This is a genomic window from Fenollaria massiliensis (assembly GCF_000312505.2).
Classification (GTDB): Bacteria; Bacillota; Clostridia; order Tissierellales; family Peptoniphilaceae; genus Fenollaria; species Fenollaria massiliensis.
The window spans coordinates 57,672-173,014 of the sequence record NZ_HG326226.1 but is presented as its reverse complement, the minus strand read 5'-3'; the positions used below and the strand labels follow the sequence as shown (position 1 = coordinate 173,014).

128 protein-coding genes and 1 pseudogene (2 of these 129 cut by a window edge) are annotated in these 115,343 nt (G+C 34.7%); 15 read left to right on the top strand and 114 right to left on the bottom strand.

Translation table 11 applies throughout. The features are described from left to right. From BN30_RS04540 to BN30_RS09025, 8 genes are all read right to left on the bottom strand, one after another. Positions 1-42, bottom strand: partial view of a DMT family transporter gene (locus tag BN30_RS04540; protein WP_019214329.1) — the 5' portion only. It extends 1,008 nt beyond the left edge of the window; 42 of the gene's 1,050 nt are visible here — the first part of the coding sequence; it begins with the start codon at positions 40-42; its stop codon lies off the left edge, out of view. 507 nt (positions 43-549) lie between these two features. Next, the gene (locus BN30_RS04535; RefSeq protein ID WP_019214328.1) at positions 550-1,992 is read right to left on the bottom strand and encodes an aspartate ammonia-lyase; all 1,443 of its coding nucleotides are present in this window, start codon (positions 1,990-1,992) and stop codon (positions 550-552) included. Between the two features lie 750 nt (positions 1,993-2,742). Continuing rightward, the gene (locus BN30_RS04530; protein ID WP_019214327.1) at positions 2,743-4,179 is read right to left on the bottom strand and encodes a glycogen synthase; all 1,437 of its coding nucleotides are present in this window, start codon (positions 4,177-4,179) and stop codon (positions 2,743-2,745) included. Positions 4,180-4,181: 2 nt separating this feature from the next. After that, the gene (locus BN30_RS04525) at positions 4,182-6,020 is read right to left on the bottom strand and encodes an ATP-binding protein (RefSeq protein ID WP_019214326.1); all 1,839 of its coding nucleotides are present in this window, start codon (positions 6,018-6,020) and stop codon (positions 4,182-4,184) included. Beyond that, positions 6,017-6,955: a DNA double-strand break repair nuclease NurA gene (locus tag BN30_RS04520; RefSeq protein ID WP_019214325.1), complete on the bottom strand. Its 939-nt coding sequence runs from the start codon at positions 6,953-6,955 to the stop codon at positions 6,017-6,019. The genes BN30_RS04525 and BN30_RS04520 overlap by 4 nt, the downstream gene beginning before the upstream one ends. Position 6,956: 1 nt before the next feature. Further along, on the bottom strand, positions 6,957-7,691 hold the full coding sequence (rsmI, locus tag BN30_RS09030; protein WP_195890970.1) for a 16S rRNA (cytidine(1402)-2'-O)-methyltransferase: 735 nt from the start codon (positions 7,689-7,691) through the stop codon (positions 6,957-6,959). Further along, complete coding sequence (locus tag BN30_RS10395) at positions 7,651-7,794, bottom strand: SAM-dependent methyltransferase (RefSeq protein ID WP_084691366.1); 144 nt, start codon at positions 7,792-7,794, stop codon at positions 7,651-7,653. The genes rsmI and BN30_RS10395 overlap by 41 nt, the downstream gene beginning before the upstream one ends. Continuing rightward, the gene (locus tag BN30_RS09025) at positions 7,781-8,476 is read right to left on the bottom strand and encodes a tRNA1(Val) (adenine(37)-N6)-methyltransferase (RefSeq protein WP_019214324.1); all 696 of its coding nucleotides are present in this window, start codon (positions 8,474-8,476) and stop codon (positions 7,781-7,783) included. Before BN30_RS09025 ends, BN30_RS10395 begins: the two co-directional genes overlap by 14 nt. A 79-nt stretch (positions 8,477-8,555) precedes the next feature. On the opposite strand from BN30_RS09025, the gene BN30_RS04505 reads away from it, so the two are divergent. After that, positions 8,556-8,816, top strand: coding sequence for a DUF1294 domain-containing protein (locus BN30_RS04505; RefSeq protein WP_019214323.1), 261 nt, complete (start codon positions 8,556-8,558; stop codon positions 8,814-8,816). 63 nt (positions 8,817-8,879) lie between these two features. Continuing rightward, positions 8,880-9,047: a 4Fe-4S binding protein gene (locus BN30_RS09850; protein WP_019214322.1), complete on the top strand. Its 168-nt coding sequence runs from the start codon at positions 8,880-8,882 to the stop codon at positions 9,045-9,047. 185 nt (positions 9,048-9,232) lie between these two features. Here the strand turns inward: BN30_RS09850 and BN30_RS04495 are convergent, their stop codons facing one another. From BN30_RS04495 to rpsJ, 38 genes are all read right to left on the bottom strand, one after another. Next, positions 9,233-9,490 carry a hypothetical protein gene (locus tag BN30_RS04495; RefSeq protein WP_019214321.1) on the bottom strand — a complete coding sequence of 86 codons (258 nt, stop codon included), beginning with the start codon at positions 9,488-9,490 and terminating at the stop codon, positions 9,233-9,235. Positions 9,491-9,614: 124 nt separating this feature from the next. After that, positions 9,615-10,400: a hypothetical protein gene (locus tag BN30_RS04490; protein ID WP_019214320.1), complete on the bottom strand. Its 786-nt coding sequence runs from the start codon at positions 10,398-10,400 to the stop codon at positions 9,615-9,617. A 1-nt stretch (position 10,401) separates the two neighbouring features. Further along, a complete protein-coding gene (locus BN30_RS04485) occupies positions 10,402-11,736 on the bottom strand; it encodes a hypothetical protein (RefSeq protein WP_019214319.1) in 1,335 nt (444 codons plus the stop codon). After that, positions 11,717-12,940 (bottom strand): glutamate-cysteine ligase family protein, encoded by a 1,224-nt coding sequence (locus BN30_RS09020; protein ID WP_019214318.1) that lies wholly within the window; start codon positions 12,938-12,940, stop codon positions 11,717-11,719. Before BN30_RS09020 ends, BN30_RS04485 begins: the two co-directional genes overlap by 20 nt. Further along, on the bottom strand, positions 12,941-14,125 hold the full coding sequence (locus tag BN30_RS04475; RefSeq protein ID WP_019214317.1) for a cation diffusion facilitator family transporter: 1,185 nt from the start codon (positions 14,123-14,125) through the stop codon (positions 12,941-12,943). A 248-nt stretch (positions 14,126-14,373) separates the two neighbouring features. Then, the gene (locus BN30_RS09015; RefSeq protein ID WP_084691365.1) at positions 14,374-15,246 is read right to left on the bottom strand and encodes a methyltransferase; all 873 of its coding nucleotides are present in this window, start codon (positions 15,244-15,246) and stop codon (positions 14,374-14,376) included. Positions 15,247-15,587: 341 nt separating this feature from the next. Then, positions 15,588-16,547 carry a hypothetical protein gene (locus BN30_RS04465; protein ID WP_019214315.1) on the bottom strand — a complete coding sequence of 320 codons (960 nt, stop codon included), beginning with the start codon at positions 16,545-16,547 and terminating at the stop codon, positions 15,588-15,590. A gap of 79 nt (positions 16,548-16,626) precedes the next feature. Beyond that, positions 16,627-17,142: a HutD family protein gene (locus BN30_RS09010; protein WP_019214314.1), complete on the bottom strand. Its 516-nt coding sequence runs from the start codon at positions 17,140-17,142 to the stop codon at positions 16,627-16,629. Between the two features lie 62 nt (positions 17,143-17,204). Continuing rightward, positions 17,205-17,546 carry a 50S ribosomal protein L17 gene (gene rplQ, locus BN30_RS04455; RefSeq protein ID WP_019214313.1) on the bottom strand — a complete coding sequence of 114 codons (342 nt, stop codon included), beginning with the start codon at positions 17,544-17,546 and terminating at the stop codon, positions 17,205-17,207. Between the two features lie 10 nt (positions 17,547-17,556). Continuing rightward, on the bottom strand, positions 17,557-18,510 hold the full coding sequence (locus BN30_RS04450; protein ID WP_019214312.1) for a DNA-directed RNA polymerase subunit alpha: 954 nt from the start codon (positions 18,508-18,510) through the stop codon (positions 17,557-17,559). Positions 18,511-18,546: 36 nt separating this feature from the next. Continuing rightward, a complete protein-coding gene (gene rpsK / locus BN30_RS04445; RefSeq protein ID WP_019214311.1) occupies positions 18,547-18,945 on the bottom strand; it encodes a 30S ribosomal protein S11 in 399 nt (132 codons plus the stop codon). A gap of 13 nt (positions 18,946-18,958) precedes the next feature. Next, positions 18,959-19,312: a 30S ribosomal protein S13 gene (rpsM, locus tag BN30_RS04440; protein ID WP_019214310.1), complete on the bottom strand. Its 354-nt coding sequence runs from the start codon at positions 19,310-19,312 to the stop codon at positions 18,959-18,961. A 16-nt stretch (positions 19,313-19,328) separates the two neighbouring features. Next, positions 19,329-19,442, bottom strand: coding sequence for a 50S ribosomal protein L36 (gene rpmJ, locus BN30_RS04435; RefSeq protein ID WP_019214309.1), 114 nt, complete (start codon positions 19,440-19,442; stop codon positions 19,329-19,331). A gap of 11 nt (positions 19,443-19,453) precedes the next feature. Further along, positions 19,454-19,672: a translation initiation factor IF-1 gene (gene infA / locus BN30_RS04430; RefSeq protein WP_019214308.1), complete on the bottom strand. Its 219-nt coding sequence runs from the start codon at positions 19,670-19,672 to the stop codon at positions 19,454-19,456. 9 nt (positions 19,673-19,681) lie between these two features. After that, positions 19,682-19,966: a KOW domain-containing RNA-binding protein gene (locus tag BN30_RS04425; RefSeq protein WP_019214307.1), complete on the bottom strand. Its 285-nt coding sequence runs from the start codon at positions 19,964-19,966 to the stop codon at positions 19,682-19,684. Between the two features lie 8 nt (positions 19,967-19,974). Continuing rightward, a complete protein-coding gene (locus BN30_RS04420; RefSeq protein ID WP_019214306.1) occupies positions 19,975-20,622 on the bottom strand; it encodes an adenylate kinase in 648 nt (215 codons plus the stop codon). 10 nt (positions 20,623-20,632) lie between these two features. Then, the gene (secY, locus tag BN30_RS04415) at positions 20,633-21,892 is read right to left on the bottom strand and encodes a preprotein translocase subunit SecY (RefSeq protein WP_019214305.1); all 1,260 of its coding nucleotides are present in this window, start codon (positions 21,890-21,892) and stop codon (positions 20,633-20,635) included. Between the two features lies 1 nt (position 21,893). Beyond that, positions 21,894-22,349 (bottom strand): 50S ribosomal protein L15, encoded by a 456-nt coding sequence (gene rplO, locus BN30_RS04410; protein WP_019214304.1) that lies wholly within the window; start codon positions 22,347-22,349, stop codon positions 21,894-21,896. Between the two features lie 16 nt (positions 22,350-22,365). Continuing rightward, positions 22,366-22,542 (bottom strand): 50S ribosomal protein L30, encoded by a 177-nt coding sequence (gene rpmD, locus BN30_RS04405; RefSeq protein ID WP_019214303.1) that lies wholly within the window; start codon positions 22,540-22,542, stop codon positions 22,366-22,368. A gap of 11 nt (positions 22,543-22,553) precedes the next feature. Further along, the gene (gene rpsE / locus BN30_RS04400; protein WP_019214302.1) at positions 22,554-23,060 is read right to left on the bottom strand and encodes a 30S ribosomal protein S5; all 507 of its coding nucleotides are present in this window, start codon (positions 23,058-23,060) and stop codon (positions 22,554-22,556) included. 16 nt (positions 23,061-23,076) lie between these two features. Next, positions 23,077-23,439 (bottom strand): 50S ribosomal protein L18, encoded by a 363-nt coding sequence (gene rplR / locus BN30_RS04395; RefSeq protein ID WP_019214301.1) that lies wholly within the window; start codon positions 23,437-23,439, stop codon positions 23,077-23,079. Positions 23,440-23,451: 12 nt separating this feature from the next. Next, positions 23,452-23,988: a 50S ribosomal protein L6 gene (gene rplF / locus BN30_RS04390; protein WP_019214300.1), complete on the bottom strand. Its 537-nt coding sequence runs from the start codon at positions 23,986-23,988 to the stop codon at positions 23,452-23,454. Positions 23,989-24,009: 21 nt separating this feature from the next. After that, positions 24,010-24,402: a 30S ribosomal protein S8 gene (gene rpsH, locus BN30_RS04385; protein ID WP_207636145.1), complete on the bottom strand. Its 393-nt coding sequence runs from the start codon at positions 24,400-24,402 to the stop codon at positions 24,010-24,012. 21 nt (positions 24,403-24,423) lie between these two features. Then, the gene (locus BN30_RS04380; RefSeq protein ID WP_019214298.1) at positions 24,424-24,609 is read right to left on the bottom strand and encodes a type Z 30S ribosomal protein S14; all 186 of its coding nucleotides are present in this window, start codon (positions 24,607-24,609) and stop codon (positions 24,424-24,426) included. Positions 24,610-24,622: 13 nt separating this feature from the next. After that, positions 24,623-25,165, bottom strand: a complete 543-nt coding sequence (gene rplE / locus BN30_RS04375; protein ID WP_019214297.1) for a 50S ribosomal protein L5 — start codon at positions 25,163-25,165, stop codon at positions 24,623-24,625. A gap of 14 nt (positions 25,166-25,179) precedes the next feature. After that, entirely contained in the window at positions 25,180-25,494 is a 315-nt protein-coding gene (gene rplX / locus BN30_RS04370; protein WP_019214296.1) for a 50S ribosomal protein L24, read from the bottom strand. A 17-nt stretch (positions 25,495-25,511) separates the two neighbouring features. Continuing rightward, positions 25,512-25,880 (bottom strand): 50S ribosomal protein L14, encoded by a 369-nt coding sequence (rplN, locus tag BN30_RS04365; RefSeq protein WP_019214295.1) that lies wholly within the window; start codon positions 25,878-25,880, stop codon positions 25,512-25,514. A gap of 28 nt (positions 25,881-25,908) precedes the next feature. Next, a complete protein-coding gene (rpsQ, locus tag BN30_RS04360; RefSeq protein ID WP_019214294.1) occupies positions 25,909-26,163 on the bottom strand; it encodes a 30S ribosomal protein S17 in 255 nt (84 codons plus the stop codon). A 4-nt stretch (positions 26,164-26,167) separates the two neighbouring features. Continuing rightward, positions 26,168-26,374 (bottom strand): 50S ribosomal protein L29, encoded by a 207-nt coding sequence (rpmC, locus tag BN30_RS04355; RefSeq protein WP_019214293.1) that lies wholly within the window; start codon positions 26,372-26,374, stop codon positions 26,168-26,170. Beyond that, on the bottom strand, positions 26,364-26,795 hold the full coding sequence (gene rplP / locus BN30_RS04350) for a 50S ribosomal protein L16 (protein WP_019214292.1): 432 nt from the start codon (positions 26,793-26,795) through the stop codon (positions 26,364-26,366). Before rplP ends, rpmC begins: the two co-directional genes overlap by 11 nt. Positions 26,796-26,813: 18 nt before the next feature. Next, positions 26,814-27,626 carry a 30S ribosomal protein S3 gene (rpsC, locus tag BN30_RS04345; RefSeq protein ID WP_019214291.1) on the bottom strand — a complete coding sequence of 271 codons (813 nt, stop codon included), beginning with the start codon at positions 27,624-27,626 and terminating at the stop codon, positions 26,814-26,816. A gap of 11 nt (positions 27,627-27,637) precedes the next feature. After that, positions 27,638-27,973, bottom strand: a complete 336-nt coding sequence (rplV, locus tag BN30_RS04340; RefSeq protein WP_019214290.1) for a 50S ribosomal protein L22 — start codon at positions 27,971-27,973, stop codon at positions 27,638-27,640. Between the two features lie 16 nt (positions 27,974-27,989). After that, on the bottom strand, positions 27,990-28,274 hold the full coding sequence (rpsS, locus tag BN30_RS04335) for a 30S ribosomal protein S19 (RefSeq protein ID WP_019214289.1): 285 nt from the start codon (positions 28,272-28,274) through the stop codon (positions 27,990-27,992). Between the two features lie 10 nt (positions 28,275-28,284). Continuing rightward, positions 28,285-29,118, bottom strand: a complete 834-nt coding sequence (gene rplB / locus BN30_RS04330) for a 50S ribosomal protein L2 (RefSeq protein WP_019214288.1) — start codon at positions 29,116-29,118, stop codon at positions 28,285-28,287. 18 nt (positions 29,119-29,136) lie between these two features. After that, positions 29,137-29,436: a 50S ribosomal protein L23 gene (gene rplW, locus BN30_RS04325; RefSeq protein WP_242824751.1), complete on the bottom strand. Its 300-nt coding sequence runs from the start codon at positions 29,434-29,436 to the stop codon at positions 29,137-29,139. Continuing rightward, positions 29,433-30,053: a 50S ribosomal protein L4 gene (gene rplD / locus BN30_RS04320; protein WP_019214286.1), complete on the bottom strand. Its 621-nt coding sequence runs from the start codon at positions 30,051-30,053 to the stop codon at positions 29,433-29,435. The genes rplW and rplD overlap by 4 nt, the downstream gene beginning before the upstream one ends. 18 nt (positions 30,054-30,071) lie before the next feature. After that, positions 30,072-30,698 (bottom strand): 50S ribosomal protein L3, encoded by a 627-nt coding sequence (gene rplC, locus BN30_RS04315; protein WP_019214285.1) that lies wholly within the window; start codon positions 30,696-30,698, stop codon positions 30,072-30,074. Positions 30,699-30,747: 49 nt separating this feature from the next. Continuing rightward, positions 30,748-31,062: a 30S ribosomal protein S10 gene (rpsJ, locus tag BN30_RS04310; protein WP_019214284.1), complete on the bottom strand. Its 315-nt coding sequence runs from the start codon at positions 31,060-31,062 to the stop codon at positions 30,748-30,750. Positions 31,063-31,647: 585 nt separating this feature from the next. On the opposite strand from rpsJ, the gene BN30_RS04305 reads away from it, so the two are divergent. The 4 genes from BN30_RS04305 to BN30_RS04290 all read left to right on the top strand — a co-directional run bounded on the left by BN30_RS04305 (position 31,648) and on the right by BN30_RS04290 (position 36,336). Then, on the top strand, positions 31,648-32,130 hold the full coding sequence (locus BN30_RS04305; RefSeq protein ID WP_019214283.1) for an NADH-quinone oxidoreductase subunit NuoE family protein: 483 nt from the start codon (positions 31,648-31,650) through the stop codon (positions 32,128-32,130). A 4-nt stretch (positions 32,131-32,134) separates the two neighbouring features. Further along, complete coding sequence (locus BN30_RS04300) at positions 32,135-33,712, top strand: NADH-ubiquinone oxidoreductase-F iron-sulfur binding region domain-containing protein (RefSeq protein WP_019214282.1); 1,578 nt, start codon at positions 32,135-32,137, stop codon at positions 33,710-33,712. Positions 33,713-33,721: 9 nt separating this feature from the next. Beyond that, positions 33,722-35,467, top strand: coding sequence for an NADH-dependent [FeFe] hydrogenase, group A6 (locus tag BN30_RS04295; RefSeq protein ID WP_019214281.1), 1,746 nt, complete (start codon positions 33,722-33,724; stop codon positions 35,465-35,467). Positions 35,468-35,595: 128 nt separating this feature from the next. Then, positions 35,596-36,336 (top strand): hypothetical protein, encoded by a 741-nt coding sequence (locus tag BN30_RS04290; RefSeq protein ID WP_019214280.1) that lies wholly within the window; start codon positions 35,596-35,598, stop codon positions 36,334-36,336. Between the two features lie 55 nt (positions 36,337-36,391). On the opposite strand, the gene BN30_RS04285 is transcribed toward BN30_RS04290, so the two are convergent. The 19 genes from BN30_RS04285 to BN30_RS04195 all read right to left on the bottom strand — a co-directional run bounded on the left by BN30_RS04285 (position 36,392) and on the right by BN30_RS04195 (position 54,363). Further along, positions 36,392-36,760, bottom strand: coding sequence for a hypothetical protein (locus tag BN30_RS04285; RefSeq protein WP_019214279.1), 369 nt, complete (start codon positions 36,758-36,760; stop codon positions 36,392-36,394). Positions 36,761-36,871: 111 nt separating this feature from the next. Then, positions 36,872-37,765 (bottom strand): copper amine oxidase N-terminal domain-containing protein, encoded by an 894-nt coding sequence (locus BN30_RS04280; RefSeq protein WP_019214278.1) that lies wholly within the window; start codon positions 37,763-37,765, stop codon positions 36,872-36,874. A gap of 241 nt (positions 37,766-38,006) precedes the next feature. Next, positions 38,007-39,125, bottom strand: a complete 1,119-nt coding sequence (locus BN30_RS04275; protein ID WP_019214277.1) for a hypothetical protein — start codon at positions 39,123-39,125, stop codon at positions 38,007-38,009. Beyond that, a complete protein-coding gene (locus tag BN30_RS04270) occupies positions 39,122-40,342 on the bottom strand; it encodes an ABC transporter permease (protein ID WP_019214276.1) in 1,221 nt (406 codons plus the stop codon). The genes BN30_RS04275 and BN30_RS04270 overlap by 4 nt, the downstream gene beginning before the upstream one ends. A gap of 2 nt (positions 40,343-40,344) precedes the next feature. After that, the gene (locus tag BN30_RS04265; protein ID WP_019214275.1) at positions 40,345-40,938 is read right to left on the bottom strand and encodes a hypothetical protein; all 594 of its coding nucleotides are present in this window, start codon (positions 40,936-40,938) and stop codon (positions 40,345-40,347) included. Beyond that, positions 40,925-41,794 carry an ATP-binding cassette domain-containing protein gene (locus tag BN30_RS04260; protein WP_019214274.1) on the bottom strand — a complete coding sequence of 290 codons (870 nt, stop codon included), beginning with the start codon at positions 41,792-41,794 and terminating at the stop codon, positions 40,925-40,927. The genes BN30_RS04265 and BN30_RS04260 overlap by 14 nt, the downstream gene beginning before the upstream one ends. 9 nt (positions 41,795-41,803) lie before the next feature. Then, entirely contained in the window at positions 41,804-42,391 is a 588-nt protein-coding gene (locus tag BN30_RS10230) for a copper amine oxidase N-terminal domain-containing protein (protein WP_019214273.1), read from the bottom strand. Between the two features lie 192 nt (positions 42,392-42,583). After that, complete coding sequence (locus tag BN30_RS04250; protein ID WP_019214272.1) at positions 42,584-43,522, bottom strand: stalk domain-containing protein; 939 nt, start codon at positions 43,520-43,522, stop codon at positions 42,584-42,586. 470 nt (positions 43,523-43,992) lie between these two features. Beyond that, a complete protein-coding gene (locus tag BN30_RS04245) occupies positions 43,993-44,523 on the bottom strand; it encodes a GNAT family N-acetyltransferase (protein WP_019214271.1) in 531 nt (176 codons plus the stop codon). A gap of 576 nt (positions 44,524-45,099) precedes the next feature. After that, positions 45,100-45,324 (bottom strand): 30S ribosomal protein S18, encoded by a 225-nt coding sequence (rpsR, locus tag BN30_RS04240; RefSeq protein WP_019214270.1) that lies wholly within the window; start codon positions 45,322-45,324, stop codon positions 45,100-45,102. Positions 45,325-45,341: 17 nt separating this feature from the next. Beyond that, positions 45,342-45,797 (bottom strand): single-stranded DNA-binding protein, encoded by a 456-nt coding sequence (locus BN30_RS04235; RefSeq protein ID WP_019214269.1) that lies wholly within the window; start codon positions 45,795-45,797, stop codon positions 45,342-45,344. Positions 45,798-45,808: 11 nt separating this feature from the next. Continuing rightward, positions 45,809-46,099, bottom strand: a complete 291-nt coding sequence (gene rpsF / locus BN30_RS04230) for a 30S ribosomal protein S6 (RefSeq protein WP_019214268.1) — start codon at positions 46,097-46,099, stop codon at positions 45,809-45,811. A gap of 105 nt (positions 46,100-46,204) precedes the next feature. Further along, a complete protein-coding gene (locus BN30_RS04225; protein WP_019214267.1) occupies positions 46,205-47,380 on the bottom strand; it encodes a carboxylate--amine ligase in 1,176 nt (391 codons plus the stop codon). An 89-nt stretch (positions 47,381-47,469) separates the two neighbouring features. Further along, the gene (gene nrdG, locus BN30_RS04220; RefSeq protein WP_019214266.1) at positions 47,470-47,979 is read right to left on the bottom strand and encodes an anaerobic ribonucleoside-triphosphate reductase activating protein; all 510 of its coding nucleotides are present in this window, start codon (positions 47,977-47,979) and stop codon (positions 47,470-47,472) included. Further along, positions 47,979-50,102 (bottom strand): anaerobic ribonucleoside-triphosphate reductase, encoded by a 2,124-nt coding sequence (nrdD, locus tag BN30_RS04215; protein WP_019214265.1) that lies wholly within the window; start codon positions 50,100-50,102, stop codon positions 47,979-47,981. The genes nrdG and nrdD overlap by 1 nt, the downstream gene beginning before the upstream one ends. A gap of 594 nt (positions 50,103-50,696) precedes the next feature. Continuing rightward, a complete protein-coding gene (locus BN30_RS09000) occupies positions 50,697-51,704 on the bottom strand; it encodes an LCP family protein (protein ID WP_019214264.1) in 1,008 nt (335 codons plus the stop codon). Between the two features lie 140 nt (positions 51,705-51,844). Further along, entirely contained in the window at positions 51,845-52,369 is a 525-nt protein-coding gene (locus BN30_RS08995; RefSeq protein WP_019214263.1) for an NADPH-dependent FMN reductase, read from the bottom strand. A gap of 36 nt (positions 52,370-52,405) precedes the next feature. Beyond that, the gene (locus tag BN30_RS04200) at positions 52,406-53,695 is read right to left on the bottom strand and encodes a bifunctional folylpolyglutamate synthase/dihydrofolate synthase (protein ID WP_019214262.1); all 1,290 of its coding nucleotides are present in this window, start codon (positions 53,693-53,695) and stop codon (positions 52,406-52,408) included. Continuing rightward, entirely contained in the window at positions 53,692-54,363 is a 672-nt protein-coding gene (locus BN30_RS04195; RefSeq protein ID WP_019214261.1) for a response regulator transcription factor, read from the bottom strand. Before BN30_RS04195 ends, BN30_RS04200 begins: the two co-directional genes overlap by 4 nt. Positions 54,364-54,624: 261 nt before the next feature. Here BN30_RS04195 and BN30_RS09600 point away from each other — a divergent pair, with 261 nt between their 5' ends. The 3 genes from BN30_RS09600 to BN30_RS04180 are packed head-to-tail and all read left to right on the top strand — an operon-like array spanning position 54,625 to position 57,610. Next, complete coding sequence (locus BN30_RS09600; RefSeq protein ID WP_019214260.1) at positions 54,625-55,824, top strand: helical backbone metal receptor; 1,200 nt, start codon at positions 54,625-54,627, stop codon at positions 55,822-55,824. Beyond that, positions 55,824-56,846: a FecCD family ABC transporter permease gene (locus BN30_RS04185; protein ID WP_019214259.1), complete on the top strand. Its 1,023-nt coding sequence runs from the start codon at positions 55,824-55,826 to the stop codon at positions 56,844-56,846. The genes BN30_RS09600 and BN30_RS04185 overlap by 1 nt, the downstream gene beginning before the upstream one ends. Next, positions 56,843-57,610: an ABC transporter ATP-binding protein gene (locus BN30_RS04180; protein WP_019214258.1), complete on the top strand. Its 768-nt coding sequence runs from the start codon at positions 56,843-56,845 to the stop codon at positions 57,608-57,610. Before BN30_RS04185 ends, BN30_RS04180 begins: the two co-directional genes overlap by 4 nt. A gap of 83 nt (positions 57,611-57,693) precedes the next feature. On the opposite strand, the gene BN30_RS04175 is transcribed toward BN30_RS04180, so the two are convergent. The 19 genes from BN30_RS04175 to BN30_RS04085 all read right to left on the bottom strand — a co-directional run bounded on the left by BN30_RS04175 (position 57,694) and on the right by BN30_RS04085 (position 76,146). After that, complete coding sequence (locus BN30_RS04175; protein ID WP_019214257.1) at positions 57,694-58,296, bottom strand: DUF3793 family protein; 603 nt, start codon at positions 58,294-58,296, stop codon at positions 57,694-57,696. Between the two features lie 87 nt (positions 58,297-58,383). Further along, positions 58,384-59,640 (bottom strand): MFS transporter, encoded by a 1,257-nt coding sequence (locus tag BN30_RS04170; RefSeq protein WP_019214256.1) that lies wholly within the window; start codon positions 59,638-59,640, stop codon positions 58,384-58,386. 440 nt (positions 59,641-60,080) lie between these two features. Continuing rightward, positions 60,081-60,536: an IS200/IS605 family transposase gene (gene tnpA, locus BN30_RS04165; RefSeq protein WP_019214255.1), complete on the bottom strand. Its 456-nt coding sequence runs from the start codon at positions 60,534-60,536 to the stop codon at positions 60,081-60,083. Positions 60,537-60,732: 196 nt separating this feature from the next. Further along, positions 60,733-61,845 carry an ABC transporter permease subunit gene (locus BN30_RS04160; RefSeq protein ID WP_019214254.1) on the bottom strand — a complete coding sequence of 371 codons (1,113 nt, stop codon included), beginning with the start codon at positions 61,843-61,845 and terminating at the stop codon, positions 60,733-60,735. Then, positions 61,845-62,900 carry an ABC transporter permease subunit gene (locus BN30_RS04155; RefSeq protein ID WP_019214253.1) on the bottom strand — a complete coding sequence of 352 codons (1,056 nt, stop codon included), beginning with the start codon at positions 62,898-62,900 and terminating at the stop codon, positions 61,845-61,847. The genes BN30_RS04160 and BN30_RS04155 overlap by 1 nt, the downstream gene beginning before the upstream one ends. A 3-nt stretch (positions 62,901-62,903) precedes the next feature. Continuing rightward, entirely contained in the window at positions 62,904-64,484 is a 1,581-nt protein-coding gene (locus BN30_RS04150; RefSeq protein WP_019214252.1) for a sugar ABC transporter ATP-binding protein, read from the bottom strand. Positions 64,485-64,555: 71 nt separating this feature from the next. Beyond that, the gene (locus BN30_RS04145; RefSeq protein ID WP_026880656.1) at positions 64,556-65,869 is read right to left on the bottom strand and encodes a DUF3798 domain-containing protein; all 1,314 of its coding nucleotides are present in this window, start codon (positions 65,867-65,869) and stop codon (positions 64,556-64,558) included. A 404-nt stretch (positions 65,870-66,273) separates the two neighbouring features. After that, positions 66,274-66,744 (bottom strand): glutathione peroxidase, encoded by a 471-nt coding sequence (locus BN30_RS04140; RefSeq protein ID WP_019214250.1) that lies wholly within the window; start codon positions 66,742-66,744, stop codon positions 66,274-66,276. Between the two features lie 546 nt (positions 66,745-67,290). Then, positions 67,291-67,623, bottom strand: coding sequence for a carboxymuconolactone decarboxylase family protein (locus BN30_RS04135; protein ID WP_019214249.1), 333 nt, complete (start codon positions 67,621-67,623; stop codon positions 67,291-67,293). A 143-nt stretch (positions 67,624-67,766) separates the two neighbouring features. Beyond that, complete coding sequence (locus BN30_RS04130) at positions 67,767-68,255, bottom strand: OsmC family protein (protein ID WP_019214248.1); 489 nt, start codon at positions 68,253-68,255, stop codon at positions 67,767-67,769. Further along, positions 68,248-69,420, bottom strand: coding sequence for a cobalamin-independent methionine synthase II family protein (locus BN30_RS04125; protein ID WP_026880655.1), 1,173 nt, complete (start codon positions 69,418-69,420; stop codon positions 68,248-68,250). The genes BN30_RS04130 and BN30_RS04125 overlap by 8 nt, the downstream gene beginning before the upstream one ends. Then, positions 69,413-70,237, bottom strand: a complete 825-nt coding sequence (locus BN30_RS04120; RefSeq protein ID WP_019214246.1) for a phosphate/phosphite/phosphonate ABC transporter substrate-binding protein — start codon at positions 70,235-70,237, stop codon at positions 69,413-69,415. The genes BN30_RS04125 and BN30_RS04120 overlap by 8 nt, the downstream gene beginning before the upstream one ends. An 8-nt stretch (positions 70,238-70,245) precedes the next feature. Then, positions 70,246-71,370, bottom strand: coding sequence for an acyl-CoA dehydrogenase family protein (locus BN30_RS04115; RefSeq protein WP_019214245.1), 1,125 nt, complete (start codon positions 71,368-71,370; stop codon positions 70,246-70,248). A 201-nt stretch (positions 71,371-71,571) separates the two neighbouring features. Further along, positions 71,572-71,832 (bottom strand): hypothetical protein, encoded by a 261-nt coding sequence (locus BN30_RS04110; RefSeq protein ID WP_019214244.1) that lies wholly within the window; start codon positions 71,830-71,832, stop codon positions 71,572-71,574. Positions 71,833-71,841: 9 nt separating this feature from the next. Then, positions 71,842-72,243, bottom strand: coding sequence for a GNAT family N-acetyltransferase (locus BN30_RS04105; protein WP_019214243.1), 402 nt, complete (start codon positions 72,241-72,243; stop codon positions 71,842-71,844). After that, positions 72,243-72,899 (bottom strand): SIMPL domain-containing protein, encoded by a 657-nt coding sequence (locus tag BN30_RS04100; protein ID WP_019214242.1) that lies wholly within the window; start codon positions 72,897-72,899, stop codon positions 72,243-72,245. Before BN30_RS04100 ends, BN30_RS04105 begins: the two co-directional genes overlap by 1 nt. 113 nt (positions 72,900-73,012) lie before the next feature. Continuing rightward, entirely contained in the window at positions 73,013-74,122 is a 1,110-nt protein-coding gene (locus BN30_RS04095) for an ABC transporter permease (protein ID WP_019214241.1), read from the bottom strand. Continuing rightward, on the bottom strand, positions 74,109-75,152 hold the full coding sequence (locus BN30_RS04090) for an ABC transporter permease (RefSeq protein WP_019214240.1): 1,044 nt from the start codon (positions 75,150-75,152) through the stop codon (positions 74,109-74,111). The genes BN30_RS04095 and BN30_RS04090 overlap by 14 nt, the downstream gene beginning before the upstream one ends. Positions 75,153-75,207: 55 nt before the next feature. Continuing rightward, positions 75,208-76,146 carry an ABC transporter ATP-binding protein gene (locus BN30_RS04085; RefSeq protein ID WP_019214239.1) on the bottom strand — a complete coding sequence of 313 codons (939 nt, stop codon included), beginning with the start codon at positions 76,144-76,146 and terminating at the stop codon, positions 75,208-75,210. Positions 76,147-76,327: 181 nt separating this feature from the next. On the opposite strand from BN30_RS04085, the gene BN30_RS04080 reads away from it, so the two are divergent. Continuing rightward, positions 76,328-77,014, top strand: a complete 687-nt coding sequence (locus tag BN30_RS04080; RefSeq protein ID WP_019214238.1) for a phosphoribosylaminoimidazolesuccinocarboxamide synthase — start codon at positions 76,328-76,330, stop codon at positions 77,012-77,014. Positions 77,015-77,079: 65 nt separating this feature from the next. Here BN30_RS04080 and BN30_RS08985 read toward each other — a convergent pair whose 3' ends face one another. The 20 genes from BN30_RS08985 to BN30_RS03980 form a co-directional block, all read right to left on the bottom strand. Further along, entirely contained in the window at positions 77,080-80,820 is a 3,741-nt protein-coding gene (locus BN30_RS08985; RefSeq protein ID WP_019214237.1) for a YobI family P-loop NTPase, read from the bottom strand. 5 nt (positions 80,821-80,825) lie between these two features. After that, complete coding sequence (locus tag BN30_RS10310) at positions 80,826-81,563, bottom strand: hypothetical protein (protein WP_242824746.1); 738 nt, start codon at positions 81,561-81,563, stop codon at positions 80,826-80,828. 2 nt (positions 81,564-81,565) lie between these two features. After that, a complete protein-coding gene (locus BN30_RS08975) occupies positions 81,566-83,032 on the bottom strand; it encodes a DEAD/DEAH box helicase (protein ID WP_034450421.1) in 1,467 nt (488 codons plus the stop codon). Beyond that, entirely contained in the window at positions 83,029-83,478 is a 450-nt protein-coding gene (locus tag BN30_RS09595; RefSeq protein ID WP_019214236.1) for a tRNA uridine-5-carboxymethylaminomethyl(34) synthesis enzyme MnmG, read from the bottom strand. The genes BN30_RS08975 and BN30_RS09595 overlap by 4 nt, the downstream gene beginning before the upstream one ends. Next, positions 83,465-84,724, bottom strand: a complete 1,260-nt coding sequence (locus BN30_RS09845) for a site-specific DNA-methyltransferase (protein ID WP_026880652.1) — start codon at positions 84,722-84,724, stop codon at positions 83,465-83,467. The genes BN30_RS09595 and BN30_RS09845 overlap by 14 nt, the downstream gene beginning before the upstream one ends. A gap of 254 nt (positions 84,725-84,978) precedes the next feature. Then, positions 84,979-86,049, bottom strand: a complete 1,071-nt coding sequence (locus BN30_RS04050; protein ID WP_019214234.1) for a hypothetical protein — start codon at positions 86,047-86,049, stop codon at positions 84,979-84,981. Positions 86,050-86,105: 56 nt separating this feature from the next. After that, complete coding sequence (locus tag BN30_RS04045) at positions 86,106-88,280, bottom strand: KAP family P-loop NTPase fold protein (protein WP_019214233.1); 2,175 nt, start codon at positions 88,278-88,280, stop codon at positions 86,106-86,108. Positions 88,281-88,417: 137 nt separating this feature from the next. Next, positions 88,418-89,785 carry an S-layer homology domain-containing protein gene (locus tag BN30_RS04040; protein WP_019214232.1) on the bottom strand — a complete coding sequence of 456 codons (1,368 nt, stop codon included), beginning with the start codon at positions 89,783-89,785 and terminating at the stop codon, positions 88,418-88,420. A 61-nt stretch (positions 89,786-89,846) separates the two neighbouring features. Further along, positions 89,847-90,380, bottom strand: coding sequence for a cysteine hydrolase family protein (locus BN30_RS04035; protein WP_019214231.1), 534 nt, complete (start codon positions 90,378-90,380; stop codon positions 89,847-89,849). A gap of 85 nt (positions 90,381-90,465) precedes the next feature. Continuing rightward, entirely contained in the window at positions 90,466-90,750 is a 285-nt protein-coding gene (locus tag BN30_RS08965) for a hypothetical protein (RefSeq protein WP_019214230.1), read from the bottom strand. A 70-nt stretch (positions 90,751-90,820) separates the two neighbouring features. Next, a complete protein-coding gene (locus tag BN30_RS04025) occupies positions 90,821-91,312 on the bottom strand; it encodes a methyltransferase family protein (RefSeq protein ID WP_019214229.1) in 492 nt (163 codons plus the stop codon). Positions 91,313-91,337: 25 nt separating this feature from the next. Beyond that, on the bottom strand, positions 91,338-91,733 hold the full coding sequence (locus tag BN30_RS04020; RefSeq protein ID WP_019214228.1) for an HIRAN domain-containing protein: 396 nt from the start codon (positions 91,731-91,733) through the stop codon (positions 91,338-91,340). Then, the gene (locus BN30_RS04015; protein WP_019214227.1) at positions 91,726-92,544 is read right to left on the bottom strand and encodes a hypothetical protein; all 819 of its coding nucleotides are present in this window, start codon (positions 92,542-92,544) and stop codon (positions 91,726-91,728) included. The genes BN30_RS04020 and BN30_RS04015 overlap by 8 nt, the downstream gene beginning before the upstream one ends. A 91-nt stretch (positions 92,545-92,635) precedes the next feature. Beyond that, positions 92,636-93,097, bottom strand: a complete 462-nt coding sequence (locus tag BN30_RS04010; RefSeq protein ID WP_019214226.1) for a hypothetical protein — start codon at positions 93,095-93,097, stop codon at positions 92,636-92,638. 3 nt (positions 93,098-93,100) lie between these two features. Continuing rightward, on the bottom strand, positions 93,101-93,781 hold the full coding sequence (locus BN30_RS04005; protein WP_019214225.1) for a 4'-phosphopantetheinyl transferase family protein: 681 nt from the start codon (positions 93,779-93,781) through the stop codon (positions 93,101-93,103). Further along, the gene (locus BN30_RS04000) at positions 93,750-95,498 is read right to left on the bottom strand and encodes a polysaccharide deacetylase family protein (RefSeq protein WP_019214224.1); all 1,749 of its coding nucleotides are present in this window, start codon (positions 95,496-95,498) and stop codon (positions 93,750-93,752) included. The genes BN30_RS04005 and BN30_RS04000 overlap by 32 nt, the downstream gene beginning before the upstream one ends. Positions 95,499-95,506: 8 nt before the next feature. After that, positions 95,507-96,886: an MBOAT family O-acyltransferase gene (locus BN30_RS03995; protein WP_207636141.1), complete on the bottom strand. Its 1,380-nt coding sequence runs from the start codon at positions 96,884-96,886 to the stop codon at positions 95,507-95,509. Positions 96,887-96,933: 47 nt separating this feature from the next. Beyond that, complete coding sequence (locus BN30_RS03990) at positions 96,934-97,179, bottom strand: acyl carrier protein (protein ID WP_019214222.1); 246 nt, start codon at positions 97,177-97,179, stop codon at positions 96,934-96,936. Continuing rightward, the gene (locus tag BN30_RS03985) at positions 97,151-97,879 is read right to left on the bottom strand and encodes a GNAT family N-acetyltransferase (protein WP_019214221.1); all 729 of its coding nucleotides are present in this window, start codon (positions 97,877-97,879) and stop codon (positions 97,151-97,153) included. The genes BN30_RS03990 and BN30_RS03985 overlap by 29 nt, the downstream gene beginning before the upstream one ends. Then, complete coding sequence (locus BN30_RS03980; protein ID WP_019214220.1) at positions 97,860-99,338, bottom strand: amino acid adenylation domain-containing protein; 1,479 nt, start codon at positions 99,336-99,338, stop codon at positions 97,860-97,862. Before BN30_RS03980 ends, BN30_RS03985 begins: the two co-directional genes overlap by 20 nt. Before the next feature lie 399 nt (positions 99,339-99,737). On the opposite strand from BN30_RS03980, the gene hcp reads away from it, so the two are divergent. Continuing rightward, entirely contained in the window at positions 99,738-101,363 is a 1,626-nt protein-coding gene (hcp, locus tag BN30_RS03975; RefSeq protein WP_019214219.1) for a hydroxylamine reductase, read from the top strand. A gap of 57 nt (positions 101,364-101,420) precedes the next feature. Here the strand turns inward: hcp and BN30_RS03970 are convergent, their stop codons facing one another. Beyond that, positions 101,421-102,074 carry a Crp/Fnr family transcriptional regulator gene (locus BN30_RS03970; RefSeq protein ID WP_019214218.1) on the bottom strand — a complete coding sequence of 218 codons (654 nt, stop codon included), beginning with the start codon at positions 102,072-102,074 and terminating at the stop codon, positions 101,421-101,423. 414 nt (positions 102,075-102,488) lie between these two features. Beyond that, positions 102,489-103,094, bottom strand: a complete 606-nt coding sequence (locus tag BN30_RS03965; RefSeq protein WP_019214217.1) for a CadD family cadmium resistance transporter — start codon at positions 103,092-103,094, stop codon at positions 102,489-102,491. Positions 103,095-104,299: 1,205 nt separating this feature from the next. Between BN30_RS03965 and BN30_RS03960 the strand changes: the two genes are divergently transcribed. The 4 genes from BN30_RS03960 to BN30_RS03945 are packed head-to-tail and all read left to right on the top strand — an operon-like array spanning position 104,300 to position 107,298. Continuing rightward, positions 104,300-104,503, top strand: coding sequence for a PLDc N-terminal domain-containing protein (locus BN30_RS03960; RefSeq protein ID WP_019214216.1), 204 nt, complete (start codon positions 104,300-104,302; stop codon positions 104,501-104,503). Continuing rightward, positions 104,503-105,417, top strand: a complete 915-nt coding sequence (locus BN30_RS03955) for an ABC transporter ATP-binding protein (protein WP_019214215.1) — start codon at positions 104,503-104,505, stop codon at positions 105,415-105,417. The genes BN30_RS03960 and BN30_RS03955 overlap by 1 nt, the downstream gene beginning before the upstream one ends. Continuing rightward, the gene (locus BN30_RS03950; RefSeq protein ID WP_019214214.1) at positions 105,414-106,181 is read left to right on the top strand and encodes an ABC transporter permease; all 768 of its coding nucleotides are present in this window, start codon (positions 105,414-105,416) and stop codon (positions 106,179-106,181) included. Before BN30_RS03955 ends, BN30_RS03950 begins: the two co-directional genes overlap by 4 nt. Before the next feature lie 13 nt (positions 106,182-106,194). After that, positions 106,195-107,298, top strand: coding sequence for a helix-turn-helix domain-containing protein (locus BN30_RS03945; protein ID WP_019214213.1), 1,104 nt, complete (start codon positions 106,195-106,197; stop codon positions 107,296-107,298). Positions 107,299-107,969: 671 nt separating this feature from the next. On the opposite strand, the gene BN30_RS03940 is transcribed toward BN30_RS03945, so the two are convergent. The 8 genes and pseudogenes from BN30_RS03940 to BN30_RS03905 form a co-directional block, all read right to left on the bottom strand. Further along, entirely contained in the window at positions 107,970-109,313 is a 1,344-nt protein-coding gene (locus BN30_RS03940) for a C1 family peptidase (RefSeq protein WP_019214212.1), read from the bottom strand. 10 nt (positions 109,314-109,323) lie between these two features. Next, positions 109,324-110,634 (bottom strand): C1 family peptidase, encoded by a 1,311-nt coding sequence (locus BN30_RS03935; protein WP_019214211.1) that lies wholly within the window; start codon positions 110,632-110,634, stop codon positions 109,324-109,326. A gap of 156 nt (positions 110,635-110,790) precedes the next feature. Beyond that, on the bottom strand, positions 110,791-111,273 hold the full coding sequence (locus BN30_RS03930; protein ID WP_019214210.1) for a ferritin: 483 nt from the start codon (positions 111,271-111,273) through the stop codon (positions 110,791-110,793). Between the two features lie 220 nt (positions 111,274-111,493). Further along, the gene (feoB, locus tag BN30_RS08960; protein ID WP_019214209.1) at positions 111,494-112,846 is read right to left on the bottom strand and encodes a ferrous iron transport protein B; all 1,353 of its coding nucleotides are present in this window, start codon (positions 112,844-112,846) and stop codon (positions 111,494-111,496) included. A gap of 432 nt (positions 112,847-113,278) precedes the next feature. Beyond that, a pseudogene (locus BN30_RS08955) lies at positions 113,279-113,590 on the bottom strand (type II toxin-antitoxin system HicB family antitoxin); the annotation flags it as partial. A 196-nt stretch (positions 113,591-113,786) separates the two neighbouring features. Further along, complete coding sequence (locus BN30_RS03915) at positions 113,787-114,230, bottom strand: hypothetical protein (RefSeq protein ID WP_019214207.1); 444 nt, start codon at positions 114,228-114,230, stop codon at positions 113,787-113,789. Positions 114,231-114,244: 14 nt separating this feature from the next. Then, entirely contained in the window at positions 114,245-114,688 is a 444-nt protein-coding gene (locus BN30_RS03910) for a hypothetical protein (RefSeq protein WP_019214206.1), read from the bottom strand. A 308-nt stretch (positions 114,689-114,996) separates the two neighbouring features. Beyond that, positions 114,997-115,343, bottom strand: the end of a protein-coding gene (locus tag BN30_RS03905; RefSeq protein ID WP_019214205.1) for an FtsX-like permease family protein. Its footprint extends 1,894 nt past the window's final position; the window shows 347 of its 2,241 coding nt (coding positions 1,895-2,241); its start codon lies beyond the right edge, outside the window — the gene reads right to left on this strand; it ends in the stop codon at positions 114,997-114,999.

Sequence of the window (115,343 nt, the reverse complement as noted above, 5' to 3'; positions counted from 1 at the left end):
TATCGCGCAAATTATTGCAGTGATTTTATTATTTTTATTCATCTAAATCTACTCCTATGTTTTTTATACTTATATTATAGCACAAATTTGCAAATAAAAATGGGGAGCATTTGCACAAATTTTTAATGCATTTGCTCCCCATAAATCTTTTATTTTGTTTTATTTATTAAAATAGTTTATTTACTCCGAACTAATTTTGCACTTCGATTAGCACTAACAGTCTACTCCGAGTAAATTTTGCGAAGAAAAGAAGAACCTGACCCATTTACAAAGCTTCGCTTTGAATGGGTACCCCAGAACCTTGGTGCTTCGCACTTGAGATGAATGGGACGAGGTGGACTGACGAAGTAAGTGATATATAAAATAAATCTAATACCCCGAGTAAATTTTGCCCTTCAATTAGCGCTAACAGTCTACTCCGAGTAAATTTTGCGAAGAAAATTGATGAATGGGACGAAGTGGAGCTTTGAGGCAAACGGAGTGTACGTACAAGTACTCGAGTATTGCCGAAAAGCGAACGAGTTCCAGTCGCAATTTTAACGCAAAATTTTATTCTTCTTCCTTATCGCCTTTTTCTTGGATTAGCTCCCTCGCTGCAATTCCCGGTTTAGTTAGTTGGAATGGGTTGAAGATTTCGTCTATTTCGTTTTGGTCAAGTATATTGTCTCTTAGTATGATTGAAGTAACTGATTCGCCTGTTTTAAGCGCTTCTTTAGCGATGGCTGCTGATTTTTTGTAGCCGATGTGTGGTACAAGGGCTGTTACCATACCTACTGAGTTATCAAGTAGTGCTTTGCATCTTTCTTTGTCAGCTTTGATGCCTTCAACGCAGTTCACTCTAAGTGTTTCGCAAGCATTGCCAAGTGTTTCGATTGATTCGAAAAGCTTGTAGAACATAACTGGTTCGAATGCGTTTAGTTCAAGTTGACCTGCTTCTGCCGCCATAGTGATGCACATGTCATTACCTATGATTGAGAAAGCAACTTGGCTAGCTACTTCTGGAATAACTGGGTTAACCTTTCCTGGCATGATGGATGAGCCGTTTTGTCTAGCTGGTAAAATTATTTCTCCAAAACCAGTTCTTGGACCTGAGCTCATAAGTCTTAGGTCGTTACTCATCTTTGACAATGTTATCGCGCAAGTCTTAATTGTTGCTGATAGGAAAGCCACTCCGTCAAGATTTTGTGTGCCGTCAATCATGTCATCTGCTTGTTTAAGCGAAAGTCCTGTCACTCTCGCAAGTGTTTCAGTAATATTGACATAGTAGTTAACATCAACGTTTATGCCTGTACCGATGGCTGTTGATCCCATGTTTATAACTTTTAGAACATCTCTTGCCTTTTTAATTCTTCTAATGTCACGGCGAAGAGCGCTTTGATATGCGTGGAATTCTTGTCCAAGTCTGATAGGTACTGCGTCTTGTAATTGTGTTCTGCCCATCTTGATAACGTCGTCAAACTCGATTGATTTCTTTTCAAGAGCATTGATTAAATCCATTAATTGGTCTATAGCCTTGTTAACAAGCTTAACAGCAGCTATCTTTCCAGCTGTTGGATAAACGTCGTTAGTTGATTGGCACATGTTAACGTCGTCATTTGGATGAACGTGGTCATATGTACCTAGGTCTCCGCCCATAAGCTCATTAGCTAGGTTAGCGATAACTTCGTTAGCGTTCATGTTAGCTGTAGTTCCAGCTCCGCCTTGAATTGCATCGCAAATAAATTGGTCGTGATATTTTCCTTCGATAACCATATCACAAGCCTTGGCAATGGCTTCTTCCTTTTCCTTAGACATAAGGCGTGATTGTTGGTTAGTGATTGCGCAAGCCTTTTTAATTTCTGCTAGAGCAACTATCATCTCTGGATGAATGTGTCTACCAGTTATATGAAAGTTTTCTTTACCTCTTAGACTTTGAACGCCATAATAAGCGTCTACTGGTACTTCCTTCTCACCAATAGAGTCTGATTCTATTCTTTTTTTGATTTCTTCCATGACTTACCTCCCGAATTTTAATTACATCATCATTTTAACACATAATCGAAAAGCTTGCAAGCGCTTAAGTCTGGGATTATAGACTAAATTTTTTAATTCATTAAAGTATTTGCAAGCTAAGTAAAAATATAATTCATTGTGACTTGAATCACAGTCTTTAAATTGATAAATATGAAAGAAATATTTTAATATTTTCAAAAATATTTTATAAAATTTTTATAAATGAATATATTTATATGAAATTTTTTTGCTCGAATAATTTTTTATAAAAAACCTCTTCGACTAGCAAAGAGGTTTGTGATTTTTAATTCTTATTTATTGAAAATTTTATAAAATCTGCAAATTTCGCAGAACAAGCGATTCATAAATTAATCACTTTATCCCAACTAATTTTGCTGGAAAAAGAAGAACCTCACCCACTTACTATGCTTCGCATAGAGTGGGTCCCGAGAACCTTGATGCTTCGCATTGCGATGATTGGACGTAGCGATTTTTTAATAACGCTATACAAAGTCACTCAAACGCTTAGTTCGCAGAGAAGTTGAGATGATTTTGCGTTGTACAGAATTTTTTGGAGTGAGGTGTGCAAGTGCACTCCGCAACGACAAAACAATTCGAAACTAGCAAAAGGGCTCAACTTAATGCGAAATAAGTCGAGCATTGCCGAACAAGCGAATGAGCGTAAGGGCGCATTTGAAGAACCTCGTCCAAAATGGACGAGACCCTTAGTGCTTAGCACAAACGCAAAATTTATTCGTCGGACAGACTTTGATACAGCTCAACATATTTCTCTGCTGTCTTTTTCCAGCCATTGTCAACTTTCATCGCGTTTTTCAAAATTCTATTAAACTCATCTTCATCTTGATAATATAATTTCAAGGCTCTATTCAGTGCCTCATACATTTCATTTTGGTCGATATTTTCAAAAGCAAAGCCATTGGCATGGTCTTTATCATCGTTATACGCAATGACGGTGTCTTTGAGTCCGCCAACTTTTCTAACTAAAGGAAGTGATCCATATCGCATGGCAATCATTTGTGCTGATCCGCAAGGCTCAAGCTCTGACGGCATCAAGAGTATGTCCGATGCTGCGTATAATCTTCTCGCTTCGTTCTCATTATAATAAATTCTCGCCGCCATCTTATCAGGATACTTTTCTTCAAGCTCTCTAAATTTTTCTTCGTAGCTCTTAAATCCAGTTCCCATGATGATGAAATTGCAATCAAGCTTCATCATCTCTTCAATCGCACCAATTACAAGCTTAATTCCTTTTGAGCGCTTCATACGGCTGATCATAATAACTAGAGGCTTGTCGCCATCTTTTTTAAGTCCATAATAGTTTTGAACTTCTTCCTTATTATATCTTTTTAATTTAAAAGCATTTACATCGTAATTTTTAAATAAGGCTTCATCTGTCATCGGATTATATTTTTCGTTGTCTATACCATTGACAATGCCGTGAAATTTATAGCTATACTCCTTAAAAACTTCTTCAAGTCCCTCTCCGAAATGTGGATCCATTAGCTCGTCTCTAAAAGACTTACTTATGGTAGTAACTATATCTGATGAGACAATACCTGCCTTAAGCATATTGATTGAATCGATGAACTCATAATTTTGATCCTTAAGCACTTCAAGATCTGTATCGACTATGCCAGCTATGATATTTTGATTGAAAACGCCTTGATACTTTAGATTGTGAACGGTGAAAACTGTTCTAATTCCTTTGTAATAGCTGTCGCTTTTCTTGTACTGCTTTAATAAAATCGGCACAAGTCCTGTATGCCAGTCGTTCGCGTGAATTATGTCCGGCTTAATGCTATAGGTCTTGATAAATTCCAAAACTGCCTTTGTAAAGAAGATGTAGCGCTTGGCATCGTCAAACTCGCCATATATCCTGTCTCTTTCGAAATAATCTTCATTCGCAATAAAAATATATTTAACGCCTGCTTCTTCGTATTTAAAAACGCTTGCGTAAATAATGCCGTCGCCCATCATGACTCCGTAGGATGACATGAACTCGACTTTTTCTTGATATTCTCTCTTTATTGGCTTGTGTAAGGGAATGAAAACATATACGTCGTTGCCCTCTTTGGCGACTTCTTGTGGAAGGCACCTCATTGTCTCAGCAAGTCCTCTTGTTTTAACGAATGGACTCACTTCTGCTGCTAAAAAAAATATTCTCATATTTATTCCTTCTCTATATATTCATTTTGTCCGAATGGATTTGTTCTTTTATTTATATATCCGTCTTGTGCTAGTCGTTCAAGTATATCCTTAAATTCTTCTGTGCTCATGGTGCCTACTGTCTTTTCAAGTCTAGCCGCTTCACGAGTTAGATTAAAATCGCTTATTGGAAGTATGTCTTTTATCTCTTCAAATACAGCCAGCATCCTATCTTCTGTCTCGCCCTTTAGTTCTAAGAATGGATTTACTTTGTCTATGGCTTTGGTGTCGGCAAAACGAAATCTTGTGAATATGGTTCTACCAAAGGAGGCTTCTGATATAAAGGCATCGCCTGTAGTTAAGTAAGGAAGCCTCTTTGCATCGTCTGAGCTGATGTCTGTCTCCTCTTTTATGGTACTTATGTCTGATTCTCTAACTGTTCTTAGTATAAATTTTGTATTGAGCTGAGCTGTGATAGTGTCATCAAGCAGCGTTATTCTTTGTGTTGCCAAAATTAAGAAGACACCGTATTTTCTTCCCTCTTGAGCAACTTCTTTAAGAATAGGTTTTGATGCACTCTCAAAGGCCTTCGGAGCAAAATTGTGTGCTTCATCTGTGATGATGATAAATGGTGGAAAGTAGTCTTCATCGTTTGTTCCGAGTAATTTCGCGTCCATATAGGCTCTTCTCTTATAATAAAATTTCTTAAGTATATATGATGAATAAACTTCTAATAATCTTGTCGATCCCTTTAATGAAATAAGTTTACCGCTTCTAAGCGCTGCCTCTAAAGCTTCCGAATCGCTGCTAAATACATTGTCCTGAACAAGTCTTCTAAATCTCCAGCTAATTCCCTTTAAGCTCGATGCATTTAATTTGCGGCTATATTTATTTTGGTAGCCTTGTAATCTTTTTATCCTATCTGCTTCGGCTGCATCGCCATTAAGCTCGGCTGTCTGCATATCCATCTTAAGAGCATCCTCAGTTCTATCAAGCGCTTCAAGTATTTCGCTTAGTCTAAGTCTAAATGAGTCAAGGCTCTCGCCCCTCTTAAAAACTTCATCAACTGAGGTATCCATCGCATCTGTCATTGCGCCAGCTGCGTTTAATAAATTTTTGAATTCGCCCACGTTTATGTCCTTAAAATCAACTCCAACGTCCTTACCAAGTAAAAAGCTTTGATATAGACTGCTGTAGTCACCTGCTTCATCATAAGTCTTTAGCTTAAAATCCATCTCATAGTGAGGGTCTAAAACTATAGTCGGTATCCTCTTTTTCATAAGCTCTTCGATAATTACTCTTAGAGCAAATGATTTACCCGAGCCAGAGCCACCAAATACACCGATGTGTGGGTACTGACTAAACTCACTCACATTGAAAATGTATGGAAGATCATTTTGATTTTTTCTCTCGCCATGCTCAAATGTATATACAATATTTTTTAGCTCTTCGTCAGCATGTTCATAAAGGTCATCAGTATTCTTGATAACTCCGAGAACTAAGCCATCTTTAGGTGATGACTTGATGATAAGATTCTTGATCTCGTCAAATTTTGGCACTCTAACGGAAGAGCCTGCCATGATTGGGTACATCGCTTCCTCTAAAAGCCTAAGTTTAGCTAAGTAGATGACTTCATTATTCACGTCATAGCCCAATTTATACAAGGAATCAATCACGCTTTGATCAACAAAATCATTTTCTTTTTCAAATGGCATGAAGCGATTGAAGGTATTTGCTTCAACTACCTCGCCTATATAATTTTTAACCTTGTCTTCAACGAGCAAAAACTCATTTATTCTAAAATTTCTCTCATTCGAGGCTAAATAAACCTCGCTTGTGCCTGTTAAACCTAAGACTTTCATCTAAAATTCCTCACTTCGTTAAAATATCTATCGTAAACATCCTTGTCAAGCTCCTTGACTAGAACCCTCTGTTTAAGTTCATCTGTAATTTTGACCTTCTTGTCAACTATATCTAAGATTATGGGTATGCCTCTTGAATCCTTTGGTGTCAGCATTATCATAGTTTTGAGTACATCCTTCATAGCATCTTTTTGCTCAGTCGATATATCTACGCCGATGGCATAAGGCTTCATCGATGTTCGAACAAAGGCACTCGTTATGCCTTCTTCAGCCTTGTTATTGATCTCGTCCTTTATGAGCATCGCCTCTTTATAATCAAGTAGCGAAAAGAGTATCTCTCTATCGTAGGCCTTCAAATCAAGCTCTTTACCAAGTATTGATGTCTTTATCTCCTCGATGACCCCAGCTAAAATTATTCCGCGCTCTATGCAAATTTTTTTAAGCTCTTCAAAATCTTCTTTACAGCTGATGATGTAGCGGATAAAACCGCCATCCATGAATATCATCTTAGGCGTTTCTTTCTCTAGAGCCTCGATTGTGACGCGCACCTCAAGTCTTGCCATCTCTTTTTTAACATACATTTCAGACTCAAATGAAAATTCATCCTCCTCTTGCACTTGTCCTTGCATTGGCGAGTATATAGTGCTCTTTCTGTGCTCAAAACCTTTCTTTGTCGATATCACAAGAGCGTCTATAACGCTTATATAGTGCGGATAAAGATTTCCTATCCTGTTAAGTGAGCCGTCCACAGCCCAAAGACCACCTTCATCAGCAAGCTTTTCAAGGTCTATATCGTCTTCTATCATATATTTATCTGCAAGACCGTTATAAATATCTTTCTTAAGACCCTCTCTGCCCCTCTTGTCTATGCCTGCGGACTTTTCTTTTATTAAATTATTTAAATCTCTCATCTTTATGAGCAATTCTTCGTACATCTTACTCTTCCTTTATCTCAAGCAGCGCCTTGTAGGCGTCATTCTTCTTAAAACCTAGTTCCTTTAACTTGTTTGTCGCATCCTTCATGCTTAGACCTTCGTCTATAAGCGCTCTTGCAGCTTCGTTTATGTCAATTGTCTCGCCATCATCACCGTCTTCAAGACCCGTAATGGTGATGACAAACTCGCCACGCGGCTCATTCTCTGTAAAGTGGGCTATGGCCTCGCTTATGCGCATATATAAATTTTCTTCAAAAACTTTTGTTAGCTCGCGGCTTATAAAAATCATTCTATCGCCATAAACTTCAAGCGCAGTATTTAGAAAGGCTATGAGCCTGTGAGGCGCTTCGTAGTAAATGAGCGGCATGGTATATGATTTGTAGATTTCCATAAATTTTTTGCGCTTAGCGTCCTTTTGAGGTGCAAAGCCAATAAAAGCGAAGTGACTAAGGTCTAGGCCGCTCGCCATCAGCGATGTGACAAAAGCTGTCGCTCCCGGTATGGCTGTAACGGTGTATCCAGCATCTCTTGCAGCACGCGCCGCAATCACGCCGGGGTCAGATATGCCAGGTGATCCTGCATCTGAGACTATGGCAATGCTCTTTCCTTCGCTCAAAAGTTCGATTATATATGATGATTTGTCAGTTTCGTTAAATTTGTGATAAGCAAAGAGCGGCTTTTTTATTTCATAGTGCTTAAGTAAAACTCCCTGTGTGCCTTGTATCCTCGCAAGCAATGTAATCAACAGACTTTAGTACGTTTAGCGCACGCAAAGTTATGTCCTCGTAGTTACCTATGGGTGTCGCGACTATATATAAAGTACCTTTATTCATTTCCATAGTAAATCTCCTTTACTTCGTCAGTGTAAGAACCATCATTGTTATAAACGATTAGCTCCTTCATGTAATCAAAACCCTCTTTTTCTGACTTTTCTAGCTCTAAAAGTATCATGTTCGCCTTTTTCTCTGCAAATGGTTTTATCGCTCTTAATTTTCTAAGATTGATTCCATATTTTTTAAAGCTTAAAATTATATCCACAAGCCTTGCTGGTCTGTGAACCATAAATATTTTGCTATATGGCTTAAGTAAATAGCTCGCAGCTCTTGCTATATCGTCCAAATTTAGTAAAAGCTCTTGCCTTTTGTAATCGCCAGAAGCTATGTTATCCTTTGGATTTAGATAAGGCGGATTAACTGAGAGGCTATCAAAAGTATTTTTTTTAAAATATTTTTCTATTTCTCTTATATCCACTTCCATAGCCTTGACTCTTTCATCAAGCTTATTTATCTCAATAGATTTTTTAAAAAGTTCTATCGCCTTATGATCAATATCAGCTCCGACGATCTTGGCATCACCATATAAATAGGCAAGCCTTAAAGCGACTATGCCGTTACCAGTGCAAAGGTCTATGTGTTTTTTCTTAGCCTTGGTAAAATCGGATAAAAGCACTGCATCTATGCCAAAAGAAAAATCATCTTTATCCTGATATATGTAAAAATTTGTACCCGATACTTGATCCATAAAAGCCTCCTTATAAATATTATATCATTTATTGTGATTAAAAACAAACAATTTTGGGTATATAAATAATGGTGATAAGATGCTTAAATATTTATTCTATGGCATAAACGTAATTTGCTTCTTGGCATTTGGATTCGATAAATTCAAGGCGGCAAGCGGTGATTACAAGCACAGAACGCCTGAGAAAGTACTTTTAGGGCTATCTCTGATTGGCGGAGCGCCACTTGGAGTGGTCTCTATGCTAGTCTTTAGACATAAGACGCAGAAGATTAAATTTTTAACTCTCATGCCTACCATGGCAGTGCTGTGGCTATTTATTTACAAAAAGTATCTGATGTGATACTAATCACTTGACAAATGGACATATATAAATTATAATTAAAATACAAGGGAGGGATAATGAATGGCTTACAAAATTAGCGAAGAATGCATAGCATGCGGACAATGTTTACCTGAGTGTCCAGTTGACGCTATCGCTGAAGGCGAAATCTACATAATAGATGCTGACAAATGCATCGACTGCGGACAATGTAACAGCGTTTGTCCAGTAGATGCCCCACAACCAAACTAGACATAGGGGAATCTCAAGGTCTCACATAGGTGAGGCCTTTTTTCTTGCGATTTTTTATAAATACTTTAAAATATTTTTTGTTTATGAAAATATTTTTGAATTATTTAAATCAAATGATTTTAAATTTATTTATATTTTTGAAAAGAAAAAGTCCATAGACATATCTATGGACTTAATTTATTAAATTATCTTCTATTTTCAATAGTGAACTTATATGTCTTACCCTCTTCGACCTTAAGTACTTTTAATTGTCTTTCTTTAAGTGGTACTACATATTTATCCTTTGGAAATTTAATCATGCTTGCTTCAACCTTTTTGTCACCAACAGATAAGTATATCTTTGCCTTAATAGCTCTAGTAAAATCAATTACCCCTTGACCTAGTTCTATGTACAAACCATTAGATGACTCAGATCTTATGACTTTTAACTCAAATTCTTTCATCTTGCGCTCCTTTCTTTTAGTCTTTGTATTTGACTTTCTTTTTATTATACCCCAATGTCAATAAAAATACAAGGGTTTCAATAAATTTTTTTAGCCCTTCAATTAGAAAGGCTAAAATTATTTATTATTTAGTAAAATCATCGATAATTTCTTTTATCGCAATCTTTGTTTCTTTATCGTAAACTAAGCCTTCTACATGAGGCCAGTTATCTTTTTCCTCATTCTTCTTTGCTTTTTCATAATCCTTCTTATTGACTATGACAATGCTGTTCTTTGGCTCGTTTGGAACCTCTTCTAAGAATAAAGACTCATCCTTTGGATAGCCAGGAACATTGTCAAGATCAAGTGTAAAGTCCTTTAAACCTGCTTCTTCAGCCTTTTTATATAGGTCTTTCATAATATCGCCAAAACTTTCGCTCATGCTGTGACTAGTAATCTCTTGAGCAAGTTCTTTATCCGAGTCCACCATTTTCATTAAAGAATCATAAAACCCTTCTCCATCTTCAGGGCTAATCTTTTCTTTTAGCTCGTAATCGTCCCCGTTCTTCTCATAAACAAGTTTTAAAGGCATTTGCATACCAGCTGTATTTGTAAAAACGTGATCTTCATAAATATAAGCAAGCTCAGTATAAGACAGTATTAGCGTAAGTTTATCAGCTTCTTCCTCTGCTTTTGCAATCTTGACGTATTGAGCAATTATATCCCCTTCTATAAGGCCCGATACGCCCTTAGTCCTCTTAACAAGTTCGGCGTATTCAAGATTTTTCTTATCTTCTTCACTTATTTCTTCTTTGCCATTGTCTTGAGCTGTATTTTCTTTTGGCTCATCAGTTTTAGGCTTATTGCATCCTGTAAATATCATTGCCAAAGCCATTAGCATAGATATTATTAAAATTATTTTCTTTTTCATCTTAAGACTCCTTTGCTTTGATGTTTACACCAAGATAATATTGGTGCAAGCTCGAAATGATGTTTTCTTCACCATATCTAGTGTATAGGCCCTTAAACTTCTTATTATATATGAATAGACCAACAATGGATTTAAGCTTTTTCACTTCTAAATTGCCTTTTTCATCAAAAAGAATGACATCTCTTTTGTATGGCTCGATATATTCTTGATAAATGTATCCTGTGCCTACAAATTTTTTCAAAATAGCCTCAAATTCTTTTTTCGAGTGATCCTTGCCGACGTAAACACCCTTTGATGCGTTGTTATCAACTGGTTTGATGATGTACTTATCCTTATTCTTTAAAACTTCTTCAAAAGTTTCACTTGTTAGCATGGCTGTATAAGGAATGTGTTTTTCAATAAATTCAAGCTCATCCTTTGATAAAAATTTCTTTACTCTGTCTTCAAAAAGCTTGATAAATATCCTCTTGTCATGCATAACTTGACTCTTAAATGAGCCTATCATCACGAATTCATCGTTTAAATAGCCATCTATAAATTCTTGTATCTCATCCCAATGCTGTACCGCTTCAAAAGTAACTAATCTTCTATAAACAGCATCTATCCTAAAATCACCTGCATATATGTGGCCATCTTTACGCTTAATATCTCTCGCATCGCAAATAATTGTCTTAATGCCTTTCTTTTCAAAGGCTTTTTTAAATTTTTCAAATTCTTCATGCGATGCGCTCTCCATGATATCGACGATGGCAAGATTAAAATCTTCTTTGCCAGTAGTTTCTTTATAAAGCTCCTTGAACTCATCTACCCACGAATCAAAAAGTTCATAATAAGAAAATTCGTATCCGTAGCGCTTTTCCATCTCTTTCATCGCTTCAAGCTCAAGCATGAATGGAGCGACCTCGTTATCTTCGTTCATGGCTGAGGAACCATCGGTATTTAGCTCGCAAAATTTAAATTCATCGCGCGATTTATAGAATATATCGTAGCGACAAATTGGTACGAATGTAGCTAGAAGTGGCTTGTGTATCAAAAGCTGCTTCATTTTATTGTCAAAATCAAAAGTATTTCTAAATGCAGATATGGCAACGTATGCTTTAGTAATTTTGTCAGAAATTCTCATCATCATATCAGAAATATATTTAAAAGTTTCTTCGTCCTCTTCTGATACGAAAAATGGCTGATAAATGGCAGGAACCGGCTCGCCTTTATACTTCGCAGTTGATTTTGCGACCTTCGCTAATAATTTTTTATAATCTTCATAATATTTCTCAGGGTCTTCTTTAACTATGTCAATGTATCTTTTGCCAATGGTATTATAATCCATATTTTTCAAAATTTACCTCCCTTATCGATTTATCTGAATTAATCACTTTTTCAAGTGCGTCTAAATAATGTGCTTCATCTCCTAGAGATGATTTAGCAAGTGAAATTAATTTTTTTGCTATATCTAAAAAGCTTTTTTCTTTTAATTTGCCTCTTATGCCGTGCTCTTTGAATGAACCAAGCGCCTCAAGTGCGTCTTCATAAGTCACATCCTTTATCATTTCGTAGGCTTCATCCAAATTTTGATAACTTGTCGCCTTAATTAAAGCTACTAAGCCAAGTAAGTACTCAATTTGAACCGAGTCCATCATCCTAATCTCGATATATTTTTTCGCGCGAGTGTCTGGGAAGAACATGCTCAAAACGTGCTCAACAAGCGCTTTGTCTGCCTCATCTATCCCTTCTATGTCCTTAATCTTGCTATGTCCTGTGTAAATGTCCTTGCCGCCTTTATGTATAAAAATACATGGTCTGTTCACAATGTAGTCAGCGTATGATGCGTATGAAAAATCATCGTCGAATGCCTCTTTGATTATGCTGCAGCGGTCTTTGTCAGTGTTTTTCCATATACTCATTCTTAAACCGTTTTCATTATAAGGCTTTCCTTCGAAAATATTTGCGTTTTCAAAAATTGCGTAAAAAACTGGGCTGAGTGCATTGTATACTCTCATCTTGCGTCTAAAATCTTCTTCGTCTTTGTAATCGATTGACGATTGGGAAGCTGCTGTGCCCTTCATCATATTGTGGCCCATAGTCCCTGTCTCTGAGAAATACTTATACATAAGGTCGTAGCGCTCCTTAGGAAGTATCTTTATCTCATCAATCTTAGTTTTTACATGGTAACCTCTTTGTAAGATATGATAGCCCCTTTTTTCTACCACGTCCTTTATCTCTTCCATGCGTGCAAAATACTCACTTTCAAGATCTTTGATGCGCCAAGTCTTTTTTATGGATAACTCAAATTGACTGCCCGGCTCTAAACTAATTTCAGTTTTGCCTTTTTTCGCGCCAAGCAAAACACCATCTAGATAAATCGCTTCGTAGCCAATATTAATAAGGTCCTCAAGTATATCCTTGATGCCGCCTTCATCCCAGTATGTTACAGCCCTATTGTCCTTATCAACTATAAAATTTTCTATCTCAAAACCTATAGCGTAATCCTTCTCAGACTTTTCTCCACTTCGTATATAATCAATAATTTTATCTCTAATCATTTACTCATCCCCTATATTAGTAAAATTCGGTACTATTCTTAATCTGTAGTCGTAATCCTTTGAAACCTCCTTTTCAAAACGTTTTTTCATCTCATCGGCAAGTGCCTCCTTGTCCTTGCCTTGCATATCATTTAAAACAAGATCCAAAAGTAATAAATCTTTGCCAGACTTGCTGCTAACTATCCTAAAATCATGTAGAGCAACTACACTGCCATCAGACTTGACTGCTTCTTCTATTTTTTTGTAAATTTCATTGCAATTGTCCTCTTCCAAATATGGATCGACATGTATAATTATGGTAATGTTATATTTTTCCTCAAGAATTCTCTCCCAAGTATCTATGACATTGTGAGCTTCTTCAATTGTTAGATGTGCTGGCATCTCAACATCAAAAGAGATATAAACATTGTCAGGACCATAGTTATGTGCGTGAAAATCGTGTACGTTCTTGATAAGTGGCTCTGCATCAAGGTCTTTATGTATCATTTCAACAAGTTCCTTATCTGGCTCCTCGCCAAGAATCGGGCCAATAGTTTCCTTTATCATCTCAATACCATTCTTAATAATCATAAGTGAAACGATAACGCCGAAATAACCATCGATTTGAACCTTTGTAAACAATGAGCTAATCATAGGCACTATAACAACCATGGTTGTAAAAACGTCACCAAGTGAGTCAATGCTAGTTGCCTTCATCGCTTTAGAGTCTATCATATCTCCTGCCTTTTTATTCAAAATTGTTATAAAAACCTTGACAAGTATTGATAAAATCATGATGAAAAAGCTTAGGTGGTCGAACTTAACTATATCTGGATTTAAAATTCTTAAAACAGATGACTTTATGAATTGAAGTCCTATGATGATAACTATGATGGATATCAAAAGTCCTGATATATACTCAATCCTACCATGTCCGTAAGGATGATCTTTGTCAGCGGGCTTTTCTGATAATTTAAATCCAAGCAGTGTAACCACTGATGAAATCGTATCAAAAATGTTATTAACCGCATCCGCCATGATGGCGATGGAGTGAACGAAGAGGCCTATAAGTACCTTCGCCACACTTAAAATTATGTTAAGAACAATTCCTGTGATTGAAACGAAGTAGCCTGTCTTCTTTCTAAATAGAGCATCTCGCGTGTTTTTATTTGGTCTATTTATAAAATAAATTAAATTTTCTATCATTTTCTAACCTTCTATGAAAATATTTTCTAAGCCGAATAAATGTTTTATTTTTTCATATTCATCTATCGCGAGTGGATTTACCTTGTCCTTAAAGGCTCTAATCATAAGATTTTTTGGTGTGTGATCCATGTCTATGAATTCAATAATTTCAGATTTGTAGCCATGCTTTTCTAAGTAAAGGCTTCTAAGTGAGTCAGTAACAATGGCTGCGACTCTCTCCTTAAGTATGCCGTGCTTAAGAACGCCATTTAATTCATCAGATTTAATCTTTGGGAAAAGCTCTTTTTGGCAACACGGAACCGATAGTACAAGGACGCATTTAGCTCTACCGCCTTCTTTAGAGCGATGTCAGTCGCTATATCACAGGCGTGCAAAGTAAGCATGATGTCGATATTGTCTTTTTTATCATAATCTTTGATGTCCTTGCACACAAAATTTATTTCATCATAATGAAGAGCGTCCTTAATTTTATTTAAATCACGGACAACATCAGCCTTTAAATCAAGTCCTTCGATATAAAAATCAAGTTTTCTGATATTCTTAAGATAATAATAAACCGCAAAAGTCAGATATGCCTTGCCACAGCCAAAATCTAAGATGCGTATCTTTTTAGATGTATCAATCTTATCGAGCGCCTTATCAAAAATTTCAAGATATTTATTAATTTGCTTAAATTTATCGTAGTAGCTATTGTAGACCTTACCGTCCTCGCTCATAACCTTTAAATAAATTAGAAAATCGACCTTGTCACCCTCATTAATTATGTAATTTTTCTTTTTGTCATGGCTAAGCGCCTTCGCTTTTTTATCAGTTTTTGCGCTTAAGGCCTTTATTTTCCCTTTGTTATTAAAAACTTGATAAGACTCAGAACCAACTGTTATAAAGAGCTGCTTGTAATCATTCATTAGAGCGATAATTTTTTCTTTTGCTTTATTCATCGCAATATTCTCATGAAAAGCTTTTTTATCAATAAATTTTTCAATTTGTAAATGTTCCTCGCCCTTCATGATTATAGTCTTAAATTTAATTTTAGATCCGTCTTTATTCAACGGCCCCGAAAATGAGCCTTGCATCGCCTTATTATTATTTATACCTTCATCTATAATAGATTCAAAATTCATAAAATCACCTATGTATAAATACCCATTGGCATGATTATTAAAACAATATAATACGCTAAATTGAGTTACGGGTGGCTAATTAGCTATATCCAACAGATATGATAAATATGTAGTAGGCAATAAAAAGCATGTGAGATATAGCCCACATGCCTTTTTACTATTTGATTGAATTTTATTTACTGTGTCTATCCAAATTTTGCTGGAAAAAGAAGAACCCCATCTATAAATAGATGTGAACCTTTGCGCTATGATTCATAACACGAAGTGGAGCTTTGAGGTAAGCGGAGCGTATATAAGATACTCGAGCATTACCGAAAAGTGAACAAGTGTTAGGAGCAATTTTAACGCAAAATTAGATCACTTAGGTGTACTGCCTTATATGCGCCTCTTAGATAATTACCTAAATACATTGCCTTATCTGCTTCTGGTGATAATATCAATGCATTGTCGATTATTTCTTTATATTGTTCTTCATTAAGCATTTCTTTTGAATCGCCATATTTAAGTGGAGCGATGATTGTGTTATCTAATGATATTTCTTCACCCTTACCATTAACATAGCTTGTGCCTTCTTTAGCTACTCCAACTGGCATAATTTTTAGCTTTGAACCGAAGTAGTCGATTTCGTATGTTTTGCCTAATTCGTATCTGTCTTTTTGATTGTATCCTAAGATTACGTGTGTTGCTTCATCGATTAGTAGTGACCAATCTTTAATTCTTAGTTTGTCGCCTGTTTCTAAATCAAGCTTTAAGAAGTTGTATAGGTCTCTATTTGCGAAAAATACTGGATCTTTGCCATCTTCGTTTGAAAGTACATATGTTAAAACTGCTTCGCCTTTATTTCTATTTGTATCGTAAGGTTTATCTTCAGTTACTTCATCTAATTTTCTGTCCATATAGATTAAATTTTCTAAAAGTCCTAGATAGTTTGCTTTGTTTGGCTCATCTGCTTCTTTAACATTTACGTCTATCTTGTATGGATCGTTTGGATATAATGCATCGTACTTTGCTTTATTGTCTTGGTTTTCTGTGTCCATAAGTGCGTATGCATTGTTGTATTTTTCGTCTAAATTTTCTGCTTTTTTTGTTTCTAATTTTAGTGCATCTTGAGGAAGCTCAGCTTCGCCTTCTTTTGCTTCGGCGTCTTTATCTTCTGTTTTTGTTTCTTCTGTCTTTTCTGTTTCTGTTGTTTCTGTTGTCTCTTTGTTCTCTTCTTTATTTTCTGTTTTATTGCATGCGAATAATGTTATTGTTAGCATTAAAACTAGTACTAACGCTAGTATTTGTTTTGATTTTTTCATATTAGTTCTCCTTTTTTATAAGCTTATATGGCAAATTGAAGAACCTCGTCCACATGAACGAGATTCTTGGTGCTTAGCACTAATTAATAATTTTAATATAAATAAATCTGCCTTCTAAATTTATGCTTTCATCATCTGTTTCATATAGGGCATATTTATCTACGTCTTTGCCATTTATTTTAGCTTTTTCAAGGGAAAATATATATTCTCCCTTATTTGTATTCAATTTTTCATTCTCTTTTATGGATATATCTGCTTTTTTATCTTTTTTAATGATGACGTTGAAGTCGCGTGATGGCTCTTTGCTTAGGGAGATAACTTTTTCATCTCCCATAAATTCAAAGGCTTCATCTCTCTTTATGATGATAGTTTTATCATCTATTAAAAGTGTTATATCTCCTTCAAGTTTCATTAAATATCTTCTATAGCCTCTAAAGTCTGAAAACTCTGAGCGCTCTAGATCAATCGTCGCTGATGATATCCTTAAATCAAAGTTTCTCTCTTGAAGTGAGGCATTTTCTGGTACTATACAAAGCTGTGTTGTTTTGCCGCCTTTCCAAGTGGAAACTATTCTTTTTTTGTTTAAATCTTTCATATTCTAAAAATTTAAGCGTAAAAAAGTGGACTAGTTAAGCCCACTTTATATACATCTTTAACTTATATTAATCTTAATAACGCGATTTCGGCGCCATCACCAATTCTTGGTTCAAGTTTAAATATTCTTGTGTAGCCGCCTTGTCTGTCTGCGTACTTAGGCGCGATTTCTGTAAATAATTTTTTACTTACTTCTTTGTCATAGATGTAGCTTTGTGCTTGTCTGATTGCATGCATATCGCCTCTTTTAGCAAGAGTGATCATCTTATCAGCCATTCTCTTTGTTTCTTTTGCACGTGTAACTGTAGTCTTTATTTCTCCCTCTTTTATAAGTGATGTTACCAAGTTACGAAGCATAGCATTTCTATGGTCAGTTCTACGGCCTAATTTTCTGTATTGTGCCATAAGCTTCCTCCTATTCTTCTTCCTTTAAAAATAAGTTGAGTTCTGCAAGCTTATTCTTTACCTCTTCAAGTGATTTCTTTCCAAGGTTTCTTACCTTCATCATTTCTGAATCAGTCTTGCTAACAAGCTCTTGAACTGTGTTAATATTAGCTCTCTTTAAGCAGTTGTAGCTTCTAACTGAAAGATCAAGCTCTTCTACTTGCATATCAAGCGCTTTATCTTTCTTCTTGTTAGGAACATCTATCATAACTTCAACATCTTCAATACCGTCAGATAATTCCATTAGTAGTCCCATGTGTTCTGTAATGATCTTTGCTGCATAACTTACAGCGTCTACTGCTTTTATAGTTCCGTTAGTCCATACTTCGAGTGTTAATTTATCAAAGTCTGTTATTTGTCCAACTCTTGTATTGTCAATCGATATATTAACTTTCTTTACTGGTGAGAATGATGCATCTATAGGGATAATGCCTATTTCAGCTTCTGTTTCGTCGCCAGTTCTGTATATATCTGTTAGTTCATAGCCTCTGCCTCTTACAAGGTCCATTTCAATACTTAATTTTCCATCTTCATTTATAGTTGCTATGTGATGATCTGGATTTATAACTTCAACTTCAGGTGATGCGACTATGTCTTTTGCAGTTACTTCTTTCGGTCCTTTTTGATCGATAAGTAGTTTTTGCGGTTCATCTCCTGTGTATTTAAGAACTAAGCTCTTAATATTTAATATTATTTCGCTTACATCCTCTAATACTCCATCAATAGTAGAAAATTCGTGTAAAACGTTTTCTATCTTGATTTTGTTTACAGCTGCACCTGGTAATAAAGAAAGAAGTACTCTTCTTAATGAGTTACCAAGTGTTTCTCCGTAGCCTCTTTCAAGAGGTTCTATAATCATCTTTACATAAGTTCCGTCACTTGTAGCACTTTGTACTTGTACATGTGGCTTTTCTATTTCAATCACAATTAACCCCTCCTTAGACTAAAAGTATATATATAATTATACTCTTCTTCTCTTAGGTGGTCTGCAACCGTTATGAGGTATAGGCGTAACATCTTTGATCATGTTAACTTCAAGTCCTGTTGCTTGCAGACTTCTTATAGCTGCTTCTCTACCAGCTCCTGGTCCTTTTACATAAACTTCTACAGTTTTTAGACCGTGTTCCATAGCTTTTTTAGCTGCTGTTTCAGCTGCTTCTTGTGCTGCGAATGGAGTTGATTTTCTTGAACCTCTAAAGCCTAATTGTCCAGCACTAGCCCATGATAATACATTTCCTTGCATATCGGAAATAGTTACCATTGTGTTGTTGAAAGATGAAGAAATATGAGCTTGGCCTTTTTCTATGTTCTTTTTAACTCTTCTTTTAGTTTTAGTTTTTGTACCTTTTTTAACTGCCATTTACTCTACCTCCTTACTTATTACCTGCGTTAGGGCCTTTTCTAGTCCTAGCATTAGTCTTTGTTCTTTGTCCTCTTACAGGAAGATTTCTTTTATGTCTAATTCCTCTGTATGAGTTTATTTCACGAAGTCTCTTTATATTTAGAGCAACATCACGTCTTAGGTCACCTTCAACCTTAATGTGATCAATCTTGTCTCTGATTTGATTTACTTCTGCTTCTGTTAAATCCTTAACTCTTGTATCAGGATTTATACCGCATTCACTTAATATTTTTTGTGAAGTTGAAAGACCTATACCGAATATATATGTTAATGATATTTCAACTCTTTTATCTCTAGGGATATCAACACCTGCAATTCTTGCCATTAAGCTACACCTCCTATTAACCTTGTACTTGTTTATGTTTTGGATTTTCGCAAATTACCATAACTTTTCCGTGTCTTTTGATAATTTTGCATTTATCACAAATTTTTTTAACTGATGGTCTTACCTTCATTTTATCTCTCCTTACTTCTTACGCCAAGTTATACGACCTCTCTCCAAATCGTATGGAGAAAGTTCGACATTTACTGTATCTCCGGGTAAAATCCTTATATAATTCATTCTTAATTTTCCAGAGATATGACATGTAATTATATGTTCATTTTGAAGCTTTACCTTGAATATAGCGTTTGGTAGTGCGTCGACTACTACGCCTTCAAGCTCTATAATGTCTTTTTTAGCCATTTTGTCCTCCTAATGTTCCTCTATCAAGAAAGGTTCTAGATACTTTCTTATTTGACTGTTTGTTAATCTTGAATTTTCTTCAACTTTCTTTTGAAAATCTTCAACTATTGTATGATATACGATTAAGTGCTTAATTTTCTTAAGCTTTGGCTTCTCTAGCCTTCTTAGTTTGCCGTCAACTAAAAGCACGTGCTCATCATCAACAACATCGTATACTAAAAACAGTCTCATCATATCTCTTCCGGATTTAGATTTAACCAGCTGTCCTACTACAATATCTTTTGTAGATTCCATCGTTTCACCTATTTACCCAATTTAGATTTTATCGATTCAAAAGTCTCATCAATAGAAAGAGTTCCATCGATATTCAATATAATACCTTCTTTTGTGTAGAAATCTACTAAAGGCTTTGTTTCGTTGTCGTAAACATCGATTCTGTTTTTAACAGTTTCTTCGTTGTCGTCCTTTCTAGTAATAAGAGCTTCGCCATCATAATCACAAATGCCTTCTTCCTTTGGAGGATTGTTGGCAATGTGATAGCTTCTTTGGCACTTAGGGCACACTCTTCTTCCAGTGATTCTATCGATTAAGAATTTAGAAGGTACTTCTATATTGATAACTGCATCTAGCGGCATATCAAGCTTAGTAAGCATGTCTTTAAGTGCTTCTGCTTGGCTTATATTTCTTGGGTAACCGTCTAGTAAGAAGCCATGTTCTTTAAGATCATCTTTTGATAATCTATCCATAACCATGTCATTAACAAGTGAGTCTGGAACTAAAAGTCCCTTATCCATGTACTCAGTTGCCTTCTTACCAAGTTCTGTACCGCCTTTAATATTTTCTCTAAACATATCTCCTGTAGAGATGTGTTTTACTTTATAATGTTCAACTATCTTATCACTTTGAGTTCCTTTTCCAGCTCCTGGAGGTCCTAAAATTAATAATCTCATTTCCTACCTCCTAGCTTAAGAAACCCTTGTAATGTCTCATCATCATTTGAGCTTCTATTTGCTTGATTGTTTCAATAACAACACCTACAACGATTATGATACCTGTACCAGTAAAGTGTGTTTGCATCTTTAAGATTGCTCCAAGCACTATTGGTAGTGTAGCAAGTATTGCAAGTGATATAGCTCCAACAAGACCAATTCTTCTAACGATCTTTGCTAAGAAGTCGCTAGTTGGTCTACCTGGTCTAATGCCAGGGATGAATCCACCGTTTTGTTGTAAATTTTTAGAGTATTCAATTGGATTAAATTGAATTTCGTTATAGAAGAATGTAAAGAATACGATTAGTATTACGTTTAATACCGCAAATGCTACTGAATTGTATCCTAAATATGTCTCCATAAACTTGCCAAATGAACCTCCAGTAATCATTCCTATAGTTTGGAATGCTCCAAGGAATGATGTTGAGAAGATTACTGGCATAACGCCTGCCATGTTAACTTTGATAGGGATGTGTGTTGATTGACCGCCATACATCTTTCTGCCAACTACTCTTTTGGCATATTGTACACCAATTCTTCTTTCGCCTTCTTGTATTGCTACAACGAAAGCAACTATAGCTATCATAGCGATAGTCATAATTATAACGTTAATTAAGTTATATTGTCCAGCTTTTGTTAAGTTGAAGTATTGGCTTACAGTCTCAGGAAGTCTTGCTATGATTCCTAAGAAGATAATTAATGAAATACCGTTACCAACACCTTTTTCAGTGATTTGATCACCAAGGAATACTAAGAATTGTGTACCAGCTACTAGGCATAGAACCATAAGCATTTTAGCTAATGTTCCACCTATAACTGTTCCTCTTAATAGTCCAAATACAGTACCAATACCTTGAATTATAGCTAATATTATAGTTAGGTATCTTGTGTATCTGTTAATTTTCTTTCTACCAGTTTCGCCTTCCTTAGCTAGTTCTTCTAGCTTTGGTATAGCTACTGTTAAAAGTTGTATGATGATGGATGCGTTGATATAAGGATATATGTTTGATGCAAATATACTTAATCTTGATAACGCTCCACCTGCCATCATATCTAGAAAGCCTAAAAGGCTTGAGTCATTTGCAGCGAAAAAGCTTTGAAGAGCATCTCTGTTTACAAATGGAAGTGGAATAAAGTTTCCAAGTCTATAAATGAAAAGCATAGCAAGAGTGAATAAAATCTTCATTCTGATCTCTTTAACTGCCCATGCGTTCTTTAGAGTCTTAAACATCTTATTTCACCTCTACCTTTCCGCCCTTTGCCTCAACCTTTTCTTTAGCACTTTCACTTATTCTTTCAACGTTTAGATTGATTTTCTTTTCTAGTTCTCCGTTACCTAAAACCTTAACGCCGTTAGCTGTTGCTAAGCTCTTCTTAACTAAGCCTCTTTCGATAAGTTTTTGTGTATCTACAGTCTCACCATCATCAAAGACATTTAAGCTGGAGATGTTAACTATAGCATATTCTTTTCTGAATATGTTTGTAAAGCCCCTCTTAGGTAATCTTCTGAATAATGGCATTTGACCACCTTCGAAGCCTGGTCTTACTCCTCCACCGGATCTAGACTTTTGTCCTTTAGTACCACGACCAGCAGTTTTACCTAGGCCTGATCCAATACCTCTACCTCTACGAGCAGCTTTTTTACCGATCTTTCCGCCTTCTTGAGCTTGTAAATTATTTAGCTTCATCTTTACACCTCCTTAATTAGTCTACGATTTCAAGCATGTAGTCTACTTTGTGTATCATCCCTCTAATTTGTGGGGTATCGTTCTTTTCTACTACTTGTCCTATCTTTCTAAGACCAATAGCTTTAACTACCTTTATATGATCAGAAGGTTTACCTATAAAACTTCTCTTAAGTTTAATTTTAATTGTGTTCATACTTAAACCTCCTATCCTAATAATTCTTCTACAGACTTTCCTCTTGCTCTAGCAACATCTTCGGCTCTCTTTAAGTTCATAAGTCCGTTGATTGTAGCGTTTACAATGTTACGAGGATTGTTTGATCCAAGACGTTTAGCAGAAATATTTTCAATACCTGCAAGTTCACATACGGCACGGATAGCAGAAGATGCCTTAACACCTGATCCCTTAGGAGCTGGCTTTAAGAATACTTTACCTGCGCCATAAACGCCTTTAATTTCGTGTGGGATAGTTGTATCAACTATCGAAACTTCGATTAGGTGTTTCTTAGCGTCTTGTACTGCTTTTCTAATAGCTTCAGGTACTTCAAGTGCTTTACTCATACCAACACCAACGTGTCCTTGTCTGTCTCCAACAACAACTAAGGCCGAGAATCTAAAGTTTCTACCACCCTTTACTACTTTTGCAACTCTGTTTATAGAAACTACTTGTTCTTCAAGATCAAGAGTTGCTGCATCAATAATTAAGTGTTCCATTAATTCCCCTCCTTCGTTAAAATTTAAGACCTGCTGATCTAGCTGCTTCAGCTAGTTCTTTAATTCTACCATGGTAGATATAACCTGCTCTGTCAAATACTACTTCTTCTATGCCTTTTTCTTTAGCGATTTCACCAATTTTTGTTCCAACAGCCTTAGCTGCTTCAATGTTTGATGTTTTCTCTAAATTTAAAGACTTATCAAGTGTTGAGCTTTGAGCAAGTGTCACACCATTAACGTCATCTATTAGTTGTGCATATATATGTTTATCACTTCTAAATACACATAGTCTTGGTCTTTCTTGAGTACCGGAAATCTTAGATCTGATTCTTAAGTGTCTTTTTTGACGACTTACTTTTTTTGCTTCTTTGTTTATCATCTAATTATCCTCCTACTTACCAGTCTTACCAACTTTACGTCTTACATACTCGTCAGTGTATCTAATACCTTTTCCTTTGTATGGTTCTGGCATTCTGAATGTTCTGATGTATGCAGCGTATTGTCCTACTTTTTGTTTGTCTAGTCCTTTAACAACTATCTTGTCTTGTTCTGGCACTTCAACTGTGATTCCTTCTGGATCTTCTAGTTCAAGTGGATGTGAAAAGCCAAGTGTTAAGGCTAATTTATTTCCATTCTTTTGTGCTCTATAACCTGTACCTATAATAGTAAGTTCTTTTGAGAAACCTTCTGTTACACCTGTAACCATATTATGGATTAGTGATCTAGTTAGGCCGTGTAGAGCTTTTATTTTCTTTTCATCATTTGGACGTTCAACATGTAAGATGCCATCTTCAATCTTGATTGTAAGATCTTTACAGATGTTTTCTTTAAGTTCGCCCTTTGGTCCTTTTACAGTAACTACTCCGTCATTAACTTTAATTTCAACGCCTTGAGGTACTGTAATAGGTTTAAGACCTATTCTTGACATTATTACTCCTCCTAGCTAATTTTACCATACATAGCAGATTACTTCTCCGCCCACTTTGTCTTCTCTAGCTTTTTTGTCTGTCATAAGACCATGGGATGTAGAAAGTATTGCTATACCTAATCCGCCTAATACTTTAGGCACTTCGTTTGAATTTACATATATTCTAAGTCCGGGTTTAGAAATTCTCTTTATACCGGAAATTACTCTTTCTTTGTTTGGAAGGTATTTTAGTTCAACTCTTATTATGCCTTGCTTTTTGTCATCTACGACTTCAAAGCCTTTTATATATCCTTCATCTAAAAGTATTTGAGCGATTTCTTGTTTAATTCTTGACTTCGGAATATCTACTGAATCGTGTTTTTGTGAGTTAGAATTTCTGATTCTTGTAAGCATATCCGCGATTGGATCCGTCATCATATTACATCACTCCTCCTTCTACCAGCTTGCTTTTCTTACGCCAGGAATTTCTCCCTTATATGCTAATTTTCTGAAGCATATACGGCAAATTCCATATTTTCTAAGGTAACCATGAGGTCTTCCGCAAATCTTGCATCTGTTATACTCTCTTACCTTGTATTTTTGTTTACTTTGTTGCTTAGCAACCATTGATTTTTTAGCCATCTACTTCCTCCTTTTACTTTCTAAAAGGCATGCCAAGAAGCTCTAAGAATAATTTTGCTTCTTTATCAGTATTTGCTGTAGTAACAATTATGATATCCATACCTCTGATTTCATCTACTTCATCGTATATGATTTCAGGGAAGATTAATTGTTCTTTAATACCTAATGCATAGTTTCCTCTACCGTCGAATGAAGTGCTGCTGACACCTCTAAAGTCTCTTACTCTTGGAAGAGCGATGTTCATTAACTTATCTAAGAAGTAGTACATTTTGTCTCTTCTTAATGTTACTTTACATCCGATCTTCATGCCTTCTCTTAGCTTAAAGTTAGCTATAGATTTCTTAGCGTGTGTAATAACAGGTTTTTGTCCAGTTATTAACTCTAATTCTTTTAAGGCACTTTCAAGAACTTTTGGATTTTCTTTAGCGTGTCCTAAACCGATGTTGATAACAACTTTGTCTAGCTTAGGAACTTGCATTATATTATCATATCCTAATTTTTCCATCATTTGAGGCACAATTTCTTCTTTGTACCTTGTTTCCAGTCTGGAAGCCATCCGTTCTACCTCCCTTATTTGTCTAATGTTTCTCCGTCGGCTTTCATGTATCTAACTTTCTTGCCGTCTTCCAAAACTTTATAGCCTACTCTTGTACCTTTTTTAAGTGATTCATTATAAACCATTACGTTAGAAACATGTATTGCTCCTTCTGATTTAATAATTCCACCTGGTTCTTGAGGTCCACGAGCTTTTTGGTGTCTTGTTTGAATGTTTATTCCTTCAACAACAACACGGTCTTTCTTTGGTAATGCTTTTAAAACTTTACCTGTTTTTCCTTTATCTTTACCGGCAATAACAATTACCTTGTCGCCTACTTTAACGTGCATAATTTAACCTCCCTTCATTAAAGAACTTCTGGAGCTAGTGATATTATCTTCATATAACCACCAGTTCTTAATTCTCTAGTTACAGGTCCAAATATACGAGTTCCAACAGGATTTTTATCTTCTTTTACGATAACTGCTGCGTTATCATCAAATCTTATATATGATCCATCTTGTCTTCTTATTGGTTGTGTTGTTCTAACTATAACAGCTTTAACAACGTCTCCTTTTTTAACAACGCCTCCTGGTGTTGCATTTTTAACTGTGCAAACCACTATATCGCCCACTCCGGCATACTTTCTTTTACTGCCACCTAAGACTTTAATTACTAGTACCTCTCTGGCTCCGGAGTTATCAGCTACTCTCATTCTTGATTCAGATTGTATCAATTTATTAACCTCCCTTCCTATAAAAGGACTATTTTGCTTTTTCTATAATTTCTACGAGTCTCCATCTTTTTGTCTTAGATAGTGGTCTTGTTTCCATAATCTTTACAAAATCGCCAACTCTTGCTTCGTTGTTTTCATCGTGAGCCTTAAATTTAGTAGTTCTGTTAACTCTCTTCTTATATATAGGATGACTAACTTTTGTTTCAACTGCAACAGTTATTGTCTTTTCCATCTTATCAGAAACTACTGTACCTGTTCTAACTTTTCTAAGATTTCTTTCCATTGATTTAAGCCTCCTTTACTTGAGAAAGTTCTCTTTCTCTGACAATTGTTTTCACTCTAGCAATGTCTTTTTTAACTTGAGAAATTGTCTTTGGGTTTTCTAATTGTCCGGTAGCTAATTGGAATCTTAGGTTAAATAGTTCTTTTTTAAGCTCTTTTTCTTTTTGATTTAGTTCTTCTGTTGTTAAATCACGTATTTCTTTAACCTTCATTAGCTTCACCACCTTCTTCACGAACTACAAATTTAGTTTTTATAGGAAGTTTCATTGCTGCAAGTCTTAGTGCTTCTCTTGCTATTTCTTCTGAAACTCCACCCATTTCAAATAATACTCTACCTGGTTTTACTACTGCAACCCAATACTCTGGAGCACCTTTACCGGAACCCATACGTACTTCTGCAGGTTTCTTTGTTACTGGTTTGTCTGGAAATACTTTAATCCAAACATTTCCACCTCTTTTTATATATCTTGTCATCGCACGACGAGCAGCTTCTATTTGGTTTGCTGTCATCCATGTTGGTTCTAGTGCTTGTAGGCCATATTCACCGTAAGTAATTGTGTTACCTGAATATGCTTTACCTTTCATTCTGCCTCTATGAACTCTACGATGCTTTACTCTTTTAGGCATTAACATAGTATGTTTTCCTCCTTACTAATTTTCGTTATTAGCGTTTTGTGCTTCGTTAGCTTCTGGCTTAAAGCCTCTTCTGTTATTGTTATTTTTTCTGTCTTTAAAGCCTGTATTTTGGTTGTTATTTCTTCTTCTCTTTTTGAAGTCTTTCTTTTTGTCGTCTTGACTTCTCTTTTTAAAGTTTTTCTTTCTTTCGTCAGTTACTTCTGGAAGTACTTCTCCTTTGTATAACCAAACCTTTACGCCGATCTTGCCGTATGTTGTGTTTGCTTCTGCAAAACCATAGTCAATATCTGCTCTAAGTGTTTGTAGAGGTATTGTTCCTTCTGAATAACCTTCGCTTCTAGCCATGTCGGCTCCACCAAGTCTTCCGGAAACTTGAGTTTTGATACCCTTTGCTCCTTCTTTCATTGTTCTTTGGATAGCGCCTTTCATTGCTCTTCTGAATGTGATTCTTCTTTCTAGTTGGAATGCAATGTTTTCTGCTACTAGTTGAGCATCTAAGTCTGGCTTTCTTACTTCTTCAACGTTTACTAAAACTGTCTTTGTAGTAAGTCTTTCGATTTTCTTCTTAAGTGCTTCTATACCTTCTCCGCCTCTACCGATTACGATACCAGGTTTTGCTGTATATATAGTAACTTTAATTTTCTTTCTTGTTCTTTCGATTTTTAATTTTGAAACTCCTGCTTGGTAAAGCTCTTTTTTCAAATATTCTCTTATCTTATAGTCTTCTACTAAATTATCAGAGAAACTTTTCTTGTCGGCATACCAATTTGAGCTCCAATCTTTTATAACTCCGACTCTTAGTCCGTGTGGATTTACTTTTTGGCCCATTTCTTACCTCCTTATTTCTCGTCTGATACTACAACTGATAAGTGTGCAGTTCTCTTTAGTATTGGATAAGCTGAACCGTGAGCCTTTGGTCTATATCTTTTCATTCTTGGTCCATCAGTTGCTTGTGCATCCTTAACATATAGTTTGTCTCTATCTAAGTCAAAATTGTTTGTAGCGTTTGCTATTGCAGATTCAAGTACTGCTAATAGTTCTCTTGCGCCTTTCTTTGGTGTAAACTTTAAAATAGAAAGAGCTTCATCAATATGTTTTCCCCTAATTTCGTTGCATATAAAGTGAACTTTTCTAGGAGATATTCTAATATATTTAGCTATTGCTTTTGCTTCCATTTATATCCTCCTTCTATTATTTTACGTTTGCTTTCTTGTCGCCTTTAGCAACATGGCCTCTGAAAGTTCTTGTTAATACGAACTCTCCAAGTTTATGTCCTACCATATCTTCTGTTATATATACAGGAACGTGTTTTCTACCGTCATATACTGCTATTGTGTGTCCTATGAATTCTGGGAAGATTGTTGAACGTCTTGACCATGTTTTAATAACTTTTTTATCGTTGGCTTCATTCATAGCTTCAACTTTTTTCATTAAGTGTTCGTCTACGAAAGGTCCTTTTTTAATCGATCTTGCCATTTAAACCCTCCTACTTGTCGTTTCTTCTTCTGATTATATACTTATCAGAATGTTTCTTTTTCTTTCTAGTCTTAAGTCCTAGAGCAGGTTTACCCCAAGGTGTCATTGGTGATGGTCTACCTATTGGTGCTCTACCTTCACCACCACCATGTGGATGGTCTACTGGGTTCATCGCTGAACCTCTTACGTGAGGGCGTCTTCCTGTTAATCTCTTCTTACCAGCTTTACCCATGTTAACTAGTTCGTGGTCAAGGTTACCTACTTGGCCGATTGTTGCCATACAGTCTAGTAAAACAACTCTCATCTCGCCTGATGGTAATCTTAATTGTGCGTAGTTACCTTCTTTACCCATAAGTTGAGCGTATGAACCAGCGCTTCTTGCTAGTTGTCCGCCTTTTTCTGGTTTCATTTCAATGTTGTGGATTAGTGTACCTACTGGGATGTCTCTTAATTTAAGCGCGTTACCTACTTTGATGTCGACATGTTCTCCTGCTTCGATTTTATCTCCAACATTTAATCCTACTGGATGAAGGATGTATCTTTTTTCGCCGTCTTCGTATTGAATTAGTGCGATGTTTGCTGTTCTGTTTGGATCGTACTCGATGTGAGCTACTGTTCCAACAACGCCTATTTTATTTCTCTTAAAGTCGATAATTCTATATATCTTCTTAGCTCCCCCGCCTCTGTGACGAGATGTGATTCTACCAGTGTTGTTTCTACCTGAGTTTTTCTTAATGCTTTCTACAAGTGACTTTTCTGGTTTAGCTCTTGTGATAAGCTCAAAAGCAGGTGATGCCATCATTCTTCTGGACGGAGTAGTTGGTTTATATGTTTTAATAGCCATTAAATTTCCCTCCTATCACTAATTTGACATGCCTTCAAAGAATTCAATTCTCTTTGAATCTTCCTTAAGTGTAACAATGGCTTTTTTCCAGTTTGGTCTTCTACCTTCGTGTGCGCCTTGTCTTTTTAACTTACCTTGCATGTTCATTGTGTTTACTTTTTCAACCTTTACACCAAAAACGTTTTCAATTGCTTTTTTGATTTCAGATTTGTTGATTCTTCTGTCTACTTTGAAAGTGTACTTACCTTCTTCCATATCGCTCATAGACTTTTCTGTAACTATGGGTTTTATGATTATATCATGTGGATTAAGCATTATTTGAACACCTCCTCGATAGTTTCTAAAGAAGCTTTTGTAAGTATCATATTGTCATGTCTTACTATATCATATACGTTTATGTTTCTTGCTTCACTAATCATTGTGAATGGTATATTTCTAAAAGCTCTTTGTGTGTCTTTATCGTTATCTTTAGTAACTATATATGCTTTCTTTGCGTTAAGATTTTGTAGTGCTTTAAAAGCATATTTTGTCTTAACTTCTTGTAATTTTATATCATCTACTATAATAAGCTCATTATCACGAACTTTGTTTGAAAGAGCTACCTTTAAAGCTAATCTCTTTAACTTCTTAGGAAGTTTGTATCCATAGCTTCTTGGCTTTGGTGCAAATACAACTCCGCCGCCCTTCCATTGAGGACTTCTTGTACTTCCTTGTCTTGCTCTACCTGTACCTTTTTGTTTCCAAGGTTTTCTTCCGCCGCCTCTAACTTCAGCTCTTGTTAAAGTGCTTTGAGTTCCTTGACGTTTGTTCGCTAAATGATTAACTACTACTTGGTAAATAAGATGAGGGTTATCTTCTTGATTAAAGATGTCATCATTTAATTCAATTGTCTCAAGTTCTTTACCTTCCATGTTTAAAACTTTATAACTTGGCATTTTAATCCTCCTTTAGCGCTATTTCTTTATTGCTTTTCTAACAGTAATTAAACCTTTCTTTGGTCCTGGTACAGCACCTTTGATTAGGATAATTCCGTTTTCTTTATCTACTTTTACTACTTTTAGGTTTTGAACAGTTACTCTTTCATTACCCATGCGGCCCATCATTCTATGGCCCTTAAATACTTTTCCTGGCCATGTTGCAGCACCCATACCACCTGGCATTCTGTGGAATTTTGAACCATGTGATTCTCTACCTCTACCGAAGCCGTGTCTTTTTATAACACCTTGAGTACCTTTACCTTTTGATGTTCCGATAACGTCTACAAATTCAACGCCGTCCATGATTTCAACTGTGATTTCATCACCTAAGTTGTATTTTTCTACATCTTCTACTTTAAACTCTCTAAGGTATCTTTTGTAGCTAGCGTTAGCTTTTTTGAATTGACCCTTACGAGGTTTGTTTACATTCTTTTCATTGATTTCTCCAAAACCAACTACTATAGCGTTGTAACCGTCTGTTTCAACAGTTTTCTTTTGAACAACTACCATAGGTCCGGCTTGAAGAACTGTAACTGGAACTAAGTTTCCTGATTCTTCGAAAACTTGTGTCATTCCAATTTTCTTTGCTAAAATTCCGTTCATTAACTGCACCTCCATAATTTACAGCGGATTTTAAATAAAATCTTATAGATTATAGTTTTATTTCTATATCTACACCTGCAGGCACGTTCATCTTCATAAGTGCGTCTACAGTTTTGTCATTTGGTTCAAGGATATCGATTAGTCTCTTGTGAGTTCTTTGTTCGAATTGCTCTCTTGAATCTTTGTTAACGTGAACTGATCTTAAAATTGTTACGATTTGTTTTTCTGTTGGTAGTGGAACTGGTCCTGATACCTTGCATCCTGTCTTTTTAGCAGCTTCAACAATTCTTTGAGCTGATTGATCTAGTAGTGTGTGATCGTAAGCTTTAAGTCTAATTCTGATTTTTTGTTTTTTGCTTGACATTTGATTACCTCCATGTAATATTTTTTCACTTCTTAGAGAGTCAACTCTTACACACGCAGCCGTGCGTTTTCTCTAAGCGTAAATAAAATATGCCAATCAATCGCCTGCTTCTGTCTCGAGCAGACTTGCATGAAACTAGGGAAATTACCACATCACGCAACAAAAAACATGATGCGCAACCTTTCTTAGTCATAGCCATTTGATTTAAGCACTCATATATTATACATAATAAGCTCTTGTCTGTCAAGGGTTTTTTTAATTATTTTTTATTTTTTTATATTTTTTCTCTTCCTTTTATATATATAATATATATGGCAGCAAATTATTTATATGAATAATTTTGAATAGTTTTTTCGTATTATATATCTATGCTTTGATATAAATTATTTTATAATTTTATTAAATAAGTATTAATATTTTTAATAATTATTTTTTAATAACGAAATTTATTTTATTATCTGCAAAATAATATATATTTATTAAGTTTTTATCTAAATGCTTTAATATAGTAATTATCTCATTGACAAAAAATCGTTTTTATTATAAAATATTATTAATAATATGCAAATATAAAGGAGGTAAATTATGGCTTTTTGTTTTAACAAAGATCGTGCTAAATTTGATGAGTTCTTACAATTTATCGAAGAAAAGAAGAACGACAGAGGTGCTGTCATGCCAGTTCTTCAAGAAGCACAAAGACTCTTTGGCTATATACCTGAAGAGATTATAGATTTTATGGCGCTTAAATTGAATAAGCATAGCAGTGAAATTTATGGCGTTGCTTCTTTCTACAGTCAATTCACTTTTAAGCCTAGGGGTAAACACTCTATATGTATCTGCTTAGGTACTGCTTGCTACGTAAAGGGTGCTGACAAGCTTTTGGATGACTTCTTAAAGGAGTTAAATGTAGCTAAGGGTGAGGCAACAGCTGATGGGCTTTTCTCTATAGTTGAGACTAGATGTGTTGGCGAATGTGCTTTGGCACCGGTTGTAACTGTTGGTGACGATGTTTATGACCATGTAAAAGAAAGTCAAGTCACAGAAATTATTAATAAGTATAAGGAGTAAGTATATGAATAAGGAAAATCTATTAGAAATTCAAAAGAAAACTAAGGATCTTCTTCTTGATAGACTTAAAAAAGACGGCTCTTTTAATATTGACGGTGACAAAATTACTAAAAAAGGTGAATTTTTTGAAAAACAGCACCGTATAGTTTTAAAAAACTGTGACATAATAGACTCATCGTCTTTAGACGAATACATAGCATTAGGCGGATATTTCTCTCTTGATAAGGCGCTTAATATGAAAAGAGAAGATTTAATAAATGAAGTAAAGGCTTCTGGTCTAAGAGGCCGTGGTGGAGCGGGTTTCCCTACAGGAAGAAAATGGGAAGCAGCTTTTCTTCAGCCAGAAGGTATAAAATATATAATTTGTAACGCTGACGAAGGTGACCCAGGCGCCTACATGGATAGGTCTGTTTTGGAAAAAGATCCGCACAGCGTTTTAGAGGGCATGGCCATCTGCGCTTATGCTGTTGGTGCTCAAAAGGGCTTTATCTACGTTAGAGCTGAGTATCCAAAGGCTGTTGAAAGCCTAAAAGTTGCCATTAAAAAGGCAAATGAAAATAATTTATTAGGAGACAATATTTTAGGAACTGACTTTTCTTTCCAAATCGAGCTTCGTCTAGGCGCTGGCGCTTTCGTATGCGGTGAAGGTACTGCTCTTATGGAATCTATCGAAGGAAAGCGTGGTATGCCAAGAAATAAAGAGTACAGAACTACTGAGAGAGGTCTTTGGGGCAAGCCAACTGTTATCAACAATGTTGAAACTTTTGCTAACATCGCTCAAATTATTGATCATGGCGCAGACTGGTTCAGATCCATCGGCACTGAAGATTCGTCAGGAACTAAGGTTTTCTCACTTGTTGGTAAGGTTGCTAACTCGGGACTTGTTGAAGTGCCTATGGGAACTACTATTAGAGAGATTGTTTTTGATATAGGCGGAGGTATTCAAGGCGGCAAAAAGGCTAAGGCTGTTCAAACTGGTGGACCATCTGGCGGATGTATACCTGAGAGATTATTTGATACAAAGGTTGACTTTGCGTCTCTTAAGGCTATAGGCTCAATCATGGGCTCTGGCGGTATGGTTGTTATGGACGAAGATGACTGTATGGTTGACGTTTCAAGATTCTTCCTAGAATTTTCTGTTGATGAATCATGCGGTAAATGTACACCTTGTAGAATCGGTAACAAGAGACTTCTTGAGCTACTTGAAAAATTAACTTCAGGCAATGGTACTGAAGAAGATATAGAAAAACTTGAAAATCTATCCATAATCGTGAGCAAGTCATCACTATGCGGACTTGGTCAATCATCTCCTAACCCAATACTTTCAACATTAACATACTTTAGAGATGAATACATGGCTCATGTTGGCGAAAATAAGACTTGTCCAGCTAAGAAGTGTAAGAATTTACTTAACTACTTCATCACTGACAAGTGTATTGGCTGCACAAAATGTGCTAGAAACTGCCCTGTTAACTGTATTGAAGGAAAAGTTAAGGAAAAACACATTATTGACACAGCTAAGTGTATCAAGTGCGGCAATTGTAAGAACGTCTGCCCAGTTAAGGCAGTAGTATTGGTATAGGAGGTACTTATGGCTAAGATAACAAACTTAAAAATTAACGGCGTTGATGTATCTGTTGAAGGCAGAACTTCAATACTTGATGCTGCTAAAACCATTGGCGTAAAGATACCTACACTTTGCCACATGGAATTACATGATATAAAATTTGTAAATAAACTTGCTTCTTGCAGGGTTTGTATGGTTGAAGACGCAAAAAGCGGCAAGCTTCTGCCAGCATGCGCAACACCTGTTAAAGAAGGCATGGATATAAAAACTGAGTCTCCTCTTGCCATAAACGCTAGAAGGACTATAGTTGAGCTGCTTTTATCAGACCATCCGAACAGCTGCTTGACTTGTGCTAAAAACTTAAACTGCCAACTACAAAAGCTAGCGCAAGACCTAGGAATTAGAGAAATACCTTATCAAGGTGAAAGAAGACACATACCTATAGACGACAGAAGTTTATCTATGGTTAGAGAGCCAGAAAAGTGTATTCTTTGCAGAAGATGTGAGACAATGTGTAATCAAGTGCAAACAGTCGGCGCACTTGCTGAGGTTGGCCGTGGTTTTGACTGCCACGTCGGCTCAACATTTAATAGAAGCATGTTTGAGACAACATGTACTTTCTGTGGTCAATGCGTTACAGTCTGCCCTACAGGCGCACTTCATGGCATGAGCTACACAAGAAAAGTATGGAAAGCACTTGCAGATCCAAAGAAATACGTTGTTGTTCAAACAGCTCCAGCAGTTAGAGTTGCCTTAGGCGAAATATTTGGTATGGAGCCAGGAACTATAGTTACTGGTAAGATGGTTAGCGCACTTAAAAAACTAGGCTTCGACCAAGTCTTTGACACAAACTTCGCAGCTGACCTAACTATAGTTGAAGAAGCACACGAGTTCGTAGAAAGACTTACAAAGGGAGGCAAGATGCCTATACTAACAAGCTGCTGTCCAGGCTGGGTAAACTTCATGGAGCAACAATTCTCAGATATGATCGATATACCATCATCATGCAAGAGCCCTCATGAAATGTTTGGAGCAGTTGCAAAAACTTATCTTGCCCAAAAACTTGGCATAGATCCTACGGATATGGTAGTCGTATCAGTAATGCCTTGTTTAGCTAAAAAATACGAATCAGCAAGAGATGAGCTTAAGAGCAGGGGCCGCAGCGACGTTGATATAGTTATCACAACTAATGAGCTTGGCGCAATGATCAAAGAAGCAGGACTAAGCTTTAAAGACCTTAAAGACGAGAACTTTGACGATCCAATGGGTGAATCAACAGGCGCAGGCGCAATCTTCGGAGCTACAGGCGGCGTTATCGAGGCAACATGCAGAACAGCTTACGAGACTATAACTGGAAAAGAGCTTAAAGAGATTGAATTTACTTCACTTAGAGGCCTTAACGGTATCAAAGAAGCAACAGTTGATATAGATGGAAGAGAAATCAGAATCGCCGTAGCAAACGGACTTGGCAATACAAGAAAACTACTAAACATGGTTAAGTCAGGCGAAAAAGAATACGATGCGATAGAAGTTATGGCTTGCCCAGGCGGATGTATAGGCGGAGGCGGTCAACCGCTTCATAACGGCGACATCTCAATACTTAAGAGGAGAGCTGAAGCCATCTATAATATAGATAAAGGCAAAGCAATAAGAAAATCACACGCCAATCCAAAAATTATACAACTTTACAAAGAATACCTTGGCGAAGTTGGCGGCGAATTAGCACACGAGCTACTACACACACATTACGAAGCCGATCCAAAGATGTAATTTAATATAATCATATACCCTCTTTGCCACGTGGTGAAGAGGGTTTTCACTATACAAAATTATTGTAAAACAAAGAAAAATATGCTAGAATTGATATATAAAAACATCTATGAAAAGGAGTAGACCTTATGATGAAAAAAACAATGATAGCTCTTCTAATTAGCCTTACATTTATCTTAAGCCTAACAGCATGTTTGTCAAAACAAGATACTACACTTGAAGATAAGAATCTTACAGAGAGTGCAAACGATAAATCAAGCGAAGATAATGAAGAAAGCAAAGATAGTGAAGAAAGCGAAGACAACGAAGAAAGTAAAGATGCTGAAGAAAACGCATTAGCTCAAGAAGATGAGAATCTTGAAAAAGTAAAGCAAGTATACACAAGTGTTTTAGACAATATGAACCCAGAGAAATTTAATCCAGTCACAAAAGATGACGGATTTAATTGCACTTACACATATTCACTTGTAAAGCTAAACAATTTAGACTACCCACTACTTTTAGTTTATCAAGACTATGACTATGGTATGTCAGACATCAAGTTTTATTATCCAAACAAAGACTTTACAAAAGAGCTAAGCTCAGATGAAATTGTGCCAATAGGAGTAGCTAGAGCAGGCGGCTTTAGAGGCGACATAAGCCTAAGCGAAAGTAAAGATACATTATCCTACGTTTGTGTGTCCTCAGGTACCGGTGATGGTAGCATTGACGATATAAGCTTCAAACTAGGAGATGAGAACTTAAACGTTCAAATAAAACCAGCCTGGAAAGGCAACCTCGACGATATGCCAGAGTCAAGCTCAAGCCCGATAGACTTAAGCGATATTTCAGATAGAATAGCCATAGATAATATATCCACAAGTAATTAGAAAAAAATTAATGCAGCTACATGATATGATATGTAGCTGCATTTTTATGCGCAAATTAGAAAAATGCTTTTATTAAATTTATTGGTGAGCTAATTACACGCTCAAAGTAGTAAGATGCAACGCCTATCCAATCCAAACCGTGTGTAACAGCTATAAGACATAAGAAGTATGGTGCATTTATTACTACAGGCAAGATAATGTTTATCCATGTAAGAGTATTTTTCGGGATAAATATTAGTCCCACTAACGCAAATAATAAACTTAGTAGCACAGCATTAAGGATGATACTGCCCGTCTTTTCATCAGCACCCATAAGCTTAAAAATTATATACGCTAGCAAAACCAAAGCATATATGCCTAAAACAGTGTAATTATATATCTTACTTACTTTGCTTTTTGACTTTGTTTTATTAAGTTCCGTCATTTTGACACCCCCCTAATAAGCTTACTTATATTATAGTACTAAAAAATCATTTTTGCAAATTGTGTAGACGTGAAAAAAGCTCCAAATTAATGGAGCTTATTTGAAATTTCTTTATCCGATTATAAATATACTCATATACAAATCCGGATCATTCACATCCACTTCCCTAATTCTAGTTTCATCTTGATATATTTGGAAGTAGATTTTACCATCTGTTCTGTCATATAAAACATCATAAGGTCCTATTGTGTATCTATAAAACTTAGAAACCTCGCCAATGTAGATCATTCTATTGATATCTTTTTCGATTAATTTTATGTCATCGTCAAATCTATTTGGTTCGTCCTTAACTTTTTCCTTCAAAGTCTTCGCAAAATTCTTTAGACCTTCAAGGCATTTTTCCTTAACTAGCTTCATCGCGTCATCAGAACTTAAATTGTCCTTGTACTCGTGCTTTTCATCAATGATGACATTTCTAAGACTTCTTTCGATAGTCTTATCTTGAGTTATAGCCATCTTAGTATCATAAAATTCTTTTGAGTCATCGCCAATCCTTTCAGTAACTACAGCGCTTTCAGCAAGATTCTTTTCTACAAAATCTGGACTTACATAAGTAGTATTCTTGATAAGCTTAGACATTTCATTTTTAGCTATAGTAATGTCAATGCTCTTATCAGCTTTTTTAAGCGTAACCTTTTTCTCAGCACCGTTCCAACCAAGTTCGTATCCAAGCTTTTCAGCAATAAGCCTTAGTGGTAGCATGGCCTTGCCGCCATCTATAACGACTTCAGCTTCAGGAATTATTTCTCCGTTGATAAATAATATAGTTTCGTTCTTAATAGGATAAGTTTTGTCAGCGATACGTATAATGGCATCTTCAGGTCCCCTACTAGTTCCAAAACTAATTTCTTTCGCACCAGTCTCATCAAGCTTCGCCATAGAAATGTTCATAGACATTGACAAAACTAGCACAAATACTAAAAGAAATGATAAAAACTTTTTCATAATAAACCTCCTTTTATCACTTTTTATTACTTTACCTATATATATTATATACCCACACAAGTGTAAATAAATGGATTTTCGTGATTCTTAACATATTTGTAATAAAGCATCAAAAAAGCTCTCACAAAAGTGAAAGCTTTTAATAAATCTTCTTCTATAATGTATTGTTCAAACTCTTATAATTCTTCTTCTGATAACTTGCACTCTTCTAGAACTTTTTCTAAATTTTTTTCATTATGACTCAATTTGCCTTTTTTCGAGTTTTTAGCTTTCCTCTCGATTCTGTATTGAAGCCAAAAATAAAAATACCAAAAGCTATTAATTGAATGAGTTTAACAAGTAATATGGCATCTATTGATTTTAAAACAATGTCACCAAATAAATAAAGATCATAGTGAGTATAGTGATAAAAAAATCCCATAGCCTTATAAGACAAAAAGTTAAGAAGTTTGTAGTTGAAAATCACACTCCCCATTTTGTCTAATAGGATAAGCAGAGAATAGTATAAAATAATACTTGTGAAAATTTGCATAAAGTTCTTTGTTTTTTTTGATATAATAATAGTCAAAAATACCATGGTTTCTATAGTAACTAGACCCAACAACCCGTTTTTTATAAACATTGATAAGTATGTTTCCTTATAAAGCGAAAGAGTCATTATAGGACTATTTTGAATAGCATTGTACGCTCCCTCTATTCCATATAATCCTATATAAAAAATAAGAAGAGCCAATATAGATAAAAGACAGAAGATTAAACTCCAAAACGCAGCTAAAATGGCCTTGGCTTTAAAGAGATAATTTTTACCATAAAAAGTAGATTGGTAGACATCCCCTTCCATATTTTTAGTAGACATTATGTTGGCTGTAAAAATAATTGAAAGAAAAAGATTTATATATAGAAATTTAGAGAGATTTTTATTAAGATTTTTCCAACCTTCTCCATATGATAAATCTATTTTGACTTCATCTAATGTATCTGTAACCTTGTTTTTTATATCCTCGCTATACTTAATTTCATTTGTATCTAAATGTTGTTTTATTTTTTCTCTTAATAGCGATGATAAATTTTCTTGTTCATCTCCTTTAAGATCTAATTGTTCGGCAAAACTTAAGATATCGTAATAATAGAATTCCGATTGAATTTGACCCAATTTCCCACCAAGAGCTTTTTCTATATCAATCTTTTTAGAATCTAAGTAATATAAATTCATTTCCTCATTAAAAGTATGTTCAGATAAATACTGTTTTGTAGAATTATTGACATTAAATACAGCGGCTAAAAAAGCCAACACTAATGTGAATATAGTCAAGGGATGTTTCCATATTCTTTTGTTCTCTGCGTAAATCAAATTTTTCATTTTAACCACCTATATCTCTTTCCTAAAAGTCTTACTAAAATAAAACAAATAGAAATATATAGTATTCCAAGCAATATTATTAGGACAAGATAGGGTACAATTCTTCCAAACAAAGAAATTAACGTCCCCATACTATCAGTCTTAAAGAATAATGGATTTGTAAAACGTAGGATACTGTAACCCTTCAATTGGTTATTTAAAAAATAGACCAATCCAGCAGAAACAAGTAAGCTAGCTTTTGTCCTTTTTATAATAATTGAAACAAGTAACACAATCGATGTTACAGCTAGTGTCCCTATCAATCCTCCTAAACACTCTAGCAAAAACACTTTGCCTGCTGTCATGTTAAAAACATAGAAGTTTGACTTAGACTGAATTGAAGCATTCCATCCACTAAAGCCGCCATACACACTACCATGAATTAAGCTTAAGAAAACGAAGTAAATTAAATACATTATAGCTGCAGCAACTAATCCAGCGATGAATCTTCTGCAAATATATTTATTTTTCCCCTGCTTACTGGCCAAGGCAATATCAGAAACAGGATTTATGCCATCTCTAGAAAAAATAGAAGAAAACGAAATACACAAAACCAAGGTAAATATAAAATATTCTAAATATAAGTAATTTCTTGTACTACTCATCCACATTGTATTGTCTAACCTCAATGGTAATTGAATATTGTTAACAATATCTTTAATTTGTTTAATTTCCTCGTCTGTATAAGGTCTAAATCCACTAGCTTCATGCGCTTGTACTTCTACTTCTACTAATGTCTCTTTATATGCGGCATAGAAGGTGTCGACGTTTTCTAAATATGGGAAGTCTATTTCCATATACTCGTTACCATTGCTTGCATTGAATCTACTTTCCGGTTTATTTAATAGATAATTGGTGTTGATATATTTCATCAAGCCTCCAGTACCTAAAAACCCCTTATCAATATCTAGATATTTCTTTTCGTAGCTAGATGCATAGGTTTTTTTTAGTTTTTGAAGATATTCATCATCCAAAACTCCTTTTAACTCCTTGGATGCTTCTGAAAAAGCTCTGTGAGATGACAAACCTTCTACCAATGTACCGTCTGGTAATATAGTACGCCACTGTATACTTAGATAAATAATAGAGTGAAGAAATACAACTAAAAGAAATAGTAATAAAGCAAATATGGAAACCTTGTTAAAGCAGTGTTTGATTTCATAATATAGTGATTTCATGTTTATTCCTTAAAATGGTCTCCAGTATGAACTACTTTCCATGGACTTTGTTTGTTTTCTCTCCCCATAAATATATAACTCCAAGTTCCATCTTCTTTTTGATATTCTAATACATAGATATTTTCTACTGTATAATCTTGCAAGTAGCCGCGATCTTCAGCAGTATAAATTTCTAAAACAGTAGGATCAATGGCATCATATACACTCAGCTTTGTCTTAGGATTTATGTTTAAATTATCTCTTATATAAGTTGCAGCAGTATTATACATTTGCTTATGCTGCTCAGAAGATTGCTCTATTATAGGTCCATTTTGCAGATCATCAACCTCTTTTGGCATATAACCTGTAGTAACATCATTTTCCTCAACTGTTATACTTTCCTCTCTTTTATTTCGAACTTCTTTTAATTTCTTCTTAAGAATTTCCTCTTCAAGTGACTGTGTTTCTTCTATGCCTTGACTTTCTTCTTTTGAAATATCGGTTTTTTGCTCTTCTTGACGATTAACATTTTGTTCAGCAGCTTTTTCTTCTCTGCTACAGGCTGTAAATAGACTGACAAGCATTAGTAATAGCAATATAAATTTAATTTTTTTCATTTTTTAGACCTCCAATATAGACAAAATAATCCTCTAAATTTGCTGTTAAAATATTTCCAGATTTTGGACTTCCTTCTTTTTCAATAAAGCGAACCATGTATTTATCTCCTTGGTTTTTTATTCGAACGACAAATGTTTCTTCTGTAAAATCTTGGAGTTCTTTATTAGTAACTTCTATCTGCTTTACTTTACCTTGAAGCTCTAGAACCATATCTTGAATTTTCCCTTTGTTCTTTACCATCCCTTCACTTAAAATTACTACTTGATCTGTTATTGCTTCAATATCTGATACTATGTGAGTGGAAAATAATATAATTTTATCTTCGCTCATATTAGTAATTATATTGGAAAATCGAATACGCTCATATGGATCAAGTCCTGCTGTAGGTTCATCTAGAATAAGAATCTTTGGATTATTAATAATAGCCTGGCCAATTCCTATCCTTCTTTTCATTCCCCCAGAAAATGTCTTAATTTTCTTTTTATCCACATCCTTCAAATTAACAAACTCTAGAATTTCATAAATTCTTTCTTTTAACCCCTTCTTCTTCATTCCTTTTAAAAGAGCCATGTATTCTAAATAGTCATAGGCTGTGAATCCATCATATATTTCTATATCTTGTGGCATATAGCCAATTTGAGAAAGATAGTCTTTATTATTCCAAATATCTTTCTCACAAAATAACACCTTTCCTGAACTAGGTTTGTCTAAAGTAGCTAGTATCTTCATCAAGGTTGATTTACCTGCTCCATTCTCACCAAGTAGCCCATAGATTCCATTGCTTATTTCTAAATCCACCGACTTAAGTGCTCTTTTCTTTCCAAAACTTCTATTTACAGCTTGTATTTCTAACACATTTTCACCTCATTTCATCATTTCTTTTTGTGCAATATATAAATCTCTATATACTGCTGAATTCTTCATTAAATATGCATGGTTACCTTTTGATTCTATTTCTCCGTCTTTCATAACTATTATTTCGTCATATTTTTTAATATTTTTAAATCTGTGTGTCACTACTATGGATATTGAAAACTTGTCATTAATAATATTTTTTAGTATTTCACTTTCTGATTTTGCATCTAAAGACGCTCCGCCAATGGCAACTCTTAAATTTTTATCATCCTTTACAAGAGTAACTTTTCTTTCTTTATTATTCCAGCCAACTTCGTAGCCAAGCTTTTCAGCAATAAGCCTTAGTGGTAGCATTGCCTTGCCGCCGTCCATGATTACCTCAGCTTCAGGAATTATCTCTCCATTGATGAATAATATAGTTCCGTTCTTAATAGGATAAGTTTTGTCATCGATACATATAATGGCATCTTCAGCTCCCCTATCAGTTCCAAAACTAATTTCCTTTGCACCAGTCTCATCAAGCTTCGCCATAGAAATGCTCATAGACATGGACAAAACTAGCATAAATACTAAAACAAATGATAAAAACTTTTTCATAATAAATCTCCTTTTATCACTTTTTATTGCTTTACCTATATATATTATATACCCCCCCCAGTAAAAGTAAATGGATTTTCGTGATTTTTAACAAATTTGTAAGAAATCATCAAAAAAGCTCTCACAAAAGTGAAAGCCTTTTTATAATATTTATTCGAAACTAACAAAGATTGTAATTTTAACACGAAAGCACTAGCCAGCTACAAATGTCGCCGTATATAAATCTGGATCATTCACATCCATTTCCTTAATAATTGTACCTGATGAAGGTATCTCAAAATAAATCTTTCCATCTGTTCTGTCATAATAAATATCATAAACACCTATAGTGTATTTATAAAATTTTGAAACTTCCCCCAAATAAATCATTCTATCTATTTCCCTTTTAATGTCTTTAAAAACTCCATCAAAACGTTCTTGAATTTCCTTAGATTTTTCAATGCGTTCTCTTGTGCTCTTTTCAAAGTTCTTAAGGCCTTCTGTGCACTTCTTTTGTACTAGCTTCATAGTTTCTTCTCCAGTAGATTTGTCCAAATACTCATGCTCTTCGTCAATAAAGATATTTCTCATAGAAGTAACTATAGTTTTTTCAGGTGATAATGGCATTTGAGTCTCGTAATACTTAGGATATAAACCCTCCATCTCTTTAGTATCAACAACTTCAAGTCCCATAGCCTTATCTATAAAGCTTAGTGGAATATATGTTGTATTATTTATAATCTTAACTAATTTGCCCATCTTATAGTCTTTGCCATCAACACGTGCAGTATTTTTTCCTATAAAAAGCTCAATCGTAGACTTATCTTTTACTAGCATAACTTTTCTCTCATTAGCGTTCCACTCAATCTTGTAGCCAAGTTTCTCAGAAAGCGCCCTGATAGGAATAAGAGGCTTGTCATCTTCAAGAAGAATCTCTACTTTTGGAAGAAGTTCGCCGTTAACAAATAGTATAGTAGCATTTTTTATAGGATATTCCTTCTCGCCTATACTCACACTAGAATCTTTAGCCTCCACATCAAGAGGAAATTCAATTTCCTTAGCACCAGTCTCGTCAAACTTAGCCATTGAAATGTTCATAGACATTGACAAAACTAGCACAAATACTAGAACAAATGATAAAAACTTTTTCATAATAACCCTCCTTTTATCACTTTTTACTGCTTTACCTATATATATTATATACCCGCACAAGTATAAATAAATTGATTTTCATGATTTTTAATAAATTTGTAATAAAGCACTAAAAAGTCCATATTAATGGAGCTTTAAAGCAAGCATCAAAAAAGCTCTCACCGAAGTGAAAACCTTTAAAGTTTTTTAATTTATATTTTCTAAGAAAGCACAAAATTTATAGTGATTTTTTGAAGAAAGAAGAACCCCACCCTTCCACGATGCCGTTTTAGACGAAGTGCATCAAAAAGCGACTGAACCTATATCAATCGCTAGCTGTCTTATATATTTAATTGTTTTAAGTGGGACTTCTTATCCTTACCATTTTAAACTCCTAATTTTGAGTATAAAAAAAGACGATAGAGTTTAATTATCTATCATCTCTTTCATTTCTATTTAATTATTTAGCTCGACAAACTGGGATTTGTCGCTTATTTCCATTCTTGGCTAAGGATTCGCATCATTATAAAATCGCTGTACTCATCGTTATAATAATATGCCTCTTCTAAAATACCTTCCTGCTTGAAACCGATTTTCTTGTAGAATTCCAGTGCATCTGTATTCAACCCTACCACGCCGATCGAGACACGATGCATCTCATACTCATGAAATGCCATGTCCAGCATGATGCGGATTGCTTCCGAACCATATCCTTTATGCTGCATTTCAGGGTCTGGAATAATAATCGTCAGATCGGTTTGGTGCCACGCGGGAAACATACGGAGCAAACCGGTCTCGCCAATAATATTACCGTCAAGATCAGTAATCGTAAACCAAACCGAGTCTTCCGATTTGTGGCTGACGTTAATAGTTCTTTTCTCTTCTTCTTGATCGGTTGTCTTCTCAAATCCGCATTGAAACATAACCTGCGGCTGATTAAACCAATAGGCGAAAAACGGAGCATCTTCTTCTCTTTGCCTGCGCAGTATAATTTTTTTTCCTCTTATTTCTTCATGCTTCATATGGCCTTGCAGTCCTCTCTTTTATCCCGATAAATTCTAATTTATCTAGTTATATTATATCACATAGTCCCTCGCCTGTCTAGACTCTTGCAGTAAATATTACAATCTTGTTATCACTTTTTACTAATATATATATATTGTATGCCCATGCAATTATAAATAAAAGGAATTTTTTGATTCTTAATAAATTTGTAATAAAGCGTTAAAAAAGCTCTCACCAAAGTGAAAGCCTTTAATAATATTTATTCAATAAATACCAAAAATTTCTTTATTTTGCTATACCGTGATTTCGTAAGCACAAAAATTTCGCCTGATTTTTTAGATTAAAGAAGAACCTCGCCTGTAAACAGCCGAGAACCTTTGCGCTACGATGGATTTGCGTTTCCCATCAAAAAAAGCTTCCAAATAAATGAAAGCTTTTAATAATTTATTTATTTCGCTATACCGCAATTTTGCAAAGAAAATCGATGGGATTTGCGTTGTACAGAATTTTTTGGAGTGAGGTGTGCGAACTGCACTCCGCAGCGACAAAAAATTCGAAACTAGCAAAGACCGCGATTTTAATGCAAAAGTGCACTAGTCTTGAGTATATGGTAATAGCGCCACTTGTCTTGCTCTTTTAATAGCTGTTGTGATTTCTCTTTGGTGTTTAGCGCAAGTGCCTGTTATTCTTCTTGGTAAGATTTTACCTTTTTCTGTGATGTATTTTCTTAGTTTTGCTACATCTTTATAATCTATGTGTTCATTCTTTTCTTGGCAGAAAGCACATACTTTTTTTCTAGGTCTGAATCTTCTTTGCATTATATTCCCTCCTTTAATTAAAATGGAATATCCCTATTGCTTCCAGGAGCAAAGCCTTCGTCAACGTTTGAAAAATCTTCGTCGCTACTGAAGTAATCTTCGTGTGATTGGTTTGGAGATTGTGATGTAATATTTCTTCTTTCTAGAAATTCTACTGATGAAGCTATGACTTCTGTTACATATCTTTTTGTACCGTCTTTAGCTTCGTATGTTCTAGATTGAATCCTACCTGTTACTCCAACCATGTTGCCCTTTGAAACATAATTACTGATATTCTCTGCAGTTCTACCCCAAGCTACGATGGAAATAAAGTCTGCTGTTGGCATGTTCTTTGCTTCCATTTCTTCTCTTTTTTCTCTTGATAAACCCTTATCAACAGCTATAGTAAATGTGATAACTGCTTGATTTGTGTTAGGTGTGTATCTTAGCTCAGGATCTCTTGTTAATCTTCCGATTAAACTACATACGTTCATCTCTTCACCTCTTATTTATCTTCGTCTGTTACTATCATGTGACGTAGTAAAACGTCTGTGATTCTTGCAATTCTTGTAAGTTCTAGAATTACAGCTTCTTCTGCTTCAAAGTTCATTAAGAAGTAGTAGCCTTCAGTTTTAAATTTGATTTGGTATGCTAATTTTCTTAGGCCCCAATCATCAGTGTTAGTTACTTTACCTTCTTGTGCTTCGATAACTGATTTTATCCTATCAAGGAATTTATTTCTAGCTTCCTCACTTGTTTCAGGATAAAAAACATACATTGCTTCATATTTTTTCATCTTTCCACCTCCTTTTGGACTTATGGCTCTTTAATAAATAAAGAGCAAGGTTACCTTGTTAGTATATAATAATTTTCCCCATTTGTCAAGAATTTTTTATAAAGATTATTTATATAAATCATCCGCTTGACGTTTAAGCGCATTTCTGACCCTCTCTACCCTTTCGGGAGCAGCATCCCTCTCATTTACTATATGAATGGCAGTGTTCTCAAGCCTTTCTTTTTTATCGAATTCGTTTAATAGTTCTTTGTCAAGGTGCTCCCTGCAAATATCTTTGTCAATGGCTGTGAGCATGAAGGCTCTTTTTGTCCTTTCGCTCACCGATTTGCCCAGTATCATGTCATCGATAGCTATTTTCATTAAATTCACTCCGCCAAGTGTAGCGTAATAAAAAGTTCTGCCTTGTCTAATATTCATCTCAAGTGTATAAATTTTGCCTGTCTTTGAATCTTTTTTGAAATCAAAATTAAATAGTCCTTTATAATCAAGGCTAGATACAATTTTTTCCGCTGTATTAAACATCTCTTCATCGAAATGATCAACTTGAACCAAATGATTACCGACCCACATAGGCCTCATATCAGAGAGTAGATTTCTTGCTAAGACCATTGAGACCTTGCCATTGTGCGCTCTGTAGCCATTAAGCGAGTACTCAGTTCCTTGTCCGCCATGAATATAATCTTGAACTATGATGGAGCCAGTATAATTACTCTTGTAAATCTCTTCAAGTATAGCTAGCGTCTCATCTTTCTTCATCGCGTGATAGCCTTTTTGTATATTGGTAGCATTTGACTCTAAAAAATCGTTATACTCATCAGCTTTTAAAAATGCTTCGCCTTCGATATTAACGCTTTGATAATTATTTTTATTCGCTATAAAAGTTTTTGGATAGGCAACGCCAATATTTTCAAGAATTTTATAAAATTCAGACTTTAGTATGAGTTTTTCAGCCTCTTTTGGATCTGGATATGGTATATGCGCCTTGAAATCGAATTTATCCTCGTTCCTTACAAGCAAATCGACATAGTGCTCAGTTGGTGCGAAGAAAATAAAATCCTCTTCTTCTCTTTCTTTTGCAATTTTATTTAATGTATTTACAAAAACATCATCATCGCTTGAAAAATCCTTAACGATGTGTATATCGGCGATGGCACTTGCAACGAAAGGCACAAGCAGAGCCGCTCCGACAACTATTGGCTTTTCATTATATGCTTCAAAAAAACTTCTTGCAACTGAGTATGAATTGTGATCAGTTCCAAGAATTATAGCGTTATATTTCATAATTTACCTCCAAATCTAATTATATATTTAGTCTACACCATAGACCACGCTTTGTCAACGCTTTGGCATAAAAAAAGAAGACTGAATAATCAATCTTCCTTCATATATTTATCCATGAGTAAAATTTCATCTTCTTCAAGTGTCCTCTTCACATCGATAATTCTTTGATTAGAGGAGCCTCTGAACTTTAGCTTCAAATCTTTTAGGTCTTCGACGAAGCGTCCGTCCACCAAAACATCTATATTCTTCAAGACGTCCATAGCGCCGTCCTTTTCTAAAAGCTCTTCAAAAGTGTAGCCGGAGTAAATCCAAATGTCTTTTTCGCAATTTGCTCTAACTTTTGAGATGAATTCCTTAAGACCAGCTAGGTTATCGAAGGGCTCGCCGCCTAAAACCGATAAACCACTGATATTTGCATCACTTAAGCAATCCATGACCTCTTCGAAGGCTTTTTCGTCAAAAACTTTTCCGAAATGAAAGTTTTGATACTCTTTATTGAAACAGTTCTTGCAATTTAAAGTACAACCCGTCAAGAATATAGTCGTTCTAACGCCTGGGCCGTTCGCTATGTCGTACTTCCTAATTTGCGCGTAATTCATTATATGTGAAGTACCCTTTGCTTTATCTCCTTAGTTTTGCCTTCATTCCAGAAGTTTTCGCCAAGGTAGCCGCATGTCCTTCTTGTAACATTCATCTTAGCTTGGTCTTTGTTGTGGCATTGTGGGCATTCCCATTCGTTATGATCATTGATAATGATCTCGCCATCATAGCCGCAAACGTGGCAATAGTCTGATTTTGTATTGAATTCTGCATATTGAATATTGTCATAGATGTATTGAACTATAGTTTCAAGCGCTTCTAAGTTATGACCCATGTTAGGTATTTCAGCGTAACTGATACATCCACCCTTTGAAAGTGTTTGGAACTGAGCCTCAAACTTAAATTTATCAAATACAGATATATTTTCTCTAACATCAACATGGAAAGAGTTTGTGTAATAACCCTTGTCAGTTACATTTTTAATTTCGCCGAATCTTTCAAGGTCCTTCTTAGCAAATCTATAGCAAAGACTTTCAGCAGGAGTGCCGTAAAGCGCATAACCAAGACCATCTTCCATCTTCCAAGAATTTAATTTTTCATTCATAGTTCTCATAACTTTTAGCGCAAAATCAGTCGCGTGCTCGTCAGTATGAGTAGTGTGGCGAACTAGATAAGTCGCTTCATATAGACCTATATAGCCCAAAGTTACAGTTGCATAACCATTCTCAAGAAGTGGTCTGATTGGCTCATGCTCTTCAAGTCTTGCGATAGCGCCGTGTCTCCAGTGAATTGGAGATGAATCGCTTGTAACATTCTTTAATATATCGTATCTAAGTAGACAAGCCTTTCTGCAAAGGTCAAGCCTCTTGTCAAGAATTTCAAAAAATTTATCTTCGTCGCCGCCGCTAACAATAGCTATTTGCGGTAAATTTAGAGAAACAACACCCATGTTGAATCTGCCGTCAAATTTGTAATTGCCGTCCTTATCCTTCCATGGCGATAAAAACGCTCTGCAGCCCATAGGCGCAAAAACATTGCCTTCATAATTTTCTCTCATCTTCTTAGCAGAGATATAGTCAGGATACATCCTCTTAGCAGTACATTTTATAGCAGTTTGAGTTAAGTAATAGTATTTTGAATCCTTGTGAATATTATTTTCATCAAGCACATAAACAAGCTTTGGAAAAGCTGGTGTTACATAAACACCACATTCGTTCTTGATACCTTGAATTCTTTGCTTTAAAATCTCCTCGATAATCATAGCAAGCTCTTTTTCGTACTCGAATCCTTCATCTTCCATGTGCATGAAAAGAGTAACGAAAGGCGCTTGACCATTCGAAGTCATAAGAGTATTTATTTGATATTGTATAGTTTGTATGCCGCTTTCAAGATCCCTTTGAGTAAGTTTTCTTGCTAGCTCGTCTTGCTTTGCCTCGTCATCAAACATTTCCTTAGCAAGCTTCAAATTCTTTTCGTAGCTGCGTCTTAAGTACTTCGCAAGACATTTTATGTCAATGGATTGGCCACCATATTGGTTTGATGCGATTTGAGCAATGATTTGCGTCATGACATTACAAGCAACTTGGAAAGATCTTGGGCTTTCAATCAATTTGCCATTAACAACAGTGCCGTTGTCAAGCATGTCCTTCATATTAACAAGGCAGCAGTTAAACATAGGTTGAATGATGTAGTCCATATCATGCAAATGGATAGAGCCTTCGTCGTGTGCTTGAAGCAAGTCATCATCAATCATAAGTCTTCTAGCAATGTCCTTAGATACTTCGCCAGCAATCAAATCCCTTTGAGTAGATGCGATGTGAGCATTTTTATTAGAATTTTCCTTCATTAAGTCACTATTTTTTCTATCAAGAAGACCGATAATGCTCTCGTCAGTAGTGTTAATCTTTCTTTTAAAAGCTTGAACAGCCTTGTAATTTTCATAACTTCTAGCAGTAGCCGGATTTTTGTTCTCGATAAGCTTGTAATAAACCTTGTCTTCGATATCATAAATCGAAAGAGGTCTCTCAGCCACAACAGCTTCCCTTTTAATTTCGTCAGCTATCTTTTCAGCAAGACCTTCTTCATATACCCCAGTTGAAGAATTCATCGCTTTTTTAATAGCTACAACAATCTTAGATTCGTCAAATGGCACTTTTTCGCCGCTTCTCTTGAATATATACATCTTATACCTCCACAATATTTTGATTGCTTCTCCCGTTCGCAATTATTATTATACTACATATAGTGGCGATTATCAATAGTAAAATATAAATAATTTGTTAAGATTTCTTCATATATTTTCATGAGGTGAAGCGATTTTATTTGTTTTTTTTGTATATACAGAAAAAAAAGAAGACAAATGCCTTCTTTATTATAAATTTATATATATTTTTATTTAAACAAAATTTTTTATTTACAAATCTTAAAATAATCGATTCACACCAAACCATCTTTCTTCACTAATTCTTGAAATAAAGAAGAACCTGACCCATTTACAAAGCTTCGCTTTGAATGGGTGCCCAGAACCTTGGTGCTTCGCACTACGATGCATGGGACGTAGTGGAGCTTTGAGACAAGCGGAGTGTTTTATCATTATTTCATAAATAAAATGTTTTAATAAATCGATTCACACCAAACCATCTTTATTCACTAATTTTGCTGGAAAAATGTGATGATTACGCGAAATGGAGCTTTGAGGCAAGCGGAGCGTACTAATGGTACGTGAGCATTGCTGAAAAGCGAACAAGTTCCAGTCGCAATTTTAACGCAAAATCATTTATTTGAAGCGGTAATCTCCAAACCACGGATACACCTTCTCCTCAATTTCCTTCTTAGGTATGCTAAGTGCACTTAGTGCGCCAATGTTGGCATTCTTACCTACTAGTGAAGCTGTCTCCAGCTTATCTGAGTGAACTCTACCTATACCAACTTGCAAGATGGATGTAGCGATTGTGCCTCCCGGGATATTTGTCTTAACGTTTTTATTGATTGTGTTCCAAATTGAACCTATCTTTAATATATTTTCAGGTCTTAGGACTTTTTTAGCAAGTGCCTTTATAAAATCTTGTTGTGTCCTTTGTCTACCATAGTCTGCTACACCGTAGCTGGAGTCTTTATAACCTTTTCTAAATCTTAATAGGCCTATGACGTTGTCCTTAGTGATAGTTTGCTTGCCTTTTTTAAAGTTGATGTGTAATTCGTTTCCTTTTGTTGTGTCATGGTATTTCATGTCAACTGGCACGTCAAATTCAACTCCGCCAACGATGCCTACTAGCTCCTCTACTGCCTTGTAGTCAACTCTTACGTAGTAGCGAACGTCAAGCTTTAGCCAGTCTCTAACTGTTTTAAGTGTTAGTGCTGGTCCGCCATATGAGTGAGCGTGTGTTAATTTATCATCTTTACCTCTAATTTTTACTATACTATCACGAGGAAGGCTTAGCATCTTGATTGAGCCGTCATCGAAGTTTACTTTGCAAAGCATCATTGTGTCTGATCTTTGTCCTCTCATCTCTTTTTGACCGGCATCTCTTTTGTCTATACCCATAAGTAAGAAGCAAAGCTCGTTGCCGTGCTCTTCTTTAAGTACTTTCTGATCGTCTGGGAATATTGGGTTTAGCTCCTCTTCTGTTTCTTTGTTCTCTTCAGGTGTTTCGTCCTCTACTTCATTTTCTTCTATATTGTTATTTTTTAATTCTCCGTTATCTATCTTGGTTTGCGCCTTGTAAAATACAAAACCAAATGCCAAGAAGGCAACTATGAAAGATATTACAAATTTCTTTTTCATAATCAAACTCCTTTTACCCTCATATTATAATACATGGGCGGAGATTTTTCAATAGGCTTTGCAAATTTGTTAAAATTTTGTTAATTCTTTAATTTTTCCATAAAAATAGAGCCGCATAAACGGCTCATGATGATATAAATTTATTTTGCTATAAATTTTTTAAATTTATCTGCGAAATTTTTGATTCTTTCTTTATTTTCTTGAATAAATTTTCCTTCTGCATCTGCAAATGGTACAGCTATGAAATTACTTGCGTCGATATTTGCTCTTAGTTGGTGAAGAACTGCTATGAGTTCTTTTTGTGCAAGTCTTGTTCCGTCAAGCCCCATAGTGACTCCGACTAGGGCAAAATTTTTGCCTCCTATAAGGTATTTTCCTTCTTCGTTTGGTCTCGATAGCCAGTCAATCATGTTCTTGACTGTGCCTGGAACTGAGTAATTGTACTCAGGTGAAGCGATGATAACGCCTTCTGCTTCTCTGATATTTTCTCTAATCTCCTTGATCCAAGATTCTTCTGGTTTTTCAAGGTCCCCATTAAACATTTTAAAATCGTCTGGATAATATTCTACGATATCGTAATCATCAAATTCTTTTTCTATTTCCTTTGCTAATAGTTTATTCAGTGAGCCCTCTCTTTGTGAGCCTATTAAAAATACTAATTTCATTTCATCACTCCTTCCTAAACTATATACCCAAATCTATTAATTATAATGCTTAAGTCCCAAAATCAAGTCTCTGAATACGCTTGCAAGATAGAGTGAACCTGCAACAACTATGAGCGCATCCTCTGTATATAGCTCAAGTGCCTTCTTGTAGGCTTCTTTGTTATCTTTAATAAAGTATATGCCGTCCTTGTCCCCGATGGCCTCCTCAAGTTTTTCGAACTCAAAATCTCTGCCCTTGAAAACAAGGCTAGTCACGATAAATTCAGCGTTTAGTCCCTCAAAAGTCTCGAAAACTTTTCTATAATCTTTATCTTTCAAAAACGATGTAATCATGATGACTTTTTTATTAAGTCCAAGCAAATATTTTTTAAGCTCTGCAGCGCTCGCCTCGTTGTGTGCACCATCTATGATGATGTATGGGTCTTTCTTAACAGTCTCTATGCGGCATGGCCACTTAACTTCGCTAAGTCCTTTTTTTATGGCCTCATCGCTTATATCGAGTCTAAATCTATCATTAAGGTCTTTTGCCACCCATACTGCCATGGCTGCGTTTTTTGCTTGAAATTCGCCAGCTAGGCTTACGCTGTAATCCTCGCCATCGTATAAAAATTCAGTCTCTGTGCCAGTTTTTCCTATGCGCAGGGATTTATCATCCAAAACTTTTACCTTGGCGTCAACTTTTTTTGCTTCGTCCTTAATGACATCTATAACATTATCCCCTTGAGGGTAGACATAAACCGTGTCAAACGGCATAATGATGCCCGCTTTATTAAAAGCAATTTCTTCTAAGGTATTGCCAAGTACATTTTGATGGTCATAATCAATTTTCATAATGACATCAGCTGCCTTTGTAGTAAAACAGTTTGTTGAGTCATAAAGCCCACCAACGCCCACCTCGAAGATGGCGAAGTCCACGCCTTCATCGGCAAAGTACATAAGTGCGATGAGTGTAACTATTTCAAAATAAATGCAATTTATTTCAAGCTCATTTATTTTATCAACTATGGTTTTTAAATAATGATAAAATTTTTCTGGCGGAATAAAATCGCCATTGATACGGATTCTGTCGTTCATCCCTTCAATCGAAGGCCCAACGAAGATGCCAGTCTTAAGATTTGCCTCTCTTAAAATATTGTCAAGTATTATACAAAATGAGCCCTTGCCAACAGTTCCTGCAACGTGAATCACATTTAACTTACTTAGGTCAACGCCAAAAATTTCTATGAGTCTCTTCATGTTCTCATTGCTAGTCATATCGCGCTTGTGCTTAGTCGCGCCATAAAGCCCATCAAGTATCTCGCTTGATTTTTCAAAATAATTTATCATTTCAATATATAACCTATGGACCAAACAGTTTTGATGTATTTATGGTCCGGGTCAATCTCCTTTAGCTTATTTCTGAGGTTTGATATGTGTACGTTGATGGTGTTGTCTGAGTAGATATCGTCTTCCCAAACTGATCTATAAAGATTTTCTTTTGTAAAAACTTTTTTTGGATTTTCAATTAAAAGTCTTAATAGCTTATACTCCATGCGAGTTAAATTAAGAGGCACTTCTTTAAAACTAATAACGTTGTTATCGTTATCAAGATAAAAGTCCTCGAAGTGCACAGCCTTCTCTCCAAGCCTATTGTAAGCGTTTGAACGTCTTAGCTGAGCTCTAACACGGCTGATAAGCTCGTCAGTGTCGAATGGCTTAGTGATGAAGTCATCGCAGCCAAGGTCAAGGCAGCCAAGTCTAGTCGCTTTATCAATCTTAGCCGATAAAACTATGATTGGCATCTTCATGTTCATGGATCTCGCGTAATTAATCACGTCCTCACCCATTAATTTAGGCATCATAAGGTCAAGAAGCATTAAATCCACCTCGTTATTCTTTAGGTAGTCAACCGCTTCAGCACCATCAAATACTTGCTTTGTCTCAAAACCGCGCTCACTTAAGAGCTCTTTAATTAAATTGTTTATGTCTTTATCGTCTTCAACTATTAATATCATAAGAACACCTCATCTTAATTATATAATGAAATCGGGATAATAGCAAGAAAAAAAAGTAAATAACTTGCACACAAAACATCTTGACAATTGCAAAAATTTGTTATAGAATAAATTTGGAGAAGCGACATTAATATTAGTTTGTTAAGAGTAGCTACTACTCTTTATTTTGCATGCTAATTATAGGGGATTAATTTTAATTAATCCTTTTTTATCGCTTAATACATACAAAGCGTATGTAAATATTTTGTAGGAGGCTTTATTATGAAGAAAAGATTTTTATCTCTTCTATTTGTCGTTCTAATGTTATTCAATGTTTGCTATGCAAAACCAGTATCATTAAACGCAAAAGATTTAGTAAACGAAAATTCAAGAACATATATTGAGTTTTCATCATTAAAAGACTACGGTCTTAAAACAGAAATGAAAGACAGTGCTTATACTGTTAGCGATGGCAAGGCAAGCTTGGTCTTCAAAAAAGATACTAACGAGTTCACTGTTAATGGAACTAAGTTTGCTATGGATGCAAAGACAAAAGTTAAAGGAAACGAGTTTTTAATTCCATTAAGAACTTTATTTGAAACACTAAACTATACAGTTTCTTGGGATCAAAAGACAAAATCTCTAAAGATTGAAAAGAACAAAGAAAATACTCTTCCAGTAAAAGAAGATACTTACACTGTAACAAAAACTCATAAAAAAGTAGCATCACTTGCACCAAGCGTTACAGAAATAATGTTTGACCTAGGTGCACAAGATATGCTTGTAACAAGAACTGATTACTGCAATTACCCTGCAGCAGCTGCCAAAATTACTTCAGTTGGCAAAATGAATGAACCATCAATCGAAAAAATTATCGCTCAAAAGCCAACTGTAGTCATAGCTCAAACACATTATAAAGAAGATGTTTTAAACCAACTAAAAAAGGCTGGCATGGAAATTATGGCTATGAAAACTCCAAACTCAATGGAAGAAACATATTCATCAATCAGAACTATAGCAACTATAGTTGATAAAAACTATGAAGGAAGAGCTCTCATCTCAACTATGAAGGGTAAAATTACTCAAGTTTCTCTTAAGACAAATAAGCTTAATAAGCCAAGCGCATACATAGTTGTAGGCACTGGCGAAAGCGGCGAGTCCACTCACGGAAAAGATTCATTTATGAATGAAATCTTAAAGATCTGCGGCTATGTTAATGCAGGTGAAGACGCTGAAGGCTGGAGCTATACATTAGAAAAGCTTATAAAGAAGAATCCAACTTATTTATTAACTCCAGCTTGGGCAATGGAAACTATAAAAACAGGAGCTGCCTACAAAGGTCTAAGCGCTGTTAAAAACGGAAAAGTTGTTCAAATCAATGACGATATCTTCTCAAGAGCATCAAACAGAGTTGTTACAGAAGGTTTAAAAGAGCTTCTAAAGATTGCTCACCCAGAAGTAATTAAACAATTAGACTTTTAATGAAAAAAAATCTATTTTTATCTGTATCTTGCGTTGTGCTATTCGCACTGATGGTCTATGCAGTAACTTTGGGCTCGGTATATATAGAAGCTAAAGTTATTCTTAGATCGATACTAGAATGGATAAAATATGGGATGGATGGGGTCACATGCGATGACTCCATCCGTTTTATTATCTTCGAAGTAAGACTGCCAAGAATTATACTTGCTGTGCTTACTGGAAGCCTTTTATCCATGGCAGGAGCAGTCTATCAAGCAATATTTCAAAATCCCATGGCAGACCCATACGTCATCGGTATATCATCAGGTGCAGCCTTTGGTGCGACCATCGCCATCATATTCTTGCCGCCAATGATACTTCTTGGTAACTCCATAGTAAGCTTAGCAGCTTTTGTATGCGCCGTCTTTACAAGTATACTTGTGTATTTTATCTCAAAAACAAAAAGAGGCGTTGATACATTCTCACTCTTGCTAACAGGAGTTATCTTCAGTACGGTGCTATCTAGCTTTATCTCCTTAATCATGCTTGCCCATCAAGACGAAGCGATGAAAATTATGACTTGGACCATGGGAAGCTTCAATGCAAAAAGCTGGAACCACGTATTAACGATTCTTGTGCCGACAGTTGTGGGCATATTCTTCACCATATACCACGGCAAAGACTTAAACGTCCTTGTTATGGGCGATGAAGAAGCCGAGGCGATGGGGCTAAACACAAAAGTATTAAAAAGAAACATGCTGCTTATTTGTGCGCTTCTAACATCCATTGCCGTATCAGTCAGCGGTATCATAGGCTTCGTTGGGCTTATAGTGCCGCACTTCATAAGACTAATTTTTGGAAGCGAACACAAATTTTTGCTTAAAGCTTCGTTTGTGTTTGGAGCAATATTTATGCTTCTTTCAGACACAATCGCTCGCTCACTTATAGGTGGCTTTGAAGTTCCAGTAGGTATCATCACCTCACTCATAGGCGGACCATTATTCTTAATATTACTAATAAGATATAGGAGAAGTTTAAGATGAATATACTAGAAGTAAAAAATTTATCCTTCTCCTATGGGGATAAAAAAGTTTTAGATGATATAAGCTTTAAGATTGATTATGGTGAAAAAGTCATCATCATAGGACCAAATGGCTGCGGCAAGACAACACTGCTTAGAATAATTTCTGGCTATCTCAAAGCAGATAGAGGCGAAATTATTCTTGACGGAAAAAATTTGCACGCATATGATAATAAAAGTAGAGCCAAAATACTTTCTATGATGTACCAAGAAAACAGATCTGCTTTTGATTTTAAAGTTAAAGAAGTTGTTGAGATGGGCCGCTATCCATATCTAAGATGGGATGCGAAATTATCTAAACAGGATAAAGATGCCGTTGAAGAAGCCATAGCACTCATGAACTTAGAAAAATTAAGAGAACAGTCTATATTAAAAATATCTGGAGGCGAAAAAGCTCGTGTCATGGCGGCAAAAACATTCGCGCAAGAGCCGCGCCTTATGCTCATGGATGAACCAGTAAGTGCGATGGATATAAAACAAGAGTTTCATCTTATGAACATAGTGAAAAAAAGTAAGACAAGTTACGCTATAGTTCTACACGATCTAAACTTAGCAGGAGCCTTCGCAGATAAAATCGTGCTTATGAAAAAAGGACGTATAATCTCTATCGGCACAGCGAAAGAAGTATTGACAGAAGAAAACATAAAAAAAGTCTACGAAGTTGATTCAGAAATCATTATCAAAAACGATAGACCTTATGTGATACCACTTAATGGCGATTATTAATATATATATATAAATCTCATGAGATAAGCTCATGAGATTTTTATTCTAGCAGAAAAAGTGGATAGATATCTATCCACAAAGTATTAATACGCATTTATTAAATTGTGTAAACCAATTTTGCTTTGATAAACCTCACGCATAAGCTTTTCAATGGTATAGCCCTCCATGAGTTTTGTTTTAACAAAGGTCCTTAGCTCGTCATAAAAATCAAAGGTGCGCTTAGTGCTCTCAAGCCTTGTATAAACCTTCCAATAACGGCAATAAACGTAGTTTTGGCCTTGATTTTCAATAAAGCCAATAACATCGTCAAGAGGAAATCCTAAAAAGATACCAATTTCATGAGGAAATTCAAAATGTCTAAGCTTAGATTTAAGAACCGAGATACAAACATCTAAATCGTTTGACTCATATCCGTATTCACTTAAAAATTTAGCAATCCTTGATTTTTTAAGGTACCTAGCAAGCCTTTCTTCGTTATATACAAAAAGCTGCATCCTCTCATCGCACTCGCAAAGCTTTTCAATCGCTATGCCATAAGGCTTTAAAAGGATTTTGTAATTAGAAAGAAATTCTTCATTACTTGCAAAATCCATCTTAGATACAGATATTAAATTCGATAGCTTGGTCCCCATAAGCACAGGAGAACAGTGATTGGCAAGGATATGCTCAAATTTTGCGTCTCGCATGAATCTCTTCCTTTCATTTTATTGGTTAGCCTTAACTAACCTCTTATTGATATATTAGCATAAGCTAACTAATATGTCAAGCCTTTTTTATTCTCTCGATAGATATAAAATGAGTGGATATGTTATGAAAACAGCTAAACTGCCAACGAATATACATATATGAGCCTCAAATCTATTTGCTAAAAATCCGTAGAACATATTGCCAAGAGGTATCGATGATAGAACAAGCATTCTAAGTACTGATAAAATCCTACTTCTGTACTCATCCTTGACATTCTTTTGAAAGAAAACCTGTGTCGCTATATTAAGAGGCATAACTGAACTAATTATTAAGCAGTCAAAAATAGTTATTAAGATAACGCTAATAATTGCATTATTTTCCAAATCCAAGCTGCCGTAGTAAACAGCGGCTCCCATTAAAAAGATGCATGTGGCTATAGATAAAGAAGCATACTTCAATAATTTTAAAGGCTTAAATTTTTTAACTACAGGAAGTATTATAAATGGCAGAGTTATGCTCACTAATGAAGTTATCGTTCTATAGACACCATAAACATATTCATCAAGCTTAAAAACTTCTAAAAAAACATAAGTTATAATTACTGAGCAAACTGCATCAAAAGAAAAATTTATTAAAGGAGCTACAACGACAAAGACTTTAGCGAATTTATTTTTGCTTAGCTCAAGTAGACCATCTTTAAAATCTGTAAAATAGCTTTTAAAAGAATTTTTCTCATCTTGATTGCCCTTGACTGCAAAAGGCGTTTTTATAAAGAAATTTAAAATAAATGTTAAACTCATCAAAGCGCAAACCAAAATAAAAGATCCACTCAAAGCAAATTGCTTGTAGATAAATGCCGCAAGCATAGGTGTAGTCACATATACAATGCCATCATCCACCTTTGAAAAAGCGACAGCTTCCTCCATAAGATCCTGATCAATAATCTCAGCGAGTATCGAATTTTCCGCCGCATTGTAAAAAACCTCAATCATCTCAAGAAGAATTACAAGAGCGTAAACCGCAATAAGAGAAATGTTTTTGTAAAAAATTGCAAATATCGCATATATTAGCATAAGAAGAGCCTGGGCAAAGTTTAAAACCTTCATTATATCTATACGTCTTAGCCTGTCGCCTAAAACGCCAGCTATGGGTGTCAGTATTATCCTCGGAATTATAATTATAGAAAGTATAGAGGCATAAATCAAAGGCGAGCCAGTCATATCCAAGATGTATAAAGCCAAAGCAAATTGCAAAATATTTGACGAGCCCATCGACAAAGCGCTCGCGAAAAAATAGCTTAAATAACTTTTGTTTTTAAGTAAATTTTTCATAGAAAGCTTCATTAATAAGCCTCCTTTCTTTAAAAACATTAATATTGATTACATGTTAGCACATGCTAACTAATATGTCAAGAGTTTTTATGTTGATAATATTTTTCGCTCAACAATTAAGGTAGATAAAATGTTTATAGTTCTTTAAAATATTAATCCAAGCAAAAAATTTTAGCAAAAGATATTTATATAAAATAAAATCGTGATCAAAAAACAATTCTTACTCAAAAATAAAATCACATTAAAAAAACAATTCTTATTCAAAAATATATTTGCACTTAAAAGATAATTTATAGCAAAAAATAAATTTACAACAAAAAATATAGTTTTGCAAAAAATAAATAAATATCCCCCGGCCTAGCCGGGGGTTTTTCTCATGCGGCCCAAAGGGCCTGTATTACTAGCCACGCCTCAAGGACGTTGGTTAATCTGTCACTTGCAAATTATACTAGCTACCCTTTAAAAGGGTCTATTGTATCAAATGTCAGCTGTTCACTAAGCTGGTCTTGTTTCAATTGATTTTGTATATACTCTTGTATGATTTTTGTATTTTTTCCTGCTGTATCTACATAATAACCTCTACACCAAAATTGACGTCCTCTGTACTTATATTTTAAATTGCCCCATTTTTCATAAATCATTATACTGCTTTTTCCTTTTAAGAATCCCATGAAGCTTGATACTGCTAATTTGGGTGGTATTTCTACCAACATGTGTACATGATCTGGGCAAACTTCTGCTTCTATTATATTAACTTCTTTCCAACTACATAATTCTCTTAAAATTTGTCCTATTTCAAGTCTTTTATCTCCAAAAAATTCTTTCCTTCTATACTTGGGTGCAAACACTATGTGGTATTTGCAATTCCATTTAGTATGTGATAAACTATGTGTGTCATTCAATGACATTTTTAATTCCTCCCTTATTTGATTTTATATTGCAATTGACAGATTACAATTATATTATATCAAATAGGGAGGTTTTTTGTCTGTTTATCACCGCTAAAGCTAAACTGAACCCCCAGTCTAACTGGGGGTTTTCTAATACAACAAAGCGTTCACCTAAGTGAACGCCTTGTTCTTTATATGGTTTTAAAGAAGAAATTTATTTTTTGCTTTCTTCGTCTTTTAATTTTTCCATCTCTTCTATTGCTTCGCTCTTTCTTCTTATAGAGTGAAGTATAAGTGTAACTGTAACGACTGCATAGGAAATGAATGTTCTTAGGTACTCACCTATCATTGAGTTACCTGTGATATTAGCTCCTGCTGTAGGCATTACTATAAACATCAAATGGAAAAGTACTGTACCTACAAGGGCATTTTTGATTGTCGCCTTTGATACGCTCGCGCCGCCTATTAGTAAAGCTGCTGCTGCATATAGTGCTGTTTGGTCTGCACCGTTATATGTGTTTAAGTTACCGATGTTTTGTAGATAGATAATTTGTCCGAATGATGCCATAACTGTTGAGATTACGATGGCTTTAAGTCTTGTCTTGTCAACGTTTATACCTGCGTCTTCGGCTATCTTCATATCGGCTCCAACGGCTCTCATGTCTTGGCCTAATTTTGTTTTTCTAAACCAAACTATGAAAAGACAAGCTAGTACGATAACTATGAATGTTGCTATTGGTAATTGAATACCTAGAACTGATATGTCTTGACCAATGATTCTATCTAATAATTTATCAAGTCCTTTTTGACTTTGTAGGTCGATTGCATTTCTAACGCCGTAGCCACGTGATAAAATTAAGCTCTTGTTAGCGAATGGAATTACTCCACCAAAAATATATAATACAAAGAATTGATAAACACCTGTCATGAAGTAACCAAGTATCATGGATGTGATCATTTCTCTTGATTTTGCTTTGTTTAATACGCCACCTGCGAATAAACCAAGTATAATTGAGATTGGGATGGATACAAGTGCAGCAATTATAATTGCTGGTAGGCCTGTAATACCCCAGTTTTCAACGAATATAAGTGCAATTTGTCCTGCCATGGCTCCTAGTACCATACCAAAGTTTATGCCTAGACCGGCAACTATAGGTATTAGTAGTGAAAGTACCAAAAATGCGTTTCTTGCAAATCTTATAACTACTTGTGAAACCAAAAATTGTGGTGTGAATCTACTAAAAACTATACCTATTGCGCATATGATGATAAACATCACAGGAACGGTGTATTCATTTACTGTAAAGAATTTATTACGCTTTTTCATTATTTTCCACCCTCCTTACGTGTTAAGGCAAATAGTATAAGTCCGTTTGATATTATAAGTCTTAAAACTTCTGATATATCTACCTTTATTGCTGTGTTAATAACTGTTGGTGTCATTGTTAATATACCTTGGAAAAGTAGTGTACCTATTAAAACGTTCTTTATATTAGCTTTTTTAATGGATGCACCGCCAAGTAGTATGGCTGCAACGCTTGGGAAAGCGAAGAATTGTGGTGCGTTATACATTTGAACGAAGCCGTAACTTTGTTCATAGATAACCATACCGGCTGCGCCTATAGCACATGAAAGGATTACTGCTAGCATCCTTGTCTTGTTGATGTGTGCACCTGCTGCTCTTGCGTAATTTTCGTTTGAGCCAACAGCTGTCATTGTAGTACCTTTTTTAGATTTAAAGAAAAGATAAACTAAATATGCAAATATTGCAAAAACTATAAACATACCTACTGGTATAAGTAATTTGTCTCCTAATTCACTTGCTGTATCAAGCTCTATACCAAGTATACGAGAGAAGGCTTTCTCCCAATATGCCTTTAAAGATATAGTTGTTCTTAAACCTTCACCATTGAAACCCATAACTGATTCTGGATTTCTAAATGGAAGTACTACCCAAAATATATTCATTAGTGCGATGAATGAGAAACCAACGTATGTTGCGATAATCATTTCGTCGCCTTTTACTCTATTTAAGATTAGGCCATAAACCCAGCCAAAGATTGCTCCGAAAAGCATTCCTAGACCAAGTGCGAATGTTACGCCGCCTATACCTGTTAATCTTAATTCAAGTGATAAAACTGCTCCTAGCATACCACCTATAAGTCCAACTGGCAAACCGAAGTTAAGTCCGCAGCCCGCTTGTATCATAGGTATCATTGATAATACTAGTATTGCGTTCATACCAAAACGTGTTAGAACGTCTATGAATGATCTTTTTAAGTCAACGCCTATAAATGATCCAACTATGAAAAGTCCTACTATGAAAAAGAAAATAATTATTCTAGGAAGTCCGACTCTTTTAACAAAACTTTCTTCTCTCATATTCTACACCTCCTCCGGTTTTGTTCCGGCCATCATTAGTCCAAAGTACTCTACCGGATCTGTAGGCAATAGCTCTCCAAAAACTTTTCCTTCGAATATAACAAGTATTCTGTCAGCTATGCTTCTTAACTCTTCAAGTTCACTTGATATGATGACTATGGATGTTTCATGCTCTCTGTTATACTTTCTAAGTGCTTCAAGTACAAGTGATTTCGCACCGATATCTATACCACGAGTTGGTTCTGATACAAATAAGAATTTTGGCTCAAGTGCAAATGCCTTTGCCAAACATACCTTTTGTTGGTTACCACCTGATAAGTTCTTTGCTTTTTCACTTGGACCTTGAGTCCTTATTTCAAGCTCGTCAATGTATTTAAGAGCGGCTTCTTTCATCGCCTTATCATCTCTAAACTTAAATGGTCCGACCTTCTTTGTGAATCTATCGTTAACCATCATAGCATCGAAGGCTATGTTCCAGTCAATTCCTTCATCAAGAAGAAGTCCAACACCACGACGATCCTCTGATACAAAGGCTAGGTTCTTCTTCAAAACTTCCTTTGTATGTGCGATATCTAACGGCTCGCCTTCATAGGTAACAGTTCCGCCCGATGGGTATAGACCCATGATTCCGTTTGGAATACCAAGTTTACCTTGACCAGCTAGACCACATACGCCAAGTATTTCGCCTTTTTTAACCTCGAAGGAAACATCACGAACCGACTCACCTGGCATATCTACATAAAGGTGTTCAACCTTCATTATAGTCTCATCGCCAACTTCTCTTAGCTCTTTAGTTTGTTCCTTCTTTGACATATCACGGCCAACCATCCAGCTTGCTATCTCCATGATATTAAGGTCTTTATTTTCAGTATCTTTTATAATTTCTCCGTCACGAAGAACTATGACTTGATCACAAACGTCGATTATTTCACGAAGTCTGTGTGAGATGAAGATAATGGCAATACCTTTTTTCGCAAGTCTCTTCATCGCATCGATAAGTATATCGGCTTCCGACTCAGTTAGTACCGCAGTCGGCTCGTCCATGATAATAATTTTTACTTTTTCTTTAGAAAGCTCTCTAGCTATCTCCAAAAATTGCTTGTGACCAACTGGCATATCTTTTGCTAGCGTCTTTGTGTTTATGTCAACACCAAGCTTTTCTATAGCTTCTTTAGCCTTTTCTTCCATCGTAGATCTCTCTAATGTTTCCAATTGTTTGCCAAATACAGCAGAGATTGGATTCTTTTTAGTGATTTCACGATTTAACAATATATTTTCTGTTGCAGTAAACTCTGGAATTAATGAAAACTCTTGATGCACCATACCGATACCGGCATTTAATGCGTCTATAGGGTTTTTAAAATTAACTTTTTCGCCATCGATAAGAACATCTCCTTCATAGCCACCAGTCTCTTTAATGAAACTCATACCAAAGAGTATGTTCATCATGGTCGATTTACCAGCACCATTTTCTCCTACAAGTCCTAGGATCTCTCCTTCTTTAAGTTTGAATGAAACATCCTTTAAAACGTGATTACCGGAGAAGCTTTTTCCTACATTTCTAAACTCTAATATTTCGCCCATAAAAAACCTCGCCTTCCAATAATGTTAAACGGAGCAGCAATGAAGCCGCTCCGTCCATTAATCAAATATGTCTATTTCTTAGATTGATAATCTTCTAGCATCTTATAGATATCAGGAACTTCTTCATCAGTCATCTTCAAGAAACCTTTACCAAATGCGTAAGTGTCTTGTAGTACTAGTATATGGTTCTTTCTTTCTTCCATGCTTGTTCTGTCAACATAAGTTGAAACATTCCATGCAGCACCTGGAGTCATGTCGACTAATACAGTCTTAACATCATCTGTATTCATCATGTCTTTACCAGATTCAACCATTCTCTTACCAAGTTCGATAAGGGCTTGAGTAGTTGAGAAACCGTATGAATATTTCCAAGTACCCATTCTACCAGGGTTCTTTTCAGATAATACTTCTTCTTCTTTTTCAACTATCTTATTGAAATCACCAGCAGCTTCTTTAAGGTCAAGTCCTAGAGCTCCTGGATATCCAAGTATTGGAGATGGTAAGTCTTGTTCTACGAAGATTGCTCCTAATTCAGAGATTTTTAATAGCATTGGTTCAGTATGAGCATCGTTTGTTGCAAAGAATGCAGTATCTTTACCATATTTTTGTACCCAAGCTGGCATTTGTTCCAAAATAAAGTTTTGTGCGCCTGGGATACCGATATCACTTGTTGGGTCTGGTGCAGTTTCCATAGCAAATTCCATACCGATCTTATCACAAGTTGCTTCCATTATATCTTTTCTTAAAGACAATAGTTCGATTGACATATGTCTTGGGAAAGAAACGTGAACGAATTTCTTAGCGCCCATCTTTTGAGCTGCTAGTGGGATTAAATATCCACGAGTAACGTTATCTGGGTCGATAACTAGGTCAGCTGCGCTTTCGATAAGGTTAGGGTCTTCTTGAGAGTTAGATACGAAGCAGTAGATGTCAGGACGTCTTTCCTTAACTTGCTTAAATGCTGCTGCAGTTCCAGGAACACCTTGGTTAACAACGATAACTTTTAGTTTAGGGTCGTCAGCAAGAGAAACTATTTGTTGGATAGTTGTTTCTTGTTCAGCAGAGAAGTTATCAGGATAGTTCTTGTGAACGATAAGTCCACCTTCCTTAGCGTCTCCGTACTTTTTGATCATAGCTTCACAACCACGTTGTTCGTCTTCAGATTGTGATACAGTACCAGTTACAACACCGATGTGGAAATCACTAGCTTCAGTAGCTTCTCCGTCTTTAGCTTCGCCGTCTTTAGCTTCGCCATCAGTAGCTTCAGTAGCTTTTTCGCCTTCAGTCTTGTTTGCGTCAGTAGCAGGTGCATCGTTTTTGTTACATGCTACTAGAGAAAACATCATAATTAGCGCGATTAACATCGCAAGTACTCTTTTCATCATAAAACCTCCTCGTACTTTAATGTCCTCTTAGCTTAAGATAATTTCAACGGATCTTAAGTTATAATTCAAAGAGCCCTAATCTCGTGAGATAACTCCCTTAGCTTGAATAGCCTAACGGTGTTTCTTGTAGTCACGATAGCTATGTTACACTTTATCAAGTGGAAGCTCTTTTATATATTATAGCACTTTATGTTATAAAATACAAGTCTTTTTGAAATTTTTATATAAAAATTTGCAAATATGTGCATACAACACTACTTTATGAGTATCATATGCAATATATGAGTCACTTGCTTGCAATATTTTTACCTACTTAAGCAGGAAAAGTGCTAAGATGCTATAAGGCTTTTCATAAAAAATATAGCACCCATATATATGAGTACTACATAGATTATAATCTTTCTCTACAATAGTTTTTCTACTTCTTTTTCTAGTGCCTTTGGTGTCTTTTGTGAAGCAAATCTATCTACAACGTTTCCTTCTCTATCTATCAAAAACTTTGTGAAATTCCATTTGATATCGTCGCCTAAGATGCCGCCCTTTTCTTTTTTCAAAAATTTGTATAATGGATTAGCGTCATCGCCATTGACATCAATTTTTGACATCATAGGAAAAGTCACACTGAATGTAGAAGTGCAGAAGTTTTTTATCTCTTCATTGCCGCCTGGCTCCTGCGATCCAAATTGGTTGCATGGAAAGCCTAAGATGACAAAACCTTGGTCCTTATACTTTTCATAGAGTTCTTCAAGACCTTCGTATTGCTTGGTAAAGCCGCACTTACTAGCTGTGTTAACTATGAGTACTACTTTGCCCTTATATTCTGACATAGATACATCTTCACCAGATATATTCTTAACTTTATAATCGTAAAACATTTTTACCTCCTTATATATAAGTAATTGTCCTCTATATTATATATACCCATAAGCATGAAAAAAGTCTTATGGACTTGCCACAAGACTTTTTTTACATTTTATAAAAGCTAAATTAATTTATTCAATGTATAGTAATTGAAGAGCCTCGTCCATAAATGTCCGAGAACCTTGGTGCTTTGCACTTGAGATTGATTAAGGACGTTCTATCGCTAAATAATTTCAGCGTACTAATTTTTAGGAAAAATTAGATGATTGAGCGATGTGAACCGACGAGGCAAACTAGGTCCTATAATCACTTTATTCTCCATACAGTAATTGAAGAACTTAGGACTATACGTCCTAAAACCTTTGCGCTATGCAGAGCAAATTAGATGATTGAGCGACGTTCTATAGCTAAATAATTTCGGCGTACTAATTTTTAGGAAAAATTTATGGATAAGGCGAAGCATAACGAGCGACCGACTGAGGTGTACGTACAGGTACTCCGCAAGGAGGGAGCGAGCGCGCAAGCCTTAGGCGAAATTTTAACAAAAATTAACGCGAAATTTAGTCTAGTTCGTCATACATCGCTAGCGCCTTAGCTCCATACGCAGTTCCTGGTCCACCATTCATCAAGATACAAGTTTTGATAACGTCAACAAGTTGTTCTCTTGTACCGCCTGCTTTTTTAAAGCTTGTGATGTGAGCTAGCATACATGGTATGCACTTGATTGTGATCGAGATGCCTAGAGCAACCATTTCTTTTTCAATGAAACTTGCTGCGCTTTCTTTTGAGTAAACAGCGTGTAAATCACCAAATGCTTTCATGATTTCTGGTGATGAATTGATAAGCTCCTTGCTTAATTCTCCGTTTAATTCTCTTTCTTTTTTGTAATCCATAATATTACCTCCTATTATATTTTCTTTCAATTATATATTACCCATTAGCAAATGGCTTTGTTATTGTATTTATTTATAGTTTTGTCATCTTGTATAGATAAAATAAATAGACATGCCGTGATAAAAGCATGTCTAATTACATTTTATAATTCATATTCAAAGTCTATACTTATGTTAAATCCCTTTTTCACTCCGCTATAAACCATATCCATCTCCAAAGCATCTCTCATAAATTTATCAGCTTCTTCTCTTGTGATATCGTCTATATAGTAATACACTTTGATCTTAATCTCGTCTATGCGTGGCGCTTCATCAACGCCAACTACTTTTAGCGTGCGAAGTGGGTTTGTGGTCTTTACTTCTGCCTTTGCTTCTATCTCATCTAGCGAAAACTTCTTGATTTTAGCTTCTCTAATGATTGTGAGCATCATCGACTCCAAAATTCCTGCCAAAAATATCTCCACGGACGATAATTCTTTTTTCTCGTTATCGTATGGCAGCTCTTGGTCTGTCGATATAAAGGCCATGTCGCCGTAGCTGTTGACGGTTTTGATGTCGTTCGATGTCGCTCTCATCGTAAAATCAAAGCGGCTCATCTCTTCCGTGCTATTGAAATTACCGTAGCTACTCATGTTTTTCCTTCAATTCTTTAACTGCTTTTTCAAGCTCTGCTAATTTTTTGTCAATTATTTCAAGTGTTGATACAGGTCTATTTGCAAAAGTAGCAAAACCGCAGTCTGGGTTTAAGAATAATCTTTCTTTGTCAATGTAGCCAAGCGCTTCTTCGGCTCTTGCTACCATATCCTCATGCGATTCAATCTCGTCAGTTCTTGGGTTTATGACTCCAAGACCTAGAATGTAATTTTCTCTAATTTTGTCTGAAGCAAATAAACTTTTTAACTCGCCCGCTCTCTTTGTTGAAAATTCAAGGAATAGCGCGTCTGTATCAATGTCTTCAAATAATTTGATTAGCGGTGTATATGGTCCTTCTAGCAAAATGCTTTCATCTTTGGACCAATTGCCACGGCAGACGTGAAGTGCGCGCATCGACTTAGTTCTATCGATATGGCTCATACATGACTTAATTAAGTGAGTCGCAAATTTTAGCTCCTCTGTCGGATCCTTCTTTTCAGAAAGTGCTGCGCACATGAAGGTACGCGGCTTTCCTTCGGTAAATACGACTTCTGTTAAAACTGGTTCATCAAACTGAATTATGTCAACGCCTATCTTTTGAAGCTCTTCTATCTCTTCCTTATAAATCTTGATAACGTCTTCACCAAGCTCTTCCTTTGAGCCGTAAGCCTTGCTAGATAAATTATATAGCCACATTGAACGAGTTACTAGATAAGGTCCTGGCAAAGTAATTTTGACCTTGTGATCAGTTCTTGCCTTAAGTCTCTTTAGCTCGTCGCAAACGATATTGGTCTTACGAGAGACTTTTCCTGTGCATATAGCGTTTTTTATGCTTATGGCTGGAACGTCAAGTATAGAAAGTATTTGCTCGAAGGCTTTTTTATCATCGATATACTCAAGCATCTCAGACATGGACATCATTTTAACACCATTTAACTTTGTCGATATAAATGAAACGTAGTTATCTCTTGATAATTCGCCTGATGTGACGTAGCTGATGCCGTGTTTTTCTTGCATGCGAACAACGGCTTCTTCCTCAGCATCTATTAACTTAATAAAATCCTCTTCACTTAGAGAACCCTTAGATCTCTTTCTAAGGGCCCTTAATATATCTTCATTTCTTGGCATGCTTCCTATAAGTGAAGTGGAGAATGCCCTAGTCACGGTACTTGCCGAAGAAGTCTAAATACTTATCGGCATTAGTTATTTGCTCGAAGCCAGTAGTTCTGCCTTCAACCCATTCAGTAAGGCCTTCAAGGTCCATGATCTTCTTGTGTTCTGGATTGTTATAGTCCATTTGAAGAAGAATTTTAGCCCATGCTTTAAAGTCTTCTGATGGGAAGCCTACGCGAGCTGAGAATATACAGTGATCAAAGTGAGGTGTTTCACCTAAAACTTCTAATGCGTTCGCATCGATAGTGCCGTCCTTTGACCAAGCGTTGAAGTTTAAATCGATTGTGAAAGCGCAGTCTACATCTCCTGCTTCAAGTGCTTTCACAGCGTCAAGTTCGCCGCCAACGTGGTCACCGTTAAGACCAACGCCCTTGTCGAAACGAACTTCTTCATAATCTTTGCCATATTCTAAGCCTTTAGTTTTTAAATAATAGATAGGTATAAGTCTTGCTTGAGGGCTGTCAAATGCGCCGAAGCCTATTTTTTTGCCCTTAAGATCTTCAAAAGACTTAATGCCTGAGTCTTTTTTAACTAGGCAGATAGTCTTTCTGTCTCTATCTGTGTCTCTCATAGGACCATTTTCACTTTTGCCTTGAGTCCTAATTTGAGTTTGTAGCCAAGCTAATGGTGAGTTCCAAGCGATATCAATATCGCCGTTAACAACAGCATCAACTTGTAAGTCATAGTCCTTGAAGTAAACTCCTTCAACTTCCATGCCTCTTTCTTCAAAAAATTTGTGGATCATGTCCCAAATGATACTAACTTTTGGATCATAAAGAACTGCTCCAACTTTAATTTTATCTGTCATCTTTCCTCCTATGGTATTGGTTGATCTGTGATCAATTTACCAAGCCAAATTGTAAGCACGTCTACTGATGGTGCCATGATTTGACTTGCGTATGCGTCTCTCATATATTTTTCTATAGGGTTTTGTTTGTTATAGCCCTTACCGCCAGCAACTCTCATTGCATCGATAGATGTCTCGATAGCTGCTTCACTTGCGTTAACTCTAGCTGCGATGATGTCAACAACTGCATCAGCGTCGCCTCTTTCAGCCTTTTCAGCTGCAAGCTTTGTAAATGCTTCTGCTGCGTGAGTTCTGTTGTAAATCTTAGCTAGGTGTATTTGAACTGTTTCAATATTTGCAAGAGATTGTCCTGAAGGATATTTTCTCTTCATAGCGTGTTCGTTAGCTGCTGTAGAGATGGCTTTGCCTAAACCTGAGTAAACACTTGCTAGACCTAAGATGAAGTATGGTGCAACAACTGAGAATACTTGTGCTTGACCGCTACCCCATTCGCCAATTCTATACATATTTTCTAGTTCAACGTCCTTAAGAAGCATTGGACAAGATGCGTTGCTTCTCATACCCATACCGTTCCAAGCTTTCATTTCAAAATGAACGCCTTTTTTATCTATAGGAACTACCCAGTTATCGATTTCTCCTTCTTTTTTAGAAGGCACTAGTACCAAGTAATAGCTAGCGTATTCAGCCGAAGTAACCATTGACTTAGATCCGTTTAATACACAAGAGTTTTCTTTGTGTTCAATACCCATCTCTGGCATGTAGAAGTGAGTTCCTGTGCCAAATTCGCTGTATGCAAGTGCACATAGTTTTTTATCTTCTAGAATTTCTTTAACAATCTTGTTTTTAAGCTCATCATTGCCATTAGCTAAGATACACATAAGTGCTACGTTATGCATCATATAGCATAAACCAACAGATGCGCAGCTTTCAGCTAATGCCATACAGATTTGTGAGTGGTCCTTTATAGTACCGCCTTCACCGCCCATTTCCTTAGGTATCATTATCTTAAAGAAACCTTCTTCTCCTAGTTTATCAAAAATTTCCTTTGGAAATTTTGCTTCTTCGTCTAATTGTTTTGCAACGGGATCAATGTATTTCTTTGCAAATTCCCTTGCTCTTTCAAATGAATTCATAATAAACCCTCCCTTTCGTGTTTATGTCGATATCACTATCGTCTTAAGTATAGCACAAGATTGAGTTCATTACAAATTAGATTTTTCAATAGTTTCGGCCGTTTGTATAAGATTTTTTTATATATATTTTTCTCTGATATTTTAAAATTATATAAGCTGTATAAAAAAAGAGCTAGACCGATAGTCTAACCCTAAAAATATTTAAGCCCTTGGATTAAATATCATTGCCAAAACTGTTACATTTATAAATATCATAAGCATGGTCAATGGTAAATACACAAGTAACTTTATTTTGCTTGTCTTGTCATTTTGATCAAATTTTTTATTTGCCCACACAATAAATTCAGTAAGGCCCAATATGCTAAACAATATTAATGGTATGATAAACATAAGATTACTATCTGAGCCAAATTTAAATGTGAAAAGGCTTATGAAGTATAAAATTTCTAGTATTATAGTCATTTTGCCCTCCTATATAAAATAACTCACTACGCCCGCTTCACTTATATCTTTCATGCCGATGGCCTTGTAAAAGGCATTTGCTACTTCATCTTCGCCATCGGTATTAACTTGTATCCAGCGAACGTCCTTATATTTTTCGAAAACTTCCTTCATAAGCTTTTTCGCTAAGCTCTTACGTCTATAATCTTTTTTAACGATAAGGTCTTGCACTAAAACAACGTGTTCAGCGTCTCCTACGCATCTTACAAAAGCTATAAGCTCCTCTCCGTCCATATACGCAAGCGTTAGCAAAGAATTTTTTATAGCATTTTTAAGTTTTTCGTCATCACCTAAATAAGCGCTCCAGCCAGATTCTTCGTAAAGAGCCTTTATTTGTGATAAATAGCTTTCATCTATTTCTATTAGCTTCACTACTCTATCTCCCAAACTACTGTTACTGAGTCATTGACATCGATATCATCAGCATCTATGTCTATATCGAATGAATCCGATGGCTCAGCGCTTCTATACTCACAAGCTCCTATATTTAGCGGACGAGAGTATATCTCAAACTCTCCCCAAGAGTAATCAATCTCTCTAATCTCTTTAAGCTTTACGCCTGCCGCCTCGCTCAAAACTTTTGCTTTCATCTTCGCATCCTTTATAGCTTCTCCTAGTAAATCATTCTTAGCCTTCTCAATGTCCTTAACAGTGTAGCTTATATCGAATTCCACATCAAGAGGCGATGTGCTCACCTCATACAAAAGCCTACCTAGGACTTTATTGTCATTATCAATCTTGATATGTGAGCTATGAGTGTACTCGTAGCCAATAAACTTTTGATGCATATGGTCTTTGTCGTCATAATAAGATTTGTACTTTGGACTTACTTCAAGATTTCTAGTCTTAAGAAGCTCGCTATCGATGCCAGCCTTTGCAATGACAGCCTTTAAATCCTTAGTCGCCTCGCTCGCCATGGCAATAGCTTCTGCATAATCATCATAAACTGCACTAGAAGTAAATTTTACGACTATAGTATCCGGCTTTAATGATAATATTCCTTTTCCTGTTACTCTTAATGTGCCCATTTATTTATCTCCTCCATTATAATATACCTATATTTAATTATACCCAAAATAATAGCGCTCACTAAGAAAAATTTGTGAACGCTATAATAAATATTTTCAAATTTAATTTAAAATTAGTTTATATTGTCGTTTGCTTTTGGTTTTGCAACCACCGAAATAACAATAAATACCACTGCAAAACCAACCATTATTAATACATTCGGAAGCATAGTGCTAAACTCTGGCTTCTCCATAAGCATGTCGTTACTCTGAATGTAGTAAAAACCTGGAAAGACTCTTCCTAATGTCAAGGCTGTATCACCAAGCAGCTCTTGCGGAGCAAAGGCACCGCACAAGAATGACGAGCCGAGTGAAACTACATTCATCACGCCTGAGATGGCATTTTCGCTCTTAATTACGCTTGCTATCATCACTGACATAGTGACTACTGTAATCGTAAATATAAATGAGTTAAGCATCATAAGATTGATGTGCGTCTTAGTAAAGTCGTACTTATACATAAGCACGAAAAGTATCATATATAGTAGCCATAAGAATAGTCCCGTAACGATGTGACCGAGCATCATTTGAAAATTAATCTTCGCTCTTGGCATAGGCGATACAAGATTTCTCATTAATATAGGCTTTTTCCTATAGACTTTGACTATGGTCGCTACAACCATGATGGCTTGTGCAAGTAAAACATAATTTAGGAAGTTAAAGTAAATACGTGAATTATCTCTCTTAGTATCGACGCTGCCTTCTTTTATCTCAACATCAAATTTTTTATCCAAATCTTCTTTAGTATACTTAATGGCATCTTCCTCGCTAAAGCCTGCCGCCTCGTAAGCAGCTACTTGACTTAAGTAGATATTGACCTTCTCCTTAACGCTCATAGCGTACATCTCATCTGGTGCCGCCTTATATAAAACTTTCTTCGTTTGATCAAAGTCCTTAGGTATTTCAAGCGCACAGCTAATATTGGCGTAGAAAAGCTTGTCTTCTACCAAAGACTCGTCCATGTCTATAGGTTTTGCGTTAGTATTTAAATAATCGCAAAGTGCTTTAGAAAGGCTTGTGTTAGCGTTATCTTTTAAATATATTCTTACATCAATACTTTTATAAGAGGCCTCTTTTGTACCCTTTGTACTAAAACTCATTATGACTGCAAAAATAATCGTATAAAGAATTATGGCTGTCTTGTGAGCCCATACTATTTTGAAATAATTTTTAAAGACTTTCATACTCTTTACCTCTCATGAAAAATAGTGAAGCCACTACGAATAACAAAGTAATCAAAGCTAGATTAATCATATCCCAATTAAACCTTGCCATCGAATCGTAGTAGTATAACGAATAAACCGCATCAGTCACTATTGCAACTGGATTTAACTTGTTGATGATGGGTGCCTTCTCAGCAATAATTATCTTTAAGTCCGATACCATCATACCAGCTAAAAACGACATAAGCATAGTTATGGCGATGCCTAAACCAATCTTCGTGTCTAAACTTGCCTTATTTGAAACGCCAAGCAAGACGCCAAAGGCAACACCACTTAGTGACGCTAGTGCGCTAAGCACAATAAGTGGAAGGGCTCTACCGCCAAAGTCAACCCCGAGACCATATTTTAAATAAATAATAAATATCAATATTATGACGAAGTTAATAATCCAACTGACCAAAAGCGATGCCGATAGCATAGTGCTCTTCTTTGTTGGTGAAATTGCATTACGCTTTGCATTAGTCGATAGATTTGCTTCGTATTGATAAATGACAAACATACCCCACATGTAGCCATAGATTGCTGTCATGCCAAGTAGCGTGTAGAAAAAAGTGTTTGTCATATCCATATTTTTACGCGAAACATCTTTTATATGATCATCTACACCAACAATTTTACTTAAATCAGTAGTCGGATCCTTTTGCATTATCCTAGCTATCATAGAGAACTTTTGTGAATACACATTCATGATCGTCTCAACTATAGTCTCAGATATGCCCGACTTCTTAGTGTAAATCTTGTCCATTGATTCGATGTAGGCCTTAGGAGCATCTTTTTCGTCCAAAACATCCCTATCTCTAGCTTCAGTCACATGGAAATATTCCTCGTCCTCCATCTCTTTCATAAAACGTTTAAAATTCTCATCCTTCATAAGGTTTTCATTCACAGCCACGTCTATGGTTTTGAACTTATCCATCTCAGTGATATTGCCAAAGGCAAGCTTAAAGAATACTCCTAGAACTATAGGAAATATTAAAGCCCAAAATAACATTGCCCTCTGCCTTAAAAGGTATCTAAATGTATTTTTAAATGAGTGCAGCCACATACTAATCCCTCAAATCTTTGCCAGTTAATTCCAAGAAAACGTCATTAAGACTTGGTTTTTCAACATTTAGAGAGCTGTAGTGAATTTTATTCTCATCAAGAAGCTTGATTAAATTCATTAGGTAGCCATCGCCATGAGAAAAGCTTAGTTTGACAGAACCATCCTTGTTCTCAAAGCTAAGCAAATTATCAAGAGCCTTGATCTTTGTAATAAGATCCTCATTAAGTTCCTTCGATGTAAAGCTAATCTTTTCATTCATAGTGATCATGTCCTTAAGCTCCTCAGAAGTGCCCTTTGCGATGACCTTGCCCTTGTCAATTATGACTATATCATCACACAAAAAGTCAACCTCGTCCATATAGTGCGAAGTGTAAATGATGGTCGAGCCCTCATCGTTAAGCTTTTTGATCCCTTCCAAGATATTGTTTCTTGATTGAGGGTCGACAGCAACAGTCGGCTCGTCAAGAATGATAATCTCAGGTCTGTGAGCAATGCCACAAGCAATATTAAGCCTTCTTAGTAGACCACCAGATAGCTTTTTAGGTTTAAATTTTACAAAATCATTAAGACTAACAAGGTCAATCGCCCTTTGTACAAGCGCCTTCCTCTCAGCCTTATCACTAATATATAGACCGCAGAAGTAGTCGATGTTCTCGTAAACACTTAGCTCATCATAAACAGCAACGTCTTGAAAAACAACGCCTATCCTTCTTTTAATATCGTATGCATCAGCGCTCATCTCCTCGCCAAAAATCTTCACAGTGCCCGCATCCTTCTTAAGAAGAGACAAAATGCAGTTTATAGTCGTCGATTTACCACTACCATTGGGACCAAGCAGACCAAGTATCTCGCCCTTTTTTACGTCCAAATCCAAATTGTCCACAGCAGTGAGCTCCTTGTATTTTTTAACAAGACCCCTAACCTCTATAACAGTATCCATAATTACCTCCTATATTACCATTGATATAATTATATCACCAAAACCATTAAAATAGTATAAAAATTATGTAAAACGCATGTAAATATGTCTAAGACGAATAATATTATCATAAAGAGACCCATATCACTTGACAATATCAGATATAAGTCATACAATATAGGCAAGATTGGGGGTAATAGTTTTGAAAAAGATATACCAAGGAAAAACAAAAGACGTTTACGAACTAAACGAAAAAGAAGTTTTATTAAAATTTAAAGACGACGTAACAGGCAAAGACGGCGTGTTCGACCCAGGCCAAAACCAAGTCGGCTTAACAATGGAAGGCGCAGGACATAGCGCTTGCCTACTAACAAAGTTCTTTTATGAAAAATTAAACGCAAAAGGACTAAACACACACTTCGTTTCAGCAGATCCAGAGAAAAACGAAGCAGTAGTTAGAAAAGCAAAAGTTTTTGGTAATGGCGTTGAAGTCATCGTGAGATACAGAGCAGTTGGCTCCTTCATTAGACGCTACGGCCAATACGCAGAGAGCGGCATGAAACTACCTTCATACGTTGAAATCACACTAAAAGACGACGACAGAAACGACCCACTAATTACAAAAGATGCACTAGAAATCCTAGGCATCATGACAGGAGCTGAGTACGACGAGCTTGTAGGCCTTGCTAAAAAGATAGGCGAGTTCGTAAAAGAAGAACTAGCAAAAAAAGACCTTGAGCTGTACGACATAAAATTCGAGTTCGGTATGGTCGATGGTAAAGTCGCTCTAATAGATGAAATATCAGGCGGCAATATGCGTGCTTACAAAGGAGACGAGTACGTAGAACCACTTAAATTGGAAAAGATATTGCTAGAAGACACTAAATAAATGGGATAATGGATAAGGAAAAGGAAAAGGGCTGCCGTGGAGGTAGCCTTTTTTGTGTGGGTTATTTAAATTTTTTTAATCCTAGTTTTATCTTTATACTTAAATATTATAACATATCCAGCTTTTGAAAGCTCTTCGCTAAGCAATTTTTTTTCATTATTATCTAATTCTGGCCACTTATCACTCCAGACCTTAGCTAATTCTGAAATTTCTTCAACTTGTGAAATAAGTTCTTTTAACTCTTCTATGCTTGAATGAGCTTTTATTTTTGTAATGATAACGTCAATCTTTGAATCAGAAGATATTGCCTCATCATTAAAAATATAGTTTACAAATGACTTGCTAAGATTTTCATTTTTTATGATATCGAATTTATTATCTCTTTCTAGATAATTAACAAATTCATCCTTTATTGTGAAATTCTTAAATTTTAAGCAAATGTAATTTATATTATCATCATTTAGTCCTTTATTAATTAATTTTTTTATGATATTTGTCTTAGAAAAATCTATATTTTTAATTTTGATTCCATCAGGAAGCTTGTCCAAAAGCCTCATTGAATTATCATCTGAAATCTCACTATTTACTAATTTGTAAATTTGTTTATCACTTAATTCAAGACTAAAAAGTATATTCATAGCTTCGTTTTCTGATGCATCATCCCAGCGTTCTGCCCAATGAACTAGTACGTCATCATAGGAGTTTTTTACTAAAAATTCAAGATTGTCATTGTTAATTAAAAGCAAGTCTTTATCTATTAGCTTTACTACTCTTTCTTTACTAAAAATATTATTTATCTTGTCTATCGGTTCATTCGCATAATGTATAGCAAATCCAAAAACTTTATCACTAACTAACGTAGAATTAATAAATTTATTGCTAATACCTTCGACATAATTAAAAATTTCTTCAGCATTTTCTTCACTTATATTTTTGTCAAAATAATTTGTAAAATTCTTATTATACTTATCAATAACGTCCCAATATAATTTAATATTTTCTTTGTTAAATAAAACAGTATTTTTATTTAACATTTTTTCTGCTATAAATAAGTTTGATTTTAATTCTGCGATTTTAGATAGTTCTGTGAGAACAGTTTCATTATTTTCTAAATATTTGTTTTTGTATTCAACAGATATGTCAGAATTTATAATTTTTACTAATATGTTTTCATCGTTATCATACATTTCATTATTTAGATTTTTATCAATATACTCTTCTATAAATGAGTTAAAATTATCATCAATGTATTCTTTGGTTGATTTAAGAACTTCTGAATCAAACACTTCACTTAATAACTTGCCATATTCAATCTCTTTGTTTAGCAATAATTTACTTATAAATAAAACGTTGTCAACCGTAAGCTTAAATGCATTTATATTTTCTAATTTCATCATTCTTTCACTACTTGCTTTACACTTGCTTAGGTCTTCAAACTCTACTTCAGCCGAAGATAAATTGCCTATAAAATTATCAATATCACTATCTTCAATCTCTGAAACAATTTTTTCATAATTTTCAAGATATGAACTGAATTGACTCAATCTTTCTTTAGTAAACATATCGCTAGTAAATATTGACTTCAATAGATTGTTGTATACAAAATCATTTTCTACATCACATACATTTAGTAATTTTATTAAATATTCATTTTTTATTTGAGATAATTTTTCCACAAATATTGTTATTGTTTTAGGCTGATATGCGTTTAAAATTTGTACTAAAAGACTATAGTTATCATTTTCATCAACAGATTCCATTGTTTTAGTAATTTCATTAACACTCTTTAAATTTATGCATGACTCAAGTAAATCTTTGTTTAAAATATTGTGTCTTCTAAAATCGTCAATATCTAGTCTATATTGGACTTCTTTAGGATTTTCTAACTCAAAGAAAATATCTTGCTCAGCAGATTCAAGCAAGTTTTTCATAAAAATAGTATCATTTACGCCTAAGCTCCCCTTATAAAATAAGCCTTTATACAAATCATAAGTTTCATCAATAAGACCATCTAATATTAAATACTTAACTAAATTAAAATAGTGACTACTAGTTATTTTGCTTTCATTAACAATAAAATATTCATCTAGCTTGACTGTGCTTAATTTTGACAATAAAGTTTTTAAACTTATTGTTTTAAGCTCTATAATTTCTTTTGCTAGACTATCTTTTTCAGATTTTAACCTATCTATTTCTTTAAGTATATCATTGTTACTTTTATTAATATACTTTTTAGATTTTTCATCTAGCAAATTAAATTCTTCCACAAATTCTTTATAATCATAATATCCAGAACTACTAGAATTATAATTATGATGATAATCAAATCTAAGCTTCTTACTTTGATCATTATACATAACTTTCAATACATCTACCCAGCTCTTATATCCTGTTTCATCAATTCTTACTTCTGGTGGTATCTTTGCTGCCATAACTTCAAATTTTTTGCTTTCAAGACTATCTTGCTTCTTACTAATATTAGTATCAATTTCTTTTATTTTTGTTTCTAAGTCACTTTCAAAATCACTTATTAATGCTTCCTTATTATTAATTATATTATAAATATACCCCCTATCTTCTTGTAGTTCGTCAAACTCTTTAGGAAATATGTTTTTTAAAACAATTAAGGCAAATAGCTTATTATAAGATAATTTTAATTCTTCCATTTGAAGAACCCTGCTATATACAGCAAATTCATTAACTATATTTTTTAATAGCCTCATATCATCTATATAAAGAGATATTTTATACAAAAATTTTTTATCAAGTTTTTCTCCAAATCCTTTTAAATTATCTATTAAAATATTTTCAGAGTTACTAGAGTCTAAAACTGGAACTATTGGGATAATCATATCAAAAAACTTACTTCTATTCTTTGAAAAAAACAAACCATCTCTAATCATATAAACAAACTTAATAGGAGTTTTATCCCCGTTTACGCTAGAATATTTATTTACTAAAAAATTAAGCTCTCTAAGTTTTGTAAATACATTTATATTGTCATATCTATCTAAGTCCTCAATTACAACAACTTTTGCTCCTGAACTCCTTAACAAATATACTATTTCTTTTATATCTCTATCAAGTATAGTCTCTTCTTCAAAGTCTTCATCAAAATTTGCTTCAGCACCTCTGAAATTTATTTTTGAAATTTTAATCTTGTTTTCCTTGAAAATAACATTAAGAAAATATATTAACGGTGCTGTTATTAATAAACCGCTTGTAATAAAGTAAAGTATAGATTTAAAGCTACTATTTATTTCTCGCATCGCTTCAATCATTGGCTTGCTTAATAATAATAACAAAAGTCCAACTATAAAAAATATTGAGCTTATAATCTGTATATTTGTTTTTTTTCTAGTCTTATTTATCTTGTACCTATATTTACTTAAAGGTATTGTTTTAGGATCTATTTGTGATAGGATTTGATTTATTATCTGCTTTTCAATTCTATTATCATTATCTAAATCAGATTTTTTATATTCATCACAAATTTCTACGCTTTGGTTATTATTATCATTTTCTACATCTTGTTCATCAAATTTTGAAATACATTCATCGTAATCAAAAGAATCCTCATACTTACCCAAAGAAACAGTAATTATATTGCTTAGGTCTCTTTCCTTTACATATGTTCTCCATACTGTAGTTTTACCAGCTCCATAAATACCAGTAATGGCTATGTTTTTAACCTCATCATTATTAAAAGCACTGTCAAGAGCATCCGTATAAACCTTTTTATTTTCATCTAATGTTTCTGGTGTTAGTGCATTAAATTTAAATTTATTATCTTCTATCTTAATCACCTATCCTAAATTTCATCTTCTAATCTATGCCAATGCTCACTGCTCATGTCTTCTGTATAAACTGTGTTGTTGATAAACAGTCTTGTATCTTTGTCTCTTACAAAACCCCATTTAATTTTTCTTAATTCTTCAGCATAATATTTAAATGCTTTAAATTTATTTTCTATTTGTTCATCAATATTTTTGCTCTTACCTTTGCTTTCTCCGCCTTTTGTCTCAATTATCCAAATATCTCCGTTTTTCATCTTCACAATATAGTCTGGATAAAAAAGATATTCTTTATCTAGGTTATTGCCATATAAAACTGATAAATATTGTTGTCCTGTATCTCCGTTTTTATAATACCAATCAACTTTATCATTATTTTCTAAGTAATTTTCAAAAAGCTGTTCTGGTTCAGACCTAAAATTAGAAGCCGTCATAGCAGTGGTATAGTCTTTATATGCGTTCTTTTCGTAAACTTCAATATCTGTTTCATATGGAGCGTACTTATAAAAGTCTTCAACAGGTAATTTCCAAACACTTGTCTTTGCCTCAAGATATTCAATATAGTTCTTATCAGTTCCTGCTGCTAGCTCTTGAAAATCATCACGAAGTTTATAGGCATTGTTAATCATAAAAGCATACCACTCGCGATTAGATAAATTTAAAAGCTTTTTATTATATCTCATATTTGTGTAGAATAAGTACTGTAATATAGCCCTCATCTTTTTTGAAGGAACTCCAGTTACTTTTTTAATCATGTCTACTGCATGTAACAGTCAATACCATGATCAGTTGTTGAAACTTCATAAGATATTTGCTTATGTTCGCCAAGTTTCATATTTTGAATATCTTTGAGTTGTTGGAATTTTCCAGACCTAAATGTACTGTAAATTAAAGTGCCAAATATATATCCCGAAGCCTCCATAGCTTTCTTATTATCTTCTTTTACATTGCCAAGCTTATATTTATTGACAAAATAATCATGAGCTCTGTCTCTAATTAGCACCTCGTCAATGGCATTGTAATCTTTGTTCCTAACTTGTTTTATTAATTCAAAATTCTTACATTTATCCTTTAAGAATAATCTCTTAACTTCATACGAGTTGCCGCCTTGAAGAACTCTTTCCTTATATTTTTCATCAAATGTATATAAGAAACAATAATCAAGCAAATCGTTTTCATAATGCTTAGCTTTAGGCATTCTTCTTATTCTTCCAAGGGTTTGTATCTCAAAATTTTCGCTCATATTCTCACGAAGCTTAACTAATATTTTGGCTCTAGGACAATCCCAACCAGTTGATATAGCTTGCTTCATTATTAAAAAGTTCGGCTGAGCATTATTTTCTTCCAAATTATATGTGTTTATTTGACTTTCACTTAACCATTTAGCTACTAATTTATTTTTATAGTTATATCCAAGTCCATCAAGCATTTCCTCAACTGATTCAATCATTCTAGTTGACATATCTGGGAACTGTATTATAACAAGTGGGTTTATATCTTCATTGTTCTTTATATATTCATTTTTAATTTCTTTTCTTTTATCATCAGCTTTTTGTAAAAGATAAAAGGCTTCACTCTCAAGGTCATCAACTTGCTCTATGTCTATATCAGGATTAATGTATAGAGCCTTTGTGATTAAACCAGAATTAATTACTTCTTCCTCAGGTATTTCATAGTATTCAGCCATAGGGTTCTTTTTAGTAGTAGCCGACACTCTAATCTCTTTTTCTGCATTAAAAGCAGTCAAAACATCATCAGCTTTAGCCGTATTATTTAAGTGCTCTTCGTCGATTATAGTTATAAATGAATACTGCTCCCTATGAGCTTCAGCTATCCTTTCATATAGATTTTTCTTCTCACTATCTTTTAGCGCATTATTTGTTTTATTAGTTATCATTTCCCAGTTAATAAAATAAGTGTAACCAGGTTTAAAGCCTTGCAATAAAGCATCACTAATGTTTGCGGTCTTAGCGTTAGGCAAAATCGCTTCCATCTTTTCCTTGGATTGTTCCTCTAAATCTCCCTTGCCCGGTGTTAACCAAATAAATATTTTATTCGAATCTTTATATAATAGATAGTCTTCTATAAAAGATATAAGTATAACAGTTTTTCCCGATCCTGTTGGGCTCTTAACGATAATTCTTTGCTTAGAACTTGGATCGTTAACCTTGTCAAGCAAATAATTTTTAGCGTCGCTTTGAAAGTCAAATAAATTTAAAATCATATTTCCTTCGCCTCTCTTAACTCATCCATAAAGTAATACTCTGGTATTTCTACTAAATTAAGTTTTTTCTCTTCAAAAATTTTCTTAGTTTCGTTTGTTAACAATATATATGCTGGGATATATAGATAAGCTCCTTCTTTAATAGTCTCTAGTTTTTCTTTAAGCTCTTCATCAGTAAGCACTATAACCCTGTTCACTCCATCAATTTCACACATGTTTTCTAGTTCTACCATCTCTTTTATATGATCAAGTAGCCTAAATGATAGTATATCCTCTTCTTCTGTAAATTTCGGTATGAAATCTGTTTTAAAATACTTAAGATTATGCGGTAATTCCTCTTGTATGTTTTGAAGCCTTTTATAAGTTACTTCTTCACAAATTTTATTTTCGTTGTTAGTACATAAAATATATTTTCTCTTTCCGCCGTCTTCTTTATTTAGCTGCATAACTGCATGTCCGGTAGTTCCAGAGCCAGCAAAAAAAGTCAAGAATGTTATGTGCATATTTTATTGTTAAAATTAATTGCACTATTAGTGATGTGGGTTTAGGAAATCCAAATTTTTCTAAACCTAGTTTGGTTATTTCTTTTTTTGCATTATCATTAGAAAATATATTATCAACTAGCGCTATAGAGGAAAGCTTCGTTTCGCGCTCAATATATTCTATTGTATATGGACGTTTTTTAGATATTGTTGCATTAGCATATGTTTTTGTATATATTCTACTTCTCTCTTTGCCTTCCTTAATTTCAATAAAACCATTCTCTAATCCAAACTTAAATTTTTCAAGACTCCATCTCCAGACCCAGTCTTTAGGATTGTGTTTGCCTGAATGTCTTTTATCATGCAAGTCTTGACTTCCACCAGGATAAAATAACTCTCCTTTAACTTCGATTGGGAAGTCCATATTAGGATTATACCAAAGAGAATTGTAATCCAGAGTTTGATTTAATTTATATCCACCCCTTTGATCATAGTATTCATCTTTAAAAGGATAGTCTGTATCTTCTGCTGGTATACCAGTAAAAGAAGCATTGTCCCTATCTTTAGCATATACAATTGTATAATCATGATTTTTAGCCACTCCAACCGAATGATCTTTGCCTGATTTTTTTGTTACTCTAGGTAAATTACCTATAAAATTTTTTTCGCCAAAAATATCATCACATAATAATTTTAGTTGTGCTTGTTCATTATCATCAATTGAAATAAAAATAACGCCTTGATCAGATAACAAATTTTTAGCTATCCTTAATCTTTCATTCATAAACGATAACCATTTAGAGTGTTTGTATCCATCTTCACTTCCAATATAATTATCATCATAAATAAAATCTTTATTCCCAGTATTATACGGCGGATCAATATAAATTACATCTATATTTCCCTTATGAGTTTTTTCTAAAAGTCTTAGTGAGTGAAGATTATCTCCTTCCAAAAGAAAATTAAATCCATCGTTTTCATCTGCAATTATCTTTCTTTCTTCTACTTCTGTAAAGACCGGTATATTATGAACAAGTTTTTTATCTACTTCTTCTTCATGTTTTTCCCAAACTAGTCCATATTTCTTTTCTGTTAATGCTGTCTCTATCTTTTCAAGTGCTATAATGCTTTCATCGTCTTTGTGTATTTCTTTAAGCTTATTAATATATTCAAGCATTTCTTTTCTTTTTTCTTGAGATAAATTGCTCATAATTAACCCTCCTATCATCCTTTATTTAATTATATCACATAATATTCTTTTTAACTTATAAAAATAGATGCCAAGTACTTTTATATCTTGACATCTATCATCATGTTTCTATTTACTATAATTTTATTCATTGCTTACGCCATTGAAGTATTCATCTGTATATAATACTTCTACTTCTCCTGACCAATTAAGAATAGAACCAATAAAATCATTTACATCTAGTCCTGGCATTTCATATATTTCCTCCCAATGTATTAAACTATTTGTATATTATTCTTTTCTAAGTAAAACAAAATTTTATCTCTATAATCTAACAATATATTATTTAGTTCTTTAAGCAAATTAATCCAGTTAAGATTAAAATACTTATTAGTTAGTCCGCCAAATAAATCATCTTCAATAATGTCATCGCCTAATGCTTGATATAAGCCATAATGTGCCAATGCATTTCTTACCTTGCTATCTGAATATCGATCGTCTATATTAAAACTTGTGTTAAAATAATCATTTATTTCTGAATTTATTGAACATAAATAATAATATAGCAAGTAAGTAGCTCTAAGCTTAATAGGTGCATCCTCAATTATAAGCTGATTTAATCCATACAAAATAAAGTTTATATTACAAATTAAATTAAAAAGGATAAAATTTTGGTTATATTTTTGAGAAAAACTACTTCTCATAAAAAAGCCATAGTCTTTGTTAACAAATTTAATCTTCATATCTATTTTATATAGGTTTTTGTCAATCATTAAATCTTTGCCTAATATTTTACTTATAAGACTTCCAGCATAAAATAAATAATCCTTTAATTTTATTGCATACTCTAAATCAAATGTAAAATCTGGAAGTAAACTTGCAAAATCAATTGTATTTGCCATTGGTATTTTTATCTTATCTTTAATTAAAAAAGTAACCCCATAGTTATCATGTAAATAAAAAACTTTGTTAAAAATATTTATAGATTGCGAAAAATAATCATCTGCTTGATTAAACTGTCCTCTAAGTTCTTTATCTATATCTATTATGTCTTCTCCGTAAAACTTTGTATTTTTTCTAAGCGTTTCATAAAAAATCTTACATTCCGGGTTCATTTTTGGCACAGTGTCCTTTAATTCTTTATTGCTTTTAAGCCACTTAACAGCTCCTTCAACATATAATCCTAAAATTGGAGTAAGAGCAACAATGTAAGTGTCCATATCTTTTCTTGACTCTATATGTTTAAATAAAGAGTAAATACTTAAAGCATCATCTATTATTAAGTTTAAAACAATTTTTTCTCTAATATTCAGTTTATACACCTCATAATCATAATTATACCACATATAACACACATTAATCATGCATTATAAAAAATAACTATTTTATAGCACATCCTTCTTTACTCAGATGTTTCCCAATCTTTTAAAAGTTCTTGTGCTTTTTCTAATGATACATCATATAATCTACCATTTTTATAGCTCAAATAAAATGCGGCAATTTTTAATTTCTCTAAATCAGTAAATTTTTCAAGTTTCATTTTATCTAATTTTTTAATTAATTCATATACTTCTTCTGAAGTAATATATTTTTCATACCTATTTGATGAAAAGCTCCATCCCATTTCATTGTCAGTATTAGTCCATTCCTCTGCCATAGAGCAGATAAATTTAATTTTGTTAATATCATCTTTAAATAAATTATTCAAATATTTATATGCAGATTCTTTATCAAAACATTCCCACAAATATAATGCCATATAAAATTCGTTGATGTCAGATATTGGCTCATCTTTAAGAATTTCTTTAACTTTTTTTACATATACATTTTCAAGATTTTCTAATTTATCTAAACTTATTATTTGATCATACTCTTTTTCTGATGTTCCAACTAGTCTTGCATAAGAAAGTTCTATCCTATTAATAATTATAGCAAATTCGCCGATACTATCCTTGTCAGCTTTTTCAAGTGAACTCTTAATAATTTCATAACCCTCCGAACTATCACTAAATCTTTTGAAAAAATCATTTAAAATGCAATAAATCAAATTATTTGCTGACAAACTAAAAATCTCGTCTCTTTTCTCATCTTTAAATTCTCCTATCAAACTAAGTATTACAGATGATAGTAAATGTAAACGATCATTTGGTACATATTCTATTAAAGATTTAAGCTCTTCTAAATAATATCTTATTTCTCCACTTTTATTTATATTTTTTATAGTTTCTATAAGTTGCTCTTTATCATAATCATGAATGCTTTCATCTATTATTTTTCTTGATACTTGAACAGCTTCTAAATCAAAAGAAAAATACAAATCAAATTTTTCCTCATGTGATATTCTCATTCCAGCACGAGTATCATCCTTATTTACATATTTATATACATGTTCATTGATATCATCTGCAAATGTTGGAAATATTGTTTTAAGAAAATTAATAGCAGCATTTGAATATATTCCATTAGCATTGAATTCGTTTTCATACAATGTACGATAACTAATATCCTTGTTTTTTAATTTAAAGAAAGCGTGATTGACACCGCCACAAACATTGTCTTTATTGTCATAAATCCAATTATATAATTTAGGTTCCTTAACTTCAATTGTTGTAAGCGCAAGCATATCCTCAAAAGCAGTTTCTTCATATAATGCCCCATATTTAAATTGAAAAATATTAATAATTCTATTTACATCTCTTAATGTTTTTACGTATGGATAAACGCAATCATCTAATACATATCTCATATATGTTTGATCAATTTTAACTTTAATAGGTAGATTCTCATAAACGTTTTTAATCTTCTTTTGTAATATTGAATATAGCTTTTCTTTACTTATATCAGGTATTTCAAACGGAACTTGAATTATCTTGTCTAAATATTCATTGCCATCGATATTGTGAACTTCTTTTAAAGCACTACTAACAACTTCCCTATCCATTAGTAATACATATATCACATTAGGAAAGTCCCCAACTTGTTTTACTAATTGAAATATATCTCTTATTTGAGAATTATTTAATCTGTCTATATCGTCAATAACAACTACAATTTTGCTAGAAATTTCTAATAATGCCTTTTTAAGTTTTTCTTTACTCTCATCCAAATCAGGCGCTTTTGTAAAATTATCACCTGTTACTTTTAGTAAAGTTTTTAGCACTGGGGCTAACACTGGTCCAATTGTTGGTATAACTGCTAATCCGTCAACAGCATCTGAATAATTCTTAAATAAATTACCTAATGTATCTTTTATTTTTTTATTGCCACTATTTTGTATTTTATTGTTTAAACTATGAAAAAACAAGCTAATTAAATTATCTTGATCTGAATAATTCCATGGAGAAAATTTAACAATTAATGGCTTGTTATCATCAGTTTTTGAAAGTCTTAAGAGTTCTTCTTCTGCCATATTTATTACAGATGTTTTACCTGTACCCCACTTACCAAATAAACCAATTACTAATCCTGAATCATCATTATATTCGTATATAGCTTTCGCTAATTTATTTGAAAATGTTGATCTTCCTAATAAATCTCCTTCTTTACTTACTATAGGTTTATCTGCACTATAATTCATATATATCCTCCTTCAAATTATTATATGCTACATATATGTATATTTTTTATTTTATAAATATATTATACTACATATAGATAAATTGTTCAATAAAAAATAGATGCCAGTCTCAAAACTTGGCATCTATTATCCTCATCTTATTTATCTTTTATTCTTATCAATGTCGCAATTGCCTGCTCTTTTGTATAATGGCTTTTTGGTGAAAATCTTTTCTCGCTTACTCCTTGCATAATTCCTGCAGTATAAACTTTTTTGACGTCGTCTATTGCCCAAGTGGAGATGCTTTGGCTATCTGTAAAGCTAATATCGCCTGATGCTAAATTCATCCCAAGCTTTTCGCTTAGTTTTGACAAAATCACTGCGGCTTCTTCTCTTTTTATTTTGCCATCTGGATTGAATTTATTATTGCCAAGGCCATGTATTATGCCTTCGTAGGCTAATTTTTCAACTGAGAGCAAAACGTTGTCATCAAATTTAACTCTGCCTGAAATTTCTTTTTTTGTCATGCTCTCGTATAGCTTTACGGCGATGCTGCAAAACTCGCCTCTCGTTATATCGTCACGATAATTATTTTGAAGTATTGCAGGAACTAGTCCTTCGCCTATGGCTCTCATAATCTCTTTTTCTGCCCAAGCTGATGTTTTTTGCCAATCTTTAATCTTTTCACTCTTGTTCAAATCGATGCTACATTTTTTATTATTTTTGTATGCTTCGAACTTGCCTTTGCCAAGATATTCTATCCTATCATACTCAAATGGTATAAGTACTTTTCCGCTTCTATCGATCACGCCGCTTTTTGCATTATTTGTAGTTGACTGAGAGCCAGCGTACCATTCATTTGCCTTGCTTTTAACGATGGCGTAGTCGTCTTCAAAAACTATTCCTGATGGCCAAACTTCATCTATAATAAAATCTAGGACCATATTTTGCTTATCGTCAAGTAAAGCTAGTTTAGGAACAAGTGTTTCTTTAATTGACTCACTTTTTTCGTTTAATACGTTTTGTTCGTTTTTTGCATCTACTTTTAAATATTTAGAAAGGGTAATGTATCCAGCTTCATCTACTGCGCTTACCATGCCATCGAAATGTGCAGGCGTTAAGGCGCCTTTCATATCTGATATAAAATACTTTTGATCTATATCGGACTTATCTTTTTCTGCCAATAGGAGTTTATTCTCAGGCAAAAAATATATGTCTTTATACTTAAATGGTATATTGACGCTTTTTTCCTCAGTATCTATAACACCTACAAAGCCACTTGCATTGTCATTTGAAATGTAAACGATGACGTAGTGATCTTTGGTTTTGTCGAAAGATATATTGTGCGAGCCGTATTCAAAGTGGTAGCCAAGAACTGGTTTAGGCGCTTTTTCAAGCTCTGATACAATCGCGTCTATTTCCTTTTGATTTAGACTTATATCGCTAGATGCGTATGTGCCTTTGCTAAAAGCCACTGTCAAAAATATTAATAAGACTATTTTAAATAAAAAATTTTTAATTTTCATTGTCATTTACCCCTAATACCAACTATTCTTAATTCTTTGAAGATAGTTATTTACTATAATTTTATTCTTCGCTTACGCCATTGAAGTATTCATCTGTATATAATACTTCTACTTCTCCTGACCAATTAAGAATTGAGCCAATAAAATCATTTACATCTAGTCCTGGCATTTCATATATTTCCTCATCCCCAAGAGTTCCACAGGCATCCTCTACAAATACTGTTTCATAACCTCTATCAGAAGATAGGATACTGCTAAACAAGCAGCAATATTCTGTGTTAAAACCACAGATATATACTTTTGATACTTTGTTTTCACTTAATATTTCTTGAAGATTTGTATTATGAAATGGATTACATGATGATTTTGATATCACATAATCGGCAGCTTCTCTAAATTCATCTAACAATTCTACATCGCTGGATCCTTTATAAAACGGACTATCGCTATCGTCTGAGAAGTGTTGTGTTAAGAGTACGATATCTCCTTTGCTCTTAAAATCATTTATTAATAAGCTAATATTCTTTAAAGTGTTTGAGAAATCTTTTTTCTTTAAAATTCCTTTTTGTACATCTAATACAATTAATGCGTTCATAATTGATATGACCTCCTTTTACTTATTTATATTATATAACGTTATACTCCTTATAACCTATAAAAAATGGATACCAGTTTTAAAATCAAATATTTTCATTTACTCTTCTATATTCATCGTATAAAACCTTTAAATTATAATCATTAAACTTCTCTATAGCTTTTTCCCAAAAAGGTGCCATCTCGCCAAATATGCTTATATAGTCATAATTTGCACTTATAATTTTTTGTGCCGCTTCATTTACTCGTTTTTCATTTTTAGTATGATGAACTATTAGAAAGAATCTTTTCGCTTTTATTGGCTCAAAATTTATATCATGAGAATCATGAACACAAATATTATCATTTATCCATTCATAATTGTAATACATTTTATATAAATTCCTTTCCGCTTAAATTATTAAGATAAATACATCAATTTAAAAAGGTTTTCTATAATTTTTATTTCTTTCTAAACCAAGGTATCACTCTATTGACACTTCTTTTATACGCTAGATATTCTTCGCCAAAATTTTGATAAAGCCACTTCTCCTCTGTATTTTTCATAAGTATTGTTAAAAACATCCATAAAACTAGTGGCACTACAAAGAGTGCTGCATTTCTCTCGCCTATGATTACTCCTGTGGATATGGCTAGAAATGCTGAATAAACTGGGTTTCTGACTATGCCATAGACCCCGGTTGTAATGAGTTTACCCTCTTTTGCATTTTTATTTATTTTTGAACCGATGACTGAGGCTAACCATAGATATGCGCCTAGCGCTATGAAAATTATCTCAAGTGCTGTGAATATCCATGTTTCGCCTGTGATTTTGCCATTGACAAGTGTGCCTCTTCTATTCAAAACGACTGAGATAACAGTGACTAAAACTGTTGTTATCACAAAAATCGGTCCAACGCCAAAAACTGGCATACTTTTTTCTGTATCTTTCATTTTAATCCTCCTTATTTTATGTATGCTAGTCTTTTAAATATATGTCCATCTCAATCCTAAGCCATTCATCAACGGTCTCTTTATCCTTAATCCTTGCGTAAAGCTCTTTGCCAGCGTCCATAAGCCTTGAGAATACTGCGTTATCGCCTCTTGGTACATAACCAATCTTTTCCTTTTGAAGTGTTTCTACGCGAATGGCCTTATCATCATGAGGATTATCTTCTCTGAAAAATAATAATTTATCGTCAATATTCAAATGCTTTTCTATCTCGAAGATATTGTCAACATGCGTCGTGCCTGCGACATGCGTGGTAAATAGATATATCTCACGCTCGAATGGCTTTGGAACGACAAGACCGCCGGTGCCATGCAAGACACCTAAAAGGCCGCCGCCATCGTCTTTTTTAACTAAATCACTCATCTTTCTCCTCCAATAGCTTTGCTATAGCTTCTTCTAAATCCATTATTGCGTTTTTATAATCTTGTATCGATTCACTAAGCTCATCTTGCCTCTTCTTCATAAGACTATCATCATCAAGATATATCTTAAGTGTATATGGGAAGCGGCTCTTGATCTCATCCATGTTCTTTTTGATATTTTCTACAAGTTTTTCGAGACGAGCCTTCTCCTCAGCCATATCCAAGACAGTTTTTAGCTTAAGCTCATCATCTTTTTTCTCTTCATCAGCGCCAGAAACTACATAGATAAGCTTCATGCTAGCAACGTCACCAGCTTTATACGCTTCGACCGCTCTTACAAAAAGTTCTTTCTCAGCCTCAGTGACATCGGGGTTAAGGTCTGTATGCAGCTTTTTAACGACTTTTCTATACATATCCTTAAGGTCTTCGCTCTCGACATCAGATAAGAACTTGCCTTCGCTTCTCTTGATTGACTCGTTTACTTCCTTAAGCTTTTCTTCAAGGTCTTCCTTATATTTTTCAAACTCTTTGTCAAGAATCTCGTCTATCTCTATAACACTGACTTTTTCCTCTTTATAGACCTTCGCTTGAATGAGCTCTTTCTTTCTCTTAAGCCTTTGATAATTAAGGCTTAATTCATAAAGTTTGTACTCGAGGTAGCCCACCTTGACCATATATCTCATCTTGATGTTAGGACAAGCCGTGTATATTAAATTGTCGCGCTCCTCAACGAGCCTTACAAGCTCCTCTCTAAGCGCATTTATATCGTCCTTTAGTTCAATTTTGCCCTTGAACTCAATAATATCCGCCATAGTCCACCTCTTTAGTTAATTATATCACTAGAGATAATAATTTTCAAGGCAAAGAAAAGCTCTCTACTTAATAAGTAAAGAGCCAAATTTTTTATTCAATACTATTTAATCCATCATAAAGCTCATTGAAAGACTTAATCTTACTCATCCTTCCGTATGAGAGCTCTTTGTTCTCGCCAAACTCGTATAAAAAGCACTTTGCGAGCTCTTCGACTGTCACCTCAAGCGCTGTGAAAAACTCTTGATAAGCAAAATTTTGCGCCTTGCTCCCTTCGTCAAACATATTTATAATCACAGATTCACAAACTTGATCGAGTGGATACATCTTTATGTGCATTAGCTCATGAACTATGGTTTCTTCGATGTTCTCGTCCTTTGGATTTACTGCGTTTAGCATAAGTACCGCCTTTTTGTCTGTAGGGTCAATTTTAAAATCGCCCGTCTTTTTCCATTCAGGATCTTCGATAAACTCAAGCCTTATGTCCCACTCAGGCACTATGCGTAACTTTTTTGTATATTTATCAAATAATTCTTTTACTTTTTCTCTGTCCATAATTTACCTTCTTTTTTTATTCATAACCATGCTAATGGTATAGCCGCCATCCATAATCACTTCTGCTTTAATTAGTCCGCCGTCGTCAATCACTATGCCGTCATTAACTTTCCTTACGCTAATGGTCCTCGCATCTTTATGAAAGCCTTTGCCGATGTATTTTAGATAAGCTTCAAGGGCTGTGAAGCGCATAAGAAATTCTTCTTTACTCTCATAAGCGCCCTCATCAAAGTTCAAAAATTTTGTTCTTTTAAACTTTTCTAGCTCTATATCACGGCTATCGTCTTCTATATCTACTCCAATTGCTTCACTTGCAAGTCCCACTACTGAAATGTCTGTGCTATGGGAAATGCTAAAATCTTTGTTCCAGCCAGCTATATAGGGTTTGCCATATTTATTTTGCTGCCAAATAGGCTCCGCTTCAATATTATCTAGCGAAAAAAGACTATTGACTAGGCCTCTTGTCTTTATAAAGCGAATTTTTTCTCTCTCATTTTTTATTTCATCTAGCTTTGCCAAATTTAAAAAACTTAAGTGCTTTTGAAAATCATCTATATTTACTAAATCCATGTACAATTTGAAAATTACTGGCTCAGCTAAATTTAATTCACTTAAATCTTTTGGTGAAGTGAGTTCCATTAGCCTAAAATTTTTACTCGTATTCACTAATATCTGTTTTTTCATCTATATTAATTCTCTTAAGCTTTTTAAGCGTTTCAGGCAGACCGCGCACGATGTAATTTTTGCCTGGCTTAACGCCTAAAGTGACTTTGTAGCCGACTTCTTCAGCAATCAGCTCGCTTAGACCGTCGAAGTCGCCCTCTGGATAAGCAAATACAAGTGGTTCGCCGTCCGCAAATTCTTTATAAAGCGCCTTGTACTTGGCAGTATCCTCTTTAAATGCTTTGACGTAAGTCTCCTCGCTCTCGCCCGGAAGTCTCTTCGCAGTCCTTCTGAATGTGTATTTATCACTAGGATATGCCTGATGCATCCAGTATGTGTGTGAGCCAAACTCAATCACATCTGACATCTCTTTTGCCTCGGCCGCGCTAAAGTGCTCGTAGATATCTTTATCTGTATCTGGATATTTATTTAGCCCCATGGTCTTGCCAACTGGGAATATTGTTGCCCTCAATCCATATTTTTTTAATAATGGATAGGCTTCGGTATAATTTGATCTATAGCCATCGTCAAAGGTGATGATACAGAACTTTTCAGGCAGATCTGCATCGCCATTAACATAGTCATATAAATCTTTAAATGAGACTGTGGCAATATTATTTTCTTTTAAATATTTCAAAACGCTCTCAAACTTTTCTTTTGTGATGATGTAAGCGTTTTTCGGGTCCTTGTCTATGTGGTGTAGCTCGAAAATGTAAAACTCTCTCGCATCGGGCTTTGCCTCTGTATATAAAGGTGCCTCTACCTTGTCTACGTAGCGGCCAAAGTCCTTGCGACCAGCGTAAATAGTCTCGAGCATCATCTTGCCAAGGGCGTTTCTGAAGTGAGCTGGGTCGTAGAAAAATCTCGGATCGTTCTCGTACTCAGTTCCTGTGAAGTCCCAGAAAGGGCTGATCTCTGCAAGTCCCTTGTAATAGCTCTCTACCTCTGCTTTGTCATAGCGAGCAGTCTCGTCCTTATACATAGGACATAAAAGCATTGTAAGCTTGACTCCAGCATCGTCACAAGCTTTTTTCATGCGCCTAATTGCTTCAAGCGCATCATTTGCATGAGCCATCTTAAGCTTTGTGTAGTCCTTATTAAAGCCTTTTTCCGCCTTGTAATCCTTCTCGCTGCCGATGTACTCGATGTCCCTTTGGCTCTTGTCATAAGAACCATCAAGGCTAAAGACGTCGAAGCTCTCTTGAACAAGCGACCTCTTGCCCATTGCCCTAAATTTTTCAATCGCATTTCTCGGATTAGCAAAAAGATATCTCAAATAAAACAAAATTTTGCTCTCGCCAGAAACATCCGGATTCATGTAGTAGTTTAGTGAAGTCCTCTCTCCGTTGTATCTAAGAGCCGATGGTATCGAAAGCGGCAGTATAACTGACTCCACCTCATAATTTTTCAAAATATAATCTAAATTCTTCTCAACAACATAAAGGTCCGCGCCGTATGAAAATAGATTAAAATACTTTTTGCCAGTATATTTCTCAAGCTCCTCTGTGGGAATGGATGAGGCACCACTTGCGCCCAAGATAAAGTTCTTGTAATCTTTTCCCTTGATGTACTCAATCTTGGCTGTCCTTGGATTTTGTGTAAAATCATAAGTATACCACTTAGTAAATCTATCACCAAAGACGTTAAATGGGTCAGCTAGCACATTTAAAATGGCTACGACTAGAGCAAGAATTAAGATGCATACAAAAAATATTGTGATGAATTTTTTCTCTTTCATATAATCACCTAATAATTTCTATAGATAAAGTCTACTTTTGTAAAGCCGCTCGCAAATACGCCAAAGTATGCGACAAAGGCCATAAATATAAGTAGTCCTGTGAATAAATAGATTGGCTTAATCTTAAGAACTTTTTCTTTCACATCAATTTCTTTTTCTTCAGCGAGTGAAATGATGAAGACTATGATAAGCGAAATAAGTATAACGGCGTAATCAAGCCTACTTAGACCAGTCGCTGCGTGTCTGAAACCTCTATCGACAAGGGTTTTCTTCATCATGTGAAGAGCTGTTCTAAGACCAGCAGATCTTGTAAAGTACCTGCCTACAAAGACTATCATCAGTGTTGAAAATATTTTTGTTATTCTATAAATAAGTGAAGTATCTTTTAAGCCGATTTTATTTCTGAAGGCTTTAAATCTATCTTCAAAAATAAGTCCCAAGCTGATTATGGTACCGTTATATAGACCGAAGGCCAAAAAGTTTAGACCAGCGCCATGCCATATACCTATGATGAAGTAAACAACAAAGCTTGCTATACTTAGTGTTAAGTACTTGCCAAATTTGCGGCCAAGGTGCTTTCTTGACTTTTTATTGATAAACACGAAAGCCTTTGATAGCGATAGACTGTAGAAAACGTAGTCCTTCATCCACGAGCCAAGGCTTGTGTGCCAGCGTCTCCAAAAATCCGCAAGGCTTGTCGCAAAGAATGGCCTTTTGAAGTTTCGGTCAAGCTTCACACCAAATAAATAGGCTGCACCTCTTGCGACGTCGATGCCGCCTGAGAAGTCACAGTAAATTTGAATTGAATAAAATATAATTGCAATAAAAACGAAAATGCCCGAATATAAATCTGGCTCGGTAAAAACTTTGTTCACAAAAACCGCTGCCCTATCGGCAATGACAAGCTTCTTAAAGAAGCCATAAAGAATGAGCATAAGACCATAAGAAATGTCTGTGGCACTACTATCATCATTGTAAAGGCCATGAGAAATATCATCGTAGCGCGAAATAGGTCCTTGCATCATTTGCGGGAAGAATGAAACGAAGAGCGAGTACTTGAAAATGTTTTTTTGCGCCTCGTACTTCGCTCTATAAACGTCAATCACGTAGCCACTCGCCATGAAGATGTAAAATGAAATGCCAAGCGGAATAAAGTTCTGGAAAATATTGACACTAGTAAACTTAACTAGACTTAGCATACCAAAATTCAAAATGAGTGTGATAGCCAAAACGAGCTTATTCTTATGCTTTTCTAGATAAATGGCAGAAAAATAAGTGCTTAAAATTACAAAGATTAAGTAGACAAAGGCCTTTACACTAAAGCTTGCATAATAAGCTAAAGAGATGAGTAAAAGCGCCTGCCACTTGTACTTAGCAAGTTTAAACACAATAAAGGAACATAGTAAAAATACTATGAAAGTGAAGCTTGTAAAACTCATTGCAATGATTTAATTAGTTTCTCTATCGCTAAAACGTTTGCGAAATTTTCTGGCAATAGCTCGGAAACTTGTATTTTAACGCCAAAAGCGTCGTTTAATTCTATGACTAAAGTCACTATGTCGAAAGAGTCTAGTATGCCTTCTTCGATGATTTCAGTTGTGTCCTCAACTGCTTCTCCAGTGACGTCTTCGATGATTTCTTTAATTTTTCTTTCATTGGTCTTCCCTCCAAATATATACATAGGACTTGAGTCCGTCCTCTTTAAATCCATGTTTATGGTATAGTTTTATCGCTCTCGAGCCTTCATCAGTCCACACATTGACGCGTTTTTTCTTAGAAACGCATCCAAGATAATGGCGCAAGATCTCTGTGCCGAGTCCCTCGCCCCTCTTAGCTGAGTCTATGTAGAAGTGCTCGATACTGTCCTTAAACGCATCCGTGCTAAACTCGATAAAGCCAGCGTCATCAATCCCTATGAAAAGTTTTTTCGCTATGCGCTCCTTGACCTCTACCATACTAAGCCTCTCGCCTGAGTACTCGTCAAAGCTTTGAAGCGCCTCGTAAATAAATTCTGCGTCGTCAATGTATTTAACTCGCTTTGATTCATAAGGCTCTTTATGTGTTAAACGCAGTCTAATTCTTGTCTTATATAGCTCAAAACCTATATTTTCAAGCGTCTCATCCATTAGTTTAGAAACGATTTCGCTCACAAAAGTGCCCTTCGCATCAAATTTTTCATTGATATCATTTATATAATAATAAAGCTTGTAATAGCCCTCTCTTTTGACTAGGACATAGAAATTCCTATAGCCTTTTATGTAGTAGAGCCTAGCTATATTGGCTTCATATAGCGAAGTATTCATGTAATCATTTGTGATGGAGCCCTCATAAGATTTTAAAATCTCAAGCTCCTCTACTCTATTAAACTTCTCCACGTTCATAAATTTCTAAAAGCCTCTTCTTATCTATCTTAGTGTTTTGCGTCTTAGGAAGAGCGTCCATGTGCACAAACTTCGATGGAAGCATGTACTTTGGCAGCCTTTCAAGGATAAAGTCCTTAAATTCCTTCCTCGAAAATTCCTTTCCAGAGTAAAACAAAATTATGATTTCATTTTCTTTATCAAAAACAGCGCTCGCCTCGTGTATGCCCATGGCGTATACCTGTCTTTCTATCTCGTCTAGCTCGATTCTGTGGCCAAAGACCTTGACCTGATTGTCCTTCCTTGCCAAAAATTCTATCTCGCCAAACTTATTTCTTCTAACAAAGTCGCCGCTCCTGTAGACAATCTCTCTATATGCCTTGTTTAGTGGGTTTTGCACGAAAGCCTTCTCAGTTTGATCAAGTTTATTGTAGTAGCCGTAAGAAACGCCTCTACCCCTGATAACAAGCTCACCCTCGTCAGCTTCTTTGTCGCCATCAAGTATCATTACCTCCATATTCTCACAAGCCTTGCCAATGGGGATGATCTCATCATCTTGAAAATCCCTATCAACCTTGTAATAGCAGCAGTCGCAAGTCGCTTCAGTCGGTCCATATAGGTTAAAGTACTCAGCCTCTGCAGCTTTGCGCCAGATGTTCAGCTTTTGCGCGCTCATTTGCTCGCCAGCAAAAGTAACTAGCCTTAAGTATTTTGGTTTATCTATATCAAAAACATTTGAATTTGCAAGAATATTAAGCGCCGACACCGACCATAGTATAGCAGTTATTTTATTTTCGTTTAAATATTCGACCACCTTGACTGGAAATAAAAAGTCCTTCGGATCCATTAAGTATAAAGTCGCTCCAGTCTTAGTAAATAGGCAAAGCTCCTTAAGCGACGCATCAAAAAAGAGCGGCGTTTGATTTGCAAGCCTATCGTTTTCGTTTATTTTCAAAGTCTTCTCTAGCCAATCTTGTAAGTCCACGATCATGAAATTACTGATAACAACGCCCTTTGGCTCACCAGTTGTACCAGATGTGAATAAAACATAAACAGGATCTGCGTCTATCATCTTAGCTCTGATCACTTCAAGAGCCGCCTCATCGCAGCCATAATCATGGCTAAAGTCATAGTGAAGAGCATAATCTTCGAAAATATTCTTCGTATGATAAATACCTAAAGTGCTCTCGAGACGCTTTTTGATAGTCTCAATCCTCTCACGAGGCATAGCCGCATCGATGGGCACGTAAAAGTTGCCGCTGTAAAGAACCGCGAAAAATGAGATTATAGTCTCAAGTAGTCTGTCAGTCTCAACCATGATGGGACGCTTCGTTTGTGGATGAATTTTATGTATCTCACTTGCAAGACTAATAGCCCTCGCACGAAGCTCACTAAAAGTTATGGACTTCTCCTTGTCAACGATGGCTACTTTGTCAGGATATTCACTTGTTATACGGTCTAGTTGATCGATGAATAGCATATTACACCTCGTATTAATATTAACACAAAGCCCTCTAATTGTCAATAATTAGAACTTTCGCGTTATGATTGCGACTAAGGCTCGTGCGCTCGCTTCCTCCTTACGGAGTACTTTTATGTACACCTCAGTCGGTCGCTCGTTATACTTCGCCTTATTCATCAATCCTATTCGCAAAAGTTTATTTTCATCTAATCCAAACCAATTTCATAATTTTTCTCGAAATCAATTTTTTGCTTTGCTAAATAATTAGAAGAAAAAATTCAAGCACAAAAAGATTTTAATATTTTATAAGTATTATTCTAAAACTTTTTTATAGTGTAAGATATGTTACAGAAAGAAGACTTTCTTAAGTATAAAATATAGACAAAATAGAAAATGAAAAATTAAAGGAGGAAAATTATGTTTTGTTACCAATGTCAAGAAACTTTAAACAACAAAGGCTGCACTAAGGCTGGTGTCTGCGGTAAAAAGGCGGATGTTGCCAGCGCGCAAGACCTACTTGTTTATACAACTAAACTACTTTGTGATGTTTTAAATAATCTTAGAGGTGAAAACTACACTATAGATAAAAAGTACAATCACATGGTTACTTACAACATGTTCATCACCATTACCAATGCAAATTTTGACTTAGACATGATACTTGATCAAGTCGTAAAAACTATTGAAGCTAAGGATGAACTACTAGCTAAATTAAATGATAAATCTAAGCTACGCAAGCTAAGTCTTTACTCTGACAAGGACAGAGCTAAGCTTATGGCTTTAGCAGAAATAGTCGGTGTTTTAGTAACTAAAGATGAAGATCAAAGATCACTAAAGGAGCTAGCTACATACGGTATCAAGGGTATGAGTGCGTATATGAAGCACGCTAACACTCTTAATTATGATGATGAAAGTATTGATATCTTTATTCAAGAAACACTTGCAAGATTCATAGATGTAGAAATTCCAATTGACGAGCTATATGAAACAGTATTGAAAACTGGTGAATACGGCGTTAAGGCCATGGCCCTGCTTGATAAGGCAAACACTGAAACTTATGGTAACCCAGAGATCACAAAAGTTAATATCGGCGTTAGTGATAAGCCTGGTATACTTATATCCGGCCACGACTTAAAGGATATTGAGATGCTGCTTGAACAAACTGAAGGAAGCGGTATTGATGTTTACACTCGCTCAGAGATGCTGCCTGCACACTACTATCCGAAGTTTAAAAAGTACAAGCACTTCATAGGTAATTATGGCAATAGCTGGTGGATGCAAAAAGAAGAGTTTGAAAAGTTTAATGGACCAGTACTATTTACGACTAATTGTATAGTGCCACCAAAAACTGATTATATAGATAGGATATACACAACAGGAGCCGCTGGCTTCCCAGGATGTAAACACATCAAAGCTGACGAGAACGGTCACAAGGACTTTACAGAAATCATTGAGCATGCTAAAAAATGCAAGGCGCCTGTTCAAATCGAAGAAGGCGAGCTAGTAGGTGGCTTTGCACACAATCAAGTTCTTGCACTTAAAGACAAAGTTGTAGATGCAGTTAAATCAGGAGCAATCAAAAGATTTGTTGTCATGGGCGGCTGCGATGGAAGACAAAAAGGAAGAAGCTACTACACAGAATTTGCAGAAAAACTTCCAAAGGATACTGTAATACTAACTGCTGGCTGCGCAAAATATCGCTACAACAAGCTTAATCTCGGAGACATAGCAGGTATACCAAGAGTATTGGATGCAGGTCAATGTAACGACTCTTACAGCTTAGCAATGATAGCGCTAGCACTTAAGGATGCCTTTGGCCTTGATGATATCAATGACTTACCTATAGTCTACAATATCGCATGGTACGAGCAAAAAGCTGTCATAGTCTTACTTGCACTGCTTTCACTTGGCGTAAAAAACATACACCTTGGACCAACACTACCAGCTTTCTTAAGCGACAATGTAGTTAATATATTAGTGGAAAAATTTGGCATAGCTCCAAACTCAAGTGTTGATGAAGATCTAGCAAAGTTCTTCGCATAAGAATATTTAACAAAAAGAAAACCATTGTTCAGATAAACTCTGTTCAATGGTTTTTTTCTATAATAAATCTTCTAGCTTTGTTCTAGAAAAATATATTTTATTATCCCTTTCTTCGATAAGCCCCTCAGCCTTCATCTGCGACAGCTCTCTTGATAAAGATGGCCTTGGTACACTTAAAAATTCTGCAAAGGCAGTCTTGTTAAATGGCAGCTTAATAAAGCCTCCCTCGTCAATAATCAGAAGGTAATTGATAATCTTGTTACGAATAGACTTAGCCGTGCATATCATAAGCTTCTTGTTTAGATAGTAGGCTTTGTTTGCAAGTATGCTAATGATATTATTTATTATCATCTTATAATTATCTTCTTGACTTACAATAAAATCTTTCTTTATAATAAGAAGCGAAGTGTCTTTAGTAGCGCTAGCATAGTGATGCAAAGGTTCATCTACAAAAAGATACACCTCAGCAAATACAGTGCCAGGCTTGTCAAAGACATTGACTATAGTTTTTTTACCGCTCTGAGTTATATTCTCAACAGCAACCTCACCAGATAGCAAGATATAAAGCTCCTTTACATAATCACCAGCAATGAATACACTCTCTCCACGCTTAAAATTTTTCACGCTGGCCTTTGCGAAGTTTAGGTAATCTTCAATTTCTTCACTTTTCATGCCTTTAAATAGCAACGATTTTTTCAAAATATCTATCATATATCCTCCCTAGCAACTGACTTTATCATTCTTATATATAATCCTTATACCCATAATAACTAAGTTTATATGTGTTAAGACGCAAAAAAGAGAGCAAAATTGCTCTCTAAAAATATATTTTGCTATTTTGTATCGTGTCAATGAATAGTCTCCCAACAGAGTTTGTAGGAAAAAGAAGAACCTCGTCCATCATCAAAACTTCGTTTTGGATGTGTCCTGGCCGTAAGTTTAATCAAATCGACGTTCACTACGTTCCGTCTCTTTGTAAACTCTGGCATAAGGCATGCATAGCCAATCGAACTTCATTTCACTCGTTCTCTTGGTGCATGGACTTAACAACCTTAGTGCTTCGCACTGGCCTGAAAAGACCTACTAAAGATTTCCTTTAATAGGTCTGAAATATAAAAATAACTATTAACTTGTGATTAGGGAAATGAGATAATTAATCGTTCCATTTTCAATCAATATATAGAGACCGAGCCCAATAAACACGACTGGTACAATTATTTTTTCGTACTTTTCTACAGTTTCTCCGATAGCAGAAATTGAGGCGAGATTTTGAGATAATTTGCATAGAACTAAAATACCTAACGCAAATATTACTAAACTTATACTAATCTCAATCAAACTCTTTCCTGTAAAATAGGGAATATAAATTCCTAAATTATCTCCACCCATTGCCACTGTTAAGCTTGTAAATGCTAAGATTTTTGATCCATCTCTGGTAATTTTTCCCTCGATATCTTCTTCATCAATATCTTCATCCACAAAAATTGATCTTATACCAAGACCTAGTGGAATTAGACCAAGGAGTCCGATAATCCAATCTTGTGGAATAAAATTTAAAAAGTAAGCGGCTATAAGACTAACCAGAACAAGCAGTCCTGTACCTAAATACTGTCCTGCATAAATTGATTTCAAACCTTTCTTGCCTTGACTGGCGAATAAGATAGTCAAAACAACTAAGTAGTCAATTGATGTAGAGACAAAAACTAATAAAGCGGATACTATTGTTTCCATTATTTCTCCTTTCAAAATGTTTAATTTTTTTAGACAATCAAAAATTGACTGCAAACACATTGTGCCTTGGCAGTTGCCAATGGAGACACTTGAAGAAATAACTTCACAATTTTCCCACCTTTCTTTTTAATATTTGCTATAGTATACTATAATAGTCGGATTTTGTCAAGTATGCTGATAGATATCCACGCAAACTATAGAGATTGAAATTATATAAAATTAGATATGCCAAACATCATTTATTTAATATTGAACCATCTCATTCACTCTTTTCTGAACTGTGTACTAATCATATCCAGCTTGTAGATTAAGTCCATGACCAGCAGATGCTGGATGGGTAATGGCTACAGGAATTTTACCTTGATTCCATTCTTTAAGGTCTTCATTTATTTTAAGTTCTCATAGATATCTCTTTCGTTATCTGATAGCCTTACAAAGGCTTCAATGTTTACCTTCTCTGGCATTTTTATGTAATCTTAAGCTTTCATAAAAGCTGTTATATCCAATATTTTACTGATTATTTCACTTGTCAAGTCCTGGTCCATCCTGTTAACTCCCCCTAAAATATACATAGTGTCTACACACCCTGCAATAATCTACACTTAAAATGTTCTCACAAGGTATTATTCAAATAGAAAAATGACTTTTAAGATTTCTTCTGAAATCCTAAAGCCATTGGTTTCAACAGTCTTATGACCCATCATCTTATTTTCTTGACAAGACTGCGACGGCTTCCATGTGATATGAAGGGGCTAAGTTGTTCATCGATGTAATTTAATTCTGTAGGCAAAAGAAGAACCTCGCACATAAATGGAAGAGAACCTTAGTGCTTCGCACTGATATAATTGAGCGAAGTGGGCCGACCGAGAAGGATGGAGTTCAATTTGCTATTTAGGCTTTATTTTCAGATATCAAAAAATATGGAACGACGTTATCACAAATTTAGTTAATCTTACAGATTGCTCGCTTCTTCCTAGTGAAGTACTAGTATGTACATCTCCGTCAGTCGCTCGTAATCTTCCTCTTATCCAACAAAGCGCAAAAGTTTGAATACAATTTATTTTTGTGCAGGCTATTTTTATATATAATAAAACAAAGTAGAATTTCTTTTCAGTTGATAAAAATAGGATAAGTTAATTAATAGTTTCTTGACGGTTGATTAAGTAAAATGATATGATATATACAAATAAAGGGGGGGGTAAAAAATGCCAGATATTATTAGAGAATACTTGCCGATACTTATACCTATTATTATTTTAGAAATTGCACTTATGATTTATTCTTTAAGTCATGTTTTAAAACACGATAGATATAAATTTGGAAGCAGAACCTTGTGGATTTTAATAGTTATTTTTATCCAAATTATTGGACCTATCTTATACTTAACAATAGGTAGGGAGGACGAATAATGGACGCACTAAAAATCGAAAATCTTCATAAATCCTTTGGGAAAAATACGATTATTAATGGATTATCCATGTCGATTCCTGAAAATACAATCTTTGGGTTTTTAGGCAAAAATGGTGCTGGAAAAACTACGACAATGAAAATGATTTTAGGATTTTTGAAAAAGGATGAAGGTTCTATTGAAGTCTTTGGGGAAGAAGTAAGCTTTGGTCAGGCAAAAACCAATCGTTTTATCGGGTATCTTCCAGATGTTCCTGAATTTTACGGTTATATGACAGCAAAGGAATATCTGAATCTATGTGGGGCTATAACTGGTCTTAGCAAAAATGAAATTAAAAACAAGAGCGAAGAACTTTTAGAATTGGTGGGATTAAGAGATGTCAATAAAAGAATTAGTGGCTATTCTAGAGGTATGAAACAGCGCTTGGGTATTGCCCAAGCCTTGTTAAATAGTCCCAAATTATTAATATGTGATGAACCCACTTCCGCCCTTGATCCACTCGGAAGAAAAGAGATACTAGACATAATATTAAAAATAAAAGATTCTACAACTGTCATTTTTTCTACACATATTTTATCGGATGTTGAAGCAATCTGTGATCATGTTGTGGTGATTGATAAAGGAAAAAATGTACTAGAAAGTTCGATAGATGAACTAAAAAATATAAAGAGGATAAACACAATTAAAATTAGATTTAAGTCTGACAAAGAACTAAAGGCATTTAAGTCACTAGATAAATTTTCAAATCTGGTAACAAATGAAAAAGGAGATACTTTATACTTAACAGACGAAGAGAATCAACTAAAAGATATTGATATTTTATATGAGCTATATAAGTTAAACATATTTCCTCTAGAAATAAAAATAGAAGAACCTACATTAGAAAATATTTTTCTGGAGGTGACGAAAGCATGAGGATATTTTTATCTCTATTAAAGAAAGAAGCTATTGAAGGTGCAAGGACTAAAAAAATGATTTCTACCTTTATCTTATTCTTGTTTATCGGGTTAATAAGTCCTTTGACAGCGAAATTAACTCCCATGATACTTCAATCCATAGCTACAGGAAACATAGATATTAACGTAGCACCACCATCAGAAATTGACTCTTGGACACAATTCTTTAAAAACATTAGTCAAATAGGTATGTTTGGATTAGCCATTATATTAAGTAGTCAAATGTCTAATGAATTCCAAAAGGGACCATTGATTAATTTGTTATCTAAGGGACTTCCAAGGTATCAAGTTGTGCTATCAAAGATTTTTTATAATTTTATTTTGTGGTTTTTAGCTTACTTTTGCTCATTTATAATAACTTATTTCTACACAAAGTACTTTTTCGGGATTTCATTTCCTATAAGAAATATACTTATGGCAGCCTTACTTCCTTTTATATTTGGTCTATTTTTAATATCTTTAGAGATATTAGCTGGGGTGATTTCAGGAAATGTTATAGGAACATTAATATTAACAGCCATTGGGATTGTGATTCAACTTATATTATCCATTCGAGATGAAATTGTTAAATACATGCCTATCGCATTAATAGAAAAGCCTGTGAACCTTATAAAAGGAACTGGATATGATGACTACTATGTACCGATTATTACGGGCAGTATTTTGCTTATACTGTGTATCGCAATTTCGATTGCTGTAATAAACAAAAAACAAATCAGTTAGGAGGTGAAATATAATGCTAAAAGTTGGAGAAAATATTCTTCATAAGCGAAAAGAAAGAGGTATAACACAAGAAGAATTAGCAGAGTTCATGATGGTAACAAAAGCGTCCGTATCAAAATGGGAGACAGGTCAAAGCTATCCAGATATTTTACTTCTACCAAAACTTGCCACTTTCTTTAATATAAGTGTGGATGAATTAATAGGATACGACCCAGACTTATCTCCAACTCAAATACAAAAATTTTATATAGACTTAGAGGATCGTGTTTCGGATGCAGGTATGGATAGTATCGTAGAAGATATAAAAATTAAAATTAAACAATACTATTCTTGCTTTGAACTACTATACTATATGTCTTTGTTTATTTTGAACCATTGTGATTTAACAACTGATGATGTAAAAAAAGAAGAATATCTAGAATACGCAAATAATATACTAAGAAGAGTGTGCGAGCATTCTAAAGATCCTATACAAAAAGAACAATCATTGAGCTTGAGGGCAGCCTGTTTAATTAGTTTAGGAAAATCGGAAGAAGCATTAAATATTTTGCCATCTTCGGACATGCTATCTATATCAAAAGATTGTTTAGTGGCTTCAGCTTATTTAAAAACGAAGAAAGAAAATGAAGTAGATCAAAAACTACAAGTAATGATTTATAAGAACATAATCGATTTAATCACCCTTCTTATGATGAAGAGTAGTTTGAATAATTACGATTGGATTGAAACATTAGAGAAAGTGGAGGATTTAATAGAAACTTTTAATCTTACCCAGATAAATGTTTCCATCGTTTTAAACTTCTATTTATCCTTGGCAACGCACTATATTGACGATAATAATCTCAAACTTGCTGGTAAATATGTGGAAAAACTACTCAATTTGTTAATAGAGAGTAAGGAAAAATCGTTTAAGATAAAAGGCGATGAATTTTTTAATCAAATAGAAGAATGGCTTGATGAAAATTTATTATTATCTACAAATCCAAATAGAAGTGACGATATGATTGTTCGCTTTTATATAGATGCAATAGAGAATAATGAAAGTTTTAAAGGAATTATTTCTGAAGGAAAGGTAAAGTTCTTAGTTGATAAGGTTAGAGAAATATATTCTCTATAGTTTTTCAACTGTAAATTAATCAGAAACAAAGATACCTGTACCGTATATAATACAGGTATCTTTTAACGCCTATATCTTAGGTATGTGCAAAAGAGAAATAATCAACCTATAAACTTAAGCATTAAATTGTAACAATAAGCAAACAGTTATAGGCCCGCTGTCAAACGTATTGATTGTACGAAGCGGACAGACACAGCAAAAGAGAGAGCAAAAATTAATTTGCTCTCTAATGGTATTTTATTAAAATTTTTATCGTATCAATGAGCCGTCGCCAAACAGAGTTTGCACGAAAAAGAAGAACCTCGCACATAAATGTGCGAGAACCTTAGTGCTTCGCACTGATATAATTGAGCGAAGTGGACCGACGAAGCAAAAAAGAGAGCAAAAATTATCTTTGCTCTCTAATGGTATTTTTAATCAATTTTTTATCGTGTCAACGATCCGTCGCCAAACAGAGTTTGTAGGAAAAATGAGACCAAATATTAACTTTGATCTCTAAAAATATATTTTGCTATTTTATATAGTGTCAATGAATAGTCGCTGTACTAAATTTTTAGATAAAACGTGATGATTACGCGAAATGGAGCTTTGAGGCAAGCGGAGTGTACGTACAAGTACTCGAGCATTGCCGAACAAGCGAATGAGCGTAAGGGCGCGTTTTAGCAAAAATTTTAAGCTAAGGATCCCATAGGGTCCCAAGGTTTTAGTACAATTGGACTCTTCTTATAATCTTCTTGTTCTTTCTTAGTTAAATATTTCTTATTAACTACGGCTTGATATACAAAGCTATCGAACCATGCATCACTCATAACGAAGTGGCCTTTGTAACCAAATTCATCGCCCCATGAGTTTTCGACTTTGAATCTGACTGGCTTAGTGCCATCCATTTCAACGCCTGTAAATGTCATGGCATGTGTCATTAGTGAGTAGCCATAATCAAGACCATCTTCTTTAGAAATTTCTAGATCTATATCGAATAGTGTTTCGTAATCTATGACGTCTTTAGCAAGTGTTGCTCTCTTGTCGTCTTTTTCGCCTCTATACATGTCTTTACCTACGTCGCAGCCGAACCAAACTGGCATACCGTCTTGCAATTGCTTAATGATGGCTTTCTTTAGGTCTTCAACTTTTAGGTTAAGGTGCTTAACTTCTTTGCCTTCAACGATGTTGCCAAGGTATTTGATTGTGAATGTCTTGTTGTATGGCTTATCTTTTGTTGGTGCGTTTGTGATTGAAACGAAATCGTCAAGATTTAGTCCAACATATTTTTTGAAGAAAGATTGTGGTGTTAAATTCTTTTCTTCGATAAGCTTATCGTCTTTGTCATGTGCAATGAAATCAAATGTTTCTGGAAGCTTACCAAGTGTTGCTGTTAACACATTAAATACGTCTTGTAGAGCAGCTTCTTTAAGTGCATTTACTTCTTGTTTGCTCTTTCCTTCTTTAATTGCTTCTCTTAAAGTAACTGTATTTTTTCTAAGTATCTTTGAAAGGTACTTATTTAGCTCTCTTGTATTTGATGAAGCGATTGTTTCTGGATAAACATATTTTGGCACAAGACCATATTTATTAACAATGTTTACAAACATATCCCATTGGCCGCCGTCACATAGTGGGTCGCCCATAAGATATTGCATTACTCTATCTTCTATCGGTTCATCTGCCTTTTCGATAACTGTTTCGAAGTAGTAGTTACTTCTTTCTAATTTATCAAAGAAGAATGGATAGCTTTGTGATAATTCAAAATTTTCTAATTTATATTTTTTAATGATGACATTTCTCATAAAGTTTAGTGAAGCAAACATCCAGCATCTGCCTGATGCTTTTTGGTTACATACGTCACCGTTATTGATATCAATATTAAACTTATATGGATTTTCTTTAATTTTGTTAATGTCTGTCGCTACTTTTCTGATACCGCTTTGAACGGCAGCGTTCATTGCAACGATATTCTTCTTGTCAGCTAAAAATTCTTTTTCTAATTCATATAATTTATCTGTGCTTAATTGTCTCATCTTCTACCTCCTATAGCTCCCATGGCATTAGCTTGATTGCTTCTTCATCAAGTGCTGCAAGCTCTTGTGCGTTTAGGTATTTTTTCTTTGGAATGATTTCGAATGCATAGTTATCAAACCAAGCTTCATCCATAACTAGGTAGCCTCTGATGCCTGCTTTTTCGCCCCAAGAGTTTTCTACTCTAAATTTAAGTCCTTCATCAGTTCTGTCGTAGCCAACTATAACCATGGCGTGAGTGGCAGCACTTTCTTCAGTTTCCATGCGTTCTACCTTTGTTTGCTTTGTGTCAATATTAAATAAACTGTCTCTGTCAAGTAAATTATATACAAGGTGACCAGTTCCGTCGCCGTCACGTGATACGAATGAATCCTTACCAACGTCACATGCAAACCATATAACTTCGTCTTCATCAAGCATAGATAGGACTATGTCCTTCATTCTTTGCATTGAAACGTTTAGATATTTTAGTGAACCACCAATTCTTTGTTGAATGAAATCTCTTTCATAAACCTTGTTTTCTTCCTTGCCCTTGCCAGGATAGTTACCTAATTCAACGTATTCATTCATATCATCAGCCATAAATTCTCTGTAGAAATCAATAGCTGTGATATTTCTTCTCTCAATAAGCTCGTTGTCTTTATCTCTTAATATAAGATCGAATCTCTTTGGAGGTACACCTAAGGCAATGGCTGTGATCTTATAAACATCTTTAAGTGCCTTGTCTTTAATCTCGTCTATCTCTTCATCAGTCTTTGCATTTCTAATGTCTTTAGCAGCTATCTTTAATCTTTTGTCTAAAACAAAGATTAAGCTATCAGTTCTCATAACATCAGCTGTATCTGGATAAACATATTCAGGCACTATACCGTATTTGCTGATTAGTCTTGCAAATGTTGTCCACCAAGCTCCGTCATCAGCAGCATAGAAGACAACGCCTCTATTTAGCCTATCGTCAAGGTCTTTATCCTTAAGTGCGATAACGTCTTCAAGATATTGATTAGCTCTTTCAAGCTTATCGAAGAAGCATAGATACTTGTGTGAAAATTCAATATCACCAAGCTTAAACTTCTTCATCATATTTACTCTGATAGTGTTAAGACCAGCAAACATCCAGCATCTGCCAGATTGTCTTTGATTAGTCATCTTACCTATCTTGATAGTTTTTTTGAAAACATCTGGGTTTTTGTTAAGCTTTGCATAATTTATGGAAGCGTCCATAATGCCAGCAGATGCTATCATATTTTGTGCTGCCTTGCTAAAATCTTCATCATAAGACTTTTTGAACTTAGCAAGAACATCTTTTGTAATTGATTTTTGCATATTGTCCTCCTTTATATATAAAAATATTTCATCTCTCGTAATAATTATAACTCTTTAAAATATTTTTTGCAAGATAATTACAATAAAAGAGCATATTTAATTTTAAAAATGGAGGGACCATAAGTCCCCCCTATATATCCAGCCGTATAAATAAAACTATTTAGATCCTAGTTCTCTGTCTATAGTAATCTTTGCTGCGATGTTATCCTTAGCAAGTGTGAAATTATCTACGATATCAAGAGCAAGTTCTTCTTCTTCGATTTGTTCGTTGATAAATTGATGCATAAAGATTTCAGTTGCATAGTCATCGCTCTTCTTAGCCACGTCATGAATCTTGTAAATTCTTTCAGTTACTTTCTTTTCATGATCTAAGATGATCTTAGCTACTTCTAAAGGTTCTTTTACATCAAAGTTTTTCATTTCGATAGGCATTAATTCTGGTTTTGCATCACGTTTTTGAATAAACTCGATGAATTGATCAGCATGAGCTAATTCTTCTTTGTAGTGATTAGCAAGCCATTTTGCATAACCTTTGTAGTTTTCTCTTTCCATAGCGATGGAAAGGTTTAGATAAATATAACCTGAGTATAACTCAAAGTTAATTTGTTCGTTTAATGCGTTTAATACTTCTTTCTTCATTTCTTTTTCCCTCTTTCAAAAGATTTTTTAATTATACGGCCGAACAACAAAATAATTATATGAAGAAAGCCGGCTCAAACCGGCTCTTCATATATGATATTTAATTAAGCTTCTTTATTTTCATTTTTCTTCTTAAGCCACTCTTCGTAGCCTTTTTGAAGCTCTGCGTTTTTCTTTTCGCACTCGCATTTCTCTGAACAGCAAGCGCATGTGCCGTGTTTTATTGAATTTTCACTCTCTTTATACCCAAGAAAGCAAAAAATAAAACAAGAGCAACTATAATTATATCAATTGCTTCTGAGGCCTCTTCAGCGGCACCGTAGTCAAGCATAACTTTTTCAGTAAGCTTAGTACCGCGGAAGATCAAGTTACCAACTTGGTTAACGATTAACGCTAAGACATAAGCAAGTCCTGTTTGGAAGCCTGCTGTGAATAATGTGTCCTTAGTGTTACCAAGCTCTCTTTTCATTGCACCGATAGCTGCAAAACAAGGGGCTGCAAACATTGTAAAGATAATGAATGCAAAAGCGCTAACGTAGCTGAAGTAGATAGGTGCCTTGGAACCAACAGTTGCAAATGTAGCAACTACAACTTCCTTCGCAACAAGGCCAGTTATAGAAGCAACAGCTGGTGCCCACGAATCACCAAAACCTAGAGGAACGAAAATGTATCTTAATGCACTACCGATCTTAGCTAGCATTGAGTCTTCGATTGCGTCTCCTAAGAACTCAAGTCTGAAGCTAAAGCTTTGTAGGAACCAAAGTGTTAAGCAAGCAAGTAAGATAACTGTTCCGGCTTTGATAATAAAGCTTCTGCCCTTTTCCCACATGTGAATAACAACATTCTTAAATGTTGGTATCCTATATGGAGGAAGTTCCATAACTAAAGGAGCAGGGTCGCCTTTAAATCTATTAGTGCGTTTTAAAATTATGCCTGCTATAATAACAACCACTATTGAAATAAGATAGATAAGTGGGGCGATCCAAGATGCGTTATTGAATACTAGGGATATAAACATAGCGAATATTGGTAATTTTGCTCCACATGGAATAAATGGTGTTAATAGTATAGTCATACGTCTGTCTGCGTCAGACTCAATGGTTCTAGTAGCCATAACGCCAGGGATTGAACAGAGCGTACCTATAAGCATAGGGATGAAACTCTTACCAGATAGGCCGAATTTTCTAAATAACTTGTCCATGATAAAGGCAACTCTCGCCATATAACCTGAGTCTTCTAATAAAGAAAGGAAGAAGAAAAGCAGCATTAGTTGCGGAACAAATGTAAATATCGAACCTATAGGTTGAACGATACCGTCATTGACAAGCGATGTAACTACTTCAGAATCGCCTAATTCAGGAAGCTTTGTAGTTATGAAATCGCCAATGTTTTCAAAAGTAGTTTCGATGAAGCCTATGCAATAATCTCCTAGGGTAGAGATTGATACATAATATATAAACCACATAATAGCCATGAATATTGGGATAGCTAGGAATCTGTTTGTAACAATTCTGTCAATCTTGTCAGATAAAGTAAGCTTCTTTTCGCTTGACTTTTTAACAATTCCTTTCATATCCTTTTGAATATTTTTATATCTTTCACTTGTGATGATTGATTCAGAGTCATCATCATCTTTTTGAAAATGATATTGTTAGTCTATGCTAACTATTAAATTATACACCGCTAACTTGTAAATGTCAATAGTATTTCGCAAATATATTCTTATAACAAGAATTTATAAATTTTATTTATAGTATTGCATGTTAATATAGTATTGCATGTTAATATAAAATTTTCATATAAAAAGAGACCCAATTAAGGTCCCCTTGATAATTTAGATTTTTTTGAACGATTTGATACATTTGCAAAATTAATTTATTCACTAATTTCACTGGAAAAGTCGATGGATAAGGCGATGTGGAGCTCTGAGGTAAGCGGAATGTATATGCAATACTTGAGCATTACCGAAGAGCGAACGAGCCTTAGGCGCGACTTTAACGTGAAACTAAATTATTTTTCTAGTTAGTGCCTCCTGCAATGTCTTCGAAAAATTAATATTCATCTCTACGGCTCTGTCATTTAACCAAGATGGTATAGTAAGCGTTTTTCTAACAGATTTATTGCCTTTGTTAAGGTTGACATCTGCTCTAATTATACTCACAAAAGAATTTTTATCAGTTTTAATTGATTTTATATCGCTTGGTGGATTAAGTTTTTCACCATCTTTAAGCATCTCAGATAAATGCAGCTCTAAAGCTAAAGTAGCATCTTCAATAATTTCATCTATAGTGTCGCCTTGTGCATGACAGCCTTCTACATCTGGAAACTCTCCCCATGAAGCGTTTTGTCAAGTACCTTTTCTTATTTATTGACGCCTTATTTTGAACAGCAAAAAACAGCAAACCTGTTTGATTTGCTGTTAATTAAACCGATACATAATATTAAATGATAACTATCTTTAATACAAAATTTTTGAACGATAGCTATTTCTTCAACTCAAGTCAATCAAATAATTATTTACTAGATAACTTAAATTGTTCTTCTTTCTTATCAAAACTTAGTAAATAGTCTTTTCCTCTTTCAACATTAAGCTCCACTTTTGCAGGTCCCCATGTTGTAGTAACATTTTTATGTAACACTCCAGGTCTAGTATATGTGTAAGTTACTTCTAAAACAATATCTCCTGGATCTGCACAAACTATATACTTTGCTTTTTCATTAAAAATAGCAGCTTCACCACTGATTACTCTAGCATATAATTGTTTTTGAGTGATTACATTATTTCCGGAAGAAAGCTCAATTTTCACCGCATTAGGATGTACAGCTAACCATTTAGTCAAGGCATTTTTGTTCATTTTAATTGACACAAACGAAAAAACAGCCGCTAATATAAAAATTGCAATCACAACATAGGCATATACCCCCATTGAAAAAAATGCTTCTAAATATTTCTCCATTTTCATTCTCCTTTTTAATTATTTTTATTAACATCATTTAACTTAATTGTTTTGCTTTTTACTCCAACCACTCCTAAATCTCCAATAAGTTCATTATATTTTCTTTTTCCTAGCGAAGATAAATCAAACATTTCCTTATTACCATCTTCTGTATAAATATATAAGAAAAACGAGTCATTGTTTCTTTGTTCTGAAGAAATATGAACTTCATTTAGATTATAGTTAAATTCCTTTTTCCCATCGTTTATCGATAAATCATTTCCATTTATAATTATTTTAGTTCTCAATTGCCTAAATATACTTTTTACAACCAAAATAATGATGATAGAAGATATAATAATTGCAACTTTATATCCTCCAATTACTCCGGAAATTAAAAATGCAACAAGCGCTCCAAAAATCATTATTATTAAATTATAAATAAACGCAACTAGGCTTCTTCTATATATTTTCTCCAAAATCAACCGTCCTTAAAGTACAATAATGATACTAACGTATATCTAATTTTAAGCACAAAATTACGTATAAATTATATATCTTTATATACAAAATGTCAATATTATTTTTTCACCATGCACGCAATATTTATTCATATTTCTTCACTCAAAAATTCGTTTAGTATCATACTATTATTTTAATTTTATTCGAATTTTATACCTCTAACTCTTTCTTATTTACCTGTGTTAATCCTCTTTTCTGATATGGATATGGTGGCGATGATAAAGACTTCCTAATAAAAAGAGACCACTTAAGGTCTCTTATATAATTATCCAGCTATTGTTTTCAACTCCTTCACCATATCAATCTTAGCAATCTTCCTTCTCTCAATCCATTGACAAAGTATAAAGACTACAACTGTCATCAAATAGCTTGTTACAAAAACTCTCACTGGTACTGTTACTTCTAAATATGCGTCAAATTTTTGCATTGCTATAAAATAAAAATATTTAACGAGTTTATCTAGGATTGGAATTAGTATTATTTGAAATATTATTAGCATGGCAAAGCTTGTGTTTACATAAAATTTCGCGACTTCTTTATCTTTATATCCAAAAACTTTTAGATAGGTCATATTGAGTTTGGCTTTGTCTATGATGAGCTCTGTTACCAAGA

What these genes read in the sequence shown, in the direction of transcription:
- BN30_RS04535 (WP_019214328.1), bottom strand. Translation starts at nt 1,992, where the DNA reads ATGGAAGAAATCAAAAAAAGAATAGAATCAGACTCTATTGGTGAGAAG.
- BN30_RS04530 (WP_019214327.1), bottom strand. Translation starts at nt 4,179, where the DNA reads ATGAGAATATTTTTTTTAGCAGCAGAAGTGAGTCCATTCGTTAAAACA.
- BN30_RS04525 (WP_019214326.1), bottom strand. Translation starts at nt 6,020, where the DNA reads ATGAAAGTCTTAGGTTTAACAGGCACAAGCGAGGTTTATTTAGCCTCG.
- BN30_RS04520 (WP_019214325.1), bottom strand. Translation starts at nt 6,955, where the DNA reads ATGTACGAAGAATTGCTCATAAAGATGAGAGATTTAAATAATTTAATA.
- BN30_RS10395 (WP_084691366.1), bottom strand. Translation starts at nt 7,794, where the DNA reads ATGGAAATGAATAAAGGTACTTTATATATAGTCGCGACACCCATAGGT.
- BN30_RS09025 (WP_019214324.1), bottom strand. Translation starts at nt 8,476, where the DNA reads ATGGATCAAGTATCGGGTACAAATTTTTACATATATCAGGATAAAGAT.
- BN30_RS04505 (WP_019214323.1), top strand. Translation starts at nt 8,556, where the DNA reads ATGCTTAAATATTTATTCTATGGCATAAACGTAATTTGCTTCTTGGCA.
- BN30_RS09850 (WP_019214322.1), top strand. Translation starts at nt 8,880, where the DNA reads ATGGCTTACAAAATTAGCGAAGAATGCATAGCATGCGGACAATGTTTA.
- BN30_RS04495 (WP_019214321.1), bottom strand. Translation starts at nt 9,490, where the DNA reads ATGAAAGAATTTGAGTTAAAAGTCATAAGATCTGAGTCATCTAATGGT.
- BN30_RS04490 (WP_019214320.1), bottom strand. Translation starts at nt 10,400, where the DNA reads ATGAAAAAGAAAATAATTTTAATAATATCTATGCTAATGGCTTTGGCA.
- BN30_RS09020 (WP_019214318.1), bottom strand. Translation starts at nt 12,940, where the DNA reads ATGATTAGAGATAAAATTATTGATTATATACGAAGTGGAGAAAAGTCT.
- BN30_RS04475 (WP_019214317.1), bottom strand. Translation starts at nt 14,125, where the DNA reads ATGATAGAAAATTTAATTTATTTTATAAATAGACCAAATAAAAACACG.
- BN30_RS09015 (WP_084691365.1), bottom strand. Translation starts at nt 15,246, where the DNA reads ATGAATTTTGAATCTATTATAGATGAAGGTATAAATAATAATAAGGCG.
- BN30_RS04465 (WP_019214315.1), bottom strand. Translation starts at nt 16,547, where the DNA reads ATGAAAAAATCAAAACAAATACTAGCGTTAGTACTAGTTTTAATGCTA.
- BN30_RS09010 (WP_019214314.1), bottom strand. Translation starts at nt 17,142, where the DNA reads ATGAAAGATTTAAACAAAAAAAGAATAGTTTCCACTTGGAAAGGCGGC.
- rplQ (WP_019214313.1), bottom strand. Translation starts at nt 17,546, where the DNA reads ATGGCACAATACAGAAAATTAGGCCGTAGAACTGACCATAGAAATGCT.
- rpsK (WP_019214311.1), bottom strand. Translation starts at nt 18,945, where the DNA reads ATGGCAGTTAAAAAAGGTACAAAAACTAAAACTAAAAGAAGAGTTAAA.
- rpsM (WP_019214310.1), bottom strand. Translation starts at nt 19,312, where the DNA reads ATGGCAAGAATTGCAGGTGTTGATATCCCTAGAGATAAAAGAGTTGAA.
- rpmJ (WP_019214309.1), bottom strand. Translation starts at nt 19,442, where the DNA reads ATGAAGGTAAGACCATCAGTTAAAAAAATTTGTGATAAATGCAAAATT.
- infA (WP_019214308.1), bottom strand. Translation starts at nt 19,672, where the DNA reads ATGGCTAAAAAAGACATTATAGAGCTTGAAGGCGTAGTAGTCGACGCA.
- BN30_RS04425 (WP_019214307.1), bottom strand. Translation starts at nt 19,966, where the DNA reads ATGGAATCTACAAAAGATATTGTAGTAGGACAGCTGGTTAAATCTAAA.
- BN30_RS04420 (WP_019214306.1), bottom strand. Translation starts at nt 20,622, where the DNA reads ATGAGATTATTAATTTTAGGACCTCCAGGAGCTGGAAAAGGAACTCAA.
- secY (WP_019214305.1), bottom strand. Translation starts at nt 21,892, where the DNA reads ATGTTTAAGACTCTAAAGAACGCATGGGCAGTTAAAGAGATCAGAATG.
- rplO (WP_019214304.1), bottom strand. Translation starts at nt 22,349, where the DNA reads ATGAAGCTAAATAATTTACAAGCTCAAGAAGGCGGAAAGATCGGTAAA.
- rpmD (WP_019214303.1), bottom strand. Translation starts at nt 22,542, where the DNA reads ATGAACACAATTAAAATTAAACTTAAGAGAAGTTTTATAGGTAAACCT.
- rpsE (WP_019214302.1), bottom strand. Translation starts at nt 23,060, where the DNA reads ATGGAACACTTAATTATTGATGCAGCAACTCTTGATCTTGAAGAACAA.
- rplR (WP_019214301.1), bottom strand. Translation starts at nt 23,439, where the DNA reads ATGATAAACAAAGAAGCAAAAAAAGTAAGTCGTCAAAAAAGACACTTA.
- rplF (WP_019214300.1), bottom strand. Translation starts at nt 23,988, where the DNA reads ATGTCAAGAATAGGTCTTAAACCTATTACAGTACCTCAAGGCGTTGAA.
- rpsH (WP_207636145.1), bottom strand. Translation starts at nt 24,402, where the DNA reads ATGACGGATCCAATCGCGGATATGCTTACAAGAATCAGAAATTCTAAC.
- BN30_RS04380 (WP_019214298.1), bottom strand. Translation starts at nt 24,609, where the DNA reads ATGGCTAAAAAATCAATGGTTGCTAAGCAACAAAGTAAACAAAAATAC.
- rplE (WP_019214297.1), bottom strand. Translation starts at nt 25,165, where the DNA reads ATGGCTTCCAGACTGGAAACAAGGTACAAAGAAGAAATTGTGCCTCAA.
- rplX (WP_019214296.1), bottom strand. Translation starts at nt 25,494, where the DNA reads ATGCACGTTAAAGTAGGCGACAAGGTAATTGTTATTGCCGGTAAAGAT.
- rpsQ (WP_019214294.1), bottom strand. Translation starts at nt 26,163, where the DNA reads ATGGAAAGAAATCTTAGAAAAGTTAGAACAGGTACAGTAGTTTCTGAT.
- rpmC (WP_019214293.1), bottom strand. Translation starts at nt 26,374, where the DNA reads ATGAAGGTTAAAGAAATACGTGATTTAACAACAGAAGAACTAAATCAA.
- rplP (WP_019214292.1), bottom strand. Translation starts at nt 26,795, where the DNA reads ATGTTAATGCCTAAAAGAGTAAAGCATCGTAGAGTTCATAGAGGCAGA.
- rpsC (WP_019214291.1), bottom strand. Translation starts at nt 27,626, where the DNA reads ATGGGCCAAAAAGTAAATCCACACGGACTAAGAGTCGGAGTTATAAAA.
- rplV (WP_019214290.1), bottom strand. Translation starts at nt 27,973, where the DNA reads ATGGAAGCAAAAGCAATAGCTAAATATATTAGAATATCTCCTAGAAAA.
- rpsS (WP_019214289.1), bottom strand. Translation starts at nt 28,274, where the DNA reads ATGGCAAGATCGATTAAAAAAGGACCTTTCGTAGACGAACACTTAATG.
- rplB (WP_019214288.1), bottom strand. Translation starts at nt 29,118, where the DNA reads ATGGCTATTAAAACATATAAACCAACTACTCCGTCCAGAAGAATGATG.
- rplD (WP_019214286.1), bottom strand. Translation starts at nt 30,053, where the DNA reads ATGCCAAGTTATAAAGTTTTAAACATGGAAGGTAAAGAACTTGAGACA.
- rplC (WP_019214285.1), bottom strand. Translation starts at nt 30,698, where the DNA reads ATGAACGGAATTTTAGCAAAGAAAATTGGAATGACACAAGTTTTCGAA.
- rpsJ (WP_019214284.1), bottom strand. Translation starts at nt 31,062, where the DNA reads ATGTCAAGCAAAAAACAAAAAATCAGAATTAGACTTAAAGCTTACGAT.
- BN30_RS04305 (WP_019214283.1), top strand. Translation starts at nt 31,648, where the DNA reads ATGGCTTTTTGTTTTAACAAAGATCGTGCTAAATTTGATGAGTTCTTA.
- BN30_RS04300 (WP_019214282.1), top strand. Translation starts at nt 32,135, where the DNA reads ATGAATAAGGAAAATCTATTAGAAATTCAAAAGAAAACTAAGGATCTT.
- BN30_RS04295 (WP_019214281.1), top strand. Translation starts at nt 33,722, where the DNA reads ATGGCTAAGATAACAAACTTAAAAATTAACGGCGTTGATGTATCTGTT.
- BN30_RS04290 (WP_019214280.1), top strand. Translation starts at nt 35,596, where the DNA reads ATGATGAAAAAAACAATGATAGCTCTTCTAATTAGCCTTACATTTATC.
- BN30_RS04285 (WP_019214279.1), bottom strand. Translation starts at nt 36,760, where the DNA reads ATGACGGAACTTAATAAAACAAAGTCAAAAAGCAAAGTAAGTAAGATA.
- BN30_RS04280 (WP_019214278.1), bottom strand. Translation starts at nt 37,765, where the DNA reads ATGAAAAAGTTTTTATCATTTCTTTTAGTATTTGTGCTAGTTTTGTCA.
- BN30_RS04275 (WP_019214277.1), bottom strand. Translation starts at nt 39,125, where the DNA reads ATGAAAAATTTGATTTACGCAGAGAACAAAAGAATATGGAAACATCCC.
- BN30_RS04270 (WP_019214276.1), bottom strand. Translation starts at nt 40,342, where the DNA reads ATGAAATCACTATATTATGAAATCAAACACTGCTTTAACAAGGTTTCC.
- BN30_RS04265 (WP_019214275.1), bottom strand. Translation starts at nt 40,938, where the DNA reads ATGAAAAAAATTAAATTTATATTGCTATTACTAATGCTTGTCAGTCTA.
- BN30_RS10230 (WP_019214273.1), bottom strand. Translation starts at nt 42,391, where the DNA reads ATGAAAAAGTTTTTATCATTTGTTTTAGTATTTATGCTAGTTTTGTCC.
- BN30_RS04250 (WP_019214272.1), bottom strand. Translation starts at nt 43,522, where the DNA reads ATGAAAAAGTTTTTATCATTTGTTCTAGTATTTGTGCTAGTTTTGTCA.
- BN30_RS04245 (WP_019214271.1), bottom strand. Translation starts at nt 44,523, where the DNA reads ATGAAGCATGAAGAAATAAGAGGAAAAAAAATTATACTGCGCAGGCAA.
- rpsR (WP_019214270.1), bottom strand. Translation starts at nt 45,324, where the DNA reads ATGCAAAGAAGATTCAGACCTAGAAAAAAAGTATGTGCTTTCTGCCAA.
- BN30_RS04235 (WP_019214269.1), bottom strand. Translation starts at nt 45,797, where the DNA reads ATGAACGTATGTAGTTTAATCGGAAGATTAACAAGAGATCCTGAGCTA.
- rpsF (WP_019214268.1), bottom strand. Translation starts at nt 46,099, where the DNA reads ATGAAAAAATATGAAGCAATGTATGTTTTTTATCCTGAAACAAGTGAG.
- BN30_RS04225 (WP_019214267.1), bottom strand. Translation starts at nt 47,380, where the DNA reads ATGAAATATAACGCTATAATTCTTGGAACTGATCACAATTCATACTCA.
- nrdG (WP_019214266.1), bottom strand. Translation starts at nt 47,979, where the DNA reads ATGAATTACGCGCAAATTAGGAAGTACGACATAGCGAACGGCCCAGGC.
- nrdD (WP_019214265.1), bottom strand. Translation starts at nt 50,102, where the DNA reads ATGTATATATTCAAGAGAAGCGGCGAAAAAGTGCCATTTGACGAATCT.
- BN30_RS09000 (WP_019214264.1), bottom strand. Translation starts at nt 51,704, where the DNA reads ATGAAAAAGAAATTTGTAATATCTTTCATAGTTGCCTTCTTGGCATTT.
- BN30_RS08995 (WP_019214263.1), bottom strand. Translation starts at nt 52,369, where the DNA reads ATGAAATTAGTATTTTTAATAGGCTCACAAAGAGAGGGCTCACTGAAT.
- BN30_RS04200 (WP_019214262.1), bottom strand. Translation starts at nt 53,695, where the DNA reads ATGATAAATTATTTTGAAAAATCAAGCGAGATACTTGATGGGCTTTAT.
- BN30_RS04195 (WP_019214261.1), bottom strand. Translation starts at nt 54,363, where the DNA reads ATGATATTAATAGTTGAAGACGATAAAGACATAAACAATTTAATTAAA.
- BN30_RS09600 (WP_019214260.1), top strand. Translation starts at nt 54,625, where the DNA reads ATGAAGAAAAGATTTTTATCTCTTCTATTTGTCGTTCTAATGTTATTC.
- BN30_RS04185 (WP_019214259.1), top strand. Translation starts at nt 55,824, where the DNA reads ATGAAAAAAAATCTATTTTTATCTGTATCTTGCGTTGTGCTATTCGCA.
- BN30_RS04180 (WP_019214258.1), top strand. Translation starts at nt 56,843, where the DNA reads ATGAATATACTAGAAGTAAAAAATTTATCCTTCTCCTATGGGGATAAA.
- BN30_RS04175 (WP_019214257.1), bottom strand. Translation starts at nt 58,296, where the DNA reads ATGCGAGACGCAAAATTTGAGCATATCCTTGCCAATCACTGTTCTCCT.
- BN30_RS04170 (WP_019214256.1), bottom strand. Translation starts at nt 59,640, where the DNA reads ATGAAGCTTTCTATGAAAAATTTACTTAAAAACAAAAGTTATTTAAGC.
- tnpA (WP_019214255.1), bottom strand. Translation starts at nt 60,536, where the DNA reads ATGTCATTGAATGACACACATAGTTTATCACATACTAAATGGAATTGC.
- BN30_RS04160 (WP_019214254.1), bottom strand. Translation starts at nt 61,845, where the DNA reads ATGAAAAAGCGTAATAAATTCTTTACAGTAAATGAATACACCGTTCCT.
- BN30_RS04155 (WP_019214253.1), bottom strand. Translation starts at nt 62,900, where the DNA reads ATGAGAGAAGAAAGTTTTGTTAAAAGAGTCGGACTTCCTAGAATAATT.
- BN30_RS04150 (WP_019214252.1), bottom strand. Translation starts at nt 64,484, where the DNA reads ATGGGCGAAATATTAGAGTTTAGAAATGTAGGAAAAAGCTTCTCCGGT.
- BN30_RS04145 (WP_026880656.1), bottom strand. Translation starts at nt 65,869, where the DNA reads ATGATGAAAAGAGTACTTGCGATGTTAATCGCGCTAATTATGATGTTT.
- BN30_RS04140 (WP_019214250.1), bottom strand. Translation starts at nt 66,744, where the DNA reads ATGTTTTACGATTATAAAGTTAAGAATATATCTGGTGAAGATGTATCT.
- BN30_RS04135 (WP_019214249.1), bottom strand. Translation starts at nt 67,623, where the DNA reads ATGGATTACAAAAAAGAAAGAGAATTAAACGGAGAATTAAGCAAGGAG.
- BN30_RS04130 (WP_019214248.1), bottom strand. Translation starts at nt 68,255, where the DNA reads ATGAGTAGCTACGGTAATTTCAATAGCACGGAAGAGATGAGCCGCTTT.
- BN30_RS04120 (WP_019214246.1), bottom strand. Translation starts at nt 70,237, where the DNA reads ATGACAGATAAAATTAAAGTTGGAGCAGTTCTTTATGATCCAAAAGTT.
- BN30_RS04115 (WP_019214245.1), bottom strand. Translation starts at nt 71,370, where the DNA reads ATGAATTCATTTGAAAGAGCAAGGGAATTTGCAAAGAAATACATTGAT.
- BN30_RS04110 (WP_019214244.1), bottom strand. Translation starts at nt 71,832, where the DNA reads ATGACTATAATACTAGAAATTTTATACTTCATAAGCCTTTTCACATTT.
- BN30_RS04100 (WP_019214242.1), bottom strand. Translation starts at nt 72,899, where the DNA reads ATGGGCACATTAAGAGTAACAGGAAAAGGAATATTATCATTAAAGCCG.
- BN30_RS04095 (WP_019214241.1), bottom strand. Translation starts at nt 74,122, where the DNA reads ATGAAAGTCTTTAAAAATTATTTCAAAATAGTATGGGCTCACAAGACA.
- BN30_RS04090 (WP_019214240.1), bottom strand. Translation starts at nt 75,152, where the DNA reads ATGTTATTTTGGGCTTTAATATTTCCTATAGTTCTAGGAGTATTCTTT.
- BN30_RS04085 (WP_019214239.1), bottom strand. Translation starts at nt 76,146, where the DNA reads ATGGATACTGTTATAGAGGTTAGGGGTCTTGTTAAAAAATACAAGGAG.
- BN30_RS10310 (WP_242824746.1), bottom strand. Translation starts at nt 81,563, where the DNA reads ATGATTAAAAAAGTAACTGGAGTTCCTTCAAAAAAGATGAGGGCTATA.
- BN30_RS08975 (WP_034450421.1), bottom strand. Translation starts at nt 83,032, where the DNA reads ATGATTTTAAATTTATTTGACTTTCAAAGCGACGCTAAAAATTATTTG.
- BN30_RS09595 (WP_019214236.1), bottom strand. Translation starts at nt 83,478, where the DNA reads ATGCAGCTAAATAAAGAAGACGGCGGAAAGAGAAAATATATTTTATGT.
- BN30_RS09845 (WP_026880652.1), bottom strand. Translation starts at nt 84,724, where the DNA reads ATGAGCAATTTATCTCAAGAAAAAAGAAAAGAAATGCTTGAATATATT.
- BN30_RS04050 (WP_019214234.1), bottom strand. Translation starts at nt 86,049, where the DNA reads ATGTGGTATAATTATGATTATGAGGTGTATAAACTGAATATTAGAGAA.
- BN30_RS04045 (WP_019214233.1), bottom strand. Translation starts at nt 88,280, where the DNA reads ATGAATTATAGTGCAGATAAACCTATAGTAAGTAAAGAAGGAGATTTA.
- BN30_RS04040 (WP_019214232.1), bottom strand. Translation starts at nt 89,785, where the DNA reads ATGAAAATTAAAAATTTTTTATTTAAAATAGTCTTATTAATATTTTTG.
- BN30_RS04035 (WP_019214231.1), bottom strand. Translation starts at nt 90,380, where the DNA reads ATGAACGCATTAATTGTATTAGATGTACAAAAAGGAATTTTAAAGAAA.
- BN30_RS08965 (WP_019214230.1), bottom strand. Translation starts at nt 90,750, where the DNA reads ATGTATTACAATTATGAATGGATAAATGATAATATTTGTGTTCATGAT.
- BN30_RS04025 (WP_019214229.1), bottom strand. Translation starts at nt 91,312, where the DNA reads ATGAAAGATACAGAAAAAAGTATGCCAGTTTTTGGCGTTGGACCGATT.
- BN30_RS04020 (WP_019214228.1), bottom strand. Translation starts at nt 91,733, where the DNA reads ATGAGTGATTTAGTTAAAAAAGACGATGGCGGCGGCCTTTTAGGTGTC.
- BN30_RS04015 (WP_019214227.1), bottom strand. Translation starts at nt 92,544, where the DNA reads ATGGCGGATATTATTGAGTTCAAGGGCAAAATTGAACTAAAGGACGAT.
- BN30_RS04010 (WP_019214226.1), bottom strand. Translation starts at nt 93,097, where the DNA reads ATGGACAGAGAAAAAGTAAAAGAATTATTTGATAAATATACAAAAAAG.
- BN30_RS04005 (WP_019214225.1), bottom strand. Translation starts at nt 93,781, where the DNA reads ATGAAAAAACAGATATTAGTGAATACGAGTAAAAATTTTAGGCTAATG.
- BN30_RS04000 (WP_019214224.1), bottom strand. Translation starts at nt 95,498, where the DNA reads ATGAAAGAGAAAAAATTCATCACAATATTTTTTGTATGCATCTTAATT.
- BN30_RS03990 (WP_019214222.1), bottom strand. Translation starts at nt 97,179, where the DNA reads ATGTATATATTTGGAGGGAAGACCAATGAAAGAAAAATTAAAGAAATC.
- BN30_RS03985 (WP_019214221.1), bottom strand. Translation starts at nt 97,879, where the DNA reads ATGAACGTGGAGAAGTTTAATAGAGTAGAGGAGCTTGAGATTTTAAAA.
- BN30_RS03980 (WP_019214220.1), bottom strand. Translation starts at nt 99,338, where the DNA reads ATGCTATTCATCGATCAACTAGACCGTATAACAAGTGAATATCCTGAC.
- hcp (WP_019214219.1), top strand. Translation starts at nt 99,738, where the DNA reads ATGTTTTGTTACCAATGTCAAGAAACTTTAAACAACAAAGGCTGCACT.
- BN30_RS03970 (WP_019214218.1), bottom strand. Translation starts at nt 102,074, where the DNA reads ATGATAGATATTTTGAAAAAATCGTTGCTATTTAAAGGCATGAAAAGT.
- BN30_RS03965 (WP_019214217.1), bottom strand. Translation starts at nt 103,094, where the DNA reads ATGGAAACAATAGTATCCGCTTTATTAGTTTTTGTCTCTACATCAATT.
- BN30_RS03960 (WP_019214216.1), top strand. Translation starts at nt 104,300, where the DNA reads ATGCCAGATATTATTAGAGAATACTTGCCGATACTTATACCTATTATT.
- BN30_RS03955 (WP_019214215.1), top strand. Translation starts at nt 104,503, where the DNA reads ATGGACGCACTAAAAATCGAAAATCTTCATAAATCCTTTGGGAAAAAT.
- BN30_RS03950 (WP_019214214.1), top strand. Translation starts at nt 105,414, where the DNA reads ATGAGGATATTTTTATCTCTATTAAAGAAAGAAGCTATTGAAGGTGCA.
- BN30_RS03945 (WP_019214213.1), top strand. Translation starts at nt 106,195, where the DNA reads ATGCTAAAAGTTGGAGAAAATATTCTTCATAAGCGAAAAGAAAGAGGT.
- BN30_RS03940 (WP_019214212.1), bottom strand. Translation starts at nt 109,313, where the DNA reads ATGAGACAATTAAGCACAGATAAATTATATGAATTAGAAAAAGAATTT.
- BN30_RS03935 (WP_019214211.1), bottom strand. Translation starts at nt 110,634, where the DNA reads ATGCAAAAATCAATTACAAAAGATGTTCTTGCTAAGTTCAAAAAGTCT.
- BN30_RS03930 (WP_019214210.1), bottom strand. Translation starts at nt 111,273, where the DNA reads ATGAAGAAAGAAGTATTAAACGCATTAAACGAACAAATTAACTTTGAG.
- feoB (WP_019214209.1), bottom strand. Translation starts at nt 112,846, where the DNA reads ATGAAAGGAATTGTTAAAAAGTCAAGCGAAAAGAAGCTTACTTTATCT.
- BN30_RS03915 (WP_019214207.1), bottom strand. Translation starts at nt 114,230, where the DNA reads ATGGAGAAATATTTAGAAGCATTTTTTTCAATGGGGGTATATGCCTAT.